The 115,343-nt window shown below is 59.7% G+C and carries 104 protein-coding genes, 1 tRNA gene, 1 other RNA gene and 5 pseudogenes (1 of these 111 only partly in view); 38 read left to right on the plus strand and 73 right to left on the minus strand.

The features are described from left to right. The 15 genes from AGA_RS00560 to flgG form a co-directional block, all read right to left on the minus strand. Nucleotides 1-156, minus strand: partial view of a response regulator gene (locus tag AGA_RS00560; protein ID WP_059022559.1) — the 5' portion only. It extends 228 nt beyond the left edge of the window; only the first 156 of its 384 coding nucleotides appear in the window; its start codon is at nt 154-156; its stop codon lies off the left edge, out of view. Between the two features lie 8 nt (nt 157-164). Continuing rightward, nucleotides 165-422 (minus strand): STAS domain-containing protein, encoded by a 258-nt coding sequence (locus tag AGA_RS00565; RefSeq protein ID WP_231945864.1) that lies wholly within the window; start codon nt 420-422, stop codon nt 165-167. A gap of 1 nt (nt 423) precedes the next feature. After that, nucleotides 424-2,043: a methyl-accepting chemotaxis protein gene (locus AGA_RS00570; protein WP_231945866.1), complete on the minus strand. Its 1,620-nt coding sequence runs from the start codon at nt 2,041-2,043 to the stop codon at nt 424-426. Nucleotides 2,044-2,636: 593 nt separating this feature from the next. After that, complete coding sequence (fliP, locus tag AGA_RS00575; RefSeq protein WP_059024548.1) at nt 2,637-3,368, minus strand: flagellar type III secretion system pore protein FliP; 732 nt, start codon at nt 3,366-3,368, stop codon at nt 2,637-2,639. A 41-nt stretch (nt 3,369-3,409) separates the two neighbouring features. Continuing rightward, nucleotides 3,410-3,790 carry a flagellar biosynthetic protein FliO gene (locus AGA_RS00580; protein WP_083503489.1) on the minus strand — a complete coding sequence of 127 codons (381 nt, stop codon included), beginning with the start codon at nt 3,788-3,790 and terminating at the stop codon, nt 3,410-3,412. A 41-nt stretch (nt 3,791-3,831) separates the two neighbouring features. Beyond that, a complete protein-coding gene (gene fliN / locus AGA_RS00585; RefSeq protein WP_059022561.1) occupies nt 3,832-4,194 on the minus strand; it encodes a flagellar motor switch protein FliN in 363 nt (120 codons plus the stop codon). A gap of 16 nt (nt 4,195-4,210) precedes the next feature. Beyond that, nucleotides 4,211-4,972: a FliH/SctL family protein gene (locus AGA_RS00590; RefSeq protein WP_059022562.1), complete on the minus strand. Its 762-nt coding sequence runs from the start codon at nt 4,970-4,972 to the stop codon at nt 4,211-4,213. Beyond that, nucleotides 4,972-6,036 (minus strand): flagellar motor switch protein FliG, encoded by a 1,065-nt coding sequence (gene fliG, locus AGA_RS00595; protein ID WP_083503490.1) that lies wholly within the window; start codon nt 6,034-6,036, stop codon nt 4,972-4,974. Before fliG ends, AGA_RS00590 begins: the two co-directional genes overlap by 1 nt. Before the next feature lie 3 nt (nt 6,037-6,039). After that, the gene (gene fliF, locus AGA_RS00600) at nt 6,040-7,686 is read right to left on the minus strand and encodes a flagellar basal-body MS-ring/collar protein FliF (protein WP_059022563.1); all 1,647 of its coding nucleotides are present in this window, start codon (nt 7,684-7,686) and stop codon (nt 6,040-6,042) included. Nucleotides 7,687-7,948: 262 nt separating this feature from the next. Continuing rightward, the gene (locus tag AGA_RS00605; RefSeq protein WP_059022564.1) at nt 7,949-8,284 is read right to left on the minus strand and encodes a hypothetical protein; all 336 of its coding nucleotides are present in this window, start codon (nt 8,282-8,284) and stop codon (nt 7,949-7,951) included. Between the two features lie 199 nt (nt 8,285-8,483). Then, nucleotides 8,484-9,380: a MotE family protein gene (locus tag AGA_RS00610; protein ID WP_173568013.1), complete on the minus strand. Its 897-nt coding sequence runs from the start codon at nt 9,378-9,380 to the stop codon at nt 8,484-8,486. Between the two features lie 183 nt (nt 9,381-9,563). Next, entirely contained in the window at nt 9,564-10,211 is a 648-nt protein-coding gene (locus AGA_RS13900) for a hypothetical protein (protein WP_059022566.1), read from the minus strand. 249 nt (nt 10,212-10,460) lie between these two features. Further along, nucleotides 10,461-11,213 (minus strand): flagellar basal body L-ring protein FlgH, encoded by a 753-nt coding sequence (gene flgH / locus AGA_RS00620; protein WP_059022567.1) that lies wholly within the window; start codon nt 11,211-11,213, stop codon nt 10,461-10,463. Between the two features lie 7 nt (nt 11,214-11,220). Continuing rightward, entirely contained in the window at nt 11,221-12,243 is a 1,023-nt protein-coding gene (flgA, locus tag AGA_RS00625; RefSeq protein WP_231945868.1) for a flagellar basal body P-ring formation chaperone FlgA, read from the minus strand. A 1-nt stretch (nt 12,244) separates the two neighbouring features. Beyond that, entirely contained in the window at nt 12,245-13,033 is a 789-nt protein-coding gene (flgG, locus tag AGA_RS00630) for a flagellar basal-body rod protein FlgG (RefSeq protein WP_083503491.1), read from the minus strand. Nucleotides 13,034-13,387: 354 nt separating this feature from the next. Between flgG and flgF the strand changes: the two genes are divergently transcribed. The 3 genes from flgF (at nt 13,388) to AGA_RS00645 (ending at nt 16,959) form a co-directional block, all read left to right on the plus strand. After that, nucleotides 13,388-14,134: a flagellar basal-body rod protein FlgF gene (gene flgF, locus AGA_RS00635; RefSeq protein ID WP_059022568.1), complete on the plus strand. Its 747-nt coding sequence runs from the start codon at nt 13,388-13,390 to the stop codon at nt 14,132-14,134. A gap of 145 nt (nt 14,135-14,279) precedes the next feature. Further along, nucleotides 14,280-15,833 (plus strand): flagellar hook-associated protein FlgK, encoded by a 1,554-nt coding sequence (gene flgK / locus AGA_RS00640; RefSeq protein WP_059022569.1) that lies wholly within the window; start codon nt 14,280-14,282, stop codon nt 15,831-15,833. A 25-nt stretch (nt 15,834-15,858) separates the two neighbouring features. After that, nucleotides 15,859-16,959 carry a flagellin gene (locus tag AGA_RS00645; RefSeq protein ID WP_059022570.1) on the plus strand — a complete coding sequence of 367 codons (1,101 nt, stop codon included), beginning with the start codon at nt 15,859-15,861 and terminating at the stop codon, nt 16,957-16,959. 67 nt (nt 16,960-17,026) lie between these two features. Here the strand turns inward: AGA_RS00645 and AGA_RS00650 are convergent, their stop codons facing one another. Continuing rightward, the gene (locus AGA_RS00650) at nt 17,027-17,464 is read right to left on the minus strand and encodes a hypothetical protein (RefSeq protein ID WP_059022571.1); all 438 of its coding nucleotides are present in this window, start codon (nt 17,462-17,464) and stop codon (nt 17,027-17,029) included. A gap of 48 nt (nt 17,465-17,512) precedes the next feature. On the opposite strand from AGA_RS00650, the gene metH reads away from it, so the two are divergent. Both metH and AGA_RS00660 read left to right on the plus strand, forming a co-directional pair. Then, entirely contained in the window at nt 17,513-21,019 is a 3,507-nt protein-coding gene (metH, locus tag AGA_RS00655; protein WP_059022572.1) for a methionine synthase, read from the plus strand. Between the two features lie 24 nt (nt 21,020-21,043). Beyond that, the gene (locus AGA_RS00660) at nt 21,044-21,397 is read left to right on the plus strand and encodes a phosphoribosyl-ATP pyrophosphatase (RefSeq protein ID WP_194299277.1); all 354 of its coding nucleotides are present in this window, start codon (nt 21,044-21,046) and stop codon (nt 21,395-21,397) included. Between the two features lie 9 nt (nt 21,398-21,406). Here AGA_RS00660 and AGA_RS00665 read toward each other — a convergent pair whose 3' ends face one another. Continuing rightward, nucleotides 21,407-22,126: a hypothetical protein gene (locus AGA_RS00665; RefSeq protein WP_157065261.1), complete on the minus strand. Its 720-nt coding sequence runs from the start codon at nt 22,124-22,126 to the stop codon at nt 21,407-21,409. Next, the gene (locus AGA_RS00670) at nt 22,090-22,887 is read right to left on the minus strand and encodes a hypothetical protein (RefSeq protein WP_157065262.1); all 798 of its coding nucleotides are present in this window, start codon (nt 22,885-22,887) and stop codon (nt 22,090-22,092) included. Before AGA_RS00670 ends, AGA_RS00665 begins: the two co-directional genes overlap by 37 nt. 215 nt (nt 22,888-23,102) lie before the next feature. Here AGA_RS00670 and AGA_RS00675 point away from each other — a divergent pair, with 215 nt between their 5' ends. Beyond that, nucleotides 23,103-23,627, plus strand: a complete 525-nt coding sequence (locus AGA_RS00675; protein ID WP_059022575.1) for a CvpA family protein — start codon at nt 23,103-23,105, stop codon at nt 23,625-23,627. A 46-nt stretch (nt 23,628-23,673) separates the two neighbouring features. Next, nucleotides 23,674-25,161, plus strand: a complete 1,488-nt coding sequence (purF, locus tag AGA_RS00680; RefSeq protein WP_059022576.1) for an amidophosphoribosyltransferase — start codon at nt 23,674-23,676, stop codon at nt 25,159-25,161. 79 nt (nt 25,162-25,240) lie between these two features. Here purF and AGA_RS00685 read toward each other — a convergent pair whose 3' ends face one another. The 4 genes from AGA_RS00685 to AGA_RS00700 all read right to left on the minus strand — a co-directional run bounded on the left by AGA_RS00685 (nt 25,241) and on the right by AGA_RS00700 (nt 30,032). After that, a complete protein-coding gene (locus AGA_RS00685; RefSeq protein WP_059022577.1) occupies nt 25,241-26,023 on the minus strand; it encodes an acetoin reductase in 783 nt (260 codons plus the stop codon). Nucleotides 26,024-26,156: 133 nt separating this feature from the next. Beyond that, complete coding sequence (locus tag AGA_RS00690; RefSeq protein ID WP_059022578.1) at nt 26,157-26,852, minus strand: PqiC family protein; 696 nt, start codon at nt 26,850-26,852, stop codon at nt 26,157-26,159. 4 nt (nt 26,853-26,856) lie between these two features. After that, a complete protein-coding gene (locus AGA_RS00695) occupies nt 26,857-28,563 on the minus strand; it encodes a PqiB family protein (protein ID WP_059022579.1) in 1,707 nt (568 codons plus the stop codon). Further along, on the minus strand, nt 28,560-30,032 hold the full coding sequence (locus tag AGA_RS00700; protein WP_059022580.1) for a paraquat-inducible protein A: 1,473 nt from the start codon (nt 30,030-30,032) through the stop codon (nt 28,560-28,562). The genes AGA_RS00695 and AGA_RS00700 overlap by 4 nt, the downstream gene beginning before the upstream one ends. Nucleotides 30,033-30,314: 282 nt before the next feature. Between AGA_RS00700 and AGA_RS00705 the strand changes: the two genes are divergently transcribed. Then, nucleotides 30,315-30,390 (plus strand) — tRNA-Thr (locus tag AGA_RS00705). A gap of 138 nt (nt 30,391-30,528) precedes the next feature. Here AGA_RS00705 and AGA_RS00710 read toward each other — a convergent pair. From AGA_RS00710 to AGA_RS00760, 11 genes are all read right to left on the minus strand, one after another. Further along, nucleotides 30,529-32,229 carry an ArnT family glycosyltransferase gene (locus tag AGA_RS00710; RefSeq protein WP_059022581.1) on the minus strand — a complete coding sequence of 567 codons (1,701 nt, stop codon included), beginning with the start codon at nt 32,227-32,229 and terminating at the stop codon, nt 30,529-30,531. Continuing rightward, complete coding sequence (locus AGA_RS00715; protein WP_059022582.1) at nt 32,223-32,990, minus strand: glycosyltransferase; 768 nt, start codon at nt 32,988-32,990, stop codon at nt 32,223-32,225. The genes AGA_RS00710 and AGA_RS00715 overlap by 7 nt, the downstream gene beginning before the upstream one ends. Nucleotides 32,991-33,017: 27 nt before the next feature. After that, nucleotides 33,018-33,512: a F0F1 ATP synthase subunit B gene (atpF, locus tag AGA_RS00720; RefSeq protein ID WP_373319905.1), complete on the minus strand. Its 495-nt coding sequence runs from the start codon at nt 33,510-33,512 to the stop codon at nt 33,018-33,020. A gap of 33 nt (nt 33,513-33,545) precedes the next feature. Further along, entirely contained in the window at nt 33,546-34,145 is a 600-nt protein-coding gene (locus AGA_RS00725; RefSeq protein ID WP_059022584.1) for a F0F1 ATP synthase subunit B family protein, read from the minus strand. A gap of 28 nt (nt 34,146-34,173) precedes the next feature. After that, the gene (locus tag AGA_RS00730; protein WP_025828682.1) at nt 34,174-34,398 is read right to left on the minus strand and encodes an ATP synthase subunit C family protein; all 225 of its coding nucleotides are present in this window, start codon (nt 34,396-34,398) and stop codon (nt 34,174-34,176) included. A gap of 52 nt (nt 34,399-34,450) precedes the next feature. After that, nucleotides 34,451-35,200, minus strand: a complete 750-nt coding sequence (locus AGA_RS00735) for a F0F1 ATP synthase subunit A (RefSeq protein ID WP_059022585.1) — start codon at nt 35,198-35,200, stop codon at nt 34,451-34,453. A gap of 50 nt (nt 35,201-35,250) precedes the next feature. Further along, the gene (locus AGA_RS00740) at nt 35,251-35,556 is read right to left on the minus strand and encodes an AtpZ/AtpI family protein (RefSeq protein ID WP_059022586.1); all 306 of its coding nucleotides are present in this window, start codon (nt 35,554-35,556) and stop codon (nt 35,251-35,253) included. 120 nt (nt 35,557-35,676) lie between these two features. Beyond that, nucleotides 35,677-36,606, minus strand: coding sequence for a signal recognition particle-docking protein FtsY (ftsY, locus tag AGA_RS00745; RefSeq protein ID WP_059022587.1), 930 nt, complete (start codon nt 36,604-36,606; stop codon nt 35,677-35,679). Nucleotide 36,607: 1 nt separating this feature from the next. After that, a complete protein-coding gene (gene mtaB, locus AGA_RS00750) occupies nt 36,608-37,855 on the minus strand; it encodes a tRNA (N(6)-L-threonylcarbamoyladenosine(37)-C(2))-methylthiotransferase MtaB (protein ID WP_059022588.1) in 1,248 nt (415 codons plus the stop codon). Continuing rightward, on the minus strand, nt 37,852-38,667 hold the full coding sequence (dapF, locus tag AGA_RS00755; RefSeq protein ID WP_059022589.1) for a diaminopimelate epimerase: 816 nt from the start codon (nt 38,665-38,667) through the stop codon (nt 37,852-37,854). The genes mtaB and dapF overlap by 4 nt, the downstream gene beginning before the upstream one ends. Before the next feature lie 116 nt (nt 38,668-38,783). Next, a complete protein-coding gene (locus AGA_RS00760) occupies nt 38,784-39,185 on the minus strand; it encodes a VOC family protein (RefSeq protein ID WP_059022590.1) in 402 nt (133 codons plus the stop codon). Between the two features lie 120 nt (nt 39,186-39,305). Here AGA_RS00760 and AGA_RS00765 point away from each other — a divergent pair, with 120 nt between their 5' ends. Beyond that, the gene (locus tag AGA_RS00765; protein WP_306416223.1) at nt 39,306-41,270 is read left to right on the plus strand and encodes a hypothetical protein; all 1,965 of its coding nucleotides are present in this window, start codon (nt 39,306-39,308) and stop codon (nt 41,268-41,270) included. A 129-nt stretch (nt 41,271-41,399) separates the two neighbouring features. After that, nucleotides 41,400-43,160 (plus strand): DEAD/DEAH box helicase, encoded by a 1,761-nt coding sequence (locus AGA_RS00770; protein WP_059022591.1) that lies wholly within the window; start codon nt 41,400-41,402, stop codon nt 43,158-43,160. A 119-nt stretch (nt 43,161-43,279) separates the two neighbouring features. Here the strand turns inward: AGA_RS00770 and AGA_RS00775 are convergent, their stop codons facing one another. Then, nucleotides 43,280-43,822 carry a hypothetical protein gene (locus tag AGA_RS00775; RefSeq protein ID WP_059022592.1) on the minus strand — a complete coding sequence of 181 codons (543 nt, stop codon included), beginning with the start codon at nt 43,820-43,822 and terminating at the stop codon, nt 43,280-43,282. A 164-nt stretch (nt 43,823-43,986) separates the two neighbouring features. On the opposite strand from AGA_RS00775, the gene AGA_RS00780 reads away from it, so the two are divergent. Beyond that, nucleotides 43,987-45,555 carry a S10 family peptidase gene (locus tag AGA_RS00780; protein WP_083503652.1) on the plus strand — a complete coding sequence of 523 codons (1,569 nt, stop codon included), beginning with the start codon at nt 43,987-43,989 and terminating at the stop codon, nt 45,553-45,555. A gap of 123 nt (nt 45,556-45,678) precedes the next feature. On the opposite strand, the gene rpsI is transcribed toward AGA_RS00780, so the two are convergent. Next, nucleotides 45,679-46,167: a 30S ribosomal protein S9 gene (gene rpsI / locus AGA_RS00785; RefSeq protein WP_059022593.1), complete on the minus strand. Its 489-nt coding sequence runs from the start codon at nt 46,165-46,167 to the stop codon at nt 45,679-45,681. A 5-nt stretch (nt 46,168-46,172) separates the two neighbouring features. Next, nucleotides 46,173-46,649, minus strand: a complete 477-nt coding sequence (gene rplM, locus AGA_RS00790) for a 50S ribosomal protein L13 (RefSeq protein ID WP_059022594.1) — start codon at nt 46,647-46,649, stop codon at nt 46,173-46,175. 203 nt (nt 46,650-46,852) lie between these two features. On the opposite strand from rplM, the gene AGA_RS00795 reads away from it, so the two are divergent. Together AGA_RS00795 and AGA_RS00800 are read left to right on the plus strand one after the other, a co-directional pair. Continuing rightward, entirely contained in the window at nt 46,853-48,193 is a 1,341-nt protein-coding gene (locus AGA_RS00795; protein WP_059022595.1) for a hypothetical protein, read from the plus strand. A gap of 33 nt (nt 48,194-48,226) precedes the next feature. Continuing rightward, a pseudogene (locus AGA_RS00800) lies at nt 48,227-49,095 on the plus strand (NAD(P)H-binding protein). A 76-nt stretch (nt 49,096-49,171) separates the two neighbouring features. Here the strand turns inward: AGA_RS00800 and phoU are convergent. Genes phoU through pstC form a run of 4 tightly spaced genes read right to left on the minus strand, consistent with a single transcriptional unit; the run spans nt 49,172 to nt 52,608 of the window. Next, a complete protein-coding gene (phoU, locus tag AGA_RS00805; protein WP_059022596.1) occupies nt 49,172-49,888 on the minus strand; it encodes a phosphate signaling complex protein PhoU in 717 nt (238 codons plus the stop codon). 31 nt (nt 49,889-49,919) lie between these two features. Then, a complete protein-coding gene (gene pstB / locus AGA_RS00810) occupies nt 49,920-50,717 on the minus strand; it encodes a phosphate ABC transporter ATP-binding protein PstB (RefSeq protein ID WP_059024555.1) in 798 nt (265 codons plus the stop codon). 29 nt (nt 50,718-50,746) lie between these two features. After that, entirely contained in the window at nt 50,747-51,622 is an 876-nt protein-coding gene (gene pstA / locus AGA_RS00815; protein ID WP_059022597.1) for a phosphate ABC transporter permease PstA, read from the minus strand. Between the two features lie 2 nt (nt 51,623-51,624). After that, nucleotides 51,625-52,608 carry a phosphate ABC transporter permease subunit PstC gene (gene pstC / locus AGA_RS00820; protein ID WP_059022598.1) on the minus strand — a complete coding sequence of 328 codons (984 nt, stop codon included), beginning with the start codon at nt 52,606-52,608 and terminating at the stop codon, nt 51,625-51,627. A gap of 323 nt (nt 52,609-52,931) precedes the next feature. Here pstC and ilvD point away from each other — a divergent pair, with 323 nt between their 5' ends. After that, nucleotides 52,932-54,800 (plus strand): dihydroxy-acid dehydratase, encoded by a 1,869-nt coding sequence (gene ilvD / locus AGA_RS00825; RefSeq protein ID WP_059022599.1) that lies wholly within the window; start codon nt 52,932-52,934, stop codon nt 54,798-54,800. Nucleotides 54,801-54,941: 141 nt separating this feature from the next. On the opposite strand, the gene AGA_RS00830 is transcribed toward ilvD, so the two are convergent. From AGA_RS00830 to AGA_RS00850, 5 genes are all read right to left on the minus strand, one after another. Further along, nucleotides 54,942-55,628: a hypothetical protein gene (locus AGA_RS00830; RefSeq protein ID WP_059024556.1), complete on the minus strand. Its 687-nt coding sequence runs from the start codon at nt 55,626-55,628 to the stop codon at nt 54,942-54,944. A 480-nt stretch (nt 55,629-56,108) separates the two neighbouring features. Next, nucleotides 56,109-57,092, minus strand: coding sequence for a quinone oxidoreductase family protein (locus AGA_RS00835; protein ID WP_059022600.1), 984 nt, complete (start codon nt 57,090-57,092; stop codon nt 56,109-56,111). Between the two features lie 89 nt (nt 57,093-57,181). Further along, the gene (locus tag AGA_RS00840; protein WP_231945870.1) at nt 57,182-58,153 is read right to left on the minus strand and encodes an FUSC family protein; all 972 of its coding nucleotides are present in this window, start codon (nt 58,151-58,153) and stop codon (nt 57,182-57,184) included. Between the two features lie 104 nt (nt 58,154-58,257). Continuing rightward, complete coding sequence (locus AGA_RS00845) at nt 58,258-59,787, minus strand: DegQ family serine endoprotease (protein ID WP_059022602.1); 1,530 nt, start codon at nt 59,785-59,787, stop codon at nt 58,258-58,260. A 93-nt stretch (nt 59,788-59,880) separates the two neighbouring features. Continuing rightward, complete coding sequence (locus AGA_RS00850) at nt 59,881-61,071, minus strand: OpgC family protein (RefSeq protein WP_157065263.1); 1,191 nt, start codon at nt 61,069-61,071, stop codon at nt 59,881-59,883. Nucleotides 61,072-61,336: 265 nt separating this feature from the next. Here AGA_RS00850 and AGA_RS00855 point away from each other — a divergent pair. Beyond that, nucleotides 61,337-62,447, plus strand: a pseudogene (locus AGA_RS00855) (Mrp/NBP35 family ATP-binding protein). An 86-nt stretch (nt 62,448-62,533) separates the two neighbouring features. Here the strand turns inward: AGA_RS00855 and thyX are convergent. Beyond that, nucleotides 62,534-63,451, minus strand: a complete 918-nt coding sequence (gene thyX / locus AGA_RS00860) for an FAD-dependent thymidylate synthase (protein WP_059024557.1) — start codon at nt 63,449-63,451, stop codon at nt 62,534-62,536. Nucleotides 63,452-63,565: 114 nt separating this feature from the next. Between thyX and ssrA the strand changes: the two genes are divergently transcribed. Next, nucleotides 63,566-63,892, plus strand: a transfer-messenger RNA (tmRNA) gene (gene ssrA, locus AGA_RS13320). On the opposite strand, the gene AGA_RS14290 is transcribed toward ssrA, so the two are convergent. After that, a complete protein-coding gene (locus tag AGA_RS14290; protein ID WP_269448045.1) occupies nt 63,893-64,021 on the minus strand; it encodes a hypothetical protein in 129 nt (42 codons plus the stop codon). It abuts the tmRNA gene before it with no gap. Between the two features lie 65 nt (nt 64,022-64,086). Here AGA_RS14290 and AGA_RS00865 point away from each other — a divergent pair, with 65 nt between their 5' ends. From AGA_RS00865 to AGA_RS00875, 3 genes are all read left to right on the plus strand, one after another. Continuing rightward, nucleotides 64,087-64,620, plus strand: coding sequence for an SspB family protein (locus AGA_RS00865; RefSeq protein ID WP_059022604.1), 534 nt, complete (start codon nt 64,087-64,089; stop codon nt 64,618-64,620). A 98-nt stretch (nt 64,621-64,718) separates the two neighbouring features. Next, entirely contained in the window at nt 64,719-66,323 is a 1,605-nt protein-coding gene (locus AGA_RS00870; protein WP_059022605.1) for a fumarate hydratase, read from the plus strand. A 68-nt stretch (nt 66,324-66,391) separates the two neighbouring features. Continuing rightward, complete coding sequence (locus AGA_RS00875; protein WP_059022606.1) at nt 66,392-66,784, plus strand: VOC family protein; 393 nt, start codon at nt 66,392-66,394, stop codon at nt 66,782-66,784. A gap of 68 nt (nt 66,785-66,852) precedes the next feature. Here the strand turns inward: AGA_RS00875 and AGA_RS00880 are convergent, their stop codons facing one another. Then, nucleotides 66,853-68,340 (minus strand): glucoamylase family protein, encoded by a 1,488-nt coding sequence (locus AGA_RS00880; protein WP_157065360.1) that lies wholly within the window; start codon nt 68,338-68,340, stop codon nt 66,853-66,855. Nucleotides 68,341-68,462: 122 nt separating this feature from the next. Next, complete coding sequence (locus tag AGA_RS14295) at nt 68,463-68,591, minus strand: hypothetical protein (protein WP_264811839.1); 129 nt, start codon at nt 68,589-68,591, stop codon at nt 68,463-68,465. Between the two features lie 210 nt (nt 68,592-68,801). Between AGA_RS14295 and AGA_RS00885 the strand changes: the two genes are divergently transcribed. After that, on the plus strand, nt 68,802-69,293 hold the full coding sequence (locus tag AGA_RS00885) for a hypothetical protein (protein WP_059022607.1): 492 nt from the start codon (nt 68,802-68,804) through the stop codon (nt 69,291-69,293). Nucleotides 69,294-69,426: 133 nt separating this feature from the next. After that, nucleotides 69,427-70,593, plus strand: a complete 1,167-nt coding sequence (locus tag AGA_RS00890) for a nucleotide sugar dehydrogenase (RefSeq protein WP_059022608.1) — start codon at nt 69,427-69,429, stop codon at nt 70,591-70,593. 26 nt (nt 70,594-70,619) lie between these two features. Here the strand turns inward: AGA_RS00890 and galE are convergent. The 8 genes and pseudogenes from galE to AGA_RS00930 form a co-directional block, all read right to left on the minus strand. Beyond that, nucleotides 70,620-71,605 (minus strand): annotated as a pseudogene (gene galE, locus AGA_RS00895) (UDP-glucose 4-epimerase GalE). A 36-nt stretch (nt 71,606-71,641) separates the two neighbouring features. After that, complete coding sequence (locus tag AGA_RS00900) at nt 71,642-72,547, minus strand: glycosyltransferase family 2 protein (protein ID WP_059022609.1); 906 nt, start codon at nt 72,545-72,547, stop codon at nt 71,642-71,644. A 47-nt stretch (nt 72,548-72,594) separates the two neighbouring features. After that, nucleotides 72,595-73,151 (minus strand): annotated as a pseudogene (gene rfbC, locus AGA_RS00905) (dTDP-4-dehydrorhamnose 3,5-epimerase). Then, complete coding sequence (gene rfbA / locus AGA_RS00910; RefSeq protein WP_059022610.1) at nt 73,151-74,032, minus strand: glucose-1-phosphate thymidylyltransferase RfbA; 882 nt, start codon at nt 74,030-74,032, stop codon at nt 73,151-73,153. Before rfbA ends, rfbC begins: the two are co-directional and overlap by 1 nt. After that, complete coding sequence (gene rfbB / locus AGA_RS00915) at nt 74,029-75,084, minus strand: dTDP-glucose 4,6-dehydratase (RefSeq protein ID WP_059022611.1); 1,056 nt, start codon at nt 75,082-75,084, stop codon at nt 74,029-74,031. The genes rfbA and rfbB overlap by 4 nt, the downstream gene beginning before the upstream one ends. A 7-nt stretch (nt 75,085-75,091) precedes the next feature. After that, nucleotides 75,092-75,871, minus strand: a complete 780-nt coding sequence (locus AGA_RS00920; protein ID WP_059022612.1) for an ABC transporter ATP-binding protein — start codon at nt 75,869-75,871, stop codon at nt 75,092-75,094. Nucleotides 75,872-75,875: 4 nt separating this feature from the next. Further along, complete coding sequence (locus AGA_RS00925; protein ID WP_059022613.1) at nt 75,876-76,745, minus strand: ABC transporter permease; 870 nt, start codon at nt 76,743-76,745, stop codon at nt 75,876-75,878. A gap of 154 nt (nt 76,746-76,899) precedes the next feature. After that, nucleotides 76,900-77,760 (minus strand): SDR family oxidoreductase, encoded by an 861-nt coding sequence (locus AGA_RS00930; protein WP_197556482.1) that lies wholly within the window; start codon nt 77,758-77,760, stop codon nt 76,900-76,902. A 414-nt stretch (nt 77,761-78,174) separates the two neighbouring features. Between AGA_RS00930 and rfaD the strand changes: the two genes are divergently transcribed. The 3 genes from rfaD to AGA_RS00945 are packed head-to-tail and all read left to right on the plus strand — an operon-like array spanning nt 78,175 to nt 81,847. Beyond that, a complete protein-coding gene (rfaD, locus tag AGA_RS00935; RefSeq protein WP_059022615.1) occupies nt 78,175-79,188 on the plus strand; it encodes an ADP-glyceromanno-heptose 6-epimerase in 1,014 nt (337 codons plus the stop codon). Between the two features lie 51 nt (nt 79,189-79,239). Beyond that, nucleotides 79,240-80,694 carry a D-glycero-beta-D-manno-heptose-7-phosphate kinase gene (rfaE1, locus tag AGA_RS00940; RefSeq protein ID WP_059022616.1) on the plus strand — a complete coding sequence of 485 codons (1,455 nt, stop codon included), beginning with the start codon at nt 79,240-79,242 and terminating at the stop codon, nt 80,692-80,694. Further along, nucleotides 80,687-81,847: an AGE family epimerase/isomerase gene (locus tag AGA_RS00945; RefSeq protein ID WP_059022617.1), complete on the plus strand. Its 1,161-nt coding sequence runs from the start codon at nt 80,687-80,689 to the stop codon at nt 81,845-81,847. The genes rfaE1 and AGA_RS00945 overlap by 8 nt, the downstream gene beginning before the upstream one ends. 25 nt (nt 81,848-81,872) lie before the next feature. Here AGA_RS00945 and AGA_RS00950 read toward each other — a convergent pair. Beyond that, nucleotides 81,873-83,128 (minus strand): annotated as a pseudogene (locus tag AGA_RS00950) (D-amino acid dehydrogenase). Nucleotides 83,129-83,156: 28 nt separating this feature from the next. Beyond that, a complete protein-coding gene (gene alr / locus AGA_RS00955; protein WP_059022618.1) occupies nt 83,157-84,299 on the minus strand; it encodes an alanine racemase in 1,143 nt (380 codons plus the stop codon). Between the two features lie 130 nt (nt 84,300-84,429). On the opposite strand from alr, the gene AGA_RS00960 reads away from it, so the two are divergent. Further along, nucleotides 84,430-84,891, plus strand: a complete 462-nt coding sequence (locus AGA_RS00960; protein ID WP_059024559.1) for an Lrp/AsnC family transcriptional regulator — start codon at nt 84,430-84,432, stop codon at nt 84,889-84,891. A gap of 54 nt (nt 84,892-84,945) precedes the next feature. Here AGA_RS00960 and rbfA read toward each other — a convergent pair whose 3' ends face one another. The 5 genes from rbfA to rimP are packed head-to-tail and all read right to left on the minus strand — an operon-like array spanning nt 84,946 to nt 90,897. Further along, on the minus strand, nt 84,946-85,410 hold the full coding sequence (rbfA, locus tag AGA_RS00965) for a 30S ribosome-binding factor RbfA (RefSeq protein WP_059022619.1): 465 nt from the start codon (nt 85,408-85,410) through the stop codon (nt 84,946-84,948). Then, a complete protein-coding gene (gene infB, locus AGA_RS00970) occupies nt 85,407-88,079 on the minus strand; it encodes a translation initiation factor IF-2 (RefSeq protein WP_059022620.1) in 2,673 nt (890 codons plus the stop codon). Before infB ends, rbfA begins: the two co-directional genes overlap by 4 nt. Beyond that, a complete protein-coding gene (locus tag AGA_RS00975) occupies nt 88,076-88,726 on the minus strand; it encodes an RNA-binding protein (protein ID WP_059022621.1) in 651 nt (216 codons plus the stop codon). The genes infB and AGA_RS00975 overlap by 4 nt, the downstream gene beginning before the upstream one ends. Before the next feature lie 14 nt (nt 88,727-88,740). Next, entirely contained in the window at nt 88,741-90,288 is a 1,548-nt protein-coding gene (gene nusA / locus AGA_RS00980; RefSeq protein ID WP_059022622.1) for a transcription termination factor NusA, read from the minus strand. A gap of 30 nt (nt 90,289-90,318) precedes the next feature. After that, entirely contained in the window at nt 90,319-90,897 is a 579-nt protein-coding gene (gene rimP / locus AGA_RS00985; RefSeq protein ID WP_059022623.1) for a ribosome maturation factor RimP, read from the minus strand. 261 nt (nt 90,898-91,158) lie between these two features. On the opposite strand from rimP, the gene AGA_RS00990 reads away from it, so the two are divergent. From AGA_RS00990 to AGA_RS01000, 3 genes are read left to right on the plus strand one after another with little or no spacing between them, the layout of a single operon-like run. Then, on the plus strand, nt 91,159-91,746 hold the full coding sequence (locus AGA_RS00990; protein ID WP_059024560.1) for a hypothetical protein: 588 nt from the start codon (nt 91,159-91,161) through the stop codon (nt 91,744-91,746). Next, nucleotides 91,743-93,017, plus strand: coding sequence for an AAA family ATPase (locus tag AGA_RS00995; protein ID WP_059022624.1), 1,275 nt, complete (start codon nt 91,743-91,745; stop codon nt 93,015-93,017). Before AGA_RS00990 ends, AGA_RS00995 begins: the two co-directional genes overlap by 4 nt. Before the next feature lie 42 nt (nt 93,018-93,059). Next, nucleotides 93,060-94,025, plus strand: a complete 966-nt coding sequence (locus tag AGA_RS01000) for a hypothetical protein (RefSeq protein WP_059022625.1) — start codon at nt 93,060-93,062, stop codon at nt 94,023-94,025. Between the two features lie 75 nt (nt 94,026-94,100). Here the strand turns inward: AGA_RS01000 and AGA_RS01005 are convergent, their stop codons facing one another. The 4 genes from AGA_RS01005 to acnA form a co-directional block, all read right to left on the minus strand. Continuing rightward, the gene (locus AGA_RS01005) at nt 94,101-95,018 is read right to left on the minus strand and encodes a LysR family transcriptional regulator (RefSeq protein ID WP_059022626.1); all 918 of its coding nucleotides are present in this window, start codon (nt 95,016-95,018) and stop codon (nt 94,101-94,103) included. Between the two features lie 252 nt (nt 95,019-95,270). Continuing rightward, nucleotides 95,271-96,758, minus strand: a complete 1,488-nt coding sequence (locus AGA_RS01010) for an ABC transporter substrate-binding protein/permease (protein WP_373319904.1) — start codon at nt 96,756-96,758, stop codon at nt 95,271-95,273. A 62-nt stretch (nt 96,759-96,820) separates the two neighbouring features. Then, complete coding sequence (locus tag AGA_RS01015; protein ID WP_059022628.1) at nt 96,821-97,582, minus strand: amino acid ABC transporter ATP-binding protein; 762 nt, start codon at nt 97,580-97,582, stop codon at nt 96,821-96,823. 64 nt (nt 97,583-97,646) lie between these two features. Beyond that, nucleotides 97,647-100,340, minus strand: coding sequence for an aconitate hydratase AcnA (acnA, locus tag AGA_RS01020; RefSeq protein ID WP_059022629.1), 2,694 nt, complete (start codon nt 100,338-100,340; stop codon nt 97,647-97,649). Between the two features lie 241 nt (nt 100,341-100,581). Between acnA and ccmA the strand changes: the two genes are divergently transcribed. Beyond that, the gene (ccmA, locus tag AGA_RS01025; protein WP_373319902.1) at nt 100,582-101,283 is read left to right on the plus strand and encodes a heme ABC exporter ATP-binding protein CcmA; all 702 of its coding nucleotides are present in this window, start codon (nt 100,582-100,584) and stop codon (nt 101,281-101,283) included. Then, the gene (ccmB, locus tag AGA_RS01030; protein ID WP_059022630.1) at nt 101,280-101,948 is read left to right on the plus strand and encodes a heme exporter protein CcmB; all 669 of its coding nucleotides are present in this window, start codon (nt 101,280-101,282) and stop codon (nt 101,946-101,948) included. The genes ccmA and ccmB overlap by 4 nt, the downstream gene beginning before the upstream one ends. Nucleotides 101,949-102,044: 96 nt before the next feature. Here the strand turns inward: ccmB and AGA_RS01035 are convergent, their stop codons facing one another. Together AGA_RS01035 and AGA_RS01040 are read right to left on the minus strand one after the other, a co-directional pair. Next, nucleotides 102,045-102,794 carry a YfdX family protein gene (locus AGA_RS01035; protein ID WP_059022631.1) on the minus strand — a complete coding sequence of 250 codons (750 nt, stop codon included), beginning with the start codon at nt 102,792-102,794 and terminating at the stop codon, nt 102,045-102,047. A gap of 227 nt (nt 102,795-103,021) precedes the next feature. Then, the gene (locus AGA_RS01040; RefSeq protein ID WP_059022632.1) at nt 103,022-104,152 is read right to left on the minus strand and encodes a type III PLP-dependent enzyme; all 1,131 of its coding nucleotides are present in this window, start codon (nt 104,150-104,152) and stop codon (nt 103,022-103,024) included. Between the two features lie 450 nt (nt 104,153-104,602). Between AGA_RS01040 and AGA_RS01045 the strand changes: the two genes are divergently transcribed. Next, a complete protein-coding gene (locus tag AGA_RS01045) occupies nt 104,603-105,643 on the plus strand; it encodes a YihY/virulence factor BrkB family protein (protein ID WP_083503493.1) in 1,041 nt (346 codons plus the stop codon). 24 nt (nt 105,644-105,667) lie between these two features. Here AGA_RS01045 and AGA_RS01050 read toward each other — a convergent pair whose 3' ends face one another. Further along, a complete protein-coding gene (locus tag AGA_RS01050; RefSeq protein WP_059022633.1) occupies nt 105,668-106,279 on the minus strand; it encodes a septal ring lytic transglycosylase RlpA family protein in 612 nt (203 codons plus the stop codon). 244 nt (nt 106,280-106,523) lie between these two features. On the opposite strand from AGA_RS01050, the gene aroQ reads away from it, so the two are divergent. The 3 genes from aroQ to accC are packed head-to-tail and all read left to right on the plus strand — an operon-like array spanning nt 106,524 to nt 108,777. After that, nucleotides 106,524-106,979: a type II 3-dehydroquinate dehydratase gene (gene aroQ, locus AGA_RS01055; protein WP_048854779.1), complete on the plus strand. Its 456-nt coding sequence runs from the start codon at nt 106,524-106,526 to the stop codon at nt 106,977-106,979. After that, entirely contained in the window at nt 106,976-107,434 is a 459-nt protein-coding gene (locus tag AGA_RS01060) for an acetyl-CoA carboxylase biotin carboxyl carrier protein (protein WP_059022634.1), read from the plus strand. Before aroQ ends, AGA_RS01060 begins: the two co-directional genes overlap by 4 nt. Beyond that, a complete protein-coding gene (gene accC, locus AGA_RS01065) occupies nt 107,434-108,777 on the plus strand; it encodes an acetyl-CoA carboxylase biotin carboxylase subunit (protein ID WP_059022635.1) in 1,344 nt (447 codons plus the stop codon). Before AGA_RS01060 ends, accC begins: the two co-directional genes overlap by 1 nt. Before the next feature lie 121 nt (nt 108,778-108,898). On the opposite strand, the gene AGA_RS01070 is transcribed toward accC, so the two are convergent. After that, complete coding sequence (locus tag AGA_RS01070) at nt 108,899-110,401, minus strand: sugar porter family MFS transporter (protein ID WP_059022636.1); 1,503 nt, start codon at nt 110,399-110,401, stop codon at nt 108,899-108,901. Between the two features lie 476 nt (nt 110,402-110,877). On the opposite strand from AGA_RS01070, the gene thiC reads away from it, so the two are divergent. Then, on the plus strand, nt 110,878-112,746 hold the full coding sequence (gene thiC, locus AGA_RS01075; RefSeq protein WP_059022637.1) for a phosphomethylpyrimidine synthase ThiC: 1,869 nt from the start codon (nt 110,878-110,880) through the stop codon (nt 112,744-112,746). Nucleotides 112,747-112,827: 81 nt separating this feature from the next. On the opposite strand, the gene AGA_RS01080 is transcribed toward thiC, so the two are convergent. Next, complete coding sequence (locus tag AGA_RS01080; protein WP_059022638.1) at nt 112,828-113,358, minus strand: hypothetical protein; 531 nt, start codon at nt 113,356-113,358, stop codon at nt 112,828-112,830. 89 nt (nt 113,359-113,447) lie between these two features. Here AGA_RS01080 and AGA_RS01085 point away from each other — a divergent pair, with 89 nt between their 5' ends. From AGA_RS01085 to AGA_RS01095, 3 genes are read left to right on the plus strand one after another with little or no spacing between them, the layout of a single operon-like run. Further along, nucleotides 113,448-113,792 (plus strand): cupredoxin domain-containing protein, encoded by a 345-nt coding sequence (locus AGA_RS01085; RefSeq protein ID WP_083503494.1) that lies wholly within the window; start codon nt 113,448-113,450, stop codon nt 113,790-113,792. A 3-nt stretch (nt 113,793-113,795) separates the two neighbouring features. Further along, a complete protein-coding gene (locus AGA_RS01090) occupies nt 113,796-114,617 on the plus strand; it encodes an FTR1 family iron permease (RefSeq protein ID WP_059022639.1) in 822 nt (273 codons plus the stop codon). A gap of 55 nt (nt 114,618-114,672) precedes the next feature. After that, nucleotides 114,673-115,194, plus strand: a complete 522-nt coding sequence (locus AGA_RS01095; protein WP_059022640.1) for an iron transporter — start codon at nt 114,673-114,675, stop codon at nt 115,192-115,194. The last annotated feature ends 149 nt before the right edge of the window (nt 115,195-115,343 follow it).

A 115,343-nucleotide genomic window follows, 5' to 3' on the forward strand; every position in this document is an offset into this window, starting at 1 on the left:
AACCGGGTTGGCAGCCTGAAGAACTTCCAGCCCTTCCACGCCATCCCCACCCTGAATCACATCATACCCGGCTCCTTCCAGAGCCTTGCGAAGCATACCCTGCATGGTTCGGGAGTCATCAACCGTCAGGACACGTATGCCCACTTTTTCCACCATATTCCTCATTACTCCTTGAATGGCGCCAGCGGCTCGGTCAGACACGCGCTCACGCCAAAAAGGGCGTAGGCCTCCACTACTGGCTCCGATGGCGCCACAAGAGGGCATCTGCTGGCAAGGAGAACCTGCAAACACAGGCCTCCAAGGTACGTCACGCCGGAGGCATCCAGAGCAACCTGCTCCCCTCCAGCACTATTAATAGCCTGTTCAATCTCACTCTTCAGGGCAAACGCCGCAGAGGTGTCCAGACGTTCAGGTAAGGTCACACTAGCCAACGGTCCGCTCCCTTGTCAGCCGCACAGGCAGGGGCGCGCAGACCCCTGACATGCTGGAATAATGGCCATTAAAACTCTTCCCACCCGGCATCGGAGGATGACGTGGGCAGGGCTGTTGCCGCCGGAGCCTGCGCCACGGGTGGGGTGTTGGGGTGGATACAGGGGCCGCCACACGGGCCGGGCTGGACGGCTTGGGCCGCGCAGCCGCACGGGGGGCGGCCAGCGCCGGACGGGCTGCACGGTTTGAGCGCCCTGCGGTTGTATCCATTTTAAAGCGGCTAAGAGTTGCCGCCAGTGTACGGGTTTCGGCAGTCAGGTTGTGGCTGGCGGCCGTGGTTTCTTCCACCATGGCGGCGTTCTGCTGCGTAACCTGATCCATGCCACCAATGGAGGACGTTACTTCGGACAGGCGCTGGGCCTGATCCTGCGTGGAGGCGGAAATTTCTTCCACGCGGGTCGCAATATTCTGGGTGCTGCCTGCAAAGTCGTTCAGGTAGCGGCCGGTCTGCTGCACCAGATCCACGCCCTTTGTCACCTGTTCGGCGGCAACGGAGATCAGGCGTTTGATTTCGCTGGCGGATGTTGCGGACTGCTCGGCCAACGAACGGACTTCCTGCGCAACAACGGCAAAGCCACGCCCGGCTTCACCCGCACGGGCGGCTTCCACCCCTGCGTTCAGGGCCAGCACGTTGGTCTGGAAGGCAATGCCATCAATGACCGAAATAATTTCGCCAATCGCATCGGAGGAGCTTTTGATCCCGTCCATCGCCTTGGTGGTTTCAGTCATGACGGTGGTTGCGGCCTTGACCTTTTCCAGCGCCTGCTGGCTTTCGGCATTTGCATCGGCACAGGCTTTGGCGTTGCTCTGCACGCCTTCGGTAATGGTCCGCACGGAGGATGCGGCCTGCCCAAGGTTGGCGGCCTGCTTTTCGGTCCGTTTGGCAAGGTCATCGGATGCGGTGGAAATTTCTGCCGCCCCGGTGGAAATCAGATCGGAGTTGCTGGCAACAGCGCACAGGGCTTCGTTCAGGCGGGTTGCGGAATGGTTGAACGCATCACGCAGGGGCGCAAATTCACCGTCAAAAATCGGGTCATCAATGCGTGCACGCAGGTCGCCCTGCGCCATGTCGGCCAGAGCCTGACCCAAACGTTCGATAACCAGATGGGTGTGCTTATCCCGGTCCTGACTATTGCTGAGTGCACCCTGAATTTCGGACGCCATTTTTTCCTGCCGCTCGCGGGCCGTTGCCTGCTCATCCACCATGCGGGAGAAGCGGGCAATAATCCGGGCCAGACGACCAACACAGTCCTTGTTTTTAAGGAAGGGAACGCTGGTGTGTGATACGCCGGAGCCTAGCTCTTCCCCCATCGTCACCAGTTTTTCAACCGGTTCGGTAATCAGGCTTGTAAACCAGCGCCAGATTTGCAGCACAACAAGCTGCCCAAAAATAAGGGCCGCCATGTTGATGATATACGTGTAATGGGCTGGCGCGTGCCAGAAAAAGCCAACCGTCTCCACAATAATCTGGAACATGAAATATGCTTCCAGACACAGCATCACAACCCGGATCTTATCGCGGAACGGAGCGTCCTTGTTCAGCCATTGCAGCATATCAGTGCAACTTCCTTCATATTGTTGGGGTACCTTGCGTGGCAACCACCGGCGGGGTGCCCGTCAGACGGAACAGAACACCGGTCAGTTATGGCCGTAATGGCCCCCCCCTGCACATTCACAAAAATCAGGAAACGCCCAGAAGACGCTCCTTGAGGTCAAAAGCAGATAATCCGTTCTTATCCAGACACATGGACCAGACAAGCCTGCGCCTTCATACCGCGTTCATGACTGGATGTCTTTACAGAAGATCGTTCGATCTGCGGACAGCCCGCCTTATCCCTCCGGGCGAATAAAATCATATAAAAACAACATTCTAGCGCCAAAACCACCCCCAACCAGCATCCAGTAGCCCGGTCGGGTTGATACAGCCCTGTGGCGAATGATAGCTTTTTTATGGCAATGAGCAAGCCTGTAACCCCACTGCAATTTCTAAAAACCGTGCAATATAAAAGGGTTCAACACGCTATATGCGACTATTTATTATTATCAGGGAATGAAAAAGTACCAGAACAGTACGGTTAATGACAACACTATTAAAAAAACAACCACAGCACCTGAGCGGCGCAGACCTTAAGCCCGCGCCGTAGTATTCACCCGCCAAAACTGCGGACAAGCCCACCAGCCACCATCTGCCAGCCGTCCACCATAACAAAGAAAATAAGCTTGAACGGCAGGGATATGGTTGCAGGGGGCAACATCATCATCCCCAAACTCATCAGCACGCTGGAGGTCACAATATCAATGACCAGAAACGGCAGATAAAGCAGGAACCCCATCTCGAACCCACGGCTGAGTTCCCCCACCATAAAGGCAGGCATAAGCACGCGCCACGGGGTCTGGTCCGGGGTGGCGGCAGGCGCCACATTGGCCAGATGCTGGAACGTTGCCAGATCAGCCGGGCGCACATGCGCCAGCATGAACGTGCGGAACGGTTCTGCCGCGGCCTTAAGGCCCTCCATTTCCTCCACCTGACCGTCCATCATGGGGGCAATGCCCTGCACCCAGGACTGTTCGAATGTTGGCTGCATGACAAAAAATGTGAGGAACAGGCCAAGCCCGATCAGCACCGTATTGGGGGGCGTGCCCTGTGCGCCAATGGCCCCGCGCAGGAGCGAAAGCACAACAATAATACGGGTAAACGCCGTAACCATAACCAGCAGGCTGGGTGCTAGCGAAAGCACGGTCAGCAGAGCGGTTAGCTGAATAATGCGGCTTGTTGTTCCCGGGTCCCCGCCCTTGCCAAGGTCCAGCGCAATGGACTGGGCATGGGCCACGACCGGAATACCGGCCAGCACACCAACAGCCAGAGCACACAGCGCCAAAGTCGCAAACCATGCGCCACGTCTTGTAAAGGCTGGAACTGTCAACGCTTGGGGCTCCGCTTCTGCATCAGAAAAGAGGGTCGGTCCGGCATATGAGGGGATGTGGCAGGCGTTGGGGCCGGGGGCGGCGTATCCGTCTCCTCTACCCAGCCCATGAACACATCGTTGCCCCCGCCGGTCAGGATCAACCCTTTGCGCTGGCCGTAGCGAATAACGCTCACCCGCCTGCGCTGGTCCACGGCAACGCTTTCCATCACCGCCAGATTGGGCGTCTGCCGCCCCCTGAGCAGGTAGGGCTCCAGAAACTTCAGGCCATAGCGGGACAGAAAGATAAGCCCGATCACAACTGCAAACGCCACAATGCAGGTTATGACCGGCACAACAAAAGACCCCGCACCCAGCCCGGCCGCGGCCGGTTGCAAGGTGGTTGTGGCCGTTGCTGTACCGGGTCCGGGCAAAGGGCTTAACCGTTGGTGGCGGAGGAGGACAGGATTTCTGTCATGGTCACGCCAATATGGTTGTCATCAACCACCACCACTTCGCCACGGGCGATCAGGCGGTTGTTGGCGTAAATATCCACGGCTTCACCCAGCTTGCGGTCCAGCTCCACCACGGCCCCGCGGCCAAGGCGCAGCAACTGGTTAACCGGCATGGTGGCCGTACCAATAACCGCCGTAATCTTGACCGGAATATCGTAAACGGCCTCTTTCTGGGCTTCGTCCACATCCTTGCCATCCACTGCCGGTGCGGCGGTTGCGGCGGCATCCGGCGCAGACGCGCTGGTGGCGAAATCCTCAAGCCCGATATCGGTGTTGTCTGTACTCATGATTGTCTCCGCCTGCTTATGCCTGCCCAGTGTTCTGCTGCATGCGCTGGCGCGCAAGAGCCGTTACACTGGCAACAATTTTTTCAGCCATGCTTTTACGCCACTGCACTGGGTCAATCACAATGGTGTTGGCTGCTGTGGAAATCCGTATGGTGCCCCGCGTAATATCCGACACGGGCACAACCTGCACGCCGCCTTCATTCTGCAAAGCTGCCTGCAGGCGCGGTAGATCGGTCGGGCTACACTGGACCGTTACATCCCCCTCGCACTCACGGGCAAAGCTGGCTGCATCAGCCAGAAGGTCCCGCTGCATCCCTTGCAGGACCGTCCCATCCAGCGCGGTTAGAGCCTGCACAATCTCCACCACCGTTGCCACAAAAACCTGCGAGGCCTTGGACAGCGCCTCATCCCGTCGGGCGTTTTCCGCCTTAAAGGCCTCTGTCAGTTCGGACAGGCAAGTGGTGTAAAATGCCTGAAGCTCCGCATCCTTCTCTGCAGCACCAGCGGCGTGCCCCTCGTTCCGCGCGGTCTGCTGGAGTGCGGCCAGCTCATCCCGCGTCATGCTGACAATATTGGGGTCAGGCGGTGGCGGCTCAGGCGGCTTTTCGTCCTCTGGCGTTTCTTCCTCGGCGGGAGGTGGTGTGTCTGGCGCGCCAAAATCCTCCAGATCCATAATCCGTGGATAGGTGCGTACGGGCGCTCCCGCCGCTCCCCCGGAGGAAGCGCCATCAGCCGCCATGCGGCACCCGCCAGACCGGAAGAGCGCCAGCGCCATCATTATGGAATGATCTCGTCGTTGCCGCCATTTTCGGTCAGATCAATTTCACCCGCATTGGCCATGTTCTTGATGATGGTCACAATATCGACCTGTGCCGCGTCAGCATCCTTCACACGCACAGGGCCAAGGGCGGAAATTTCTTCCAGCAGAATACTGCCAGCGCGCTTGGACATACATTGCAAGAACATCTTGCGCACGGTCTCGGACGCGCCTTTGAGGGCGAGCGGCAGTTTTTCGCGGTCCACCTGCGCCACAATGCGCATAAGGGCCTCGTGCGGCAGGCGCTTGATATCTTCGAAGGTGAACATAAGCGCTTTCACCTTTTCCATATCGTCGTGGTTGCGCTTGTCCATGGAGGCCATGAGGCGGGTTTCGGTCTTGCGGTCGAAGTTGTTGAACACCTCGGCCAGCAGTTCGTAACTGTCGCGCTTGGCCGAACGACCAAGGGAGGAAATGAATTCGGACCGCAAGGTAGCCTCCACGCTGTCCAGCACCTCGCGCTGCACCGTTTCCATATGCAGGACGCGCATCATCACTTCGGTTGCGTAGTCCTCGGGCAGCAGGGTCAGCACGCGCGCGGCATGGGCCGGTTGCAGACGGCTGAGAATAACGGCGGCTGTCTGCGGGTATTCGTTGCGCAGGTAGTTGGCCAGAACGGCCTCCTGCACGTTGCCCAGCTTGTCCCACATGGTGCGGCCGGCCGGACCACGGATTTCTTCCATGATCTTGTCGACCTGCTCGCCCGACAGGGCCTTGCGCAGCAGTTCTTCCGTGGTTTCGTACGTGCCCACCAGCCCTTCGGACGATTCGAAGTTCTTGGAGAACTGGGCGCACACCTCCTCCACAACCGAGGCGCTGACTAGCCCCAGCCCCGCCATGGCCACAGACACATCGCGGACTTCGTCTTCCTGCAACTGTTTGAGCACCTTGGCCGCCCGCTCGCGCCCGGCGGCAAGCAGAAGAATGGCAACCCGCTGCTTGCCAGTCAGGTACCGTGTCTCGTCATGAACAACAGGTTCTTCCTGCTGCTGCTGCCCGGCGGGGGCTGCTGCGGTCTCGGACATGGCCTAGGCTCCCTTCTTCGGATCCGGGGCCGCCAGCCAGCTCCGGATAATCAGGACAGTTTCATCAAGGTTGTTTTCAAAGCGATCGGCGACCTTATCCAGCGCTTCCTGCCGCAGCTTGCCCTTGACGCCATCCATATCCACCACGGTGCCATCCTCGGCCACGGTGGTACCCGGAGGCAGCATCTGCCCATTGGGACCCATGACCATGCCGCCACCCTCTGCACCCGCCAGCAGTTTTTCCTGCCCTTCGACTTCCTTGGTAACCAGAGTAACCAGACCGGTGCGGCGCAGCATGGGGCGCAGGCCAATAAACAGCGCACCCAGAACCAGCAGAATGGGAATAACCCACTCGGCCACGTAAATGAGCATTTCGCGGCTGAAGTAGTCCGTATGGCCACCAGCAAAGTCAAACCCGCCATCGGGCATGAACCGCATGGACACAACGCGCACTTCGTCCCCACGGGCCTTATCAAAGCCCACGGCGGTCTGTGCCAGCGTGGTAATCCGCTCCAGCTCGGAATCATCGAGCGGGGTCCAGACTTCCTTGCCGCTCTTGTCCTTGGTCATGGTGCCGTCCACCAGCACCGCCATGCTGACACGCGCAACACGTGGGCGCGACTGGTTTACAACCCGGACCCGCTTACCAATTTCATAATTGTTGGTCTCTTCTTCCCGGTCATTGGTGGAACCGGTCTTGTTGTCCTGATTGGCGTTGGCGTTCGGCAGGTTGTTCCCCACCGTGGTGCTGGGGCTGGATTCGGTGTTGACGCTCTTATCCGAACTGGTCTGCTGCGACCGCAGAACCTGCTGGTTCGGGTCATAGCTTTCGTCCGTTTCATGAATTTCGTCTGTGTTCATGGTCACAGCGGCACGGGCCCGCACATGCCCTGCACCCAGCGTGGGCACCAGCATGTCTTCCACCGCCTGCGCAAGGCGCTGCTCCTCGGCGTGGCGCTGTTTTTCAAGCTGCGATTCCTGCCCGGCCAGACTATCCGGGTCACCCGGCTTGACCAGCACGTCGCCCCGCGTATCCACAATGGAGATGTTCTGCGGGCGCAGGCCCGGCACGGCGGCGGCAACAAGGTTCTGAATAGCCTGAATGCCATCGGGCGCCATACGCCCAGCCCGGCCAATATCCAGCACCACACTGGCCTGCGAGGGATTGGTCTCGGTAGAAAACAGGTCTCTGTGCGGCAGAACCAGATGCACCCGCACATTCCGCACACCGTGCAGCAGACGGATGGAGCGCTCCAGCTCCCCTTCCATGGCGCGGGTCTCGTTAATGGACTGCTCGAACTGGGTGCTGGTCAGCGTGCCGCTCTTGTCGAACAGCTCGTACCCGACCGCACCGCCGCTGGGCAGGCCATCCTTGGCAAGCAGCAGGCGGGCGCTGGCAACCTTGTCCTTGGCCACAAAAATGCGGGTGCCGTCCTGACTGGTAGTGAAGGAGATATGGGCCTTGGCGAGGTCATCGGCCATTTCGGCCGCCTCGGTCAGGTCCAGATCACCATAAAGCAGCGCACTGGCCCCACCACCGGCGTAAAAGGCAAAGTACGTCAGCACGCCCAGTAGGGCTGCCCCTGCAACACCAAGCGCAATCTGCTGCGTGCGGCCCAGAGCCTTGAGACTTGTCAGAAAATTTTTCATATGGGAACGGCTACGCTGTCACGATGGAAAAATGGGGAACAACACAACTCTCCAGACGTTTCAGCATCCATATACTCCGCGGCTCCGCCAAACCATGGCCTTGCCATCGCCCTGTCATGCCCGTCAAGGTAAACTGGCTGCCGTATAGCCATAAACACATCAAGGGCCTGTTGTGCCACATTAAAAGTACAACCTTGCAACACCAGACCCACTCCAGCTTTTGCCTTAATCCTTGGGTCCGGTGCGCCAGACGGACCCTGTATTATGGATAATAGGCGTTTGTTGGTGGCGCCTTTTTGACCGACATGTTCAGCCGCTGTGCGTTCTGGTCCTGCGTCAGCCCTGTTGGGCCTTCAGCCACCTCACGCGCTACGTTTGGCATCAGGTCCGGGCGGGCCCAGCAATCCACGCCATTCCAGCTCTGTGTGCAGTAAGGTTGCGGGGCTGGCGGCCGCTCAGGCGGTGCACACCAGTCCTCCCCTTCCTGAATATAACCAGCGCTGCACTCCCGCCCCGATATTTTGCTGGCAATGTGGTCGGGAGAACACCCCGCAACCACCAGAACCAGGGCCACCATCACTCCGCGCCTGATCATCATGCCTTCCTGTTCCCGTCCTTCAAGCTTTTACGCGCACCCTCGTACCCGAACTGGCTGACATGGGTGCCAATGTCGCCATGCCCGGTAACCGGGCCGTTTATGCCAGATGACGCCTTATTTTAAGTCACTTCCCAAGCAAATGCGAGACAGTAGCCAGCCTCGCCCGGAAAAAAACGATGCGCCTTAAAAACGGTACACCTTACTGGGTCGTTGACTGCTGAGAAGACTGAGCACCCCCACGCGTTCCTGCTGCCGGGGCTGGCGGTGTAACAGGTTTGGCCCACCATGTGGCCGTCCCCACGTTCTGCGCGACCCGGTCCCCACCATCGCTCCCATCGGGCGAAGACGCATGGAAGCTTCTGATCCCCGCCATGAACTGGGAAATCAGGTTCACACGCTCGGGCGACATGTTGCCCATAATGGCAGAAACCTTACGGGTATTCATTTTGCTCGCCACAGCCACCAGCACATGAATATCCATAATGTTAAAGACTGCCGCCGCCTCCTTGGGGGGCATATCCTCATAAATCTTGACCAGCCGGTCCGTCTCGGCGTCCATCACCTCACGGTGGGCTGCCTGCTTCTGCTCCAGCGAGGCAAGGGACGCATCCAGCGTGTTCATTTTCTGGTCCAGTACGGCGCGGGCTGCGTTCAGCACCTGCTTCTGCTGGTCCAGTTGCTGCTGCTCGCCCGCAATGGTGGACTGGCGGGCCAGAATGTCCTTAACCAGATCCGCCTCAGCCTTACTCACATCCGGGTCCGGGTCGGGGCCAAGCGTGCTGCCTGCCTTAACCTGTGCGCAGGAAATACCCTTGGAGCAGTCATCCCCCGCGCCAGCACCCTTCTTTTTGCTGCTGGCTGGGTCGTTCACTGGGGGGGACATATCCGCCGCTTCGTTGGGGTCCAGAACAGACACCCAGCCCTCCAGCGCATCCCGGTCGCTTTTGGTTTTGCTAACCGAATCATTAACCGCGGGTGCACTTTCGGCCGCAGCCGCATGTGCCACGGACATCAGGGGTTGGGGGCCTGTGTCCGCGCTATCGTCCTTCATATGACCGGCAATGGTGTGAATGTTCATAGCCAGAAGAAGAGTCATCAGGCTTGATGAAATATGCACAAGTTTCCCGAACGACAAACGGGGTATCAGCATCACAACCTACGACATCTCTTCACAAAAACAATCTGGCAACCGGGCATGGCGGACTAACCGGACCATATCCGGGGCGCGTAGCCAGCCACGCACCCCACCCAACGCCCACACCGCGGGCCAGAATGGGCTTTACGCCGGGTCGGGCGCACCCATAAGGGAAGCGTGGCCATCTTCCGTTTCCGCCGAGGAACGCATGACCTGATCCACATCCCCCCAGACCGAGCTTTCCGTGCTGGAAGACTTGGCGGACTCCGTAGTGGCGGACTTGGCGGGCGTTGCGGCCGGAGCGGGCTTGACTTCAACCTTGACCGGCTTGGCGGAAGCTGGCGGTGCGGACGGGGCCGCAGCAGCAGGGGCCACAACCGGGGCGACAGGCGCTGCGGGAGCAGCCGGAGCCGCGGCAAAAGCAGCCGTGGTAATTCTGAAGTCGCCAGTCAGTTCCGCACCCTGATGGATGCTGCAACCACTGACCCCTTCAAGGAACAGCGTGCAGTTCTGGATTTTGGCGGTGCCGGTGGCAAAAAAGCGTTTGGCGCGGATGGTAACATTTTCCGCCGTGCCACGAATGACCACTTCATCGGCTACCAGTTCCCCGGCAACCACGCCACTTTCCAGAATATCAACAATCGGGGCCTGCAACTGGGCGCTGCGTACCGTGCCACCAATAGCAATGGGGGTATCGGTTTCGCACTTCAGGCTGGCAACATTCAGCCCCTGAACAAGTATCGTCTGGTTAGGCTCGGCCAGGGTGCCGAATGTGTTGTCACCGTTGTTCATGCTTATCTCCCGTGGTGTTACCTGCCGACTGCGCCAGCATCGCCATATCTGCGCGATTGAGTTACCGCCAACCCATCTGGCCGTTGTTCCCTGCCCGGCGCTGATGGCCATGCAACACACAGAAAACAGGCATTGCACAACTTGTTGAATGGGGTGAATTGAACCGTCATGTCAAGTTATGCGTTAGGGATTGCCCCCACCTTTTTGGCACCGTCATCATACCGCAACACAAACCGTGGCCCATCCACCCTAGAACGGTAGAACGTTGTCCAGAATCTGCTGCCCGTACCGGGGGGTCTGCTGCTTGGTCAACTGGCCACGCCCACCGTAGGAAATGCGGGCCTCGGCAATGCGGTCGTGGGTTACGGTGTTGTCTTCCAGAATATCCTGCGGGCGCACGACGCCGCTGACCATAAGCTGGCGCAGCTCCCCGTTAATGCGCACTTCCTGACGAGCGACCACCACAAAGTTGCCGTTAGGCAACACCTGCGTAATGGTGCCAGCCAACGTAACCGTTACGGCTTCCGTCCGGCGGATGGTCCCGGTCCCGGCGTTGGCGCTGGCGCTGCTCGTATTAAGCGCATCAGACTGGGTAATGTGCGAAAGCCCCTTACCCTTAAGCCCGAACAGGCTGGGAATACCAAAGTCTTCCGACCCGCTGGAGGAGGCGGAGGTATCGTTGGTAACGTCAGCCGTATCCGCAATTTCGACCTTAATGGTCAGCAGGTCCCCAACCTGTGAGGCGCGCTGATCCTTGAAGAAGGCGCGGCTCCCCGGCCGCCACAGGCTACCAACTTCCGTAGGCGGCGCCTGAAGCGGCGGCATGGGCATGGTAACGGGCCGGTAATCCGGCGTTTGCGTTGGGTCGGACGTACGGGTCATGCGCGGGGGATGCCCGATCTCGCTCATGTCAGCCAGTCCGGAGCAGGAGGCAAGGCCCAGCAATCCGACCATAAGGGCGCCAGACAGACGGTGTTGGGTCAATAAGAGTCTCCAAGTCATTCAGCAACTACCGGGGGTAAGTGCCGCCCTGCCCACCGGAGCGGGAGGACGAAGAGATGCGGCGCAAGGCATTGCCGTCCGATGGCATGGCACCGGAGGTGGTGTCCACCTCCATTTCGGACCCATTAACAACCCGCCCGACCAGAATCATTTTACTGGCAAGATTGAGCGCATGGACATACTGGCCAGCCCCTCCATCCTCCAGCGCGCGCCCTGTGGCGGACAGCCGCAGACCGGGCGAGGTATAGGTAAGCATGATGGGGTCACCCTTGTGCATGACAATTGTCCGCCGCAGGTCCCGCTCCAGAACAGGCTCATCCACCATAACACTATGCAGGAGGGTCATACCCTCCACATCCGTATCCCCCGTATAGGCCCGCGCGGCCGCACGGCCGGTATAGGCGTCATCCACACGCACATCCGCCGCCGTAAGGACCGACCCGGCCGACAGCGCATGGGTATAGACCAGCACGCGCCGGGCCGCATGGACAATACCAGTCAGCAGGAACGAATCCTGCGTAATGTCCCCCAGCGGGTGGCTACGGTACACGGTGGCGGAAAAACGCCCACTCTTCTGATCCCAGTCCAGATCGGACATGACAACAGGCTTGGGGTCGTCTGCCGCAACCGTCATGGGGTGGAAGTCCCCCAGTTCGACCGTTACCGGGCCCTCACCCAGATCAGGCAGGTTCTGCTTGACCAGTTGAATAAAAAAGTCGCGGTCCAGCACGCGGCCAGCACGCGTTATGGTGGCCTGCGCCGTAGCGGACTGGTCCATCCAGTCCACACCATACTGGTCGGCAATGGCAATAAGCTGCCGCCCGCCAACCACAAAGCTGTTGCCGGGCAAGGGAGCTGGCCCCAGCACACGGTCCTGCCCCGGCTCCAGATCCATGAACAGGTCTGAAAGCCGGACCGAATCCGACGTTACGGTTGTGGCCGTGCGCAGGGTTGCGGCAAAGGCCCCCATAGGCTGCAACACCGCAAGAACAGCAACCAGCACTGGCAGTATAGCTGCCCGCAGGGACATATTATTTCAGATTCGTAAGCGTCTGAAGCATTTCATCAGAAGCGGTGATGACCTTACTGTTCATTTCATACGCGCGCTGTGCGGTAATCAGGTCCGTAATTTCGGTCACGACGTTAACGGCCGATTCTTCCAAAAAGCCCTGCCGAATATCACCAAAGCCCGTGCTCTGCGGCGTACCTGTAATGGGGTCGCCCGAGGAGGTGGTGGAGGTAAACAGGTTCTGCCCCATGGCGGCCAGACCGTTTTCGTTCTGGAAGGTTACGAGCTGGATCTGCCCGGCAACCTGCGCGGTGGTCTGGCCGGACAGGGTGTACTGCACCTGCCCGCTCTGATCGACCGTGATGTTTTCCGCGTTGTTCGGCAGCGAAATATCGGGGCTGAGCGGATAACCGTCAGCCGTCACGATGGTCCCGTCGTTAGAGAGCGAGAACGTACCGTCACGCGTGTAAGCGTATTCACCCGATGGCAGGGTCACGCGGAAGTAGCCGCGCCCTTCAATGGCCAGATCGAGCGCATTGCCCGTCTGCTCCAAAGTGCCCTGCTCGTTAATGCGGTAAATACCTGCGGTACGAACACCAAGACCCACCTGCGCACCGGACGGAACAAGGTCCCCGGTGTCCGAGCTCATGGTCCCCGCGCGGCGCATGTCCTGATAGATAAGATCCTGAAACTCCGCCCGACGCCGCTTGTAGCCTGTGGTCGTCATGTTGGCGATGTTGTGGGAAATCGTCTCGACGTTCGTCGTCTGGGCCTGCATGCCCGTCGCGGCGATATCAAGGGAACGCATCATAGGATGACAAGCCTCCGGGTGTGCCTTGCGCCATGCTCACCCCGACAGCGCAGGATGATGGGGCATGGTCGGGAAATTACATGGCCGTACGCACAGTCAGCAACTGCCACACCATGTATTGCTCAAAACAGGTAAGACGACAGCATGGCCATTGCAAGAGGTTTTGTCTGGCCAATTCCTTACCACTTATACATTAAGCCACGTTTTGTTGTATATGCCACACATCCACTGTTGCTGTATTATGGTCAATCCAATAGATTTCTGGCACGCAAGACCATGTTCAGGCCGCATGATTCGGGGCCTGTAAGCCCCTGCACGACCCCCGTTGCATCCATCCGCCGGAGTTAGAAACCTATGGACAACACGACTTATATCGCCTTGTCCCGCATCACCGCGCTGACGCATGACCTTGAAGTCACGACCAACAATCTGGCCAACGCCAACACTACGGGCTTCAAATCCTCACGCGAGCTGTTTTCTGACTACATCGTCAAACAGAAGGACATCCACGGCCTGCCCGGTGGCCAGACGGAAGCCTACACGCAGGACCGCGCCACGTACCAGAACCACGAGCAGGGTCCGTTGCGCCAGACCGGAAACCTGACCGACTTTGCCATTAATGGTGAAGGATTTTTTGCCGTGCAGACCACGCAGGGCGTGCGGCTGACGCGCAACGGCCAGTTCCAGCGCCGTTCCGATGGCACCATTGTGGATATTAACGGCAACCCCGTGCTGGACCGCTTCCAGCGTCCCATCGTTATCCCGCGGGAGGACGATGTGCTGTCCGTTGCGTCCGACGGCACCATTTCCACGCAGGATGGGGCCATTGGCACCTTTGACCTGATGACGGTGGACAACCTGAACACGCTCCAGCCCGAGGGCAGCTACCTGCTCAAGCCCACAACCCGCACACGGGTTCTGCCGCACAAGGAAATCCGGCAGGGAATGCTGGAGAGCAGCAACGTCAACGCCATTACGGAAACCACCCGCATGGTGGAAATCCAGCGTGACTATGACCTGAACTTCCAGCTTGTGCAGACCGAATCCACCCGCCGCAGCAATGCGATCGAGAAAATTACGCAAGACCCAAGCAGCAGCTAACGCGGCAGGCACGCCTTAAACTTTTGCAGGCCGCGTTAACCTTCTAAAAACCAATGCGGCATAAGACTTCTTTAACTGCCGCCTCTTGGCTGCTATCTTTTACCCTCTTTTCGTAACAGGCCGTGACGGACGGGCGAGGAACACAATGGACCTAGGATCAGCTCTATCAATAGCCTCGAGCGGGCTGAACGGGATTGAATACCAGTACTCCGTCATTTCCCAGAACGTCGCCAACTCCAGCACCGCAGGCTATGCCAGCGAAACGGCCAGTGTAACCTCCGCTGTTGCAGGCAATCAGGGCACGGGCGTGCGTATTGGGCAGACGGTGGTCAATGTCAGCCCCTACCTGCAATCCTCGCTGTACACCCAGAACGCCAAAGTTGCCGCCCTGACCGCGTCCAGCAACTCGCTCGCAGCCGTTGAATCCGTACAGGGGTCCACCTCCTCGGATTCCGGCTCGACCGAAACCCTGTCCGACCAGTTGGGCAACGTGCAGACCGCACTGACCTCCCTGACATCCACCCCGCTGGAAAGTTCGGCTCAGACGGCAGTCATTACAGCCGCAACGTCCCTTACGGACACCATCCACACCCTGTCCTCCACCTATGCGCAGGAACGGCAGACGGCGGAAGACACCATTGTGTCCACCGTGTCCACCATCAACCAAGACCTGACGCAGATCGGCCAGCTTTCCAAGCAGATCATGGCGCTGAAGGCCGTTGGCACCGATACGTCCAGCCTTGAAAACAGCCGCCTTGAGGTCATGAACGACCTCTCTTCTCAGGTCGGCGTCAAGTTTACCGAAACCTCCAAAGGGGACATGCTTGTCACCACCGAGGATGGCACCTCCCTGCCAACCCGGCCGGATCAGGTTGGCCTGAGCGACAGCTCCGTTACCCTGCCCAGCAACACGTGGCCGCTTTCCGCCACGGGTGGCAGCAGCACGGCCAACACCACCCTGACCGACTCCATGTACTACAAGGCGGGGGATTCGGATTCCGCCATTGCGGGCATTACGGTTGCGGATGGCAAAACCACCACGGGTACGGATATTACCTCCGACCTGACCAGTGGCACGCTTGGCGCCAACATTACCCTGCGGGACACAACCTACCCCACAATGCAGGCGCAGCTTGATTCGTTCTCTGCAACGCTCATCAACCGCTTCAGCGCTGCGGGCATGTCCCTGTTCACCAGTTCCTCGGGCAGCAGCACGATTGATACGTCAACCGGCTCCTCGCTCACGGGGCTGTCCGATGGTATTCAGGTTAGCTCCTCCTACTCGGACGATCCGTCCACCCTCGCCCCCAGTGGCAGCGTGACGCTGATTAGCGACGTACTGAGCACGACCTTTGGCACCTCCTCCGACGATGTCAGCGGTTCTCTGGCTGCCCCCACAACCGGGCTGGGCGCAAGTGGCACCCTGTCCACCGGGTATAGCGGCACGCAGGGGCTGGTGGCCCTTGCCTCCGCGCTGACATCCGATCAGGGGGCCACCATCAGCACGGCCTCCACCAACCTGACATACGCCTCGGCGGTGCAGACAACGATCAGCTCCAAGGTCACCAACGTCTCTGGCGTGGACGTTAATACCGAGATGGCCAAAATCGTTGCCCTGCAAAACGCCTATACGGCTAATGCCAAGATTATCTCATCCGTTCAGACGATGTTCACCGCGCTTCTTGACGCCATCAACTGATCTTAAGATAGGGAGACAGACTTAAATGAGCACTTCTATCGGACAGTATGGCGCAAGTGCAGCAAGCCTGATTCTGGCAGCAGGCGTGCAGCAGTTGACGGATACCCAGACCACTCTGGCCTGGCAGACTTCCAACGACGGCATTATTTCCGACACCTACGCAGGTCTTGGCACGGCACGCTCCAGCGTGTTCCAGCTCACGCCCAAGATCACGCAGGTTCAGTCCTGGCAGTCCAACATTACCAACGCCCAGAACAGCCTGAGCGTGACATCGACAGCGCTTGAGCAGATTGTCTCCCTTGCCCAGACCATGGCCGCGAACCTGCTGAGCATTTCGGGCACAACGGAAGCCTCCACCGTGTCCACCACGGCCTCGGAAGCCTCCAGCACGCTGGATCAGATTGCCACGGCGCTGAACACCTCCACGGGGTCCAGCTATGTGTTCGCCGGGCAGGACTCCACCGAGGCACCTATTCAGGACCCGTCCGATGTGTCCACCGGTTCGCTCAGCACCACCATCGCCAACGCGCTGAGCACCCTGAGCTCCGGCGGCAGCGTGAGCGATGTGCTGACAGCAGCTACCGAGGCCATGAATTCAGACACCACCCTGTTCTCCTCTACCATCTCTACGGCGTCATCTGATGGGACGGCCTCCCTCACTTTGGCGAACAGCCAGCAGACCAGCACCGTTACGGGGGATAGCACCTCCACCACGTATGGTATTGTGGCCACACAGGGCAGCACGTCGGATGTCTCCGACACCTCGACCGGCTCCCCCATCAAAGACCTGATTCGGGATATGATGCTGATTTCGGGCATGAGCGGCATGTCTTCCAGCAGCACGGGCTATTCCGACCTTGTCACCCAGTTGCATACGTCTTTGGTCAACACGACCAACCAGATCATCAACATGGAAACAACGGTTGGCGCGCAGCAGAATGCCCTGACCACCCGCTCCACCCTGCTGACCAACACGACAACAGCGTTGGAAACCCAGCTTTCCAACGCCCGCACGACCGATATTGCAACCGTTGCTGTCCAGACCACCAACGTGCAGGACAGCCTGAAGGCATCCTTCATCCTGATCTCGGACATGAAGGATATGACTCTGGCCAACTATATCTAACCCAGAGTCTGGGCCACCTTTACGCATTCTGGAACAGCCTGCTGGCCTCTGCCATCAGGCTGTTTTTTTATGGTTGCAGCGCGTAAAAAGACGACAGAAAGACCGAAGATTTAAGCTGGCTCTTGTACGCCTTCACCAGTTCGGGGGGGCATACCACCACCATAACATCCAGCGGCTCCCCACCATTGCGCACCCGGCTTTGTGCCTGCGCTAACAAAAACTGGTCCAGCCCGCCGCGCCCCACGCAGCACAGGCAATGCCCACCGTGGGCGGTTCCATCCTCCTCAACCCCATGCCACTCCAACGCGCAACGCCACCCGGCCATTTGCGCAAGGTCGGGCTTTGGCCCGGCAAACACCACACCACCTGCGTTCTGCCACTCCGGCCCCTGTGGCGCATGATCCAGCACAAAAAGCGGCACGCGCCCCCCTGCTTTTGCGGTGGAACACGCATGGCGGTGGACAGTGTTGCCTCTGTCTGGAATAAGGATGTGGCTTTGGCCCATTCCTGCGGCTGAGGCTTGTCCTCCCCACTATTCCGGTCTTGTGCTGTCATGTCTTCTCGTCTGCCGCTTCTTGATGCCCTGCGTGATCAGGTTCTGCTCTGTGATGGAGGGATGGGCTCCCGCATCCAGATGTTGGACCTTGATGTCCAGCGTGACTACTGGGGACAGGAAAACTGCACCGAAGTCCTGACCCTGTCACGCCCTGAACTGATCCGTGAGATCCACCGCGGCTATTTTGAGGCCGGGGCGGACATGGTGGAAACCAATACGTTTGGTGCCTCCCCCATTACACTGGGTGAATTCGGGCTAACAGACCGCACGCGTGAGATTAACCGCGCCTCCGCCATTTTGGCGCGTGAGGCAGCGGATAGCTTTGCCGATGGCCGCCACCGCTACGTGCTGGGGTCCATGGGGCCGGGCACCAAGCTGCCCTCCCTTGGCAATATTGATTACGACACCCTTGAAGCCGCTCTGGCCGAGCAGACCCGTGGCCTGATTGAAGGCGGCGTGGACGCGGTGTTGATTGAAACCTGCCAGGACACGCTCCAGATCAAAGCGGCCGTGAATGGCGTAAAAATTGCGCGGGCTGAAGCGGGCGTCAAACTCCCCATTTTTGTGCAGGTTACGGTAGAAACCACGGGCACCCTGCTGGTTGGCCCGGACATTGCCGCTGCCGCCACGGTTATTAACGCGCTGGATGTGGACCTGCTGGGCCTGAACTGCGCCACCGGCCCGCAGGAAATGGCAGAACATGTGCGCTGGCTGGCCGAAAACTGGCCCCGCCTGATTTCCGTCCTGCCCAATGCGGGCCTGCCCGAACTGGTGGACGGCAAGACGCACTACCCCCTCAGCCCCGAAGACATGGCCACATGGGTCGAGCGCTTTGTGCAGGAAGACGGCATTAACATGACCGGCGGGTGCTGTGGCACCTCCACCCCGCACATTGCCGCGCTAGACGCCATGCTGCGCCGCCGGGCGGAAGCCACAGGCCGCCACCGCCCTGCCCCTGTTGCACGCACGGCCGTATGGGTGCCCTCCGTCGCCAGCCTGTACTCACAGGTGCCCCTGCGGCAGGAAAACGCCTATTTCTCCATCGGGGAACGCTGCAACGCCAACGGCTCCAAAAAGTGGCGCGAACTGCAGGAAGCGCACGACTGGGATGGCTGCGTAACCGTAGGCCGCGAACAGCTGCGCGAAGGCTCCAACGCGCTGGACATCTGCACCGCCTTTGTGGGCCGCAACGAGCGGGAGGAAATGGATGAGGTGATCAAGCGCTTCACCTCCTCCGTAAACGCCCCGCTGGTGATCGATTCGACCGAAACACCGGTCATTGAGGCCGCACTCAAGCTGCATGGCGGCAAGCCCATCATCAACTCCATCAACTTTGAAGATGGTGAAGGCCCGGCAGCAGACCGGCTGACACTGGCGCGCAAATTTGGCGCAGCCGTTGTGGCGCTGACCATTGATGAAGACGGCATGGCCCGCAAGCCCGAGGACAAGCTGCGTATTGCCAGCCGTCTGGTGGACTTTGCCTGCAACAAATACGGCCTGCCCCAGTCCGATCTGATGATCGACCCGCTGACCTTCACCATCGCCACCGGGGCGGAGGATGACCGCAAGCTGGGCCAGTGGACGCTGGAAGGCATCCGCATGATCCATGAGGCCTTCCCCGATATCCAGATCGTGCTGGGCCTGTCCAACATCTCCTTCGGGCTTAACCCTGCGGCCCGCGCGGTGCTGAACTCGGTTTACCTCGACCACGCCATTAAGGCGGGTATGACGGCGGCCATTGTGCATGTCTCCAAAATCCGCCCGCTGCACCTGATCGCCCCCGAGGAAGTCAAGGTCGCCGAAGACCTGATCTTTGACCGCCGGACAGATGGGTACGACCCCCTGCAAGCCCTGCTGGCCATGTTCGCAGACCGCAAGGCGTCCGATGCCGTTAAGCGCAAACAAGCCGAAACAGCGGAAGAACGCCTGAAAGACCGTATTGTGGATGGCGACCGCAAGGGGCTGGAAGCCGACCTTGAGGAAGCCATGCAGACCATGGCCCCGCTGGACATCATCAACACCGTGCTGCTGGACGGCATGAAGGTGGTGGGCGAGCTGTTTGGCGCGGGCAAAATGCAGCTCCCCTTCGTGCTTCAGTCCGCTGAAACCATGAAGGCCGCCGTGGCATGGCTTGAACCGCACATGGAGCGGGCCGAGGGCCAGCAGCGCGGTACCATTGTGCTGGCCACCGTTAAGGGCGATGTGCACGACATTGGCAAAAACCTTGTGGACATCATCCTGACCAACAACGGCTACCGTGTGGTCAACCTTGGCATCAAGGTGCCTGTGGCCGACATGATCGACGCCGCCCGCAAGGAAAAAGCGGACGCCATTGGCATGTCCGGCCTGCTGGTGAAGTCCACCGTGATCATGCGCGAAAATCTGGAAGAAATTGCCCGCGCAGGGCTGGATACGCCCGTTCTGCTGGGTGGCGCCGCGCTAACCCGCAATTATGTGGAAGAAGACTGCGTGGCCGCCTATGCCCCCACCGGGCGCGTGGCCTATGCGCGCGATGCGTTTGACGGCCTGACCCTGATGGACCAGATCGCCCAGAACGGGTTTGACGGGTATCTGGCCGCCATTCAGAAACGGCGGGAAGGCAAGGCCACCCGCAAAAACGCCCGTACGCCAGAAGCAGCGGAAACACGCGGTTACGGCCCCGTGGACAAAGCCGAGGTGCGCATCCGCCGCGAACGCCTGACGGCGGACGAACCCCGCCTGACGCCCCCCTTCTGGGGTGCAAAGGTACTGGAAGCCACGCCCGAGGCCATTCTGCCATTCCTGAACGAACGCGCGCTCTACCAGTTCCAGTGGGGGTTCCGTAAACAGGGCCGCTCTTTGGATGATTTTCTGGTCTGGGCGCGGCAGGAGCTGCGGCCCATTCTGCAACGTATGCTCAAGCTGGCGGCGGATGAGCAGATCCTCAAGCCGCAGGCCTGCTACGGCTACTGGAAAGCAGCGGGGGACGGCAACGACCTTGTTCTGTTTGAGCCCGACGGCACAACCGAGGCCGCCCGCTTTGCCCTGCCCCGCCAGCCCCGTGCGGATGGCGAATGTATTGCCGACTTCGTGCGCGACATAAACGATGCCGAGCGCGATGTGGTGGGCCTTCAGGTTGTGACCGTGGGGCAGAAAGCCTCCGACATTGCCCGCGACTGGTTTGAGGAAAACCGGTATCAGGACTACCTGTACCTGCACGGCCTCTCGGTCGAAATGGCGGAAGCCATGGCCGAATACACCCACAAGCGTATTCGCGCCGAGCTGGGCTTTGCGGCGGAAGACCCGCGCAATATGGATGACCTGCTCCAGCAGGGCTACCGTGGCTCGCGCTATTCCTTTGGTTACCCGGCCTGCCCACGGCTGGAGGAACAGAGCAGCATTCTCGACCTGCTGGATGCACGGCGGATTGGCGTCTCCCTGACCGATGGGGACCAACTCCACCCCGAACAGTCCACCTCGGCGCTAGTCGTGCTTAACAAACATGCCAAATATTTTACGATCTGATTAAGCGGGCATTGACCTGCCGGGATGGTGCAGCGCATCATCCCGCATATGGTTTATTCCCGCCCGCATGTCGTGCCTCCTCTGACCCCAAAGCGTAAGGACCTGTATTTGCAGGTCGGGCAACACGCCACAGGCTGCACAACCGCGTTTATTGATGGCAGGCGGGCAGACCTTGTGCGCGAGAGCGCCTTATTCCTCCACACACTGGCCTCCCTATGGGAGCAGGACGCGGTGGACGATACGGATGTCTGGACCGAACTGCTGCGGCGGGTAGAGGTCTCGGACCTGCTCCATAAGCTGAACCAGCCTCCTCACCGCAAAAAGAAGAACGGCCACCCCAGCAGGCCGTGGCGCGTAACCACCAGCAAGCTGCCTTAAGCACTCCGTTCAGGGTGTTGGTGTGTCTGCGCCCTGTTGCATTGGTGCGGGCAGGCAGGCCTTGCGCGCGTACACCGTGGCAAAATGGTCCGTATAAAGCCGCTCCCATGCAGGGTCCTGTGCCAGATGGGCGTTAAGCGGCCACGCGGGGGCTGCAAACGTCCAGCAGACGGCATACTGGCGGGCGATCGTGTTAAAATCCGCATCATGGCCAAGCAGTGCGTCAAACATGGATAACCGGAACGCCTGTGGGAACAGCTCTGCCCGTCCATCCAGCAGCGGCGGAATGTGGCGGAAAATCAGATAACCTCCAAGCGTGTCATCGTTAAACACGGGCTGGGCCTGCAAGGCTGGCGGCACATGCTGCAACGCCACCTCCGCACCACCAACGGGGCTGACCGGCAAAGGGAAGCGCACCCGTAACCCCAGCACCCCAAGCGCCAGAACCAGCACCCCACAAACCCGCAACCAGACAGACCTGCCCCCCTGCACCGCGCCACCCTGCGACACAGAGGGAAAGCTCCGCCGCAACGCAGGCAGAAGCAGGAACGGCCCCACCGCCCCCGCCACCAGTTCGTGCCTCTGGTGGGTTATGGCCTCATAACCAAGGCAGACCACGGCCAACGCCGCCGAGCGGGACAGCACAATGGAGCGCGTAAGGCTGGCGTACAGCAGCACAAGCAGTGCGACCTCTATCGGCTGCAACCGCGAAAAATCGGGGGGAGCCACTCCCGAACACCTTGGTAGCGCATGGGATGGAGGAGATGATCCAACGGGAAGAACGCGCCATGCACGCCAGAGGGATTGATGCAGACCGCCACAAGGCAGAGCAGCAGGAACATGGCCCATCTGCCCGCATTGGCCAGCGTGTGTTGCCGCGCCACCTGCACCACGGCACAGCCCAGCGCCATAATGCCACCCAGCACAAAGCTTCCGTGCATGTTGCACCACGGCACCAGCGCCAGAGCGGTCCATAACGGAGGGGGCGTGTTGTCATCCATCGCGCGCAGCAGCAGGCTGCTCCACCACGTAAGAATAGGCAGAACCAGAATATGGGGCCGGGCAAGAATTTGCGGTATCATGCACACAAAGGCCAGACTACAGACCAGCACGCACACAGGCAGGGCAACGCATTGGCTCAACCTGCGGGCAATGCACCCCATGGCAAGCGCCACGGCTGCGGCTGTCAGCAACGTCAGCCCCAGATACCCTGCCAGAGCATAGGCGGCCGCCAGTACAACCTCGGCCAGCCACTCATGGTCCAGCCAGGGGTGCCCCGCAACGGAGCGTGTAAACGGGTCTGTCATGGGGACGGTATGATGGGCCATCATCCACTGCCCCGCCGCCATATGCCACCACGTATCCGCATCCCGCAGGGAGAGCGGCAGGAACAGCACAACCGCCCCCACACACAGCATGACCAGAGCGGTAAAATTCGGCCTGTTCCCCAATACCCGAGAAAGTGCTGGCTTGACGAAACCCTGTGGCATAGTAACTCCAAAGCAGGCTGGAACAGACTCCAGACCACAGCGCATATGCCACCAAAGCCCGTGCTGCACAGCCCGTAGCGTAGAATATTCCAGCGCAGACAATATGAGACGTGTTGATTTTTACCCAGACCGGACCGCACAGGCCAGCGCATTGGGCAGGCTAGGCAGAACACCGGCCATAGCGGCCAGCCCCATAGGCCTGTAAACCCGTATTCATGGCAGCCATAGACGCAATTTCCCTCATTATTGTGGCCCTCTCCACCCTGCATGGGCTGTGGCGCGGCTTTACCCAGCAGGCACTGGGGCTGCTAAGCTGGGCAGTGGCTATTTTGCTGGCGTTCCGCTTTCATGCCGTGCCGGTGCCGTGGCTTTCCCGCTTCATTCATTCCCCCACCGGGTTGCAACTGGCCAGCTTTGCGCTGGTGCTGCTGTTTTTTCTGGTTGCAGGCTACCTGCTGGCCGCCGCCATTGTGCGGATGGTGCGCGCCACACCGCTGGACGGGCTGGACCGCACGCTGGGCGGGCTGTTTGGCATAGCGCGGGGAGCGTGTGTGGTTGTGTTGCTGTTCATGGCCGGGCAATGGCTTTTGCAACCCGAGGACATGGCAGCCATAGAGGCCAATGGACGGCTGACCCCTTATATTCGCGCCGCAGCAACCCATATCCACCCTTATCTGGTGGAATTTGACGCAAAAGGGGTTGCGCCAAAGCGTTCAACAGGTCATGACGCCACCTTGTAATCCCCATACGGCCAGTACCAGCCATTTGCGGAGGCCCTGCGCGCTTATGCACCCCCATTCCACGCCGTCCGTTTCCCTCCCCGATCCTGTCCGTGCGGACGAGGACCACCTGCAAGAGGAATGTGCCGTTTTTGGCATATGGAACGCCAAGGACGCAGCTACTCTGACAACTCTGGGGCTGCACGCCCTCCAGCACCGCGGGCAGGAAGCGGCTGGCATTGTCTCCTTCGACCCGGCTCATAACCGCTTCAACTCCCACCGTGGGCTGGGGCTTGTGGGCGATGTGTTTAGTGATTCGCGCGTAATGGCCACGTTGCAGGGCACACGCGCCATTGGTCACAACCGTTACGCCACAACAGGGGCCACCCTGCTGCGCAATGTGCAGCCCCTGTTTGCCGAGTTCGCCTTTGGTGGGCTGGCGGTGGCCCATAACGGCAACCTGACCAATGCTGACACGCTGCGCCGCGAACTGATCCGCCGTGGCTGCCTGTTCCAGTCCACCACGGATACGGAAGTATTCGTGCACCTGATTGCCATCTCGCTTTACGCCACGGTGGAAGACCGGCTGATTGACGCGCTCAAGCGTGTAACCGGCGCGTATTCCCTCGTCGTCCTCTCGCAGGATGCACTGATCGGTGTGCGTGACCCCATGGGCGTGCGCCCACTGGTGCTGGGCAAGCTGCCGGGCGAAAACGGCAAGGAAGGCGCATGGGTTCTGGCATCCGAAACCTGCGGGCTGGACATTATTGGCGCGGAATTCGTGCGCGATGTGGAACCGGGCGAACTTATTGTCATCAATGATGACGGTATTCGCTCCCTGCGCCCGTTCGGGGATACGCAGCCGCATTTCTGCGTGTTTGAATACATCTACTTTGCCCGTCCGGACTCCGTGCTGGAGGGCCTGCCGGTCTATAACGTGCGCAAGGAAATCGGGCGTGAGCTGGCGCAGGAAAGCGGGGTTGAGGCCGATGTGGTCGTGCCTGTACCCGACTCCGGCGTGCCTTCGGCCATTGGCTATGCGGAGGCCAGCGGCATTCCGTTCGAACTGGGCATTATCCGCAACCACTACGTGGGCCGCACCTTTATTGAACCCACCGACCAGATCCGGCATCTGGGCGTTAAAATGAAGCACTCGCCCAACCGCCCGATTCTGGACGGCAAGCGCGTTGTTCTGGTGGACGATTCCATTGTGCGTGGCACCACATCCCGCAAGATCGTGGACATGGTGCGTGCGGCCGGGGCCAGCGAAGTGCATATGCGCATTTCCTCCCCCCCCACCAAGCACTCCTGCTTCTACGGGATTGATACGCCAGAGCGGAGCAAGCTGCTGGCTGCCCAGAACGACCTGAAGAAAATGGCCGAGCTGATTGGCGTGGACAGTCTGGCGTTCATCTCGCTCGATGGGCTGTATCGCGCCATGGGGCATGAAAGCCGGAGCGCCAGCCGCTCCCGCTACTGCGATGCGTGCTTTACCGGCGAATACCCCATTGCGCTGGTTGACCACGATGCAGAATACGGCCCCGGCACGGCCTGACCACCGGCACCCAATACAGCATAAAAAAACCCGCCAGAGGCACACTCTGGCGGGTTTTTTGTAGGGTCTGCACCAGCCCCTAGCGGTACACCATCCCCCCATCAATCAAGATCGACTGGCCGGTAACATAGTCGGAATCCGGGCCTGCAAACCATGAGACAAGACAGGCCACATCATCGGGGGTTTCAGCCCGGCCAAGGGCAATGCCATCCACAAACTTCTTGTACGTCGCGCCCACGGGGGCACCAGTCAGGCTGGCAAATTCCTTGTCAATTTGCACCCACATATCCGTGCCCACAACGCCGGGGCAGTAGGCGTTTACGGTAATGCCGTGGCAGGCGTACTCCTTGGCGGCCGCCTGCGTTAGCCCACGCACGGCAAACTTGGTGGAGGAATACACACCCAGCAGGGCATAGCCCTCGTGCCCGGCAATGGAGCAGGCGTTAATGATTTTGCCTTTACTTTTGCGCGCAATAAACTTGGCGGCCGCAAGCTGGATGCCCCACAGCGTGCCTTCCACGTTAATACGGTAAATGCGCTGCACTTCCTCCGGCGTCACATCCGCCAGCGGCTTAATCTGGGCTATGCCTGCGTTGTTGACCATAATGTCAAACCCGCCCAGCGTGGCTTCCGCATGGTCAATGGCTGCGGCCACCTGCGCGCGGTCACCAATATCGGCCACAAAGCTGGTGGCCTTGCGACCCAGTGCCTCAATTTCCTTAACCACTTCTGCCAGACGGTCCTCTCGGATGTCCACCAAAGCAATATCGGCACCATCCTTGGCCAGCCGCAGCGCAATGCCACGGCCAATACCCTGACCACCGCCAGTAACCAGCGCCACTTTTCCTGTAATATCCGCCATGAGACTTTCTCCCGCGTGATGGGACACTGGGCGGGCGTCATGCACCCCCATTCAAAACCATCACCCAAAAAAACAGCCCCTACACACATGTGCAGGGGCTGGTAGATAACGCCAATCAGAGCTGAAAGTTGGCCTAGCCGTGTTTGGCATGAGGTGTGGACGCATCCGGCGCAGGCGTGGAAGCACTGGGGGCCTCGGGCGGGAGCAGACGGATCTGCTGGGCCGCCACATCCGCCAACTGGCCCAGCAACTGGCTTAGCCCTTGCACCATGGCCATGGTGCTGCCCGCTGCATCACCTTTCAGGCTAACACGCTGGAGCGTACCCGGCCCATAGGGCGCGCCTGCGGCGGCGGGCTGCACAGCCAGCAGGGCATCCAGCTCCACCATGCCAGAAGGCCCGGTGGAAAAACGGCTGATGGACACATCCACATACACCTGCGGGTCTGCCGCAGCGGTATCATTCTCCACAAACACACCTGAGCCGGGCAGGCGCTGGGCCAGATCCCCCGCCAGTGCGTGGCCGATCTGACCCGCGAGGGAATCGCTCCACGCATCCGTTGCAGACAGGCTTAGCTTGTAACCGCTATCCGCCGTTACAATCCGGTCCCGGTCCAGACCGGAGGCAATGCTGGGCAGGCGCACCTCCACAAAACGGGGCCCCCCTGCCTGTGCCTGCCCCGGCACAACCGCCAGCGTGTAAAGCGAAGGCCCACTGCTGGCGCACCCTGCCAACGTAACGGCCAAAAGCCCCAGAGAAGCCCCGCCAGCCAGAACATTACGGCGGGAAAGACCAGCCCCAGCCGGTCCGTAAGGTGTAACGCGAGCCATGATCTTATCGTCCCGATATGAGCGCGGAGGGGTGGTTGGTCAGGAAGTCAGACAAAAAGCGCAGGGAGCGCGCGGTCTGCCCAAGCTGAATGACCATTGCCTGAAGGTTGCGCTTGAAGTCGCTGTTGCCACCATAGCTGGCCAGCAGGCGGTTGGCGTTGTGGAGCATCTGGTCCATCTGCTCTGCCATAGCGGGCAGGCGCTGGCTGAGCGGAGCAATGCCTTTTTGCAGGTCCTGCGTCAGCGCCTGGAAGTGCTGCATGGAAACACGCAGGCTGGCCAGAGACTGTTTAACATCCGGGCTGGTCAGCGTTTCGTCCGCATGGGCCAGCAGGTTGTTGGCGTTGGTGCCAATCTGCTCAAACGGCATGGCCGCCAGACGGTCGGTTACGGTGGAGAGGGACTCCATAATGCCGCTCATCCCACCCGGCTGACCGGGGATGACAAGGGTTGTCCCTTCCATGCTGGTTGTGGCTTTGCCCGCGTTCTTGACGAAGTTGAGCGAGATCAGCTCTTCCCCCGTCAGCAGGCTTGCGCTGTCGGTGGAGGCACGCAGGCCATTGGCCACCAGCGTGCGCAGCATGTCCGTCACTTCCTCATGCGAGAGTTCCTTGGAGGACATCACACGTTCGGGCTGAATTTCCATGCCAATGCGCACGCGCGGGTGGCCGGGGGTGGAGGTCATGTCCAGCTTGACGCTGGTGACGTTGCCAACCTGAATACCAAACATGCTGACCACAGCCCCCGGAGCCAGCCCCTTGACGGAGGAGGTCAGATACGTGGCAAGGGGAACACGCTCATGGTACCCGGCGTTCTGGGCGTCCTCCTCGCTCTCATACAGTTTGAACACTGTATTGGCGGCCGCCATGGGCAGGTCGCGCTGGGGTTTGCCCTCCTCCAGCGGGGACAGGCCAAACGCCACCCCACCGGAGAACAGCGCCTGAAGGGACTGCAACTGAACCTTGAGCCCCCCGGCCCCAAAGCCCACCTTAACACCGGAAACATTCCAGAACCGCGTGCTGCCATTAAGGTAATGGTCGTACGGTTCCTTAACAAAAATCTGGATCAGCACCGGCCCGCGGCCACCGGGGGGCATGGTGTAACCCAGCACTTCCCCCACATCCACATCGCGGAAGAAGACAGGCGCGCCCTGACCGATGGAACCAATATTGTTGGCCACCAGCGTATAAGTCTGGCCCGGCTGGTCGGAGCGCATACCCGGCGGCGCTTCCAACCCTTCAAACCGGTCCACATGCGCGCCTGACGTATGGCCATCCGCATCCAGCCCCGGGTCAAAGGCGATGTATGCGCCCGACATCAGTGTTTCCAGCCCGGTAATGCTGGCACCGTTAATGCGCGGACGCACAACCCAGAAGCGGGCCTTGTCCGTCAGCATGTCATTGGTGCCCTTGTTCATGCGGATCAGCACACGCACATGACGCAGGTCGGGGGTGAGGGAGATGTTTTCCACCGTTCCCAGCACCACGGACTTGTTTTTAACCTGCGTCTGGCCGCTGGTCAGGCCATCTGCCGTGTCAAAGATAACGGTAATTTCCGGCCCGTTATCCAAAAAGCTGCGCCAGACCAGAAAGCCTGCAATGAGCACAGAAATAATGGGAATGACCCAGATAATGGAAAACCGGATCCGCCGCACCAACGCATCCTGATTGTCACTTTCACCATGTCTTGGAGAATTGTGCCTGTCGTTCACGCCCTGTCCGGCTCCATATTGTTCAAATACGCGGCAGTGGTCTGCGGCGCGGGCAAATCCCCACGGGCAGGACCGCAATCCTGTGGCGCGTCATTCTCACCCACTACATCCCACATTACGCGGGGGTCAAACGCGTGCACTGCAAAAATGGTCAGCACGACAACGGCGGCAAAGCAGACCATGCCGCCATTGGCCGTAATGCTGGCCATACTGTTAAACCGGACCATGGCAACCAGAATGGACACCATGAACACGTCAATCATGGACCACCGCCCGATTACGTCGATCACGCGGTAGAGCTTGGTCCGCGCCACCAGCCAGCGGCCGGAGCGCCGCCATGTGCTGAACAGCATGGAGAGCAGGCCCAGAATCTTGAGCACGGGCACCGTCACGCTTGCAAACAGCACCAGCAGGGAGAGCGGAATCATCCCGTCCTCCCAAAGCTCCACCGCCCCTTCTATAATCGTATGCCCAGTACCCCCGCCCAGCCGGATAACGGTCATGACCGGGTAAATATTGGCAGGCAGGTAAAACACCACGGCGGACACGAGCAAGGCCATTGCCCGCATACGGCCATTGGCCTTGCGGCGGCGCACAACATGCCCGCAACGAGGGCAGAACCCCACAGGCTCGGTTGGCGGCAGGGCTTCCTCAAACGCCAGCACCGCCCCGCAGGACAGGCAGGACGCCATGTGCGAAGGGGGCGGCAACGGTGTTGTGCGCTCCACGCTCTCACACGTCAGGCGGACACGCCTGTTGTCCATGCGGCGGAGGCTGCGGTCCGTCTGCCTGCGCTCCCAGATGAGCTCCCGGTCCAACGTGGCGTCGGTTGCGGACATGGTGAGCATAAGCCCGGAGACCAGAAACACCGCCGCCCCGATCTGCACATAAGCCAGATCGGACAGCTTGGTGTACGCCACGAACACACCCAGAATATACACCTCGACCATGGACCAAGGCCGCAGACGTTCGTACCATTTGAGCAGGTGCGGCACCCAGAAGGGCAGCTTGGGCTGCAACGCCCCCACCAGAATGGACAGCATCATGCCAATAACCAGACCGGGCACCACAATGGTGGCAATGGCAACCAGTATGCTGACCTCGCCCCACCCCTCATGCAGCAGCTCCATTGGTCCGGTCAGAATATTCACCGTGCGCTGGCGGCCATACAGGTCCAGCATCATCAACGTGGATGCCAGCATGGCCAGATACAGCGCGGCCGAACTGATGCAAAAGGCAAGAGGGGTCGCAATAGGGGATGTACGGTTCCGCCGGTCCAGCAACTGGTTGCAGCGGCAGCAACGCGCCTGTGTGCCGGGCTTTAACTCTGGCAGAAGCTGGTAATGCCCGCAGCACGGGCATTCCACCACACCGCGCAGAAGCCGGACGTGCCGTTCTTCATCAACAGGAATATCCTGCCCCGGAAACAGGGCCTCCCGCAGCAGAGCCATGAATTGCGTTGCGTTCATTACTTTTGTTCTTAATACCAACCGCCCGCCCTGTAACTGAAAAAACAGTATGCTGCCTCCGCCATACAGACCTGCGTGCAGCGCCCCACCACACGCCCCACCTCCATAGGGCGGAGCGCCCCTGCTCCTCCCGGCTCCGGGCTGCAACCTGCCCAGCCAGATACGGGAGGGACAAAAACCATGCTTCACCACCCTAAACGGGGGTAAAACCCCCTTTTTCCCGCTTATGGGTGTTGCATGGTATGGGTGATCATGATAACCAGCCTTCCGCACACACTCTGTGCCCGCTTAGCTCAGCTGGTAGAGCACATCATTCGTAATGATGGGGCCGATGGTTCGAATCCGTCAGCGGGCACCACTTTTTCCCTAAAATGTCATAAAAATCAGGTGGCTCTGTCTGCCGTGCTTCCATGCCTGTCGCATGGGTGTTCCAGCACGCCTGCCCGCATTGGCGGCATGGGGTATCGTAAACAGGTTGGTTGGGGAGAGCGGCCGTTCAGGGCGTTCCGGCGGGACCCTGCGTGTTGAGCGTGTAAAGGCTGATTGCCATGGCATGGCCGTTGGAATAGTTCAGCCCCGCCACCGTTCCACGGCTGACAGCCTTGGTGCTCTCCGCCCCCAAAGCATCCAGAAAAGCCTTGCGGTCACGCACATCCACCAGCGCTGCCGTGCAGGCCGGGTGCGCACGCATGGCCTGTGCCGCCTGTGGCGCACCAGTCAGCACCACCTTGCCGCCAATGAGAAAAACCAGACTGGGTTCGGAAAAAGAGACGGAATAAACCTGTGTCTGGGCACAGGGCTTATGCGCCTGCACCAGCTCCACCAGACGGGGCGCCAGCCAGATGGTCCGCAACTGCGGCACCACCACAGTAAACAACCCCACGTAAAGCAAAGCCGCAGCCACAGCACTGCTGAGTGCGGCATAACACAGCTCCGCCCGCCAGATCTGCCACATGGCCAACCCGACCAATGGCAGCACACCGCCAGCCAGCACCACAGCGGGGACAGAAAACTGGCGCTCCAGCTTCCATAACAACACAGCGCCCGCAACAGCCAACATGCACCCAACAAGGCACCACAGCACAGCATAGGCCCCAAGAAGCACCCGCCCCCACCGTGCGTGCGGGCCATGCCGCCACAACACACCGCTCTGGGCCAGCAGACCTGCCGTCAATATGGCAATGGCCGGGTAGGTCGGCAGGACGTAATGGGGCAGCTTGGTTGCTATGCTTTCAAACACCACCCAATGCGGCACAATCCAGCACAACAGGTAACGCACCGGCAGGGTGCGCCGCTCCCGCCAGACCTGCGGTAGCACACTGCCGGCAAAGTAAGAGCCGGGCCAAAACGCAATCAGGAACACAAGCAGGTGGTAGCCCGGCGGCAGACCGTGCGCCTCCTGACCAGAGGCCACCTTGCCCAGAAAGTTTACCCCAACAGAACGGCGAAAAAACTCTCCGTGGCTCACAACGCCAATGGCAATGCACCACGGCAGCACCACGGCGGCAGCCACTAACCAGCCCCAAGCCGGGCGCAGCCTGCGCCATAGGTCCAGATTACGTTCCACCCACCCCAAAGCCAGAGGCGTTGCAAGGGAGGGAATAAGAATAACCGGCCCCTTGAGCATAAGCCCACACCCAACAGCCCCCCAGAACAGGAGCACCGTACCAACAGGCGTTTTACGCGCCGCTTCCCTGTCTGCCAGCGCACGCACCAATGCAAACTGGGCCACAAGCACGCTCAGCAGAAGGCACGAATCTATGGTGCCCATACGGCTTTCCGCCGCCACCAGCACAGAGGCCATAAGCAGCACAGCCGCGCCTACCCCGGCCATGGGGCCAAACAGACTGGCCCCCATAACCGCTGTAAGCACCACGGCGCCCGTCATCGCTAACAGCGAAGGAATACGGTACGGCCACACAGTGCGCGCGTATTCCAGCCCCACGGCTTTAACCGCCGTAGCCTCTAACCAGTAAATACCAGCGGGCTGGAGGTAACGCGGCTTATCCTGAAAACGCACATCTATATAATTGTGCGTCTCCAGCATCTGGGCCGATGCTTCCATGTAGCGGGGTTCATCCCGATCAAACGGGGGCGTGGTCATACGTCCGGGTAAAAACAGCACAAAAGCTGCCAGACCAATAAGCGCCAACACACGCCAGGACAGGGAACGGGAGCCGCGTTCCTGCCTTAGCATTCATCAACCGTGTGGGGCAGCCGGGTGCGGTTACGCAGCCACATAACGCCCAGCAGGTCCCGGACCCCAACAATGGCCCGGTTGAGATTGGTGTATTTGGATTGCCCATGCAAACGGGGCCGGTGCGAGACCGGATGGCACACCAGCGGCACCCCGTAAGATGCGAACAGCGCAGGCAAAAACCGGTGCAGGCCCTCAAACTGCGGCAACCGCAGGAAGTCCTCACGCAGGAAAATTTTGATCGGGGCACCCGTATCGGGGCAGTGGTCCTGCAACAGCTTCTGGCGCAGACCATTGGCAAAGCGGGTTGCAAAACGGCGGGACCAGTTATCCCTTCGTTTGGCGCGCACCCCCACCACCAGTGGCGGCCTTCCCGCAGCCGCACGCGCCAGTGCCAGCAGGCGCGGCAGCTCACGCGGGTCGTCCTGCCCATCCCCATCAATCGTGGCGATCCACTGGCCCTTGGCTGCTGTAATGCCAGTCCGTAGACCCGCGGACTTACCGCAGCACCGGTCATGCGAGAGAATGCGCAGGTTAGGCAGGCATTCACGCCTTAACTGGCGTAGCACCGCCACCGTATTGTCTCGGCTGCCGTCATTGACAAAAACAACTTCGGACGGTGGCAGGCTCTGGCAGGCTTCCGCCAGTTCGCGGCAGACCTGTGGCAGGTTATCCTGCTCGTCCAAAACAGCAATAACGATGCTCAGCATGGGCTGAACATCGTTTGCCTGCGACACAGAGGTTTGCACCGTGTGTGTCATACGTATGAACCCTGAAGGGAAATGGGCTTAAGCTGCCTGACGGGAGAACGCGGCGGGCAGGTCTGCCAGTGCCTGATCAACCAGTGCGGAAGCCTTCTGCTCATCAATGGTCTGGGGAATGATGCCCTGTGCAGCGTTGACTGCAACATCAATAGCCAGCAGGCGTACTTCCTTAACGGCGGCACGCTCAACAGCGGCAATCCGGTCACGTGCCATCTGCTCGTGGCGGCGGACGGCGGCCTCGGCTTCTGCACGGGCCTGCTTGGCCATTTCATCGGCCTTAATGCGGGACTGCTCGACCAGAGACTTGGCTTCCGCCAGAGCCTGCTCACGCTCACGCGTGGCGTCTTCCAGCATCTGCTCGGCTTCGCGCCGCAGGCGGGCTGCTTCGTCCAGTTCTTCACGGATCAGGTTGGCACGGTTATCCAGAATGGACGCGATGGGCGTCCACAACTTTTTACCGGCCAGAACAAAGAACAGAACAAACGATACAGCGACCCAGAAACCCGCTACATGAAAAATGTCAGTCATGACCAAAATTCCCCTGAGAACGGATCAGATGCTGCGGTGCGCAGAAGCGCTCTCAACATTCCGGGCGACAAGCTGGGCGTCTGGCGCAACACCCGTCAGCCGCTGGACCAGCGCCTGAGTGGTATCCGCCGCAATTTCTTTAAGCGCGCTCAAGGCCCGCGCTTTTTCTGCCGCAACATTCTTTTCGGCATCCGCAATTTCGGAAGCCAGACGTGCGTTGATTTCCTGCATCTGCTGGTCTGCCGCACGGTGTTCCTCGTCCAGAACCTTCTGAAGATGCGCCTGGGCTTCTGCCATGGCATCTTTGCGGGCCTGCTGGAGTTCGGCTACGGCTTTGTCAGCATCTTGTTTAGCGGACCGGGCGACCTCAAGGTCACCTGTAATACGCTGGCTACGGTCATGCAGAACGCGGGCAACACCCGGCAGCATGGCCTTGCTGAGAACAAGATAGAAGACGAAGAAAATAACTGCCCCCCACATGACCTGACCGGTCACAAGTGGGTTGGCAAAGTCAAGCTGAGGCATTCCCGTGGCGTATGCACCAGGTGCCGAAACGGCCAGCAAAGAAACGCCGCAAACCGTTGCAAGCAGTCCGGCACGAACTGTCTTCGTAATCACACCCACAGGAATGTCTCCTCTTGTTTTCCCGATCTCAGACGAAGAGGATCAGGAATGCGATCAGCAGCGCGAACAGGGCGATAGCTTCTGTCAGCGCGAAGCCGAGCATGCCCAGACCGAACACGTGCGGACGAGCCGCCGGGTTGCGAGCGATGCTGCTGACCAGCGTGGAGAAGATGTTGCCGAGGCCGATACCAACGCCGGCGAGGGCGATAACGGCGATACCTGCACCGATTTCCCGGGCTGCAGCGATGTCCATATCAGTCACTTCCTTGTTTCAAGACAGTTTCAAACGAAACGGGCAAAGCAGCTCAGTGAGCCACGGCCTCCCGCAGGTAGATGCACGTCAGGATTGCAAACACATAGGCCTGCAAAACCCCAACAAGCAACTCAAGAGCCATAAGCGCCACGTTAATGGCGATGGGCCCGATCGCAAACACGTCGCCCACTACGCCAAAACCGGCGAGCATGACAACAAAGCTTGCGAAAATATCGAACATGACGTGTCCGGCCACCATGTTGGCGAACAGTCGAATAGACAGGCTCACGGGGCGGGAGAGGAACGAGAGAATCTCGATCGGGATCAGCAGGGGCGCCAGAAACGGGCTGGCGCCATCCGGCATGAAGTGCGCAAAGAAACGCAGCCCCTGCACCTTGAGCGAAACCACAACCGTCAGCACGAACACCATGAACGCCATGGCGAAGGTAACGGCAATATGGCTGGTGAAGGTGAAGGAGAACGGCAGCAGCCCGATGTAGTTCCCCGCCAGAATGAAGAAGAACAGGGTGAAAATGAACGGGAAGAAGGCAGCACCTTCCGGCCCGATCGTATCCACGGCCATGTTATGAATGAATTCGTAGCAGACTTCGGCAGCGGCCTGCAGGCGACCAGGCACAACAGCAGCCGGGCGCATACCAAAATACAGGAAGGCCAGAACAAGGCAGACAGCCGCGATCATGTACAGTGGAGACTGGCTAAAGCGCAGCGCTTCGCCCAGCCCACCAAGAACGGGGTGAAGCTCAAACTGTTCAAGTACGTTAATGCTGGAACCGCCCGCCACAACCGCTCTCCTAGACCTTGCCCCGAATCGACCATTCGGGCTTCAGCTTCTTACTTTACGTCCATCGTCCTGACCAGACGCCAAACATTCAGCACTCCGGCGCTCCCGCCTAAAAGGGCGAAGATGACGAGAAACAACGCTCTGGTATGGAGCCAGTGATCCAGCCCCCACCCTACGGAAACCCCCACAATCAGCCCGGCGAGCATTTCTGTCCCGGCTCTGAACGCCAATGCTGCGAGTGACCTGTCGGCCTCCGCGCCCGCATCAACGGGTGGCTTCTCCTCCTTTGCCAGACCGTAACGGCGTTCTGCCGACTTCAATCTGGCGTTGAAGGAATCGTCTTTTTCCTCACGCATACCTCGCACCTCCCAAGGGGGTGCAGGCGCTTGCTAACGGGGCTGTCATATCCTGTCAAGAAACCTTAGCAGGCTTAAGGACCAAAATATTGCTCCGCAGCATTTGCGCCACCCCGTTAATCACTCTGTTCCGGGCAGTCCAACCAGCCCGCGCGCGTAGTCCATGGCGGAAAAAGGCCGCAGATCCTCGGCCTGTTCGCCCACGCCCACAGCATGGACCGGCAGACCAAAACCATCGGCCAGCGCCACCACAATGCCGCCACGGGCCGAACCGTCCAGTTTGGTCACAACCAGCCCGCTCACATTCACAAGTTCGCGAAAAACACGCACCTGCTCCACGGCATTCTGCCCGGTTGTGGCATCCAGCACCAGCAGAACCGAGTGGGGGGCCGTTTCATCAAACTTGCGCATGACACGGATAATTTTGGCCAGCTCCTCCATAAGAGCTGACTTGTTGTGCAGGCGGCCTGCCGTATCCACAAACAGAAGGTCCGCCCCTTCCGCCTTGCCACGCTTGAGCGCCTCGTACGCAAGGCCTGCGGCATCCGCCCCCGGCGGACCGGCAATGACCGGGCAACCCGTACGCTCACCCCATATTTGCAGCTGCTCCACGGCAGCGGCGCGGAACGTATCCCCCGCCACCATCATGACCTTGCTGCCCTGCTCGGAATAAAAGCGGGCCATTTTGCCTATGGTTGTGGTTTTACCCACCCCATTCACGCCCACAACCAGCACCACATGCGGTTTGTGCGTGGGGTCCGGCGTAAACGGTACGGCCACCGGCTCCAGGATTCGGGCAATCTCTTCGGCCAAAGCCAGCCGAATTTCCTCATCCGTCACCTCGGTGCCAAACCGGCTGGACCGAAAATTCTCAATCACCTTTTCCGCAACGCCGGGGCCAAGGTCCGCCGTAATCAGCAGGTCCTCCAGCTCCTCCAGCGCCTCATCATCCAGCTTGCGCCGGGTGAACATGCCGGTCAGCCCCCCCCCCAGCTTTTGGGTGGAACGGGAAAGCCCCTGCTTGAGACGGGAGAAAAAACCAAGCGCCATTCTAGATCCTTTCCGCCACCAGCCCGCCCTCTTCCACCGCGACCGGCAGAAGGGAGAGGATTTCGCCCACCGTGGCCTCGGCCCCGGTCAGGCGTACTGGTGCAAACTGCTCGCTATGTCCTGTTGTGGGGGTTTCCATCAGCACACGCTGGGGCTGGCCCAGCAGGCTGGCATAATACCGCGCGGCGGAGGCGGCCCCCACCGCCCGCAGGCTGGCCGCGCGCGCCTTGCGCTGGGGCACTGGCACGGCACGCATCCGCGCCGCTGGTGTGCCCGGCCGCTCGCTATAGGGAAAAACATGCAGGTATGGCAGCGCCATGTCGGCTAAAAAGCTGCGTGTCTGCTCGAACAGCGCATCATCCTCGGTGGGAAAGCCGGCAATAATATCCGCGCCAATGCCAATATCCGGCCGCAGGCTTCTGGCCCGCGCCACAACATGGGCGGCGTCCTCCACCAGATGGCGACGCTTCATTCGCTTGAGAATAAGGTCCGACCCCGCCTGCAACGAGAGGTGAAGGTAAGGCATGAACCGGGGTTCGGTCTCCAGCAGTTGCCAGATGTCCTCATCAATCTCCACCGGATCGACCGAGGACAGGCGCAGCCGTTCCAGCTCCGGCACCAGCCGCAACACGCGGCGGCACAACTGCCCCAGCACCGGCTTGCCCGGCAGGTCTGCCCCCCATGAGGTCATGTCCACCCCGGTCAGCACCACCTCGCGGTAGCCTGACTGCACCAGCGCGCGCACCTGCTCCACCACCGCACCAACTGGCACGGAGCGGGACGGCCCGCGCCCGAACGGAATGATGCAGAAGGTGCAGCGGTGGTCACACCCCTGCTGCACCTGCACAAACGCACGGGTACGGCCTGCAAATTCGGTGACCAGATGGGCAGCGGTTTCCTTGGCGGCCATAATGTCGGACACGGCCACAGGCTCGGCCAGTGCTGCGGGGGACCAGCTTTCGGCCTTCAGCTTTTCCTCATTCCCCAACACGCGGGACACGCCGGGCAAGGTGGCCCAGTTCTCTGGGTGAATCTGGGCGGCGCAGCCCGTCACCACAATGCGGGCATCGGGGTTTTCACGGTGTGCACGGCGGATGGCCTGCCGGGCCTGCCGCTCCGCCTCCCCCGTAACTGCGCAGGTGTTCACAATAATTACATTGCCCAGACCCTGCGCGTGGTCACGCATGACCTCGCTCTCCCACGTGTTCAGGCGGCAGCCGAAGGTCAGAATTTCGGGGCGGGTGGTCATGATGGGTAGGCGGCCAGATCGACCGTTCCTTCAAACGCAGTGGTGGCAGAGCCGGTCATGAGCACATGGTTGGTCTGGGCCGACCATGCAATACGCAGGGTGCCTCCATCCAACTCCACGGTGCAGGTCCGCGCGGCAAGACCACGCCGCACGGCGTTGACCACGGCGGCACAGGCCCCCGAGCCACATGCCTCGGTTACACCCGCGCCACGCTCATGCACCTTCAGGCGCATACGGTCGGGGGCGTCCATGCGCGCAAAGCCGATATTGGCCCGGTCGGGAAAAATGGGGTCATGCTCCAGCGCATCCCCCTGCGCAAGCAGAGCAAAGTCCGGCACAAAAAACGTGGCGTGCGGGTTCCCCATAGAGGCTGCCGCCGGGTCCCCCGGCAAAGGTAGGTGCAGCGTATCCACCGGCTTGGCCAGCGGCACGTCCTGCCAGTCTGTACGGGGTTCACCCATATCCACCGTAACCAGCCCGTCCGGTTCCCTACGGGTTGGCAGCAGGCCCGCGCGGGTTTGCAACACGGGCGTGGCGTTGCCCGTCTGCCGCCACACAAGGTCCGCCACACAGCGCGAGGCATTGCCGCAGGCCCCTGCCTCCGACCCATCGGGGTTGAAAAAGCGCACGAACACATCCGCGCCCTCCGCACAAGCGGGGCGCAGGGTTACAAGCTGGTCGCAGCCAATACCCCGGCGGCGGTGCGCCAGAGCGGCAATGCGGACCGGGGTTAGCGGCAGGTGGCCTGCCCGCTCGTCCAGGATGACAAAGTCATTCCCCAGACCGTGCATTTTGTGGAAAGAGGTCAGCATTGCGCGCCTTATATGCCAATTCAGACCGGGATGCCATGCCCCACCCTTACGGGCGGCCGCGCCAATGGCCCGTATGGCAGTAGCATGACTGGCGCCTTCGTGTCCCGATCTGTCTGTTACAGAAAACGTCCGGGTGCGCCGCGTTGCAGCACTTCAATCTTGTAGCCGTCCGGGTCGGTCAGGAAGAAGAACTGCCCGACCACCGTGTTGCCGTGCTGCATGGTCTTGACCGGCGTAACCGGGTGGCCAGCCGCCTGCATCCGTGCATGTTCGGCCACAACATCCGCTACCGAAACCGCCAGATGGCCGTACCCGTCCCCCAGTGCGTAGGGTTCCGTCCGCCCGTGGTTGATGGTCAGCTCCAGCTCAAAGCTCTGCTCATCATTCGCCAGATACACCAGTGTAAAGCTGTCAAACTCAAAGCGCCCAACCGGGGCAAGGCCCAGTGTACTGGCATAAAATGCGAGGGATTTCTGCTCATCCAGCACGCGCAACATGCTGTGGATCATTCTGGCCATGAAGAGTTCCTTTGCCTGATGCTCTGTTTTTTAGACTCTATTGCGCCTTCTTTAGCGGGAAGCCCCTTTGTTCTGAAATTATTTTTTAAGCCCGGCTCTCTTTACTAAAGGGGGGCTAAAATGGTTCTGATCAAAATAAGTTCCCGCGTTCCACTTCCAGAAAATGAAGAGAGCATGCGCATCTTTAAGTCCCTGCACGCCTCTTGGGCGCACTGCATGAAAGCCAGCCTGTGTATGGGCACTATGCTGGCCTCCGGCCCGCTGCTGTTGTGCCTTGGCACGCCAGCCATGGCCGCAGGAGACGATGCTGCACTTGATGCGCTGGAACAGCAGATCTCACGCATTCAATCCGAACAGCGCGCGTTGCAAAAAGCGCTTGTAAGCGTGCAAAAGCAGATTGCGGCCCACCGCACTGTTGCCCATGTGGGGAGCTCGGCAGCACATCATGGTCTGGCCGCCCATCAGGTTGCCAATCTGGACGCAGCCGACCATGAAGCGGGCATTGCCGTAGCCTCCGCCGACCGGGGAGATGAGGCCGCAGCAGCCCACCGCCCGGCCACCAGCGGGCACCTCCATGCCATTGGGCCAGATGCGCAGCCGGTTTTTAGTGGCGCGGAAGACACGCCCACCGTGGAATCCGTTGTTGGCCACCGCGCGGAAGACGTGATCTCCCGCCTGGCGGAAAACGGCGTTGGCCCCCACTCGCGTGAGACGGCGGGCGCGCAGGCCGCCGGTGCGCTGGGTGACCACGGTGTGTTCCACATGGGGCCTGTCACCCTTATTCTGGGTGGGTTTATTGATGCCTCGGCCGTGGAGTCCAACCGCCACACCGCCAGCGGTACCTTCAACTTCTGGCAGGCAACGCCCTTCAAAAACGAACCCCGCTACCATACCGACAATTTTGAAGGCAGCGCACGCTACAGCCGCCTTTCGCTTATGGCGCGTGGGAACATAGACCACTACTCCACCATTTCCGGCGTGTTCGAAATGGACTTTGGCGCCGGGGCTGGCACCACCGATGCGTATGAGAGCAACAGCTACGCCTTCCGCCTGCGGCAGGCCTACCTTGCGTATGACAACAGCAAAGAGAACTTCCACTTTCTGGCCGGGCAGGCGTGGAGTATGCTCACTCCCGGCCGTGTAGGGATTATCCCCCGACAGGAAAGCCTGCCTGAAACCATTGAATCCTCCATGCTGGCCGGGCAGACATGGGCGCGGCAACTCCAGTTCCGCTTTGTCAAAGACTTCCTGAACCACCGCCTGTGGACCGGCTTATCTATTGAGAACTCGGCAACGCTGTACAGCACCAACGGGTTTAGCGCCGGGTCTTCGGACGGGCAGGTTATTATGCCCGGCGGGCAAACGGTTACCGTGGGGTCCGATGGCACAGGGCTGACTAACAACGCCCTGTTCCCCAACGAGATCGCACCCGATGTGATTGGCAAAATTGCGTGGGACCCGCACTGGGGCCATTACGAAGTGGAGGGGATTCTCCACTTCCCGCATGACCGTGTTTCCACCCTTGGGACGGGCAAAAACCATACCGCCGTGGGTGGTGGTGGCGGCGGCTCCATGATTCTGCCGGTTATTCCGCACAAGGTGGAAGTGCGTCTGGCCGGGCTGGCGGGCTACGGTATTGGCCGCTACGGGTCTGTTATGCTGCCTGACGCCACGCTCAAGTCCAACGGCGCGCCCTCACCTCTCTTTTCCGTACAGGGAACAGCCGGAATTATCGCTCACCCCAACCCGCTCATTGACGTGTATGGGTATTTTGGCTACCAACAGGCTGGTCGCAGCTACTTCTCGGAAGGTGGCAATGCCTATGGTTACGGCAACCCCGCTTACAACAACGCGGGATGCTATACCGAGCTGAGTAGTAATTGTGCCGCTGGCAGTAACATCCATAGTGTTATGGAAGCCACAGTCGGAGCGTGGTATCGCTTCCTTAAAGGCCGTTATGGCACGGTGGAAGCTGGCGTGCAGCTTGCCTATTCCCGCATTCATGCGTGGGACGGCAACGGTGGCGCGCCAGACACCAGCCTGAGCGAACTCTTTATGGATTTCCGTTACCTACCCTTCCAGTAAGGATGTCTTTTACACGTTGCCGGGGTGTTGCGGGTCGCAGCACTTAGCCCCGGCACAAAAGAGAGAGGTCTTTCCGGACAGGACGCTTTATTCCCCCTCTTTCATGCCTGTTTGTCTGGACCTCTTTATATGCCTTTTCAAAATGCTCCTGCACCGCTCGCCCAAGCTCTGGCCGCGCGCGGGTTTGAAGCTCCAACTTCCGTTCAGGCCGCGATTCTGGCCGATGACGCCAAAGGCCGCGACCTGCTTGTTTCCGCCCGCACAGGGTCGGGCAAGACGGTTGCCTTCGGCCTTTCCCTTGCTGATACACTGCTGAACGATTCCGGCCGTTGCCCGCCTGCTGGCGCCCCGCTGGCGCTGGTCATTGCCCCCACCCGTGAGCTGGCCCTACAGGTCCGCAGCGAACTGGAATGGCTGTACGCCCAGACCGGCGCACGCATTGTATCCTGCGTTGGTGGTATGGAACCCCGCAAGGAAGCACGCGCCCTGTCCGCTGGCTGCCACATTGTTGTGGGCACACCGGGCCGCCTGTGCGACCACCTCAAGCGTGGCAACCTCGACCTGTCGCACCTGAAAGCCGCCGTGCTGGATGAAGCGGACGAAATGCTGGACCTCGGCTTCCGCGATGAGCTGGAAACCCTGCTGGACGCCACCCCCAAGGACCGCCGTACCCTGCTGTTCTCCGCCACCATTGCGCGTGAGATTGCAGGTCTTGCCAAACGCTACCAGCACGATGCCCTGCGTGTGGACACGGTGGGCACCAACACCCCCCATGCCGACATTACCTACCGTGGCATTCTGGTTGATCAGGGTGATATGGCCCGCGCCGTGGTCAACGTGCTGCGCCTTATTGAATCCCCCTCCGCCATTGTGTTCTGCCACACGCGTGAAGCGGTGCGTCAGCTCCAGAGCATCCTGACCGAACGCGGTTTTGCCTCTGTCGCCATTTCGGGCGATCTGGGCCAGAACGAGCGCACCCGCGCCATTGAAAGCCTGCGCCATGGGCAGGCCCGCGTTTGCGTGGCAACCGACGTGGCGGCACGCGGCATTGATATTCCAGACCTCGGGCTGGTTATCCACGCCAGCCTGCCGTCCAACCCGGCCACCCTGCTGCACCGCTCGGGCCGTACGGGCCGTGCGGGCAAAAAGGGCACCTGCGTTCTGCTGGTTCCGCCCTCACGCCGCCGTCTGGCCGAACGCCTGTTGCAGGCTGCCAAGGTTACGGCCGAATGGAGTGGCGCCCCCACCCCGCAGGCTATTGCCGAGGCCGATGCAGAACGCCTGCTGGGCGCGCACTTCCTCTCGCTCCCCCCTTCGGAAAACGAGAATATTCAGGCTCTGACCGCCCGTCTGGTGGCCGAACATACGCCTGAACAGCTTGCCACCGCCCTTGTTGGCCTGTGGCGCAAAAGCCTGCCCGAACCGGCCCACCTGCGCGTTATTACGCCCGATGCCACCCGCACCCGTGGCCCGCGGGACGAAAACGCCCCCCCGCGTGAACCGCGTGAACGCGCACCCGACATGAACGGCAGCTGGTTCCGCCTTTCCGTCGGTCGGGCAGACCGGGCTGACCCCAAATGGCTGGTACCGGTACTGTGCCGTCTGGGTGGCATTAAAAAGCAGGATATTGGCGCAATCCGCATTTCCAACGACCATACGCTGGTTGAAATTGCACAGGATAAGGCCGAACGCTTTGCCGCCTGCGCCGCTGCAGCTGATGCGGATGAAATGACCGTTGAACCCACAACCGCTCCGCGCAAAGGTCCGCCGGGTGCTGGTGGTGGTGGCCGCCCGTTTGGCGAACGCCGTGGTCCCCCCAAAGGGCGTGGCAATTTTGACCGCAAAGGCCCGCCCTCCAAAACCGGGGCGTCCTCCCGCAAGCGGAAATAAAAAACCGCCTACCGCCCTCTGATCAGGGCGGCAGATACAAAAAAAAGGCTGCTCCTTTTGCCGGGAGCAGCCTTTTTTTGTTCCCACGGGCCTGAGAAAGCCCGTGGGAACACCACCTTTTACAAAGACGGCAGAGAAGGCAGGGAGGTCGCGTTGTTCACGTCAGACTTCAGGCTGTCGCGCTTGCTTTTCCATGCGTTCTTGGTGCTTTCAGACGCGTTGTTCCAACGGTCCTTCACGTTCTTTTCCGCATTGCTGACACCATTGGTCGCATTGGTCAGCTTGTCACGCTGGGCAAGAATTTTCTGGCGTTCGGACGCGCTGGCGTTGTTCCAACGGTCTTTTACGCTCTGTTCCGCGTTGTTCAGTTTTTCCGTAGCATTGGCGCCGGTGCTGGTCAGGGCGCCACCTTTGGCCAACAGTTTTTCACGTTCGGCTTCAGTCGCATTATTCCAACGCTGCTTTGCCTGATCCCGAATACCGGAGGTAAACTGGCTACCCGTGTTCTTGACCGAGTCTTTGGCCGAATCCAGCTGGCTTTTGGCATCCTGCTGGATGCAGCCAGTCAGGGACAGGCACGGGTCGGCATGGGCCACAGAGGCCGCGCCCGCAAGCGCAACAAGCGGCAGACCGAGGAACGCAATTTTCCGAAGAGACAGCATAAATATTCCTTTCCTATGTCCGACGCCCTCAATGCGCGAACATTAGCACTGTGTAAGACATGCGATTGAGGCAGAAAATAGTCCACCCCACCCTTGCAGGAACACGTTTGCACACGCAGCATGTCTCTAGCCAAAAAGATGCGGCAAAGGAAAACCAGACCTTGATGACACGCCCAGACCAGCCCCACCATAAACCCGCACGCACCGCCCTGTGGGCCGGTCTGCCCCTTGGCTTGGCGCTGTGCCTGTCCACCTCCGCACTGGCAGCCACACCCCCTGCCCCTACGAACACCGAAACCAGTGCAGCCCAGAAGGCCCCCGATGGGACCGATACGTTCCATGATACGGCCGCCCTGCTCCCCAAGGATTCCGTAACCCACCACAACGGCACCTTTGGTGGGCAAAAAATGACCTACACCGCAACCGCAGGCACGCTCACCCTGCGGGACGATGCAGGCAAACCCACGGCCCGCATGTTCTATACCGCCTATACGCGTGATGGAGCGGACCCCACGCACCGCCCGGTTGTCTATTTTTTTAATGGTGGTCCGGGGGCTGGCACCGCTTACCTACACCTTGGCGCGGCTGGCCCGGTCATGCTGGATTTTCCCACAGGCAACCCGGCGGATGGCGCTAACGCCCAGATCAAACCCAACCCCGAAAGCTGGCTGGCAGCGGCCGATCTGGTCTTTTTGGATGCCCCCGGAACAGGCTGGTCAGTCCCCACGGACCCCAAGCAGGCGGACAAGCAGTTTTATGGCGTACGGCAGGATGCCAAAACCTTTGCCAAGGCCATTCAGCTCTGGGCCAACACCAACAAACGCCTGACCTCCCCACGCTACCTTGCGGGCGAGAGCTATGGCGGCCTGCGCGCCATAGAAGTGGCCAACTCACTCGCCGAGGACCAGCATATTCTGCTCAACGGCATTGTCATGATCTCTCCAGCACTGGATATGACCCTGCTGGATACGGAAAATGACATTCTGGCAGAAGCCTTTGTGCTGCCCACGCTTGAAGCCGCCAATCTGGCGCTCCAGCACAAGCTGACGCCCGAAAACACGACCCAACATCTGGACAAAGCCTACCAGTATGCCGTTGGGCCATATTTAAGCACACTGGCAAGCACGCCCCCCACAGGGGATGCTGCAGATGATTTTTATGAGGCCATCGCCAACCATACCGGCATTGAGCAGGATATTATTGCCAAGCAGCGCGGTATGCCCCGGCCAGAAGCGCACGACATCCGCAGCCGCGATGGCCGCCTGTATTCGCTGTATGACGCCACGCTCTCCATTGCCGACCCCTTCCCCGAAGGTGTGGACAATTCGGAAAGCCCCGAACCCACGCTGGACGGGTTTGGCCACGCCTATGGCAGCGCCTTTGAACATTACGCAGCAACGGAGCTACGCTACCAGACGGACCTGAGCTACAACCTGCTCAACTACGCCATTAGTCAGGCATGGGACTACCGCGATACCAACGCCCCCATAGTGCGCCCCATTCCCACCCTACGCCGCCTGCTGGCCCTTAACCCCACATTGCGGGTGTTCATTGCCAACGGTGCTTACGATCTGGTGTGCCCTTACGCATCCTCCCGCTGGGTGGCGGAGCATATTCCGGTCGGGCGCAGCCGTATTGGCCTGCATGTCTATCCCGGTGGGCACATGCTTTATACGCGGGCAGACAGCCGCGCCGCCCTTGCGCGTGATGTCCGCACCTTTCTGGCCCCCTGAGCGGGCCAGAAGACCCGGCGGGGCTACCAGCCCCGCCCATAACCAGCCCCAAACGCAAAACGGGCGGGAGGACCTGAGTCCCCCCGCCCGTTTGCCGAACGGAAAACCGTTGTTCCGGCCAGATCAGCGCTTGCTGAACTGGAAGGAACGACGGGCCTTGGCGCGGCCGTATTTCTTACGTTCAACCTGACGCGAATCGCGGGTCAGGAAGCCAGCAGCCTTAAGGATGCTGCGCAGTTCCGGTTCGTAGTGGGTCAGCGCACGGCTGATACCGTGACGAACCGCACCAGCCTGACCAGACAGACCACCACCAGTTACGGTGCAGACCACATCAAACTGGTTGTAGCGGTCGGACACGAGGAAGGGCTGGGTGAGCAGCATACGCAGCACGGGGCGTGCGAAGTACTGAACAACCGGACGGCCGTTAACGGTGACTTCACCTTTACCCGGCTTGATCCATACGCGAGCCACGGCGTCCTTACGGCGGCCGGTGGCGTAGGAGCGACCCTGTGCGTCACGCTTGGCTTCGTAAACCGGAGCAGAATCGGCCAGAACCGGTGCTACGGACTTCAGATCGGCCAGCGTGCCTGTACGTTCCTGAGTTTCAGACATTGTCCTCAGCCCTTCTGAGCGTTAACGACGTTCTTGCGGTTCATTGCCGCAACATCAAGCACCTCGGGGGTCTGACCACCGTGGGGGTGTTCAGAGCCAGCATACACATGCAGGTTGCGCATCTGCTCACGCTGGAGCGGACCACGCGTAATCATGCGTTCCACGGCTTTTTCCACCAGATGACCGGGGTGCTTGCCGGTCAGGCGCTGCGTGACCGTGCGGGTCTTGATCCCGCCTGCATAACCGGTGTGGTAATGAAAAAGCTTCTGGTCCGCCTTGTTGCCGGTCAGCGCCACTTTTTCGGCGTTGATGACAACAACGTGGTCACCGCAGTCAACATGCGGGGTGTACTGAGGCTTATGCTTGCCGCGCAGGCGCGTAGCGATGATGGTGGCGAGACGACCCAGAGCGAGACCTTCGGCATCGATCAGGATCCAGTTCTTCGTCACCTCCGCGGGCTTCAGCGAGAGGGTGGTCTTCATGACACTGATTCCATATGAGAACAGTTACGTATTGATGGCGCGTTATGATGGGTGCGGCACAAGGCGTCAAGTAGTATTGCAGTTAATGACCGTATTTTCAGGCAGTTTTCTCTAGGTAACATGTTACCGTCCTGCCGCTTGCCCCCCTCCTCCTCATGCACTAAAGCTAAAGTTAGTGGTGCAAACAGCAGGATTTCCAACGGGTGAAGAAGAACGTTCTTGTCACGGTCTCTGGCATTGCCATTCTTGGCGGTATCGCCTGGTTTGGTGCCCGCCACGCGGAACATGTCATGCTTGATAAAGGGATTGAGCGGTTCCAGCAGGCGCTGGGGCCGGATGTCTCCTTTACCTATACGCGTGCAAAGCCCGGCCTGCTGGGCCGCAGCGTGCGGTTTGACGGGCTGGTTTTCCGCCAAGGGCCGGAAACCATTACGGCGGATGAGGCGGAGCTGACCAAGCCCGACACGCAGGACTCCGACGTAACCCGGATTCACCACCTGACGTTCCACAACTTCCAGCTCGCCGACCCCGCAGGCAGCCTGCACCTTAAAAGCGTGGAAATGGACGGGCTGGCCCTGCCCACCAAGGCGGAAGACCCGAACACCCCCGGCGTACAGACCCTGAGCATAGACCACGCACAGGCAACCGGCCTGCACGGGTTTGTCAGCAGCCTGCAATCCGACCTGTCAGCCGATACGGCGAGCATGGACAATTTTGGCGCGAACGAAACATCGCACCTTCAGGCGCGGAATGTGCAGCTCTCAACCGATGTTTCTCCACCCCGGCACATCAAGGCCGAATCCGTTGTTGTCGATGGCGTGGCGCTGGCCGATTTGTATAAAACCCTGTCCACCGGGGCGCCCTATACAACCCGCACCACCACGCGGGACATTAGCATAGACAAGCTGAGCATAGACGGCACCTCCCCGCTCATGCGGGCCAAGCGTGTTCTCTCCCACGCCAACCGTACGGACACCAACGAGCAGGAAGTCTCCAGCATACAGGGACTGGAACTGTACCCCGATGTCCCCAACATGGGCTGGATGCCCTCCCTCGGGTATGACCGTTTTCAGGGCAATGTGGTGCTGAACAACACATTCACCCTTAAAACCGGCGCGCTGCATGTGGAGACCTTTAGCATCGACTCCGCAAACATGGGGCGTCTGCACATAAATGGTGAGTTCGGGCAGGCATCCTCCGCCTCCATGCTGACCGATGGCAATACGGACATGCAGGTCATCTCCATGACCATGAACTATATTGACCACGGGCTGGTGCCCAAGGCGCTCAACGCCATTGCCACCGCACGTGGCCTGCCGCCGCAGGCCTTTCTGGGCTATGTGCAGGCACAGTCCGCCACGGCACAGAACCCGGCTTACGCCAGCTTCTTCCACTGGCTGGGCAACCCCGGCAAACAGTCCCTGAGCATTGGCATCAAACCCACCCAACCCATGCCGTTAATGATGGTGGTAGCCACGCTGGGCAACCTTGCCGCCATGCCTGAACTGGCACAAAAGCTCGGCCTGTCCGTCCAGACCCATTAACCCCACCCAACGCGGCTTGCAGCCCACAGCCCCATGCCCCGACTTTTGGCCGCTCCATTGACCGTACATGTTCTTGGCGCATCGGGCCGGTCCGGGCGGGCTGTATGCCATGCACTGGCGGCACAGGGCACACGGGTTGTGCCCATTATACGCAACCCGGCCAAAGCCACCGGCATGGACAGCCCGCGTATTGCGGACCTAAGCGGCCCGACTGCCCCCCTACGCACCGCGCTGGCCGATGCAACGCACATTGTCTGCACAGCCCACGCACGCAACATTCCCGCCCTGCTGGCAGCAGCGCCCCCTACCGCGCAACTGGTGTGCCTTGGCAGCACCCGCAGGTTTACCCGCTGGCCAGATGCCCACGGCAATGGCGTGCTTCTGGGGGAACGGGCTTTGCTGGCTTCTGGCCGTAAGGGCGTTATTCTGCACCCCACCATGATTTACGGCGCACAGGGGGAGAACAACGTGCAGCGGCTGGCCGCGCTGCTGCGCTACCTGCCACTCGCCCCACTCCCCGATGGCGGGCGCGCGCTGGTGCAGCCCATATGGCAGGGGGATGTAACGGCCTCCATTCTGGCCGCGCTAAACATACCGTGGGATGGCCCGCACAGCCTGATTATTGCGGGGCGGGATGCCGTGCCCTACTGGCAGTTTACCCGCATGGTGGCCCAAGCCGCAGGGCTGCGCCCCGGCCCACCGTCCGCCTGCCCGCGTGGCTGCTCATGCCGTTTGCACAGGTTTTTGCCCACGTGCCGGGGCTCCCCCGCATTGGCAAAGACGAAATCCGCCGCCTGTTGGAAAACAAGAATTTTGATATTGGCCCCATGCAGGCCACTCTGGGCATAACCCCCATAGGGCTGCCCGAAGGCCTACGCCGCACGTTTACGCCGCAGGCCTGACCCCCTCAAAGGGGGCAATACCGGGCTGACGCACCAGCCAGACCGGCGCGCCAGCACAGACTTACGCTGGTATTTTTTACTCTGGCTGTTCAACGTTGGTCCGCGCGGCCCCACCACGAGGGCGCACGGATGGCAGCATTTCACCCGTAACAGCGTAATACACGCGCTCGGCAATATTGGTGGCGTGGTCGCCAATCCGTTCAAGGTTTTTGGCCACGAACAGCAGATGGATGCACGGCCCGATCTTGCGGGGGTCTTCCATCATATACGTCACCAATTCGCGGAACATGGTGGTGTACAGTTCGTCCACTGCCGTATCGGCCTTCCAGACTTCCTGCGCGCGTTCAGCATCGCTCTCCACCATGGATTCCACGGCCATATGCAGGTTTTCCTGCACCAGCCGGGCCATTGCGCGCAGGGCGCTAAAGGAGATGGCTCCGTCCAGAACCTCCACCTTGGCCGCCCGGCGCGCGATGGAGGATGCGTAATCCCCAATCCGCTCAAGGTCGCCGCTCATCTTCAGCACGGCCACAATAACGCGCAGGTCCACCGCCATGGGGGCACGCAGAGCCAGAATGCGGATGGCCAGCATTTCGGCCTCGCGCTCCAGCGCGTCCACTTCGGGGTCCAGCTCCGGGGGTTCCAGAGCGGCTTCTTCATTCTGGTTCACCACGGCGGCAATAGCCTGAGCCGTCTGCCGCTCCACCAGACCGCCCATGCGCGCCACAATGCCACGCAGGCGGTCAAGCTCCTGATCGTACCGGGTAATGGTATGTGCTGGTTCGTTGCCCATAACGCTTTCCTCCGTGCCCTGTGCTCAGGCTTTAGCCGAAGCGGCCTGTAATGTAGTCCTGCGTCTGCTGTTCACGCGGGGTGGTGAACATACGGGCGGTGCTGTCCACTTCGATCAGGCGGCCCATATAGAAAAACGCCACCTGATCAGCACAACGCGCAGCCTGCTGCATGTTGTGCGTCACAATGGCAATGGTGAACTCGGTTTTAAGCTCATCGAGCAGTTCCTCGATCCGGGCGGTGGAGACCGGGTCGAGCGCACTTGTGGGTTCGTCGAGCAGAATAACTTCGGGGCGCACGGCAATGGTGCGGGCAATGCACAGGCGCTGCTGCTGACCGCCGGACAGGGCGGTAGCGGACGCGCTGAGCCGGTCCTGCACCTCGGACCACAGGGCCACACGGCGCAGGGCGTCTTCTACCCGTCCGTCCATTTCGGAGCGGGAGACACGCTCGTGCAGGCGGATGCCAAAGGCGATGTTGTCGTAGATGGACATGGGGAATGGCGTGGGTTTTTGAAACACCATGCCAATGCGCGAGCGCAGGACGTTAAGGTCCACCCCGGAGCGCAGAATATTCTGCCCGTCAAAAAGAACCTCACCCGTGGCGCGCTGGCCGGGGTACAGGTCATACATCCGGTTGAGCACACGCAGCAGCGTAGACTTGCCACAGCCAGACGGGCCGATCATGCCCGTAACGCTCCGCTCGGGGAAGTCGAGCGAAATATCGTGCAGGGCGTGGGACGTGCCGTAATAGAAGTTCAGATCCCGGACCTGCATGGCCACGGGGTGTGCCTCCCGGCTGGTGGGCGCGCTGTCTGACGGCTGGGTCATGTCTGTCGTTTTCACGGGAACCTCTACGCTCATGACCGTCCTCCGCGGGTACCAACCCGCACTACAATATTAATAATAAGCACACCCAGCGTAACCAGCAGCGCACCCGTCCAGGCCTGCTGCATCCAGTCCTGATAGGCGGAACCGGCATACTGGTAGATAGCCACGGGCAGGCTGGCCATGGGACGCCCGAGGTCCAAAGACCATTCGGAATTGCCCAGCGAGGTAAACAGAAGGGGGGCGGTCTCCCCCGCAACGCGGGCAATAGCCAGCAGCACGCCGGTCATAATACCCGCCCGCACGGCCCGCAGGCAGATAAACAGGATAACCCGCCATTTGGGCGCGCCCAGCGCTATGCCTGCCTCACGCATGGCAACAGGCACAAGGCGCAGCATGTCCTCGGTCGTGCGGACCACAATGGGCATGGCCAGAATAGCCAGTGCCACAGCGCCCGACAGACCGGAGAAGTGCCCAAACGGCACCACCAGCATCATGTAAATAAACAGGCCGATCAGGATGGATGGCGCGGACAGGAGCATATCGGACACAAAGCGCACGGTACGCGCCATACGGCTGCCCGCCCCGTATTCCGCCAGATAGATGCCCGTCATCAGCCCGGCCGGTGCGCCGATAAGAATGGCAAGCCCGGTCTGGATAATGCTGCCCATAATGGCGTTGGCCAGACCACCGGGCTGCCCCGGCGCGGCCATGGACATGGTGAACAGGTGCAGGCTCATGCCCGCCAGACCATTTTTGAACAGGGTCCACAGGATGGAGCCGAGCATACACACCACAATGAGCATACCCAGCCAGCTCATGACCGTGGCAAACCTGTCGCACATATGGCGGCGCCACAGCAGCGAGGCGGAGCGGTCCGCCCGCATGAGGGTATTGTTTGCCTTCATCCTCAACGTCCTGCTGCCTGTTCGCCACGGGCCAGCAGCCAACGGGAGAACCAGAGTGTTACAAAGGAGATGGCCATAAGAATGGCGCCCAGAGCCATGAGGGACGCCAGCTTGAGGCTCCCTGCCGGGCTTTCGGGGAATTCGAGGGCGATCAGCGAGGCAATGGTGTTGGCCGGCGCAAACAGCGACCAGCCAATGTGGTTGCTATCCCCGATAACAAAGGTCACGGCCATGGTCTCACCCATGGCGCGGCCCATGCCCAGCACAATACCACCCACAACGCCCTGACGGGACCACGGCAACACCACGTAGCGCATGACCTCCCACCGTGTTGCCCCTAGCCCGTAACCGCTCTCCCGCAGGACGGCGGGCATGGACAGGAACACATCGCGCATGACGGCGGTAATGGAGGGGGTGATCATGACCGCCAGAATAAGGGCGGCCGTAAACAGCCCCGTGCCAAACGGCGCCCCCGCCACAAGGGCGGACAGGCCGGGCACATGCCCCAAAAACTGGCGGGCGGCGGGCTGCACGTAATGCGCCACCACCGGCACCACCACAAAAAAGCCCCACATGCCAAAGATAATGGACGGCACAGCAGCCAGAAGCTGCACGGCCATGCCAATAACCGAGGCAGCGGCGGGCGGGGCAAGGGCCGTCAGCCAGAAGGCTGTGCCAAATGCCAGCGGCACGGCCACCAGCAGGGCGAGCGCACTGCTTATGACGGTGCCAAAAACAGGTGCCGCCGCGCCAAAGTGTTGCGTGACCGGGTTCCACACTGCGGAAACCAGAAAGCCGGGGCCAAAGGTTGCAAACGCCTTCCAGCCACCACTCACCATAACGGCAATGATGGCGCCCAGAACAACCAGCACGCCAACACCTGTTGCCGTAACCAGAAGCCTGAAGGCGGGGTCGCCCTTTTGCCCTCCCTGATGGGAAGGGGCTTTTTTCATCGCGGGCAGGGACTGCCGTGCGGGAATTTCCATCTGCTCTCCGTTCCGAACTATCAGCCGGATGGGGCGAGAAATACTGAACGCGGTGCTCTCCTGCAACACAGAGACCCCATGAAAGTCCCATTAAACAGAGTTTTGTCACAAAACTGTAGTGTTATCAGGGACCTCGGCGGGTAACGCACCAGCACCCCATACCTGCCTCCCCGGCAACAGGGAGCCTGCCAAACGATTTCTGCATAATCCAGCCCTGACAGCCAGCACAATGTGGCGTAATGTGCGCCCCCATGCCGGTTGAACCACCGCGCATACCCCACCACCTGTTGATTGACCCAGCATTGAAGCAGAGAGACCCCATAATGGCCGGCTACCGATCACGCACCACCACCCACGGGCGCAACATGGCAGGCGCCCGCAGCCTGTGGCGTGCAACCGGTGTAAAAGACTCCGACTTTGGCAAGCCCATTATTGCCGTCGCCAATTCCTTTACCCAGTTCGTGCCCGGCCATGTGCACCTCAAGGATATGGGCCAGCTTGTTTGCGATGCCATTGCCGAAGCAGGCGGCATTGGCCGTGAGTTCAACACCATTGCGGTAGATGATGGCATTGCCATGGGCCACGGCGGCATGCTGTACAGCCTGCCCTCGCGCGAGCTGATTGCCGATGCCGTGGAATACATGGTGAACGCCCACTGTGCGGACGCCATTGTGTGCATCAGCAACTGCGACAAGATCACGCCGGGTATGCTCATGGCCTCCATGCGGCTGAACATTCCGGTCATTTTTGTGTCCGGCGGCCCCATGGAAGCCGGGCGCGTCACACTGGATGACATTGAACAGCGCGCCGACCTTGTGACCTCCATGGTCGCCGCCGCAAGCCCGGGTGTGAGCGAGGCCGACTCCCTTGCCATCGAACGCTCCGCCTGCCCTACCTGCGGCTCGTGCTCGGGCATGTTCACCGCCAATTCCATGAACTGCCTGACCGAAGCACTGGGCCTGTCCCTGCCCGGCAACGGCAGCCTTGTGGCCACCCACGCCGCACGCCGCAACCTGTTTGTGGAAGCAGGCCACCGTATTGTGGACCTTGCCCGGCGCTACTACGAGCAGGGTGATACCTCGGTCCTGCCGCGCAGCATTGCCACCATGCCCGCGTTTGAAAACGCGATGTCGGTTGATATTGCCATGGGCGGGTCCACCAACACGGTGCTGCATCTGCTGGCCGCAGCGCATGAAGGCGAAGTGCCCTTTACCATGAAGGACATCGACCGCCTCTCCCGCAAGGTGCCGCATCTGTGCAAGGTCTCCCCCTCCCGCCCGGACGTGCATATGGAAGACGTGCATCGTGCTGGCGGTATTCCCGCCATTATGGGTGAACTGGACCGGCTGGGCCTGCTGCACCGTGACGTGAACATGGTCCACGCTGCCAACCTGACCGAAGCGCTGGATAAATGGGACATCCGCGCCCCCGGAGCCGAAAGCCGGACAGCAGCGCGGGACTTCTTTAGCGCCTCCCCCGGCGGGGTGCGCACCACGGTCGCGTTCTCGCAGTCCAGCACGTACAAAACGCTGGATACGGACCAGACCAACGGGGCCATCCGCGATGGCGCACATGCCTATAATCAGGATGGCGGGCTGTGCGTGCTGTACGGCAATCTGGCGGAAGACGGCGCAATTGTTAAAACCGCAGGTGTTGCCGCCGGGCTGGAAACATTCTCCGGCCCTGCCCGTATCTTTGAAAGTCAGGATGACGCAGTGGCCGCCATTCTGGGGGACAAGATCAACCCCGGCGATGTGGTGCTGATCCGCTACGAAGGCCCCAAAGGTGGCCCCGGTATGCAGGAAATGCTGTACCCGACCAGTTACCTCAAATCCAAAGGGCTGGCCGAAAAATGCGCGCTTATTACCGATGGCCGCTTCTCTGGCGGTAGCTCGGGCCTGTCCATTGGCCACATCTCCCCCGAAGCGGGCGAAGGTGGCGTGATCGGGCTGGTGGAAGAAGGGGATACGATCGAGATCGACATTCCCAACCGCCGCCTGTCCGTGGCTGTGGCAGACAGCGTTCTGTCCGACCGTCGGGCACGGATGGATGATCTGGGCGATCAGGCATGGCAGCCCAAGCGTGACCGTGTGGTGTCCAACGCGCTCAAGGCCTATGCGGCCCTGACCACCAGTGCGGCCCGCGGCGCTGTGCGTGACGTAAGCCAGCTAACCCGCCGCACGCCCCGTTAACGGGCAGCAGCAACAGGCCGCAAAAAAATCCCCGCCAGGGCGACGCGCCTTGCGGGGAGTTTTTATGCCTGAACCTGTCCGCTCAACCCCACATCCGGTTCCAAACCCGATGCGGGAAAAAGCGGGGGCTTAGGGGAATGGTTACTGCGCGGCTGGAGCTGCGACCGGAGCCATAACCTCGCCAGCCGGAGCGGCAAGCTGGGGGGCTGCTGGCTCAGGCTGCGGCACAACCTTGTTGGTCACAATGTAGGTAATGGATTCCGCACGCGTAATATCCACCACATCGCCAATCTTGAGCGTCTTGAGGAAGTCCTGCATGGCCTTGGTGCGCAGGGCGGCCACGTGTAGCGTGTCATCCCCTTCCGTGGAGAAGGTGATGGTGCTGGACGGCAGGTCAATGGTCTTGATAATGGCGCGCTCGCGGTTAAAGGCCGCAATAATACCGCGCGGGTGACCGTGCACAAAGCCGCGTGCCGTGGTCAGCGTGGATTCCGGCAGCGGGCTGCCCGGCGGTGCAAGCTGCGCGCCCAGCGTTTCCACGAACTGGATTTTCAGCTCGTCCCCTTCATGCAGGTGCGGCACGTCCTTGACGGCAGACCCGTATTCAATGGTCAGCAGGTGGCCATTACCTTCACGCAGCAGCAGTTCACGCGCTTCGCGGTCCACGCTTTCCACCACAGCAGTCGCCTGCTGGCTTTTAAGAAGAACAGAGGCCTGCGCATGTGCCGCGTTGGGCATGGCCAGCGTGGCCAGCCCCGCAAAACCGAGCGCACATGCCGCTACAGAAGCCGCAGCCTTGGAGGAAAAGCGGGAAACAAGAGGATGCAACACTCTCAATCCTTTCCGTCAGAAGCCTGAGGCAGACTGCGCCAGGCCAGATTTATTACCGGCAGTGATACAACGCCCACACCATAACACAAGCCACGGCTTTGCGTAGCTGTGCGGGGCTACGCCTGACACGCAGCCAGAACAACCACAAAAGAAAAAACCCGTCTGGCGGACCAGACGGGTTTTTGTCCTGTGTCGGCCGGTCAGAAACCGACCCGACGCCGGATTAGCCGCAGCACTTCTTCTTGCGGAAGAAATACACAACAGCTGCGATCAGGCCGAGAGCCAGAATACCGCGCGCACAGGGGGATTTGGGGCATTTTACGGGGCAGTTTGCCATGTCTTGCGCATCCTCAATTTGGGGTTCCACCCAACAGGGGTCGGGCGTTTCTGTTCTGTTGTAGCGTAAATGGCGCGCCACGTCATGCTATCTGGCCTCCATAACTGCCGACCACCCTCATGCCTGACGCGCAAAAATACTTAGGGTAACAAAATGGTGCTGCCTATGGTGCCACCGGCCTCCAGCACCTCGTGCGCCCTATGGGCCTCGGCCAGCGCAAAACGCTGCCCAATGGTAGGCCGCAGCGCCCCCTGCTCCAACATGGCAAACAGCTCCTGTGTTGCCGCCTCCAGTGCCGGACGAGCGCCAATATAGCTGGAGAGCGTAGGCCGGGTGAGGTACAGGCTGCCCTTGGCGGCCAGTGTGCCCACATTCACCCCCGTAACGGGGCCGGACGCATTGCCGTAGCTGACCATAAGCCCACGCGGGGCAAGGCAGGACAGACTGGCCTCAAACGTAGCGCGGCCTATGCTGTCATACACCACGGGCACCATGGCACCGTTGGTCAGCTCCCGCACACGCTCTGGCAGGTTGTCCATCCCCACCAGCACATCCGCCGCCCCGCAGGCCCGTGCAATATCCGCCTTATGCTCCGATGAGGTCACGCCAATAACCCGCGCGCCAAGGTAGCTGCCCCACTGGCACAGCAGTTGCCCCACCCCTCCGGCGGGGGCATAGACCAGAATAGTCTCCCCCTGCCGCACACGGTGCACCTGCCACAGCAGCATATGGGCAGACAGGCCACGCAGCATGACGGCGGCCGCCGTCTCGGTGGAAATGCCGTCTGGCAGAACCACCAGCCGGTCTGCCGGAACAAGCCGGTACTGGGCATACCCGCCCAACACCCCGGTATAGGCCACCCGCATACCCGCGCTTAAGCCCACAACGCCCTTGCCCACGGCCTCCACAACACCTGCCCCCTCCATGCCCGGAATAGCTGGCAGGGTGGGAAATTTGTACAACCCACTCCGAAAATACGTGTCTATGAAGTTGGCCCCAATGGCCTCCTGCCGCACCAGCACCTCCCCCGTGTGGGGCAGAGGGACCGATACAAATTCGGGCACCAGAACATCTGGGCCACCAGTCTGATACACCCGGACAACCTGATTATGCTGCGCCGTCATACTGTTCGCCCCTTTTTGTCTGCGCAGTCTTTACTGGCATGGCGCTGGTCCACACGACGGCGGGCAGCAAAGGCTGCGACGTTTATTGCTTATGGGGCTGCACGGTCCGAATCATCTTCACCCAGCAACTGGATGAGCTGCCTCAGGTCCGTAAGCAGAATACCCACCACAAAACGTATGATGGGGTCTGCCGTTTCATTTTCCGTTGGCAGGGAGGACATCACCTCCGCCGCCACGCGGTATTCATCCCCCGTGCGGGCAATGGCCTCGCTCTCGCACCGTTGGATAATCCACTGGAACCCACGCAGCATACCGGCGCGCACACTGGCGGCCTGTTCCAGCTCCTCGGGCGTGGCCGTTTGGGGCAGAACCAGTATGGCGCGGGCCACCACCAGCGCATCCATTTGCAACTGCCGAATACCCGCAGGCAGACGGGCCAGCATGGGGTCCCGCTCATCCAACGGGCGCCAGTGCTCGCGCCGGGCTTCCTCCAGTGCGGCCTGCACCTTGCGCAGGGAAGCGGCACACTCGTCATTCATGTCCTGAATAACGGACCATTCCACATGCCCGCTCCGGGCCTTCTGCAACATGGCCACAATCTGGCGCACTGTTAACGCCGCGTTGCGAAAAGCATCCCGCCGCGCCTGCTCGTGCAGCACCAGATACGTCACCAGTGTGCCCGACCCCACCCCGATGAGAATAGCCAGCACACGCTCGATCGGACGCAGGTAGGGGTCGTTATCGGTTGGGAACAGAATGGCCACCATAAGCGTGACCACGCCCATGCGGGCCTCCGGCTTCCACGAGACCAGAATGGCCAGCGGCACAAAGGCAATGGTGAACCCCACCCACAACGGCCAGTGCAGAAACATAATGAGCGTAATGGGCGCAATGCTGGCCGTGGCCCCAATGAGCGTGCCCAAAAGCTGGTCCCGCCCTTTGGAGATTGTGTCCGTAATGCTGTTCTGGGTCACAATGACCGAGGTAATAAGCGCCCAGCCCGGTTCCTGCAGGTTGGTCAGCCACGCCACAAACCCTGCCACGCCAACGGCGCTCAGCAAACGAATGGTCTGGCAGACGGTGGCGTTATCCAGCCACCGTGCAAGCCACGGGCAGTAGCGGCTTATGTCCAGCGCAGGTGCGCGTCTGCCTGTAAGCAGGGCAATCAGGGCGCGTCCTCCGCGCTCAGGGGGAAGGGAATCCAGCGCAGGCCATCGGCATCATGCACCAAAAGCAGAACCGAGCGTTTTTTGGCTTTACGCGCGGCTTCGATCCGCTGCTTGAGCGCTGCTGGCGTGCCGACCTCGGCCTGCTGGACCTCGGTAATCACATCCCCTTCCTTCAGGCCACGGTCCGCAGCGGTACCATCGGGTTTGACCGTTGTGACCAACACGCCTTTCAGGCTGGTGGGCAGGTTGTATTTCTGCCGCCCGGCCGCATCCAGCGGGCCAACGGTAAAGCCAAAGTCCGCAAAGCTGACGGAAGCGGATGATTTGGGAGCCGGGGCCGCTTTGGCGGGGGCCTCATCCGGCGCTTCGGGCAGAGCGCCAATAGTAACGGGCACCTCCATAACCTTGCCATGCCGCCACAGGCCCAGCTTGGCCTGCGTACCAACTGGCAACTGGGCGGACAGGCGCGGCAGAGCTTTGCCCTCGATCACCTGACCGTTCAGGCTCTGGATCACATCCCCCGTTTTCAGCCCGGCCTTATCCGCGGGGCCGTTCTTTTCCACCCCGGCGACCAGTGCGCCACTGGCAGGCGTCAGGCCCAGCCCGTCGGCAATATCCTGCGTTACGTTCTGAATACGCACACCCAGCCACCCGCGGGAGACCTTGCCCGTCTTGCGTAGCTGCTCCACCACGCTCCGCGCCTCGTTGGAGGGAATGGAAAAGCCAATCCCCACCGACCCGCCGGAGGGGGAATAAATGGCCGTGTTTACGCCAATGACATTGCCATCCATATCAAACAGCGGACCGCCGGAATTGCCCTTGTTGATGGGCGCATCGGTCTGGATGAAGTCATCATACGGGCCTTGGTCAATATTGCGCCCGCGGGAGGAAATAATGCCCGCCGTAACAGTGCCGGACAGGCCGAACGGGTTGCCAATGGCCAGCACCCAGTCCCCCACCCGGCGGTGTTCGCTATCCCCAAAGCTCACAAAGGGGAGCGGCTTTTTGCTGTCCACCTTGAGCAGTGCCAGATCGGTGCGGTCATCATGCCCTACGGCGTGGGCGGTCAGCACCGTGTTGTCCTGCAAGGTGACCGTAATGCGGTCGGCTTTGCGGATCACGTGGTTGTTGGTCACGATGTAGCCCGTGGGGTCGATAATAAAGCCCGAACCCAGCGCCTGCATCCGCCGAGGTGGGGCGTTGGGGTCTGTCTGGCGGTTCATGAAGTCATGAAAAAACTTCTCGAACGGGGAGCCCTGCGGGAAGTTGGGCATCTGCGGGAGCTGATCGTCCTCGTCATCATCCTCCGCCTCGGCCTCACGCACGGTCTGGGTGGTGGAGACGTTGACCACGGCAGGCAGCAGTTTGGCGGCAAGGTCTGCAAAGCTATCCGGCGCGCGCCCACCAGCGGCCGCCACGGCGGGTGGTGGCGCTTCCGCCGCGTGCAGCGGGGCAGATAGCCCCAAACCCGCTACCAGCAGGCTGGAAAGAGAAACAGAGCAGAACAGACGGACGGACACGCGCATGGACAACACAACTTTCTGCCAGAGCCGGACAAGACATAAATAACGAGGGTTAAGGTTATTCACGGTCTGCCAAAACGGCAAGTTCCGCGGTACTCACCCCTCCGCGCTGCGGGATGCCGCCGGAGCCACAGCCACCGGGGCCACCTTGCCCGCACGCGCCCGCACGCGCCGGCGGTCCAGCCATGAGGCAAGGGCGATCAGAATGGTCAGCCCCACAACGTTTACCGCAACCTGCAAGGCCCAACCCTCGCCAAAAGTGCTGAAGATGAGGCGTGCATACAGGTCCAGTATGGTGCCCACCACAAACACCTCCAGCGAATGGCGGCCCACACGGGCCAGCTCCTGCCCCACCCACGATTCGGCCGCCCACTGGCGCACACCATCGGACGACTGGACGAGGTAGAAAATGGCCATCACATCAAACAGCCGCAAAGGCGAGAGCCAACTTTTGGCAGGGGCCAGCGCAGCCCCAAACGGGCGCATGTCGGGCAGGCCCCACAAGGTCCATGGAAAAGCCTGAATGGCGGAAAACAGCAGGTAAACACTGCACAGCGCCACAAGAGCAGGCACGCGGGGGAAGTCCCGCCCACGCTGCTGGGTTTCCGCCGAGGCGGTCAGCCCAAGTGCGAACAGGAACTGCCATGCCAGCGGGTTGAAGTACCAGCCATCAGGGTCCAGCCAGTTGGGGAAATTCAGCCCCGGGTCCATGTTCACCAGCATCCACAATGCGCCGGACAGCAGCAGGGCAAGCGAGCGGTGGACCCGCATAAGCAGGTAAAAAATGGGGAACCCGGTCAGCAGAACAAGATAAAGCGGCATGATGTTGAGGTTGGAGGGCAAGGCATCAAACATCATCACCCGCCAGATCCAGCCCAGACCGTGGGCCAGCTCCGGCTCCAGATAGTCGACCGAAACAGGGGTAAAGTGTCGCCAGCCCCGTACCGTAAACACGTATGCCATGACCATAATGGTCTGGCCGATGTAGAGCTGCACGCAGCGTTTGAACAGGCGTTGCAGGGTGGGCAGTACGCCGTATTTGGTAAAGCCGCGCCCATAGGCCAGCCATGAGGCATAGCCCGCCAGCAGCACAAACACCTCCGCCGCATCGGCAAAGCCAACGTTGCGCATGGTAAAGCGGTTGAGCAGGTTCTGCGGAATATGGTCAATAAACATCATCAGCAGGGCGGCGCCACGCAGGGCGTCAATCCTGTGGTCACGGCGGCTGCGTGCGGGGGCCGCTTGCGCGACCTGCCCGGCGCCCTGAGTGGCCTCTGCCTTGTCCATATGTGCCTGCTGCATCCTACCCTTTCGACGCTGCTCTGCCTCGCCCACCGGTTATTCCCCGGCTGTTCCTCTACCCATAGCTCCCCGTATGTGCCAGAAAAAATGCGGCGTCTTTCCGGCGACGGGGCAGGAAAAAAGGCGTTATACCCGTGAACGCCCTTGACGGAACGCCCTCCCTGCTGTTGCCACCATACAGCATTGTAACTCCCTACAGTACAGGACAAGACCTTTGGCGCAGAATGCCCCTTTTTCTCCTGACACCCTGATGGACCTGCTCGACACTGTCAGAGCGCCACAGAGCGGGGTTTCCCTTGCCAGCGCCGGACGGCTGGAAAGCTGCACCGTGGATGATGCAGGCCGCCTGACCCTTACGCTCACCGTCCCGCGGGAGCAGGCCCCGGCCCTGTCCACCCTGTGTGACGCCGCGTCCGAAAAGCTGAAAACCCTGCCCAACGTCACCAGCGCCACCATTATTCTGACCGCGCACCGCCCCGCAGGCGCACCGGCGGCAGGGGCACCCGCTGCCAAGGCCAACGCTGCGGCCCGCGCACCCGCCGGGAGTGGCCACCGCCCGCTAGGTGGGCAGGCCCCGGCAGCAGACGCCCCCATTCTGCCCGGTGTTAAAACCATTATTGCCGTGGCCTCCGGCAAAGGTGGGGTGGGCAAGTCCACCACGGCGGTCAACCTTGCCGTAGGGCTGGGCATGGAAGGGCTGAAGACCGGCCTGCTGGATGCCGATATTCATGGCCCGTCCCTCCACCGTATGCTGGGCACCTCCGGCAAGCCCGAAGTGGTGGAAGGCCGCCTGCAACCCGTGCAGGCATGGGGGATTCGCGCCGTATCACTCGGTATGCTGGTGGATGAAAAAGCCGCCATGATCTGGCGTGGCCCCATGGTTATGGGGGCCATCAACCAGCTACTGACCGATGTGGACTGGGGCGATCTGGACGTTATGGTGGTGGACCTGCCGCCGGGCACGGGGGGATGCGCACCTGTCCCTCACCCAGAAGGTGCCGCTCAGCGGGGCTGTTATTGTCTCCACCCCGCAGGACATTGCCCTGATTGACGCCCGCCGCGGTGTGACCATGTTTGAAAAAGTCAAGGTGCCGGTGCTGGGGCTGGTGGAGAACATGTCCTACTTCTGCTGCCCCAATTGTGGGCACAACACGGAACTGTTCGGCCACGGCGGCGCCCGTAAGGAGGCCGAGGCCATGGGTGTGCCGTTCCTTGGCGAGGTTCCGCTTCTGGCGGATATCCGCTCCAGCGGGGACAGCGGCGTACCGCTGGTTATTGGCGCGCCCAACAGCGAGGGCGGCAAGGCATGGCGCACCATTGCCCATACCGTGGCCACCGCTGTGCGGGCCATGCAGTCTTAAAATCCGGTTTTTGACCAGATAAACCACGCGGGCTGGGGAGGGACGTTCCGCCCCTAGCCCGCGCGGGATGTGTCAGGCGGTATGCCTCAGGCCGCTGGGGGCTTGAGGGTCGCCATCATTTCATCCCATTCCCGGCGGCTCAGGCCCGAACCGGCCTGCTCCACCACTTCCCCCGCCAGCATGCGGCGCACAACCGCCATCATGGAAGCCGAGAACGTGACCGCACCACGCCGGTATTCCTCAAACGCGGCGGCGGTGGTGGGCACCCATGCGTGCAGGATCTTCAGCATGGCCTCCGCATACACACGAATTTCGTACTGTGCGTGCGGGTCAATGCGCAGGGCGAGGAAGTGCATGAGATTATGCAGGTCAATCTTCCAGTACCACTGCGTATAGGTGTTGAGCGTGAGGTTGATGCGCCCCAGCTCACGCGCAAGGCCGTAACCGTTTTCTCCGTCCAGCATGCGCTCGTAATCACGGTAGGTGCGCATGGCGTCTTCACGCAGGATGTCCAGCACCTCTGCCGCAGCCTCGGGGGCCAGAATTTCGCCCCGGCCCTGACGGTTGACCTCGCTCTGGGCGGCCATGTGTGCGGGGTCGGGCAAATAGAACTCGCTATCCAGAATGGAATAGCGGGCCGAATATTCGTTCACGCTCGCCATACGGTGGCGAATCCACTGCCGCGCCACAAAAATGGGCAGTTTGACGTGGAACTTGATCTCGCACATTTCAAACGGGGAGGAATGGCGGTGCCGCATCAGGTAGCGGATCAGCCCCGCATCTTCCGACACCTTGCGCGTGCCACGGCCGTAGGAAACACGGGCAGCCTGCACAATGGCCGCATCATCGCCCATATAGTCGATCACACGCAAAAAGCCGTGGTCCAGAACCTCCTGCGGTTCGTACAGCATGGCCTCGAGCGCTGCCACGGTGGGGCGGCGGGTGGAGAATGTTTCCTGCCCGTGGGCCGCAATTTCGGCGCGTTGAGCTTCGGTCAGTGACATGCGCAGGATCTCCACCATGCTAGAAAAAACAGACAGCGCACACGGTGTTGCCCGCGTGTATGCGCGCGGTTGTAGCAGGCATACCCCCAGGCGGGAAAGCTGAAACACCAGCAGACGCTTGCATTTTGGAAGCCAAGTTCCTATGTGTGGGGTGCCGGAAGATTTCTTGCGGCTATGGCAATAAACGGGATGTGGCATAGGCGTAGTGGACCCGGGGGCGGTACCCGGCGTCTCCACCATATATCCGGATCGCAAGACCCGGACAGATGGGGACGAAACAGGCTCGACACGCGCAGTAAAGACATCTTTTTTGCCCGGTATTGTACCACCGTTATCGGGCTAATTTTACAAGTGCCAATGATAACACTGAGGTGCTCGCTGTTGCTGCATAAGCAATAAGCGCGGTTCGGGAGGGCACCGGGCAACAGAAGCCCTCCCACTTCATGCCCCTTTCTCCATACTGTATGCTCCACCACCAGAGACCTCTGGCGGTGCGTTCGGCTGTGCGCCCTGTACGGGCATGGCCGCAGGCACCCCTTGGCGCTTGCGCTGGCCACACCTTTCGCGCATGGCTGACGCTAGAGTGATAAGATTGGCCAGCCGCACCCCCGCCGGCCAAAGCAAGGAGACCAAGCATGGCTGATGACCACGACGATACCACGGGAAATGACGCGTTCCCCCCTGCCAGCCTGCTGCCTTATGACCAGTGGCTGGAGGAGGCCTCCAGAGATGTTATGCTCAAAGCGCTCGAACATGTGAGCCGCGAAGGGCTTGCGGGCGAGCACCATTTCTATCTGACTTTCCGCACGGACCTGTCTGGCGTGCAAATTCCCGACCGGCTCCGTGCCCAGTACCCGCATGAGATGACCATCGTCTTGCAACACCAGTTCTGGGACCTGAACGTGGACCGCAATGCCGGTATTGTGTCCGTCGGTCTGTCCTTTGGGGGTGTTGGCTCCATACTGGTCATTCCCGTTCGGGCCATTACCGGGTTTGCGGACCCCTCCATCCACTTCACCCTGCATTTTGAGCCGGTGGAGGATGAGGAAGACGCACAGGCAGACCACGCTCCGGCCGATGCCGGGGACACTGCGGAAGCACAGGGCGACTCCTCCTCTCAGGTTGTCAGCCTTGACGCCTTCCGCCGCAAAGGACCATCACCAGCCTGACCCCCGGTGCGCGGGGGTCAGGCCGACGGAGAGAATAGAGACACGACCATGACCAGCCAGCCCCCCCGCCCCCAGTACCAGCATTTGCATATTCCCCCCTGTTCCCTCTGGGGGAGGACACAACACCTTACCGCAAGGTGGATATTGCAGGTGGCGTCAGCACATCGCAGTGCGGTGGCAAAACCGTTCTGCACGTCACGCCCGAAGCGTTGACGGAACTGACGGCCCGCGCCTTCCACGAGGTGGCCCACTTCCTGCGGCCTACGCACCTGCAAAAGCTGGCCAACATCCTTAAAGACCCCGAAGCCTCGGATAATGACCGCTTTGTAGCGCTTGACCTGCTCAAGAACGCCTGCATTGCCGCGGGCGGTATTCTGCCCATGTGCCAAGACACCGGGACCGCCATCGTATTTGGCAAAAAAGGCCAGCGCGTATGGGTGGAAGGGAACGAGGAAATCGCCTTTTCCAAAGGTGTGTACGAAACCTACACCCGCACCAATCTGCGCTATTCGCAGATGGCCCCGCTGACCATGTTTGACGAAAAGAACACAGGCACCAACCTGCCCGTGCAGTGCGACATCTTTGCCAGCCCCGCAGGCGTGCATGATGAGCAGATGGACCTGATGTTTGTGGCCAAGGGCGGTGGCTCGGCCAACAAGACCTTCCTGTTCCAGGAAACGCGCGCCCTGCTGGGGTCCGAGCAGCACCTGCTGGAATGGCTGGATGCCAAGGTGCGCACGCTGGGCACGTCCGCCTGCCCGCCCTACCACCTTGCCATTGTTATTGGTGGCATGTCCGCCGAGCAGACGCTCAAAACCGTCAAGCTGGCCTCCACCCACTGGTATGACGCCCTGCCCACAAAGGGCGACATGACGGGCCACGCCTTCCGTGATCTGGAGATGGAGCAGAAGGTGCTGGAGCTGACCCGCAAGCTGGGCATTGGCGCACAGTTTGGCGGCAAGTATTTCTGCCACGATGTGCGCGTGGTGCGCCTGCCCCGGCATGGGGCATCGCTCCCCGTGGGTATTGGCGTTTCCTGCTCCGCGGACCGCCAGATCAAGGCACGGGTCACGGCGGAAGGGTTCTTTCTGGAGCAGCTTGAGCACGACCCCGCGCGCTTCCTGCCCGAAACCACGGACGAACACCTTGAGGGCGAAGCCGTGCGCATTGACCTCAACCGCCCGATGGATGAAATCCGCAAGACCCTCTCGCAATACCCGGTCAAGACCCGTCTGGCCCTGACCGGCACCGTAGTTGTGGCGCGTGATATTGCCCACGCCAAGTTCCGCGAGCGGCTCCAGCGTGGTGAGGGCCTGCCCCAGTATCTTAAAGACCACCCTGTTTACTACGCAGGCCCTGCCAAAACGCCCGAAGGCATGCCCACCGGCTCCTTTGGCCCCACCACGGCGGGGCGCATGGATTCGTACGTGGCCGAGCTACAGGCCAATGGCGGCTCCTACGTTATGCTGGCCAAGGGCAACCGCTCCAAGGCCGTGCGGGATGCGTGCCAGAAATACGGCGGCTTCTACCTTGGCTCCGTTGGTGGCCCTGCCGCACGGCTGGCCAAGGACTGCATCCGCAAGGTGGAAGTGCTGGAATACCCCGAACTGGGCATGGAAGCGGTGTGGAAGATCGAAGTTGAGGATTTTCCAGCCTTTATTGTTATTGATGATAAGGGCAACGACTTCTACGCTGAGCTGTAACCCCCCAACGGGGCTGCCCCGCCACCACACCGTGGCGGGGCGGACAGAAGAGGAGCTGTGTCGTTTTCATGCGCTTTACAGTCGATCGTCTGGACCATGTTGTCCTGACTGTGCGGGACGTTGAAATTTCTGCCTCGTGGTACCAGCGTGTGCTGGGCATGGAGCGGGAAGAATACGGGCGCAACAACCGCACAGCCCTGCGTTTTGGCGGGCAGAAGCTCAACCTCCGCCCGCATGATGCCGCAGGATGGGACACCGCAACCCACGCCCTGCCCGGCGGCAACGACCTGTGCTTTATTACCGCCATTACCAGCGAGGACGTGGTGGAACACCTTAAGGGCTGCGGCATTACCATTGTGGATGGCCCAGTCGCCCGCCTTGGCGCCATTGGCCCCATTACATCCGTTTATTGCCACGACCCGGATGAAAACCTGATCGAGATTGCATCTTACCAAGGGTAGCAACAAAAAACGGGTGTCCGTATGACCGGACACCCGTTGCTGCCGACTGACAAAGGCCGGGCCTTAATTTAACCCGTGTGAGCCTGTGTTTGCGCCTGTTGCTGCTGCTTGAGCCGCACCGCATCATCATGGTCCACAATGGTGTGGTGGGTTACCAGCCAGCCACCGCGGAAGCCTGCGCGCATTAACCCACGGCAGATAATCGGGTTTTCCTTCATGGTGTTCCACACCATGCCGTCCCGCCAGTTTTCCACCATCAGCAGAATCGGCCCCTGATCGATGCCAATATAGGTGTCATCCGCCCAGTAGGCCTGTTTGCCATCGTGATAGCTGGGGTTGAAGGCATCCACAAAGCCATAGGTGCTGTAAATGCGGTCCCCGTACTTGTCCTTCATGGTGCGCAGGGCGGGAATGGCCAGTTCGGGCGCGAAGGCAACAGACCCACCCGCCGCCGTGGGGGCCAGTGTGCCATCATCCAGCGTGTAGTCCCGCCCTACGCCACGCGCGGTATAGGCCATGAACTTGCGCTGCTGGCCGTTTTCCACCTTGGTGGTCTCGGCCGGGCCATCACTCGCAGTCAGGCCCCAGACGTTTGGCCCGTAATCCTGCCATTTGCCGGGGTTCTGTGTGGCGTAGGTCTTCTGGGCATAAACCGCACGGCGGCTGTTTTCGAAGTAATCAATCCCCGTGGAGCGGTTCCACTCATCCCGAATACCGCGAAAATCAATCCACGCATGGGTGTACTGGTGGCCAAACAGAGGGGCAAAGTTGAGGAAGGTCTGGCCATAGGACTCGCCCCAACGGTTTTTGTTGGTGGAAAGCCACGCCTGCCACGATGAAGGGTCCAGCGGATGCGTGGTGGAGCCAAGGCCCATCACATACAGCATCATCCCCTCGTTATATCCCTCCCAATAATTGGAGAGAAAGCCGTGTTCGGGCGACCAGCCCATGCTCAACCGGTTATCCGGGCGCAGCATCCACCGCCAGTCCACCCGGTCAAACAGCTTGCCTGCAAGGTCCCGGATCTCGGCCTCGGGTGCGGAATCATGCGTGTAATAGCTGCTGGCAAACAGCACACCCTGCATAAGCAGAGCCGTATCTATGCTGGACAGTTCAATATCCGAGCCAAGGCGCAGCCCGTTCTCCCGCTTGAGAAAATGGTAGAAGAAGCCATGAAAACCCGCAGCCTTGTCTGGCGTATCGTTCTGCGGCAACTGCCACAGGTAGCGCAGGGTTGTCAGGGTCCGGTCCACGGCCTGCTGGCGGTTAATGTAACCCCGGTCCGCACCAATGCCGTACGCCGTAAGTGCAAAACCGATAGAAGCCACGCTGGACTGGGTCTGGTCGGACGGGTAGCGGTCTGGCACCAGCCCGGTTTTTGGGTCCCCCGACTCCCAGAACCACAGAAAAGTCCGGTGTTCCAGATCCGCCAGAAAAGCCCTGTCCGTCTGGTCCGGGTGGAAGGGTGTGCTGGCCTGCTGCCGTGCCACAACGGAGGACGTAGCCGCCGCCTGCGCGCCCTCTGCCCCAAGGCCGGTCACCGCGCCAGACAGCATGAGAAGGGAAAGAAAAATCCGACCGGGTTTCTGTTTCTGCCAGCGTGCGGGCTGGCTGGTTTCTGTCCTGCTCCGTGCAAAAAAGCGCCTCAGTACCATCAGCCTTGTCTTCCTCAATCTGTTCATAACCGGCCCACTGCCACAGCAGGCATACCAATCCGTACCGGAGGTACGCTGCACACCCCGGCATTGCGCCCGCCAATATAGGGGGCAAGGCTGAACACCCGCCAGAGCAGGACGGGGCCAGCCATATGGACCTTACCGAATGTCAGAAAATATTCATCTTTCTGTTTGTGCCTCAAGGGCTACATGGCAAGCCACAGCCCAAACAGCATGTCTGCCCAGCCTCCTGCACACCAAGCCATACAGACGAACGCATTGTAAAACCGGACACAACCAGACAAAACCGCCACACCCGTTAGGGAACGCCTAACCATTGCAGCCCTGAACACAACCGACCCATGACATACCAATATAATCTTTTTCGGTTTTTTTATGAGCTTCTGGATGTTTTGGTCTCCCGGCTGGAATACAGCCTGCGGGGCCTTGCCACCAGCCATGTGCTCATCCCGCCGCCTGCGCAGAGCCACTCGTTCCTGATTATGCGGGCGGAAGAAAAAGAGGGAAAAACCTTTTACAAACCGGCTTATTACCTGTTTGCCAAAACCCGCGAGCGGTTGCGCGGTTATTTTGCAAAAGGCGAAGGCAGGCTTTTTCTGGACAACACACGGCACTGCCTGCTGATTGCCTTTGCAGATTCCACACTGGTTGTGGGGCGGGACGCCACCATAACCGATTACCACCCCCACTCCTTTGAGACGCTGCTGGCCCTGAAGGCCCATCTGCGCGACATCAAACTGGGCAAATATGCTGAAGAGTATGTGATTTTGCCCAAAAAGACCGCCATCCCGGTCCGTCCGGCCTCCCTCAAGCAGCGCGTGCAGGCGCGCTAGGTCTGCCGGACCACGGTCTTCCGCCCCCAAGGCCACGCCCCAAAACAGCGTGACGGATTTTTTCCGCTCATGTATTGCAACGGCATACTGAACCGGGGCCACACGGCCCGGTTGCGCAGGCTGGGGAGAGGTTATGAAAATTGCAGTTGTCGGTCTGGGGTATGTCGGCCTGTCCAACGCCATTCTGCTGGCCCAGCATCATGATGTGATGGCCGTTGATGTGGATGCCAGCCGGGTCAACAAGGTGAATAACCGGGAATCCCCCATTATTGACACCGAGATTGAAGATTACCTGCGCCACAAACCCCTCTCGCTCACCGCGACAACAGACCTTGCAGCCGCAGCCCACGGCGCCAGCTTTGTCATTATTGCCACCCCCACCAATTATGACGCGCAGGAAAACTATTTCGACACATCCTCCGTTACGGATGTGATTGCTGGCGTAAGCGCCATAAACCCCGACGCCACCATTGTTATCAAATCCACCATTCCGGTTGGCTTTGTGGAGCAGGTCCGGGCGGATATGCAGACCGATCAGGTCATCTTTTCCCCCGAATTCCTGCGCGAAGGCCGTGCGTTATATGACAACCTGCACCCTTCCCGCATTATTGTGGGCGAGCGCAGTGAACGGGCGGAACGCTTTGCCGCGCTGATGGTGGAAGGGGCCATTAAAAAAGACGTCCCCATCCTGTTTACCGAGGCAACGGAAGCCGAGGCCATCAAGCTGTTCGCCAACACCTACCTTGCCATGCGGGTTGCGTTCTTTAACGAACTGGACAGCTACGCACTGGCCCGTGGCATGGATACGCGCCAGATTATAGAAGGCGTATGCCTGGACCCCCGCATAGGCCAGCACTACAACAACCCATCCTTTGGGTATGGCGGCTACTGCCTGCCAAAAGACACAAAACAGCTTTTAGCCAACTACATGCAGGTGCCCCAGAACCTGATCCGCGCCATTGTGGATGCCAACCGGACCCGCAAGGACTTTCTGGCCGACCAGATTCTGGCCCTGAACCCCAAGGTGGTTGGCATTTACCGGCTGGCCATGAAGACCGCGTCCGACAATTTCCGGCAAAGCTCCATTCAGGGCATTATGAAGCGGCTCAAGGCCAAGGGCATAGAAATTATTGTGTATGAGCCCGCCATGAAGGAAGACCTGTTTTTTGGCTCCCGCGTAGTGCGCAATCTGGAGGAGTTCAAGGCGCTCTCCTCCATTATTGTCAGCAACCGGCACCACCCCGAACTGGCGGATGTAAAAGACCGCGTCTTTACCCGCGACCTGTTTGGGAGCGACTGACGCGCCCCCAAAACACGGGCTGGCCGTTAGTCCCCGTACCCGTTGGGGTGTTTTTCGCGCCAGCGGAAGGCTGTTTCCACTATTCTATCCAGCTCGCCCCATTGGGGCTGCCAGCCTGTATCCTTACGCAAGGTAGTGGAATCCGCCACCAGCACGGCAGGGTCCCCCAACCGGCGCGCTGCCGGTTCCCACGGCACAGTCAGACCGCTAACGCGCGCCACGCTCTGAATGACCTCGAGGTTGGAATAACCGTGGCCATTGCCAAGGTTGTACACAACGCTCCGCTCCTCGATCTGGTCCAGCACCCGAATGTGCGCATCAGCCAGATCCGCCACGTGAATATAATCCCGAATGCAGGACCCATCCCGCGTTGGGTAGTCCGTACCAAACAGCTTGAGCGCAGGCCTGCGACCCAACGCAGCATCAATGGTTAGGGGAATAAGGTGGGTTTCCGGTCCGTGGTCTTCCCCCGCGCGGCCCTGCGGGTCTGCCCCGGCGGCATTGAAGTAGCGCAGGCAGGCGCTCTTTAACCCATACAGGCTGTCCGCCCAATGCAGGGCGCGCTCAATCATGAACTTGCTCTCCCCATACGGGGAGCCGGGCTGGATCAACGCTGTTTCAGGAATAGGGTCTGCACGTTCGGGGCCGCCAAACAGAGCCGCGGTGGACGAAAAAACAAACTTTTTAACGCCATGCAGCGCGCAAGCCTGCACAAGGTTCAGGCTCGTCAGATAATTCTGGCGCAGATAATAAAAAGGATCGGCCATGCTCGCCCCAACAAGCGAGAGTGCGGCAAAGTGCAGCACGCCATCCCATTTTTGCCCGGCCACAACATCCACCGTGTCCTGATAATCTATCAGGTCGACCGTATGGACCTTTGCGGCCGCGGGCACGGCACCACGGTGCCCGGTGCTAAAGTTGTCCAGTACATCCACCTCGTGCCCTGCATCCAACAAAGCCAGCACAACATGGCTGCCAACAAAACCGGCCCCCCGGTTACCAAATACCGCACGCGATCCCCCTGATGATAAGATACTTTACAGTGGCGTCACCCAAGTAGCACCCAAACGTAAAATAAAAATGTCTCGGCAAAAGTCTGCCTTTTCATTTTCATGCGTAAAACACTCAGAAAACGAATCCGCTGGTTGCGCGGAGCCAGACATGCAAGCTGCCGTCTGGATGTGTCTGCCAGCAGGTTTTCCCTTTGTCGTAAGGCTGTGATGTGTGACCGAAACAGGTTCATAAAGTGTTTTGGCCCACGCAGCAATGCGGCAACCAGACGCTTGTAAAAGCTTTTTTTATGACCAATGGCATTATGACCATGCTGCCTGTACAATATGGTCGCTTCATCATCATACAGACAACGCCCCCCGGCTGCGGCGACAACAATATAAGACCACCAGTCATGATAAATGTTGGCTGGCACGGTAAATTGGTTAATCACCCTTACAGCCTCGGCATTAAGGGCCATTGTGCACCCGGTTGCAACATTCTGCGCCAGACAGTCTGGGAACAAGGGGACAAACTGCAAACGGTCGGAGGTCCCCAGCGGGCGCAGCTGTGCATCTACAACCCTCTGACGGGAAAAGTAGAGCGCAGGTAATTGAGAATCATATGCAGAAAGAACAGCGTAGGCTCTCGCAATTTTTTCTGGCAGCCACACATCGTCCTGATCTGCAAACATAACGCAGTCATCCGCCTGCATCATGGTGCCTGCGAATTTGAGTAACGTTAAAAAGCTGGCATAGGGACCAAGGTTATGATTAATTTCTGAAAAATTTGTGCATTTTCCGGTTTCTTTTATAAAATCATTCATAATGGACACAGTATTGTCCACAGACCCGTCATCCCTCCACAGAATATGCCAGTTCTGGACGGTCTGATTTTGCAAGCTTTCCAACTGTTCCTTAAGGAATTTTCCTCCATTATACGTGGAAAGCAGAATATAGATCATAATTCAAAAAACCTTGATGCCGTATCAAGACAAAGTCCAACAGACTGTCAGTATTGAAACCAGTTATCCTGAGGATTAAACAAGGGGGCTTCCCTGTCCTTGTCTGACAGAACAGCCTCTTCTGCCCCAACAGGCCACGGCAGAGCCAGTGCCGGGTCATTCCACCGCACAGACCGTTCGCAGTCTTTGGCATAAGAAGCCGTGACTTTATACAGCACCTCGGTATTGGGAACCAATGCGCAAAAACCGTGTAAAAAACCGCATGGTATCCAGATTTGTGTCCAGTTTTCTACAGACAGTTCTGCCGCCACCCACTGGCCATATGTGGGTGAACCCTGCCGGATATCGACCGCTACATCCCATATTGCCCCCCGCAGTACCCGCACCAGTTTACCTTGGGCATACGGTTCTGTCTGGCAGTGCAGCCCTCGCACTGTTCCTTTCTGCGCTGAAAAACTCTGGTTATCCTGCACGAATGTAGACGGAACCTCGTGCGCCTTCAGTTTATCCGCATTCCATGTTTCAGAAAAAAACCGCGTTCATCAGCAAATTTTTGTGGTGTTATCAGAAGAACATCAGGGATGGATAGTTTTTGTACGTTCATCAAATGTCACGCCCATCACTCACATGCCGCAAAATACGGCCTAGTTCTGTTTTTCCCATCCGCTCCGCCAAGGTTTGAACCTGCTCTGCGGTAATATACCCTTTGCGGTAGGCAACCTCCTCCGGGCTACCAACCAGATTGCCTTGCCGGTCCTGAATGGTCTGCACAAAATTAGCAGCCTGCAAAAGGGATTCTGGCGTTCCGGCATCCAGCCATGCTGTGCCGCGCCCCAACCGTTCCACGTTCAGCGTCCCTTCGCGCAGATAAATCGTATTGAGGTCCGTAATTTCCAGCTCCCCCCGTGCGGAAGGCTTGAGCGTTCTGGCAAATTGGGTCACCCGGTGGTCGTAAAAATATAAACCGGTCACAGCCCAGCTTGACGTTGGGTTTTGCGGCTTTTCAATAATATCAACGGGCTTTCCACCCTCATCAAAAAACACGACCCCATATCGCTCCGGGTCTCTGACCTGATAGGCAAAAACTGTTGTCCCTGTCTGGCGGGATGCAGCCGCCCCCAACAGCATAGAGAGGTGGTCCCCATGCAGCAGGTTGTCCCCCAGCACCAGCGCACAGGCATCGCCGGCAATCCAGTCTTCTCCAATCAGAAAAGCTTGTGCAAGTCCATCTGGGCTAGGCTGTTCCGCGTAAGCAATGCGAAGACCCAAGTGCCCACCATCCCCAAACAGCCGCCGGAATTGAGGCAGGTCCGCAGGGGTGGAAATAATCAGCACATCCCGAATACCCGCCAGCATAAGCGTGCAAAGTGGGTAGTAAATCATGGGTTTATCAAAAACAGGCAATAACTGCTTGGAGGTTGCCAAGGTCATGGGGTGCAGCCGTGTTCCGGCACCTCCAGCCAGAATAATGCCTTTTTGAATCATGATTTGGCTCCAAGGCGCTGGCCTGCATAGGACTGGTTGCGAATACCCTGCCACCATGAGCGGTTTGCCACATACCATGCAATGGTTCTGGCCAACCCCTGTTCAAAATCATGCGCGGCAGACCAACCCAAGGCGGTTTCCACCCCCGTTGGGTCAATTTCGTACCGTTGGTCATGCCCCGGCCGGTCCGCCACATATGTTATCAGCCTGTCCCGCGCCCCCTTGGGGCTGGGCATGATCTGGTCCACCATAGCGCATATGGTTTTGACCACCTCGCTGTTACTGCGGGGTTGGCGGGCGCCAATACAGTAGGTCTGCCCCGGCACGCCACGTGTCAGCACCATCAGCAGAGCCTGAGCGTGGTCCTCTACGTACAACCAGTCGCGGATATTGCTCCCGTTGCCGTAAACCGGCAAAGGCTGCTCCTCAATGGCGTTAATAATCATCAAGGGAATCAGCTTTTCGGGAAACTGCCAGGGCCCATAATTGTTTGTTGTATTGGAAACAATAAGCGGTAGACCGTAAGTATGCATCCACGCCCGTGCCAGATGGTCTGACGCCGCCTTGGTTGCCGAATACGGGCTCCGTGGATCATACGCCGTGTGTTCGTTAAAACATGTTCCATCATCAGGCAAAGATCCGAACACCTCATCCGTTGAGATGTGATGGAAACGGAACCGGGATTTTTTATCACCCGCAAGCGTGGCAAAATAGGACCGGGCGGCCTCAAGCATAACAAATGTTCCCATAACATTTGTCTGCATAAAGGCGGCTGGGCCATCTATGGAGCGATCCACATGGCTTTCTGCTGCAAGGTGCATAACCGCATCCGGTTTATACTCGGCAAAGACCTTTTGGATACCTTCAGAATCACAAATATCCATTTTCACAGCGGTATAGTTGGGATGCCCGCATACATCCGCCAGCGCGTGGGAGGTGGCCGCATAGGTCATCTTGTCGATATTGACCACCTGATGACCGGCCTGCTGAATGGCGTGCCGGACGACAGCCGAACCAATAAAACCGTAACCGCCTGTTATCAGGATTTTCATGATGCCGTTACCCTACCACATGCCCTGCGGCCAGCGCTTCAAAATCCTCTTTGGGCAGGTAGGATGCAAAAACATCCATGGGAGGGCCATCGGCTCTAATTTCCCCATTATCCAGCCAGATCAGCCTGTTAGTCCATTCCAGCATGATGGAGGGCGAATGACTGGCCAACACCAGAATATCAGCCCCGGCTACCATACCTTCGACCCGTTTTCTGGCTTTGCCCATAAAATTGGCGTCCCCGGCCAGTATCCACTCATCCATAAGAACAATATCTGGTGGAAGAGACGTGGCCATACCGAATGCTAGCCGAATGACCATGCCGCTTGAATAGCTCCGCACGGGCATGTCCATAAAATGCCCTATATCCGTAAACTCTTCGATATCCTGCTCTAATCTAACAATCTGCGCTTTGCTGAGCCCCAGATAGTACCCTCGTAGCCAGATATTCTCCCGCCCTGTCAGGTCTGTATTCATACCCTGTTCAGGGTCTAGGAGAGAAATAACCTTTCCCTCTATGGATAAAGACCCTTTTGTTGGTTGGTAAATACCGGAAAGCGTGCGCAATAATGTTGTTTTTCCAGACCCATTGGCCCCAACCAGACCTAGCCTGTCCCCCGCTTTGAGCGAGAAGGAAATGTTTTTAAGCGCCTGCACGCTCAACCTGTTTTTCTCATCCGTGGCAAAACGTGATGAGACTTTGCCTAACAACGCTTTTTTGAGCGACCTTGTCTGCGCATGATACAAGGAAAACCCTATGGAAATATCGGAAGCAATTAAATAGGTCATGCCCCTACACCCAGAATGCTATGCGGCCACGGCAGCGGGCAAAACCAAAAAATGAGACAACAACAACCATTATGGAAATGCACAGCGCAGCCAGCACCTGCACAAGGTCAAACCCTTTACCCAGTAACGGGTCACGCACAATATCCAGAAGATAAACAAACGGGTTGAATTTTACTAATTCCATCGCCACAGAATGACTTTTGAGAATATCCACCTGCCATAAAATAGGGGTCAAAAAAAATGCAATTTGCATAACAGCCGATATAATAGGCGGAATATCCCGAAACCGCGCACAAACCGCTCCCAAAAAGAGGGACAGGGCCACGGCATCCACCATCCATAACAGCAGACCAAAAACGCTCTGCACCAGACTAAACGAGAGATGCGCGCGGGTTAACACAAGCACAATAAGCAGTATGACCGCGTTATGCGCCATAACAATAGTATTCCGCACCACGCACCTTGCCGCATGAACCAGAAACGGAATTCTGTTCCCCTTGATTAGCGTTTCTGATGCTATGAAGCAGCCGCTCCCTTCCAGCACCAGGGCGGTCAGATAGTTCCACAAAATCATGGATGCCGTAAGATATGGCAGGTAGGAGCGGAGCTGAAGGTGAAAAAGATCGGCGTAAAGAAAAGCCATGGCCCCGATCTGAACCCCCATGGAGATTGTGAGCCAGAAGGGGCCAAGGGTGGAACCACGGTAACGCTGTTTAATGTCCGACAAGGCCAGCGCCCAGATGAGCCGAAAAAAACGTGCGCCCTCACCCAGATCCGCCAATGCGAGCTGAATCCGCTGCCGCCACCCGCTATCTGCCGCAAGCGTAAAATAAACCGTTTTCTGGTCTGTTTGCGGTGGCGCAGGCTCAGGCATTATACTCTAACCTCTGAGTGGAGCAGGTGTGCAAGCCATACATACCCTACAAAAAACAGAATATGCCAACACGTTGTTTTATCGACCGCTTATGGTGCACAACATTATACAGGCTTTTGCCGTTTTTCAACAGACCCGCCCCACCCGCGCCCCTTTAAAAAGACTGCCTTATGTAGGCCTCAAGGTCCTCTTCCCACTGGCCGGGCCGGGGGCCATCCAGCAGCGGCAGGTAAAGCGAGGTCATAACTTCCGCCTCGGCACGCGGGGCGGCTAGTGGAAATTCGGCTGAGCGGACAGCGGTAATACGCACATCCCGGCCCAATATGGCGGCAACCTGACGGGCGATCATAAACCGTGTTACCCCGCCCCGGCTGGCATAATGCACGGTGCCAAAGCACCTTTGCCGAATACTCCACGCAATAAACTGGCTGAGCTGAAAAGCTGATGTCATAGAACCAAACTTGTCATTCACGGCTCTAATTTCCGTAGCGCCGCCTTCAAGCTGGTCAATTATTTTTCCAACAAACTTGTGGTCGCGCCCCCGCCCGCCACCAATCATCCACCCTGCCCGTATAATAAAATGATGCGTCGGGCAGATGAGCCGCACAGCCTGCTCGCCCAGCAGCTTGGAGCGGCCATAATAATTTGGCGGAGCGGGGCTATCCAGTTCGTTGAATTCCAACCCACCCTGCCCGCCAAACACGTAGGATGTGGACACGTATAGCAGCCAGGCCCCCAGCTTTGCCGCGGCCCTTGCAACCATGTCCGTTGCAAGGTGGTTGCACACACCGGCCCGCTGCGGGTCACGCTCACACAAATCAACATTGGTTTCGGCCGCCAGATGCAAAATAACATCGGGCTTTTCCGCCATAATATACTCATAAACCTGCTGGGGGGCGGTCAGGTCAAACCGGGCACGGTCCACCTTGTGCAGGTCAACGGGCGCATCTGCCAAGGCGGTGCAAACATAGCCACCGAGCATACCAGTGGCCCCCGTTACCAGAACTTTTTGCACACCAGCGCTCCCCATTTGCACAACAGCGACTACCCCTGTGGTTGGACGGTTTCCACTTTACTGTCAACAACACGCTCGCAGCACAATACAGCTTAAATATACCCGTCCACGCTCCATAATAATGGCCACAAACAGCCCCGCATTTAGGGCAATATCCATACATGGTTGAACAAGTCTGCCCTCACACCACCAGTCTGCGGTGTAAGGTGCGGCGTTCCATCCCCCAACCGGGGCACCTGCGCCCTTTTTCTCCGTTTGCCTGTTTTCCACAGTGCATTTAGTATCGGCTGGCAGATGGGGGCCTCCACGCTGCCCGCTTTATGTCAGAACCACCGCGCGTGGATACACAACAACAGGTTTGCCGCGTATGCTCGCTATGTTCTCCCCTCTCCCCAATCTGGCGTTCTAAAGGTCATGGCACAGCGTCTTATTGTTACAGGTGGTGCCGGGTTTATTGGCAGCAACATCATACACGGGCTTAACCAGCGTGGCCTGAGCAATATTATTGCCGTGGACAACCTGACCAATGGCGACAAGGCCCTTAATCTGGCTGACCTTGCGATTAGTGACTACGTGGACAAGGACAGTTTTTACGATGCCCTGCTTGCCGGGCATTTTGGGCAGATCGACGCCATTTTTCATGAAGGGGCGTGCTCTTCCACCACAGAGCAGAATGGCCGCTACATGATGGCCAATAATTATGAAACCAGTAAAAAACTGCTCACCTACTGCCAGCGCACCGGCACACGCCTGCTTTATGCCTCCAGCGCGGCAACCTACGGCGCATCCACCACATTTACAGAAGACCCGGCTTACGAAAAACCCTTGAATGTTTATGGTTATTCCAAACTTCTGTTTGACCAAATTGTAAGGCGCGCCCTGCCCGAACTAGCAACACAGGTGGTGGGGTTCCGCTACTTTAATGTGTATGGCCCGCGTGAGCAGCACAAAGGGGGCATGGCCTCCGTGGCTTTTCACAACTTCAACCAGTTTATGGCGGATGGCTGCGTCCGGCTGTTTGGGGAATACGGGCAGTGCCAGCCGGGGGAGCAGAGGCGCGACTTTCTTGCTGTTGGCGATCTGGTTGCCGCCAAGCTTTGGTTTTTTGACCACCCCGACCAGAGTGGCGTGTTCAACTTAGGCACCGGCAGGGCGCAACCGTTCAATGATGTTGCAACCACTGTGGTCAACACCGTGCGTGCTCAAAAAAACCTGCCCCCACTGACCAAAGCAGACATGGTCAGCTCCGGTGTGCTGCGTTACGTCCCCTTCCCTGACAAACTGCGTGGCCGTTACCAGTGTTTTACGCAGGCAGACATGCGTGCCCTACGCGCTACAGGCTGCAATGTGCCCTTTAGGGATGTTGCACAGGGGGTGTCGGACTATGTCCGGCAGCTCATCACCTCCCGGTCGGGTCTTATGGCATGACCCTGCTTCCACCTTGCGGGCCTGCGCCCGCGCCAGTCGGTATGATCGTCCATGATTGAAAATTTTGAATTCGGGCGCCTCGTCGTTATCGGCGATCTGCTTCTGGACCAGTATGTATTCGGCTCGGTGGAGCGCATTTCTCCCGAGGCTCCCGTGCCCGTGCTGCGCAAGGCCCGCCAGAGCGCCGTGCCCGGCGGTGCAGCCAATGTGGCGGTCAACGCGGCGGCCCTCGGCTGCTCCGTCAGCCTCATCGGCGTTGTGGGGCCGGATGATAACGCACAGACTCTGCGCCACGCACTGGGCAAGTGGCCCGGCATTACCATACAAGGGCTGGTAACGGAGCCGGACTGGGCGACCATCTCCAAACTGCGTGTGGTCAGTGGTCACCAGCAGATTGTCCGTATTGATGATGAAACCATCATCAATTTTTCCACCGCTACCCAAGACAGCCTGATCGCGCAGACCGTTGCCGCACTAGACAACGCGGATGTGCTGATCTGCTCGGATTACGCAAAGGGCGTTCTGTCCGACCATGTGCTTCAGGCGGTTATCCAGCACGCACGGGCCAAAAACATACCCGTTATCGTGGACCCCAAGCGCAAGAATTTTTCGGCCTATCGCGGCGCTACCCTCATTACCCCCAACCGGGCGGAAATGGCGGTGGCAACCGGCCTGCCCCTGCGCAGCAATGCCGATATTGAAAAAGCCGCCCGCGTGGTTTCCGACCAGTTTGGCGGGGATGTACTGGTCACCCGGTCCGAAGAGGGCATGACCCTGTGGCAGCGTAACGGCCATGTCCGGCATCAGGTCGCACGCAAATCCGAGGTGTACGATGTCTCCGGTGCGGGGGATGCGGTGGTGGCTACCATTGGGAGCGTGCTCTCCGCCGGGCAGGATCTGGATACGGCCATTGTCATTGCCACGGTTGCGGCCTCCATTGCCGTTAGCAAGCTGGGCACTGCGGCCGTCACCCGGGCGGAACTCAGTGCTGAACTCAAGGAAGACAGCCCCGATACGGGCCTCATCGCCTCGTGGTCACAGGCCTGTGCCATCATGCGCAAATGGCACCAGCATGGGGCGAGTGTTGTGTTCACCAATGGCTGTTTTGACCTGCTGCACCCCGGCCACGTCTCCCTTCTTCATGCCGCGGCACAAAAGGGGGATAAACTGGTTGTGGCCATTAACAGCGATGCCTCGGTCAGGCGGCTTAAAGGCCCAACCCGCCCCGTGCAGGACGAAACCGCACGAGCCACCGTTATCCGCGCATTGCGGGATGTGGATATGGTGGTGATTTTTGATGAAGACACACCACTGGAACTCATTACCGCCCTCAAACCCGACGTGCTGGTTAAAGGTGCGGACTATACGGAGGATACCGTAGTCGGGGCGGACGTGGTTAAGGCCGCTGGGGGACGAGTGGAACTGGTCACACTGGTGGAGGGCTGCTCCACCAGCAATCTGGTCCGCAAAATGAATACCCCCCGCTCAGATACTACCAATGCCTGACCCCGCGCCCCAAGGCCCGGCCACATGCTGGGCAGGCTGGATGGTGGGCGAGGCTCTGCCGCTCTGGAGCAGTGCTGGCTACAACCAGCCCCGCCGCCTGTACCATGAGCGACTGACGTTTGACGCCACCCCCATACCCCTGCCGCACCTACGCCTGATGGTGCAGGCACGCCAGATTGCCACGTTCTGCCAAGCCGAATTGGATGGTGTTTTTAACGCAGGCAGCACCGCTCTGGACTGCCTGCACGAAGTTCAGGCGCGGTACTGGCGGGCGGATGGGCAACCCGGTTGGGTTTTTGCGCTGGGGCCAGATGGCCAACCATCCAGTAGCGTGCGGGACCTGTATGCCCATGCGTTTATTCTGTTCGCCCACGCGTGGGCCTACCGCCTGAGCGCAGACCCCGCACTACTCAAGATCGTACACAAAACTATCGCAGACGTGGACGCTATTTTTCACGCCCCCTGCGGCGGTTTTTGGGATGCCATGCCCCGGCCAGACGGTCTGCGCCGGCAAAACCCGCATATGCATCTGCTGGAAGCGTATCTGGCCCTTTTTGAAGCCACGACCGACCAGTTCTATCTGGACCGCGCCCAAGGTCTTGTTGCTCTGGCACTCAACCGGTTTATCAGCCCGCGCAGTGGTCTGTTGCTGGAATTTTTTGGCCCCGACTGGGCCCCCTGCAAGGATTTTGGGCAAAACCCGGTGGAGCCGGGCCATCTGTTTGAATGGTCATGGCTGCTCACCAGCTACACCACCCTCAACCCCACGGACCCGCTGGCCACACACATCCAGACAGTGGCCGAGCGGCTTTTTCAGGCCGGATGGCAGCACGGTGTCACGCAGAATACTGTGCGTGATGGCATAATGGATGATGGCACCCTCAGCCACACCAGCATCCGCATATGGCCCCAGACCGAACTGGCCCGCCTGCTGGCCTGCCGCCAGACAAACGGGGCAGGCAACGCAGCCGAGACAGACCTTCTGGCACACCTGACGCGGACCTTTTTTACCACATTTGCGCCCAAGCACCTACGTGGCGGCTGGATTGACCGCTTTGACGCCCTTGGCAAACCGGCCGTGGACCATATGCCCGCCAGTTCGCTGTACCACATTTATGGTGCGACCCGCGCACAGCCTGCCGCCACCCCGTAGGGCCTCCCGCCTTACGGCCGCGCCATCAGGGCCGGTAACGGGACAGGCTCAGGTCCTCATACGCAATGTCCGGCTTGCGGTTGGACATAATATCCGCCAGCACACGGGCCGAACCACAGGCCATGGTCCAACCGAGGGTGCCGTGCCCCGTATTGGTGTACAGGTTATCCAGCCCAGTGCGACCAATAATGGGTGTGCCGTCCGGTGTCATGGGGCGCAAACCGGTCCAGAACTGGGCCGCAGGCACATTGCAGCAGTCGGGGAACAGGTCTGTTACCGAGTGTTCCAGCGTCTCCCGCCGAGGCGCGCGCAGGCGTGTGCTAAACCCGGCCAGTTCCGCCGTACCCCCCACACGAACACGGTCCCCCAGCCGGGTAATACCAATTTTAAAGGTCTCGTCCATAATGGTGGAAACCGGCGCGCGGGAGGCATCGGTTATGTCCGCCGTAAGGGAATACCCTTTGACCGGGTAAATAGGGAGATCCAGCCCCAAAGGCCTGACCAGAGCGGGAGAAAAACTCCCCAGCGAGAGCACATAGCTCTCCGCCGTCAGTACCCCGCGTGATGTTTCCACCCCTGTTACACGCCCGCTTTCCGTCAGAATTTTGCGAATGCTGGTGTTATACAAAAAGGTAACACCCGCCGCCTGCGCCATATCCGCCAGAGTTTGGGAGAACTTGAAGGCATCTCCCGTCTCATCCCCCGGCAGGCGCAGACCACCCACAATTTTGTGAGAAGACGCGGCCAGACCGGGTTCGGCCTGCACGCACTGCGCGGCACTGAGTTCCTCATACGGCACATTGTACTGCCTGAGCACGGCAATATCCTGCGCAACCGCATCCATCTGCTTTTGGGTCCGGAACACCTGCAAGGTGCCCTGCTGCCGGTCATCATAGGTAATGCCGGTCTGGCGGCGCAGGTCGCACATAACGTCCCGGCTATATTCCGCCAGCCGCACCATACGGCCTTTGTTGCGGTCGTAGGCCGGGGTGTTGCAGTTCTCCAGCATCTGCACCAGCCACTTCCACAGATGCGGGTCGGGCATGGGCCAGAACACAAAGGGCCTATACTTCATCAACAGCCACTTCATGGCTTTAAACGGCACCCCCGCCCCGCCCATGGCGCCGAATATCCGGGCGAAACCTGTCCCGCATTGGCAAAGCTGGTCTCCAACCCTGCGCCGGGCTGGCGGTCCACCACCGTAACCTCGTGCCCCGCCTGCGCCAGATACCAGGCGGTTGTTACACCCACAACACCACTGCCCAGAACAAGAACTTTCATGATCTTACTCTTCCCTGCTGTCCTGCCCTCAGGCAGCGCGTGTATAATTGCGATGATAACGATGCCCGAGCGATGTCAGGACCTCGTAGCCAATCGTGCCTTCGGCGGCGGCCACATGGTCAACGCCGTATGTCTCGTTCAGAAGTTCCACCATGCCATCGGCCTCAAGCTGCCCTTCGGGAATGGTGGAAATATCCACGGTCATGGAATCCATGGAAATCCGGCCCAGTATGGGCAGCCGGTGCCCACGGAACCACGCACATCCCTTGGCGCGGGCACGAACAAATCCATCCGCATAACCCACGGCAATGGTTGCCACGCGGCATGGACCATCGGCCCGCCATGTCAGCCCGTAGCCTACCCGGTCCCCCCGGCTTAATGTGCGGGTCTGCAACACATGGGCTTTTAGCCCCACAACAGCCCGCAAGGGGTTGGGTTCGTGCGGATGCGGGGCCACGCCATACAGCGCAGCACCCGGACGCACGAGGTTAAAGTGATAATCAGGCCCCAAAAACACACCGGAGGAGGCCGCAAGGCTAAGCGGCGCGCGCACGGGTAACAGGGCTGCATACTCTTTAAGGCGTGCAGCCTGTTCCGCATTAGCGGGGTTTGTGCGTTCATCCGCGCAGGCCAAATGACTCATGACCAGTTCTACCGTCAGGCCATCCAGCAGGTCCGGTTGCTCTGCCAGATGCTGCACATCCTGCGCGGAAAGCCCAAAGCGGGACATGCCCGTATCCAGTTGCAGCACAACACCCGGCGCACGCTGCTGTTTGCGCGCCACGGCACGGACCCACGCAATCTGCTCCAGACTGTTCAGCACCGGCCGCAACCCGTGTGCCAGACAAGCTTCCACCGCATCGGGCCGGGGGCCGTGCAGGACGGTAATGCCCGCCTGCGCGCCAACGTGCTGGCGTAGGGCCAGCCCCTCATCCACATGTGCCACAAAAAACTGTGTTGCCCCGGCCTGTTCCAGCACAGGGGCCAGCTGCGCCACCCCTAGCCCATAGGCATCCGCCTTGACCACAGCCGCACACACCGCATGAGGCACCCGCTCCCTGAGCAGACGATAATTCTGGGCGATCGCTTCCAGATTAACGGTTAGCACCGCCCCGGCACGTTGTGCGGGCCAGCCTGCATGAACGGGAGAGGAAGCTTGGGTCACGGGCATATCCGTTCTGTTACGATATCAGAATTTTACCGCACTCTTTATGGCATATCCTGCCATTGTGGTGCATGATTAGTGCGTGTTCGCTTTATTTCTGCACAATATTGCAGCAAAAACCAGCAAAAGACAGATTATGCAAGATCGCCTGAACGAGGCCATTCTCCGCCACCTGCGCCACGATGGCCGCCTAAGCAACGCTGAACTGGCCGAGCGCATAGGGCTGTCCCCTTCCGCGTGCCTACGGCGCGTTAAAATGCTGGAAAAAGAAGGCATTATACGCGGTTATCAGGCCATTATAGCCCGCCGCAACGCGCCCCCCGTTGCCACGATTATTGTGCAGATCACGCTGGAACGGCAGACAGAAGAATGCCTGCGCCGCTTTGAAAGCCGCATCCGCGAATGCCCGGATGTGAAGGAATGTTACCTGATGACCGGCGATGCCGATTACCTGCTACGGGTAGAGGCGCGGGATATGCAGGATTACGAACGCATCCATAAGGAAGAACTGTCCCGTATGCCCGGCGTTGTGCGGATTCAGAGCAACTTTGCCATCCGCCCCGTGGTCCAGCAGGAAAAAGGGCAAACCAGCGCATAAAAAACCCCGCCCAAGCGTGAGCCTGAGCGGGGTGAAAACTGTTTTTATAGGAGTTCAGTCTTCGTCAGACTGATGGTCGCCCTCATTGCCAAGATCACGCTGGACCTCTGGCAACCGCAGAAGCGAATCCACATGCATGGCCGTATCCAGCGCCGTATCGGGCTGAAAATGCAGCTCTGGCACGGTGCGAATTGTCAGCTTATGGGCAAGCTGCGTCCGCAACCACGGAGCAACCCGTTTGAGTGCAGGCAGAAGAGAAGCTACATCGCTCCGCCCCAGCCGTGTAACAAACACGGTTGCATGTTTGAAGTCCGGCGCAAGCCGCACTTCCGTAACGGTAATGGAAACATCCGACAGTTCCGGGTCACGGAATGTAGTCCGGGCGAACAGTTCGGCCAGAACGCGCCGCACTTCCTCCCCTACCCGCAACTGACGCTGCGAAGGGCCAGATGAGGAAAGACCGGCGAGATAGTCCGCCGGTCCCCCTGTTTTACTGCCTGATCCGTGGCGACGACTCATGCTGGAATTAACTCGCTTTCAAAGCATTCCACCACATCGCCTTCGCGCAGATCGTTGTAGCCTGCAAAGGAAAGACCACATTCGTAACCCTTGGTCACTTCCTTCTGGTCGTCCTTGAAGCGCTTGAGCTGGCTCAGATCACCTTCATGGATCACCACGCCATCACGCAGCAGACGCACGCCACAGCCACGTTTGACAACGCCTTCGGTCACGAAGCAACCGGCAACCTTGCCCACCTTGCTGATTTCGAAAACCTTGCGGATTTCGGCATAGCCAAGGAACTTTTCGCGATGCTTGGGCGCCATCTTGCCACGTACGAGCTGCTCCACGTCGTCCGCCACCTGATAGATGATGGAGTAGTAGTGGATGTCCACGCCCTCACGCTGGGCCAGAAGCCGCGCCTGAGAGGTTGCACGCACATTAAAGGCAACGATAACCGCGTCGGACGCCTTGGCAAGCTGCACATCACTTTCCGTGATCTGACCAACCGAGGCATTCAGCACACGGACGCCAACTTCTTCATTCGCCAGCTTAAGCACAGTGGTCTGGAGCGCTTCCGCCGAACCCTGCACGTCCGCCTTGATAAGGACAGACACTTCCTTCTGCACACCGGCCTGAATACGGGCCAGCATCTGATCCAGCGTGCCACGGGCAGCAGCCTGACCAGCAGCCTGATGCTCCTTCAGCTTACGCTGGCGGAACTCGGAAATTTCACGCGCACGGTTTTCGTTTTCCACGACCACAAACGGTGCACCAGCGGCAGGAACCCCGGACAGACCCAGAATTTCCACCGGCATGGACGGACCAGCCGCCTCAACCTGACGACCACGGTCATCCACCAGAGCACGCACACGGCCCCATTCGGCACCGGCTACGACGATGTCACCCTTGCGGAGTGTACCCTTCTGCACCAGCACGGCCGCCACGGAACCGCGACCACGGTCCAGACGGCTTTCAATAACGGCACCTTCGGCAGCACGATCCGGATTAGCCTGAAGTTCCAGAATTTCTGCCTGAAGCAGAATGCCTTCTTCCAGCTTATCCAGCCCGATGCGCTGGCGTGCGGACACTTCAATGTCCATCACGTCACCACCCATGGATTCCACAACAATCTCGTGCTGCAGCAGATCCTGCCGCACGCGGTCCGGCTTAGCACCCGGCTTATCGATCTTGTTGATGGCAATGATCATGGGCACGTTGGCCGCCTTGGCATGTTTAATGGCCTCAACGGTCTGCGGCATGACGCCGTCATCCGCTGCAACCACCAGCACGACCACATCCGTAATGGATGCACCACGGGCACGCATGGCCGTAAAGGCCTCATGTCCAGGCGTATCCAGGAAGGTGATCTTGGCACCCGATTCCAGCGTAACCTGATAAGCGCCAATATGCTGGGTAATGCCACCGGCTTCACCCGCAGCCACGTCCGTGGTGCGCAGTGCATCCAGCAGGGAGGTTTTGCCGTGATCGACATGCCCCATAATCGTCACCACAGGCGGACGTGGCTGCATATCTTCGGTCGTGTCTTCCACGCCTTCGATCCCCAGCTCCACATCTGCTTCGGAAACGCGGCGCACACGATGGCCGAATTCTTCCACCACCAGTTCCGCCGTATCGGCATCAATGCTCTGGGTCACGGTTGCCATGACACCCATTTTCATGAGCGCCTTGATCACCTCACCCTGACGGGCTGCCATACGGTTGGCCAGTTCCTGCACCGTAATCGTTTCGGGCAGGATCACGTCACGCACGACCTTGACCTGATCGGAACGCAGGCGTTCCAGTTCGGCCTGACGGCGTTCACGCTCACGCTGGCGACGCACGGAAGCGAGCGAACGGGTTTTGTCGTCATCCCCTTCAATCGCGGCCTGAACGTCAATGCGGCCTGCACGGCGACCACCACCGACATCCCCTTTGCGACCACCACTGTTCTTGCGCGGCGGTGCTGCCTTGTTGCGGGACGGACCACGGCGCTGTTCTTCCTCGCCTTCCGTACCACGGCCACCACGCAGACGCAGGGTCTGGGCAGCGCTCGCATCCTTTTCCGCTGCAGGAGCGGACTGGGTGCGTGGCGGAGCCACAGGCTTGAGCGGCTTGGCTGGCATAATGGCGCGTTCGGCCAACGGGCGCAGACGACCGGCAGGTGGCGCCAGTGTGACTTCACCGGGAATTGGCACAGCGGACACAACAGGTGTCTTGAGTTCGATCGGCTTGATCGAGTCAATGCGGGCCTTGCGGTCGGCATCAGCAGCGGCGGCCTCTTCGGCCTCGCGCTCTTCAGCCTGACGCTTGTCTTCCTCTTCCTTCCGGCGCGCTTCCTCAGCGGCGGAAAGAATACGAATCTTCTCGGCCTCGCGCCGTTCAGCTTCACGCCGTTCGGCTTCCAGCGCTTCTTTCTTCTGTTCCTGAAGCACGCGCTGGCGCATGGCCAGTTCGGCTGCGGTCAGGGTACGGCCGCCGCCTGCGCGGGAACCACCGGAGCGCCCACCAGCGCCACCCGGAGAGGGACCACGTTTTTTACGCACTTCTACCTGCACGACCTTGGAACGGCCATGACTGAAACTTTGCCGCACGGACCCGGCATCAACCGTCCGTCCGACCTCCGGACGCCCTGCCGGCCGAAGGGACAAACGCCCCTTACCCTGATCCTGATCCTTGCCTTCGCTCATTGACCCGCCTGTTCACACCCATCCGCCGGAAAGGTCCGGCAGACCCGGGGATCGCCAACGGCCACCCCCGCAAAACGTCTGTTTTCACAACAAAGACGCGTAGCCAGCCCGCCGGCCGCCAGCGCCACATTCACAACACGTTCGCGCCCAAAAACCTTAGCCAGTTCTTCAGACGACAACGCATCAACGACAGGAATATCCCGCCCGCCTGACATGAGGCGGCCCAGTTCTTCCCTGCTTCCGTCCGATGCGTGAACGATAACAGCAGCACGACGCTGCATAACCCATTCCCGCACCTTAACGAAGCCACTAATGGCCTGACCGGCGCGTCGTGCCAGCCCAACCAATTCTATCATCCGCCGGTGCAGACCCACTTCTACCTGAGAGAGGAGGTCTTCCGGCACCTTGACCTGCATCCGGGCGGCGCGTGCAAACACGCCGCGGCTACGAGCCTGTTCTATCACATCCCGGCGGGCACTCAACCATATTCCCCGTCCCGGCAGACGCGCGTCCAGATCAGGGACAATTATGGAAGAGGGTGAGACCACAAACCGCACCATCTGAGCTGGAGTACCTTCCTCCCGCGTGACTGCGCACCTGCGGAGGCTGCCCTTCTCTTCTGCTGCTGGCAAGAAATCACCACCCACCCTGTATCAAGGCCTCAGACGCCTGCCCCGCCTTCTGGCGTGGAGGAAGGGGCTTCGCCCGCTTCATCATCAAACCAGTGCGCACGCGCTGCCATGATAATCTCATTGGCGGCGTCTTCTTCTATGGCATCCGCCCCCAGAATTTCGACCAGCTCATCGCCAGCCAGATCACCGAGGTCGTCTAGGGTTTTTACACCCTTTTCACCCAGTGTCACAAGCATCTGGTTCGTGAACACACCCATATTTGCAATATCGTCAGTAACACCAAGCTCTTTACGGCGTTCGTCCAGCTTTTCTTCCTGACGGACCAAGTGGCCTTCAGCACGCTGGACCAGTTCCTGCACGACCGATTCGTCAAACCCCTCAATGCCGATCAACTCATCGGGATCAGCAAAAGCCAGTTCCTCAATGCTATGGTAGCCTTCGGTCACCAGCAGGCCTGCAATCACGTCATCCACGTCCAGCGCTTCAACAAACTGGCCGCTGCGGCGACGGAACTCTTCCTGACGGCGTTCGGATTCTTCCGCTTCGGTCAGAATATCAATGTCCCAACGTGTCAGCTGGCTTGCAAGGCGGACGTTCTGCCCGCGCCGACCAATGGCCAGAGAGAGCTGGTCATCTGGCACCACAACTTCAACACGCCCGGCTTCCTCGTCCATCACCACCTTGCTGACTTCAGCCGGAGCCAGCGCGTTCACCACAAAAGTGGCGGCCTGCGGGCTCCATGGGATGATGTCGATTTTTTCGCCCTGCAATTCGGCCACAACAGCCTGCACGCGGGAGCCACGCATACCAACGCAAGCCCCAACCGGGTCGATGGACGCATCGCGCGAGATCACGGCCATTTTGGCGCGGGAACCGGGGTCACGCGCAACGGCCTTAATTTCGATAATGCCGTCGTAGATTTCCGGCACTTCCTGCGCAAACAGCTTGGCCAGAAAGGCCGGATGCGTGCGGGAAAGGAAAATCTGCGGGCCGCGGGGTTCGTCACGCACATCATAGATGTAGGCGCGCACGCGGTCAGAGTTACGGAACGTCTCACGCGGGATCAGCTCATCGCGGCGCAGGAGCGCCTCGGCAGAGCCAATTTCAACCAGCAGGTTGCCGTATTCGGTCCGCTTGACGGTGCCGTTAACGATCTCGCCCACACGGTCCTTGAATTCGTTGTACTGGCGCTTGCGCTCATATTCACGCACACGCTGCACAATAACCTGCTTGGCGGTCTGGGCCGCAATACGCCCGAAGTCGATCGGGGGCAGCGGGTCGATCAGAAATTCGCCCACCTGAATTTCAGGGCGGAACTTGCGGGCAATGGAGAGGGCAATCTGCGCATCTTCATTTTCCACCACGTCCACAACTTCCGTCCAGCGGGAGAGGCGTACCTCGCCCGAGCGGCGGTCGATTGTGGCGCGAATGTCCTTTTCGTGCCCGTATTTGGCGCGGCCAGCCTTCTGGATGGCCTGCTCCATGGCCTCCAGAACCTCTTCACGGTCAATGCCCTTTTCGCGCGAAACAGCGTCTGCCACCAGCAGCAGTTCAGGACGGGAAACGGAGGTATCCATGCTCTCAGCTCTCCAAAACAGGCAGCTTTATCAATGCACCTTGGAAGCAGGCGGCTCTTTTTTGCCATCCTGCTCCACGCCTGCATCCGATGCAGGCTGTACCATACGGGCGCTGTATTCAATCAGCGCATCGGTCAGCACCAGTCGCGCCTTGCGGATTTCGGCCAGTGGCAGAGCCACTTCTGTGCCGTCATCCAGACGCATACGGGCAACTGTTCCATCGGACCCCAAAGAAACGCCAGCAAAACGCCGCCGCCCATCAATGGGGACCAAAACTTCCGCCTTGGCCTGATGCCCCGCAAAGCGGGTCCAGTCCTTGGCACGTGTGAGCGGGCGGTCAATCCCGGCGGAGGACACTTCCAGCGTCCACGCCCCGGGAATGGGGTCCTCCACATCCAGCACGGCGCCTACAGCGTGGCTGATTCGCTCACAATCCTCAACATTGATCAACGCTCCGTCCTGCCGGTCGGCCATGATCTGCACTGTCGGGCGTTCACGCCCCAGAACCGCCACGCGCACGATCTCGTACCCCATCTCCTCCACGGCAGGAGCGATCAGGGCAACAAGACGGCCCTCAAGGCCGGAATGGGCAGAAAGATCAGTGTCCAAAGCAAAAAAGGCGGCCCTTCTAAGGCCACCCCCCGAAACGTCATTCAAATTGAGAAGGATGATGCTTTATCTAGTGCACAAAGGCACAGACTGCAAGGGAAGAAACCACTCTCGCCCCGTTTGCGCGCGGCAGACCATAAAAAATAAATTACTGCTGGACTAGTTTTGCGCATTGCGCCAACCCTCAGACATGCTTTTATTGCTTTGGCTGCGACATATCTGCAACGCTCCGTTATGCAGGCAAGGAGGCTGACCGTCATCATGCAGAACAAGCCGGACCCGGCATGGCAGCCTCAGCCCCAGGCGGCTGAAAAGTCCCCCAATATGCGGCTGGGCCTTATTGGCATGGCCGCATGCGTGCTGATGGCAGGCGCTGGCCTGCATTTTTACGGGTCAAACAAAAACCCGGCCAACCCGGCCATTGCCAGCGAGTCCGCGGTAGGAGACGAGTCCCAGCGCATGGGCATACCTCTGAACCTGATTGCTCCCCAGAATGCCGAGCAGGCTCTGGCTGGGTCCAGTTTTTCCGCCCAGCAGCAGGCGGACATTCTGGCCGCTGTCAAACGGCGGGACGTGCGCCTTGTGGCCATGCCGGTGTATGATGCAACGGGTGCTGGGGGCACCATCACCCTTGTCTGCGGCCCGTGGCAGCAGAGTGTGGGGCTGACGGCAAAGCCCACAACCGTCATCCTGCCTATAAGCATGAGCGGCAATGTGGACATTATTCCCTCGGCCCCACCCGGCCCGGCAGGCATAGGCAGCGGCGCCATAACCGTTTTTGGCCCACAGCCCCTGCCCGTTCTTTATAAACAAGGGGATACCCTTGCACTTACGGTGATCGCTCAATGAAGGGTCTGCTCCCCACACTGAACCGGCTGATGCCGCTGATGATGGTGGTCTTTCTGGTGCTGGCCAGCATCCAGATTGTCCTTAGCCTCCATCTGTCCCTGCATTCCATTGCACATGTGCTGCAATGGTGCGCATCTGCATGGCCTGTTCTGGCTGTAACCGGCCTTGTGCTGAGTGTTGCAGGACTGCTGTTTGAAACTCGGGCCGAACATCTGGCCCGCAAAGGGCTATTACGCCGACGGGGGTTCATCATGGACGTTCTTGCCAGACTGACCAATCGCGCCGAACTGGAAGAAATGCTTGCGCGTGAACAGCGCGAAACCACCATAGACGCCGAAGAACTGGCCGCAAACCTGCGTGCCCGCGTGATCGGGCAGGATCAGGTGTGCGAGGATATTGCCGTCCAGCTCCGCCGCCGCCTGGCGCTACAGGTGCGCGGCAAGCCGGTTGGCATCTTTTTGCTCGCTGGGCCACCGGGCACAGGTAAAACCTACCTTGCCAAGCAGATGGCCCGCCAGCTCGAACGCCCCCTGCTGCATTTTGACATGACGCAGATGAGCAGCCCCCACGCCGCCACCCAGCTTTTTGGCTCGCCCAAAGGCTATGTTGGCTCGGACACCTACGGCAAGCTGACCGGCGGGCTGAAGGAAAAGCCCGATGCCGTGGTGCTACTGGACGAAATTGAAAAAGCCCACCCCGATGTGTTCAAGAAATTCCTGACCGCATGGAACGACGGGCACATTACCGAGGCCTCCACCGGGCAGCAGATTTCCACCGTGCGGGCCATTTTTGTGCTGACCTCCAACATTGCCACCGATGCCCTGACCGAAATTGCCGACCGCCTGCACGATGACCCCGACCGCATGCGCGCCGAATCGGTCGAGGCACTGCGTCAGGCGGGCTTTGCGCCTGAAGTGCTGAACCGTCTGGACCGTATTTTTGTCTTCCGCACCCTGCGTGGGCTGGATATTGCCCGCGTTGGCGCGCTGGAAATTGAAGCCATGATCGAAGGCTACGGCCTGAAGGTGGAAACCAGCGGCATTGATGCCTCCCTGCTGCTTGACGTCATGCGTCGCCAGAGCCGCATGGGGGATGCTGCCTCCGCGCGTGACCTTGTCCGCTCGATTGAGGATATGATCAGCGAGTCCCTCATTATTGCCCGCCAGCAGGGGGCTACCATGGTCCGTCTGGTCAAGGAGGATGATGGCACCGTGGTCGCCAAAGTGGCTGATAACCGTGATGACGGGCTACATGCCCGCCTGACCCCTTGATCCACCGCGCTTTTACGACCGTTTGACAGCCAAGGTTACCGCATGACTGCTTTTACCCGCCTGTGGCATCGTGCCCCATTATGGCGCACCGCACTGATAACCGCAGGCGTGTGCGGCACACTGTCCGTTCTGTTCCCGGCCCCGTGGCTCGCGTCCAGCGTGCCGGGCTATGGCGCGCTCAGCAGCAAAATCCGGCACATGCTCCCCTCCTCCCTCGGCGGCACCGAGGCGAGCGATGCCCTGCACCCGAATGAGGACCAGCGTACGGTTTCCGTCCCTCCGATGGATGCGCAGTTTGAAGGCTCCGTCGCCTTTGCCGGGCGGCAGCTTCCCCTCCCTGCGGGCAAATGGCACCCGGTTGTGAATTTTCAGGACGATGTCGCCCATGGGGAAGTGCTGACAACGCTGTATGTCCGCTCCGCGCAGGGCATTGTTACCGGGCTGATTATTGCGCAGGCGACCACCCAGTCCCTCCCCATTGCCGCCATGAACATGATTCAGGCGCAATGCCACAGCTCCTTCAACTTCATGAACGAAGCGGCTCCGCAGGATGGCAACCGTAACGAATGCTGGATGACCACCCCCATCCGGGTGGTGAACAACCTGTTCCTGACCTCCAACGAGGCCTTGCAGGTGCTCCTGAGCGACCAGATGTACATTCCCCCCGCCGTGCAACGCCTGACCATGATGGGCTTTGACCTGCCCCCCATACTGGTCGATGCCGGGTGGAATCTGGTGGAAAAAAGCAAGTCCGGCGCAGGGGTGGACTTTATGAGCGTGCATACGCTGCTCAGCCCGGCGGAAGCTGGCGAGCGCAGAGTCCCCGGTGAGCCGGAGAACTGGTCCCGCGCGGGTATGGCCGATTCGGCTGCCGTTACGGATTTTGTGCAGCGCACCAATGGCTGGCTACGTGGCTGGGTACCCACCCTGCAACGCGGGTTTGACAGCAAGCTTACACCCTCCGCCACCCCTCCGGCGGAAGCCATGGACCCGGCCTTCCGCGGGTAAGGCGGACCAGAGCGCGCAAAATAAAAGGGGGGAACATTCCCCCCTTGCCACAATACCCGCACTTGCTCCCGCTTCTTACACAACGGGGGACAGAAGCCCTCCGTCACGCAGCAGATCGGCGGAAACATCAACCAGAAAATCCATGACCGTACGGGTCCGCAACGGCAGAGTACGGGGGCCGGTATGCACGGCGTAAAATGGCAGGCCGGGAATATTCCAGTCCGCAAACAAGCGCACAAGGCGGCCACTGGCTACGGCGTCCCGCACCTGAAAAGCCGGAAGCAGCCCAACACCAATACCGGCTTCCACGGCGTACATCACTGCTTCGCTGCTATTGGCCCGGAACACGGCGGCGGGGGCAATAACGCTTTCTTCCCCATCCCGCTCAAAATTCCAGTCCAGCCGGCTGGACCCGTAATTGTACACAACACCCGGATATTCGGTGAGCTCCCGCGGGTGTTGGGGCGTGTTGTGGCGTTGCAGGCAGGCGGGGGACGCCACCAGCCACTTATGGACCACCCCCAGCTTACGGGCGATCAACGTACCTTCCGCAATGTCTCCCACGCGGACGGCCAGATCCAGCCCTTCTTCCACCATATCTCCAAACGAATCGCGCATGACCACCTCAACCGAAAGGTCGGGGTGGCGGTCCAGCAGTTCACCCATTCTGCGGGTCAGGCACAGGCCAAAGGCCGTGGTTACACCCAACCGCACAAGGCCGGAGACCGAGGCCCGCCGGCGGCCCAGTACTGTTTCTGCTGTTTCCAGAATTTCCAGCACTTCGTACGCATGGGGCAGCAGGCTGCGCCCATCTTCCGTCATGGTCAGGCTACGCGTCGTCCGGGCGAACAGCGTGGTGCCATAATGCGCCTCCAGCAAGGCGATATGTCGGGAAATTGTAGGCTGGCTCACCCCTGTCTCGCGCGAGACAGCGGAGAATGAACCTGTGGCGGCAACACGCACAAAACTATGCAGTGCAGAAAGAAGATCCATGGAGTTCGGCACCGTTTCCTGTGTAGGCGGTCAGCCTTATCCAGTGCTGCCAACAACCACAGGAGAGACAGGCCAGAGTGTGCCGGAAAGGAGCTCCAACCATCCCGCCCTGTACCAGCATGCTGTGTCAGGCTACGAGCTTGTTGCCTTCCCTATTGCAGCAAGGTTAGGACGGATACAACATATTCAGAACAACCACCGGCCATGCCTATAGCGCATTAACGTTACGGGCATGGCCGCTTGGCGGCAGCCTTACCGGCGGCGGGTATGGGGCATGGCAAGGCGTTTTTCCGCCAGCCGCGCCAGCCGTACAAACGGCAGACCCAGCAGCAGGTAAGCCGCGCCCACCATCAGCCCCGTGCCAAAGTAGTCAAAATAAGCCGAGGACAGGCGGATGTAGGTCTGCGTCAGTTCGGTCAGGGTAATGACACTGACGAGAGACGAGTCCTTGAGCAAGGAAATAAAGTCGTTGGTCATAACGGGCATAACCAGCCGGAACGCCTGCGGCACCAGTACGTAGCGCAGCGCCTGCCGGTGGGTCATGTTGAGCGCAAGAGCCGCTTCCATCTGCCCATGAGCGACCGATTGCAGACCGGCCCGGTAATTTTCCGCCTCATACGCAGCGTAGTTCATGCCAAGGCTGACCACACCAGCCACAAAAGGCGTCATGCTGATGCCAAATTCCGGCAGCCCATAAAAAATGAACAGGACCTGAATAAGCAGCGGCGTCCCGCGCACAAGCTCCACATACGTCGCCGCAAGCCATGCCAGCGGGCGGGGGCCGTACAGGCGCAGCAATGCCAGACCAAGCCCAACACCAACGGCCAGCACCATAGCGCAAAGGGAGACAAGCAGCGTCAGCCATGCCGCTTTGGCAAGCTGGGGCACAAAGCCCGCGTACCGCTCCAGCCGCACGCGCAAACCGCCCTTGCCTTCCAGCTCGGCCACGTAGTTGTTCCATGCAACCGGGGTGACGTTGGGCTGGGTATGGTCGTTGGTCAGCTGCGCCATTTCTGGCGTCCACAGGTCCCAGCGCACCAGAATATGGTGCAGGCTGCCATCCTGCTGCATGGACACGAGGGCGGCGTTCACCCGCTCACGCAGTTCGGTGTTCTGCCCTTTGGCAAAGGCTATGCCGTACTGCACGCGGCCAATGGGGTCGCCCACAATATGCAGGGCCGGGTTGGTATCGCCATAATATTTGGCAATCGGGCCATCAATCAGAATGGCGTCCGTGCGACCATTGGCCAGATCCATAAAGGCATCTGTTTCTTCGTCATAGGTACGCAGCTGGATCTTGGTGTTGTTGGTCAGCATACGCTCGGCCTGCGTATCCTTGATCGTGCCGACCGTATGGCCTTCCAGCGCGGCCAGAGTTGTCAGCTGTTCACCCTTGCGCCGCACCACCAACCGCTCGGATGTGACGTAATAGGGAATACTGAAGTCAATGCCTTCAGCATGTTCGTCCGTCATCTCGATCCCGCAGATGACCATCTCGTACAGGCCACGTTGCAGGCCGGGAATCAGCCCGTCCCAGTCATTATTGATGAACTCCAGCGGCGCCCCCATGTGGCGGCTGAGTTCCTGCATCAGATCATATTCAAAGCCGGTTAGCTTGTTCTGATCTTTAAGATCATGAAACGTGTAGGGCACATCGGCCGAGGAGTCGGCCGCCCAGTGGATGGGCTTGCTCTGCGCATGGGCGGTTGCGGCAACCCCAAGGCTCCCCAACGCCAGCAGCGCACAGAACAGGCGGAACAGAGCGCCCCACAGGCGCCGAGGGCTGGGCTGTGTGCTGTTCTTCACAGGACTGTCCTCATAAAACGGCGGGTCTGTTCATGGGCGGGGTTCACACACAGCACTTCTGGTGGCCCAGCCTCAATGACGTGGCCCCCATCCATGTACACCACCGTGTCGGATGCGACCTCGGCAAAGCGCATGTCATGGGTGACAATAATCTGGGTCATACCCTCGTCATCCAGCGTACGCATGACGTTGAGCACCTCCTCGGCCACAATGGGGTCCAACGCGGAGGTCGGCTCATCATACAGCATGATCTCGGGCCGCATGGCCAAGGCGCGGGCAATGGCCGCACGCTGCTGCTGACCGCCAGAGAGCGAAACAGGGTAACGCTGCGCCACCTTGGCCAGCCCCACTTTTTCCAGCAGGGCCATGGCCTCTTCCCGGTCGGCTTCGGCGTTGCCGCCTTTGACCACACGGGGGGCCAGCATCACGTTATCCAGCACACTCAGGTGCGGAAACAGGTTAAAACTCTGGAAGACCATACCCACGTGTGTCCGCAGGCGATGAGCCATATGCTCATCCGCCCTACGCCACGGGCCACCATTGCGCTCAATGGTGACCCCCATGGCCGTAACGGTGCCACGGTCGGGTATTTCCAGAAAATTAAGACACCGCAGGAAGGTGGATTTACCGCAACCGGAAGGGCCGATGATAGACACCAGCTCCCCTTTGCGGACCTGCATGGACACACCACACAGGATCTCCCCCTCACCAAAGTCCTTGTGCAACCGTTCCGCACTCAGAACTACGGGGTCATTCATAGAAAAAGCCGACCCGGTCTGCACCGGGTCGGCAATAAGACGTTCACCTTGAACGGATGGGTTCTCAGGCAGCTTTCGTCATCCCTCGCAAGACGTACTGAAGGATGCCACCATGCCTGTAATACTCTACCTCGTCCAGAGTATCGACCCGGCAAAGCAGCGGTACTTCCTGCTTGGAACCGTCATTTCTTGTAATTGTCATAATCACGTCCATACGGGGCGTGAGTTTGTCAATTCCGGAAATGCTGATGACCTCATCCCCCGTCAGACCAAGGGTCTTGCGGGTTGTGCCTTCCTTGAACAGCAGCGGCAGAACGCCCATGCCCACAAGGTTGGAACGGTGGATACGCTCAAAGCTTTCCGCAATTACGGCCTTAACGCCCAGCAGCAGGGTGCCTTTGGCAGCCCAGTCGCGCGAGGAGCCCATGCCGTATTCCTTGCCACCAAATACAACCAGCGGCACGCCCGCCTTCTTGTATTCCATGGCCACGTCATAGATCGAGCCTTCCTTGCCATCGGGGAAGTGCTTGGAATACCCGCCTTCCGTGCCCGGCAGCATTTCGTTCTTGATGCGGATGTTGGCAAACGTGCCACGCACCATGACCCGGTCATTCCCGCGGCGCGAACCGTAGGAGTTGAAGTCCTTGGGTTCCACACCGTGTTCCATCAGGTAGCGGCCAGCGGGGCTGTCCTTTTTGATGGAACCTGCGGGGGAGATATGGTCGGTGGTGATGTTGTCACCCAGCAGGGCCAGAATACGCGCACCGCTGATGTTGCCCGGAGCCGTGGGCTCAACCGCCATGTTCTTGAAGTACGGAGGATCCTGCACGTAGGTGGACTTGGGGTCCCACTTGTAGGTTTCGGACCCGGTAGCAACCTTGAGGCCCTGCCATTCCTTCGTACCCTTGCCCACGTTTGCGTAACGCTTGATGAACTCTTCACGCGTGATGGACGAGGCGATCAGGTCGGCAATTTCCTTGTTGGTCGGCCAGATGTCCTTCAGGTACACCGGCTTGCCATCCTTGGACGTGCCAAGCGGCGCGGTCGTAATGTCCTGACGCATGGTGCCCAGCAGCGAGTAGGCAACCACCAGCGGCGGGCTGGCAAGATAGTTGGCGCGCACGTTGGGGGAAATACGCCCCTCAAAGTTACGGTTGCCGGACAGGACGGAAACAGCAACCAGGTTGTTGTTTTCAATCGCGTCCACAATGTTGCCGGGCAGCGGGCCGGAGTTACCGATGCAGGTGGTGCAGCCATAACCAACCGTGTTGAAGCCCATGGCATCTAGGTCTTCAGTCAGTTTGGAACGATTGAGGTAGTCGGTCACAACCTGCGATCCGGGTGCGAGCGAGGTCTTGACCCACGGCTTGGGGGTCAGGCCCAGAGCGCGCGCCTTGCGGGCCACCAGACCTGCTGCAATCAGCACCGCCGGGTTGGAGGTGTTGGTGCAGGAGGTAATGGCGGCAATCACCACATCACCACTGCCCAGCTCGTAGTTGGTGCCTGCAACCGGAACCTTTTTGTTGGCTTCGGCAGCGGGGACGCCAAGGGAGGAGGTCAGTTCTTTTTCAAACGCCGTGGTGGCGTTCTTCAGTTCCACGCGGTCCTGCGGGCGCTTGGGGCCTGCCAGAGACGGCACAACCGTGCTCAGGTCCAGTTCCAGCACGTCCGTAAACACAGGTTCGGGCGTTTCTGCCGTACGGAACATGTCCTGCGCCTGCAGGTATTCCTTAACCAGCTTGATGCGGTGTTCGTCACGGCCGGTCTGACGCAGGAAGTCCAGTGTCAGGTCATCCACGGGGAAGAAGCCACAGGTTGCGCCGTATTCGGGGGCCATGTTGGCAATGGTCGCGCGGTCGGCCACGGGCAGGTGGTCCAGAGCCGGGCCAAAGAATTCCACAAACTTGCCAACAACGCCCTTTTTACGGAGCATCTGGGTTACGGTCAGCACCAGGTCGGTTGCCGTGGCCCCTTCGGGCAGTTTGCCAACCAGCTTGAAGCCGATCACATCGGGGATAAGCATGGCAATGGGCTGGCCCAGCATGGCGGCTTCGGCCTCGATCCCGCCAACACCCCAGCCCAGAACGCCCAGACCGTTGATCATGGTCGTGTGGCTGTCCGTGCCGTAGAGCGAATCGGGGTACACATAGTCCTTGCCACCCACGTTGGCGGTCCATGCCACCTGCGCGATGTATTCCAGATTCACCTGATGGCAGATGCCCGTATCGGGCGGCACCACGGAGAAGTTCTCGAACGCTTCCTGACCCCAGCGCAGGAAGGCATAGCGTTCCGCGTTGCGTTCAAATTCGAGGGTGATGTTTTCCTGCAGTGCCTCATCGGTCCCTGCAAAGTCCACCATCACGGAGTGGTCGATCACCAGATTGACCGGCACCATCGGGTTGACCTTCTGCGGGTCGCCCTTGAGGTTCACAATCCCATCGCGCATGGCCGCAAGGTCCACAACGCCGGGAACACCCGTAAAGTCCTGCATCAGAATGCGGGAAGGTTTAAAGGGCACTTCCTTTGTGCTGCTGCCCTTGGGCAGCCAGCCGGCAATGGCCTTGGCATCTTCCACATTGTAGGAGCGTGCATCCTCAAACCGCAGGATGTTCTCCAGCAGAACCTTAAGCGAAACCGGCAGGCGGCTTACATCGCCAATAGTTTTTGCCGCTTCAGGAATGGAAAAATAGTGGTAGGTCTTGCCGTCAACCTCAAGGGTACGGCCTGTTTTGAGTGAGTCGTGGCCAACCGATTTCATCGTCGTTTTCTCCCCGATCACAGCCGATGGCTGGTGATGCGTTCAGGACACCGTTCGTGTTCCGTATTGTTCCGCACGGCGCTGCGTGCGTGTCCGCTCTTCGGACAACCGGCTTGATATCCCGTTGGGGCTAGAACATACCGGCACAGATAAAAGGCACAAGCGGGGGAATGACCACGACCGCGCGAGCAATCCCGCTTTTTGTGTTATTACGGTAACAAAAAGGAGAAGTCCCATCTCCGTGAGCCAGTCCTCCACAGGCGCCAACGCCGCGCCTGCCCCTGCTTTGGCCACAGCCCCGCTGCTGGCGGCAGACTCTCTTTGCATTTTTCGTGGGGACCGTCTGGTGCTGGACGGCGTAAGCCTGCGCCTGAACGCGGGGGACGCCATGCTGCTGACCGGCCCCAACGGTGCGGGCAAATCCACCCTGCTGCGGGTGCTGGCCGGGCTGCGCAAGCCGGATTCGGGGCTGCTGACATGGAACGGGCAGTCAATCTTTGATGACCGCGCCGCCCATGCGGAGCGTGTGGCCTATATTGGCCATCAGGATGCCCTTAAACCCGGCCTGACCGTAACCGAAAACCTGCGCCTGTTTACCCGGCCGGGCGCAAACATGGCCGAAGCACTGGAGGCCATGGACCTGCTGCCACTGGCCAACCTGCCTGCCCGCCTTTTGTCCGCCGGGCAAAAGCGCCGCACGGCCCTTGCCCGCGTACTGCTGGCACAAGCCCCGCTATGGCTGCTGGATGAACCGAGTCTGGGGCTGGATTCGGCCGCCATAACTCTGCTGGGCAACGCCATGACCGCACACCGTGCACGCGGTGGTATGCTCATCGCCACAACGCATGTGCCCCTGCCGCTGGACAACAGTTGCGCGCTGGCCCTGCCCGGTGCAACCGACCACCGCCCCTTTGCCGCGTATGAAGAAGGAGACGGCGCATGAACAGACTGTTCTGGGGCATTGTCATGCGCGACCTGCAACTGGCCTTACGCCACGGAGCGGACACGCTGGGCGCCGTGCTGTTTTTTGTCGTAACGGCAACGCTGTTCCCCCTTGCCCTTGGCCCCTCGCCCGAACTGCTGCGCCACATGGCGCCCGGCATTATATGGGTGTGCGCCCTGCTGGCCGCCCTGTTGCCACTGGACCGGCTGTTTGGTGCGGAGCTGGAGGATGGCTCTCTGGACCAGCTGCTCCTGCTGGGCCTGCCGCCCGCACTGGTCGCACTGGCCAAAATAACCGCACACTGGCTGACAACGGGCGTGCCGCTCCTGCTGGCTGCGGTTCCTTTGTCCATTATGCTGGGCCTGCCCTCCTCCGCCCTGCCGGTGCTGCTGGGGGGGCTGTTTTTAGGGTCTGTTGTGCTCTCCCTTATCGGGGGAATGGGCGCATCCATTGTGCTGGGGGCTCGCCGGGGTGGGGTGCTTCTGCCGTTACTAACCCTCCCGCTGGCAACGCCTGCGCTTATTTTTGGCGCTGCCGCCATAGATGCGGCATCCAACGGGTTACCGTGGCAGCCTGACCTTGAACTGCTGGGGGCATTTGTTGCAGGCACGCTGCCGCTGTGCCCACTGGCGGCGGGTGCAGGGCTACGGGCCGCAGCGGAATAAACCGCGCAAGACAACAAAAAGGGGCGGTAGCCATATGTGGCACCGCCCCTTTTTGTTGCCAACCAGCCCGGCACACCGTACCGGGCCAGCCTGCCCTTATTTTGCCGGAGCGGGAGCCGGTGCGGCCTTGGCATTTGCACCAGCATTAGCGGATGCACCCGCACTTCCGTTGGACACGGCCTGAATATCCACCGAGGCATAGCGCACGGCATTCTGCGCATCACGCAGGGCTTCGCTGGCCTTGTAGGGGTCTTTGCCAATCAGCTTGGCGGCGCGGTTGACGTCCTGCGTCACCTGGTCCAGCGGCACGGCAGCAATAACGTAGTCCGCATCCACACTGGTTACACGCAGCACTTCAGCAGCACGCGCCGGGTTGCCGGATTTGAGGTGCCGGTTGGCGGCCGCCACAACGGCGGTTTTTTCCGGTGTTTCATCTGCGTTGGCGTTCAGCACCAGTTCGCCATCAATCGGCAGCCATGCGACCTGCTGCGTTGCGGGCGCGTTGGGGCGTGGGCGGGACTGGCCGGTTTTGCTCGGCATCAGCTCGGCAGCGGCTTTCTGAAACGCGGTGTTATCCGAGCGCGCCGTGGTCAGCGCCTGCTGGGCATTGGCAATAAGGGCCTTGGCGCCAGCCAGATCGCCATCAAAAATAGCGTTGCGGGCGAGAGACAGATATTCGAACGCCATGCTGCCATCATCGGAAAGACGGCTAAAGTCCTGCGTAGCGGCGGACTGTGCAACTGTGTTGGACGTGGCTGCACCAGACTGTGCCTGCTGTGCATACAAAGGTGTTGCAACCATCGTTGCCACCAGAGCCGTACCCAGCAGCATACCCATTCGTGTCATGATAACTCCCTTTACTCAGGCTTCGCTCATGGAGCCCGTGTCTGGGGTAATTGTTAAGCGCATCGGGCGTGCTGCAAAGGGCCGCACGCACAATACAGGCCTGCCTTTACGGCAATGGGAGGCGCAAAAAAGCAAAGCCCCCCTTCCGCCGGGCCAGAGCGGCCGGGCAAAAGGAGGGCAATCCTGTGTACAAACCCGTTGTGGAGGCAGGCTCCACGGCAGGATGTTCAGATATAATGCTCGCTCAAAGGCGCAAATCCATTGAAGCGGGTCGAGCAGTAGGTAGAAACATAGGCCCCGGTGCCCAGTAGGTCGATCTGCTCGCCAGAGCGCAGGTCGAGCGGCAGGTCATAGTGGCTTTTTTCGTACAGAATATCCGCCCCATCGCAGGTTGGCCCCGCCAGAGCCACTGGCCCCGTGGGGGAGCCATCGCGCGCTGTGCGAATAGCGTAACGGATGGATTCGCCCTCCGTTTCCGCCAGACCACCAAAACGGCCAATATCCAGATACACCCAACGCAACCCGTCCTGACGGCCACGTGCGCTGACCAGCACCACCTCGGTGTGCACCACACCGGCCTCGCCCACAATAAAGCGGCCCGGCTCCACCAGCATTTCGGGCAGCGCATTGCCAAAATGCTCGGTCATGGCGCGGCAGATGGCCCCCGCAAAATGGTCGATCTCGGGCACATCCTCACGATACCGGATGGGGAAGCCCCCGCCGAGGTTGATCATGCGCAGGTCCAGCCCTGCATCGCTCAGGTCCGTAAACAGGCTGGCAACGCGGGCAATGGCGGCTTCATACGCCTGCGCGGAGAGCTGCTGGCTCCCAACATGGAAGGACAGACCATACGGGTCCAGCCCCAGCTCACGCGCAGCCAGCATCAGGTCCCGTGCGGATTCGACCGTGGTGCCAAACTTGCGGGAGAGCGGCCATTCCGCATCGTAATTATCCACCAGCAGGCGGCAGTACACACGGCTGCCCGGCGCGTGCTGGGCAATTTTTTCCAGCTCCTCGCGGCAGTCGAACACGAACATGCGCACGCCAGCCTTGTAGGCAGCCTGAATGGCGGACACTTTTTTGACCGTGTTGCCAAAGGAAATGGATTCCGGCTCCGCCCCTGCCTCAAGGCAGAGGGAGACCTCCTCCCACGATGCGGCATCAAAGCAGGAGCCAAGCCCGACCAGACGGGTCAGGATGGGCATGGCCGGGTTGGCCTTGACGGCATAGTAAATGCGCGCGAGCGGCAGGGCTTTGCCCAGTGCGCGGTAACGGGCTTCCACCTGGTCAACATCGACGACAAGGCAGGGCGTTGCCGGTTTTTGCTCGGCAAGAAAACGGGTGATTTTGGGATTCATGTCCCCACTCCCCCAGTTCAGGCTCCCCCACCTGTACAGCGGAGAAGGACGTTGCGAAACGGTCTAACGGACCAGCGAAAGGCAGACCCACAAAGGAGTCCCGATTGGCCAGAACGCTTGACGTCGTTGCGTAACCTCAGAGGGCCAGTGGCACGTGCGTTGCTGCGTAGGGGCGTGGATATGAGGCCAAACCGACACAAGCGCAAGTAAAAAATCCCGATAAAACAAAAAAACTTGGCATATCCCCTCCCCCCCGGTAAGACTGGAGAATATTACGGTTACTTCACGCTTTCCTGCTGTTTTTTCACGGAAGTCTCTGTGCGCCCCATTGTGAAGTAAACCCCACCAGACTCCACTCCGGCCCCGTTATTGGCCAAGCATGGCGCGCACGTGGAGCGCCCGGACTGTTCTCCTCGGGCACAACCACAGATCAAGGAACTTTCTGAATTCATGCAGGCTCTCTGGCAGTCAGACCGCTCCCCCCTCGCCTCGCACACCGAGCCAGAGGCCCCTGTACGCCCGCTCCGGCTCCGTTTTGCCAGCCCGTGGGCCATGAGCCGCAAGGACTGGCGGACCATTGTGTCCAACACCGTTAAAAACCTTGTGTTTGGACCAACCACGCTGGTGGCGGCGGGGTGTGCATTCTACACCACCCTCTCCCTGTTCCCGGCCATTAGCGCCATGATCTCCATTTACGGTCTGGCGTTTGATGTGCAGACCGTGGCCCCGCAGATGGACATTCTGCACAACCTGCTGCCCCCCAGCGCCTTCAACCTGCTTTATAACAGGGTGCAGACACTGGTGGCCGAGCCGCCATCCTCGCTGACCCTGAACCTGATTGTCTCGCTCTCGGTCGCACTCTGGTCCGCCTCGGCAGCCACGCGCTCCATCCTGTCGGCGTTGAATATTGCCTACAACACGCGGGAAAACCGGAATTTTCTGGTCTTTCAGGCCACCGCCTTCGCCATGACCCTGTCTGGCATTCTGGGTGCGGTGCTCACACTGGCCCTGCTGGTTGCCATGCCGCTTTTTCTCACCCTGCCCGCCATACTGCACATTCCCACCCCGCCCGGCTCCATTGAATTTATGGCGCGGTGGAGTGGGCCTGTGGTCATGTTTACATTTGAAATACTGGCCCTGTCCGCCCTGTACCGCTTTGGGCCAGACCGCAAACGGCCCACCCAGTGGCGCTGGGTCATGCCCGGCGCGCTAACCGCCACCATTACATGGATTATGGCCTCGCTCGGGTTCTCGTACTACGTGGCGCATCTGGCCAGCTACAACGCAACCTACGGGCCGCTTGGCGCCTTTATTGCCATTATGATGTGGTTTTTTGTGACCGCGTGGGTCGTGCTGATGGGGGCGGAACTCAACGCCCAGATGGAGGGCTACGCTCTGGGGGTTATTCAGCCGCCCGAAACCGATTCCATGCTGGCCAGCAAACCGGCCACGCCGAAGGACTGCCCACAAGCCCCCCCAACAGACCTGTAACCGGAACCCGTCCGACCAACCTGCTTACGGGTGACCAAAACGCTTGCGCTGGAGGTGCAGGGGGCGGCCACGCTTGCCGGTTGCCGGTTTGGATGGCGCGGTCAGGGATGGCGCTGCATCGCCCTCGGGGGCGGCGGCCACTTCCTCTGGCGTTGCGGTCTGAACACTCACATGGGCCACGCCGGAGTGGAGCATCCCAAGCTGGGCCGCCGCCGCAGCGGAAAGGTCAATAATCCGCCCGTGGCTGTATGGCCCACGGTCATTAACCGTTACCACCACGGAGCGCCCTGTTTCTTCCGATGTCACGCGCAGCTTGCTCCCCAGCGGGGCTGTGGGATGGGCTGCGGTCAGGCGGTTCCTGTCAAACCGTGCGCCGGAGGATGTCCGGTGCAGGTGTTGGTGGGCTGCACCATACCAGCTTGCCATCCCCGTTTGGGAGACGGCACGACCGGAAACAGAACCCGTGTCAGCGTCTGTCTCGTCCTGTGCGTCACGCGCTGCAAGGGCCTTCTGCACGGATTCGGCCCATGCAGTGCCACTTTGTGCGTCCGCCGCAGCCGCATGGGCGGTGGGGAGCGCGAACAGTGCTGTTGTGACAAACACACTTCCAAGAAGTGCCCGGCGCAGGGCTGACATCCGCCTGTTAACTCCGTTTCCGTTATACCTAGTAGCCTTAATGGTCGCTTTGCCGGCCCAAAAGCAACCTTATTCTGACCGGCACCAAGGGTAGCCCACCCCATATTGCCCGCTGTGGTGGCAAAAATATGACGGTACACGCCCCACATAGGCCGCAATAAAGTAGGGTTAAGTGCGATGAACCCACTTTTCGTGCCGCTTTCTCTTGGATACGCGGCTGCATCGTGCTACGGCCCCGTTTGTCATGGAAAGACCTCTCATTGCTGTCCTGAACGGCCCCAACCTGAACATGCTTGGCCAGCGCCAGCCCGAAGTGTATGGGCGGGCAACGCTGGACGACGTGGAACAGCTGTGCCTACAGACCGCCGAAAAGCTGGGACTGGCCATAGACTTCCGCCAGACCAACATTGAAGGCGAGCTGATCTCCTGGGTGCAGGAGTGCCGCAAACGGGCCAAAGGCATCATTATCAATCCCGCAGGCTATACCCATACATCCATCGCCCTGCTGGATGCACTGCTGGCTACGGACCTGCCGGTAATTGAGGTCCATATCTCCAACATTCACCGCCGCGAGCCATTCCGCCACCACTCCTACGTTTCGCGCGCCGCTACCGGCGTTATCTGCGGGCTGGGAGTCGGCGGGTATTCTCTGGCCTTGCAGGCAATGACTGATCTTATTCTGGATGAGGATGACCAATGAGCGGACTGCTCGTGGACGCGGATGCCATTCGGGCTCTGGCCGAAATTCTGACTGAAACCGGACTGACCGAAATTGAGGTGTCTGAAAAAGACCGCCGCATTCGCGTGGCCCGGGCTGCGGCCACTGTGCAGGCTGCGGCTCCTGCCCCCGTAGCAGCCCCGGTTGCCGCGGCAGCCCCCGCTGTGGTGGAAAGTGCAGCCCCGGCTGACCTCTCCCGCCATCCGGGTGCAGTGCCCAGCCCCATGGTAGGTGTGGCCTACCTGACGCCCGACCCGTCCTCCCCGCCGTTTGCCAGCGAAGGACAGATCGTGACCGCAGGCCAGACCCTGATGCTGATTGAAGCGATGAAGACCTTCAACCAGATCAAGGCGCCCAAGGGTGGCACGCTCAAGGCCATTCTGGTTGCCTCGGGCGACCCGGTTGAATTTGGCCAGCCGCTTGCCATCATCGAGTAATGTTTTCCAAAATCCTCATCGCCAACCGTGGCGAGATTGCCCTTCGTATCCTGCGCGCCTGCCGGGAACTTGGGATCAAAACCGTGGCGGTTCATTCCACCGCTGACGCCGATGCCATGCATGTGCGTCTGGCGGACGAGGCTGTGTGCATTGGCCCGGCCTCCTCGCGCGATTCGTACCTGAATGTGGCGGCCATCCTGTCTGCCGCCACCATTACCGGGGCGGAAGCCATCCACCCCGGCTACGGCTTTTTGTCCGAAAACGCGGACTTTGCCGAAACGGTGGAAGCGCACGGCCTGACCTTTATTGGCCCAACGGCGGAACACATCCGCATGATGGGTGACAAGATTACGGCCAAGACCACCATGCTCGCCCTTGGCGTGCCACTGGTGCCCGGCTCGGATGGTGAGCTGGCCAACCTTGAAGAAGCGCACGAAGTCGCCAACCGCGTTGGCTACCCGGTGCTGATCAAGGCCGCAGCCGGTGGCGGCGGACGAGGCATGAAGGTCGCCCACTCCGCAGAGGAACTGTCCGATGCATGGAGCATGGCCCGTACCGAAGCCCGCGCAGCATTCGGCAACGATGCGGTGTACATGGAAAAATACATGGACCGCCCGCGCCATATCGAGCTCCAGATTCTGGGCGACAACTACGGCAACGTGGTCCATTTTGGCGAGCGTGACTGCTCGCTCCAGCGCCGCCACCAGAAGGTGCTGGAAGAGGCAGGCTCCCCCGCCATTTCCGCCGAACAGCGTGATGCCATTGGCCGCACGGCAACCGAGGCGCTCTCGCGCATGGGGTACCGTAACGCAGGCACGTTGGAGTTCCTGTATCAGGACGGGCAGTTCTGCTTTATCGAAATGAACACCCGCCTCCAGGTCGAACACCCCATTACCGAGATGGTGTGCGATGTGGACCTGGTGCGTGAGCAGATCCGTCTGGCCGCAGGTGAAAAGCTTGGATACACGCAGGAAGACGTGGCCTTTTCCGGCCATGCCATTGAATGCCGTATCAACGCGGAAGACCCCGTAACCTTTGCCCCCTGCCCCGGTACCGTTGCGGTGTACCATCCGCCGGGTGGTCTGGGCGTGCGGGTGGATAGCGCGCTTTACACCGGCTACCGCGTTCCCCCGTACTACGACAGCATGATTGCCAAGCTGATCGTCCATGCCCCCACGCGTGCACAGGCTATTGCCCGTATGCAGCGTGCTCTGGACGAATTTGTGGTGGAAGGGATTAAAACCGTTATTCCGCTACACCGCGCAATTCTGGAAGACCCCGGTTTTCAGAAAGGTGACTACACCATTCACTGGCTGGAACAGTTTATGGCGCGGGAGCCGTAAGCGCGGCACCTGCCAGAACACGCCTACCCAAAAGGGCCGGTCCACAGTATGGACCGGCCCTTTTTTTATGGCATATCCCGCGCAACCATTGGACCGCGCGGGTAAGAAAGACGCAGCGCCCTCAGGCTGGGGTGCCAGCCTGCGCGGGTGCTGTGGTTGCGGTGTCTTCCTCCACATCGGTGTATTGTGGAATGGCGTAGTTGTTCTCGGCGCGCGGCACAAACTCGCCATCACGCAGGGCCATCTCGATGTCTTCCAGCGTTGCCCCACTTGTTTCGGGCACACAGAAGTAAACAAAAATAACCGATGCCAGATTAACCCCGGCATAAATCCACATTGTGCCACCAAGGGACACAAGCTGAACCAGAGACAGCGCAGTTGCTGTGACCAGCAGGTCAGCCCCCCACAGCACAGCAGCGTGCAGACTGGTGGCGACCGCACGCATGGGCAGCGGGAACAGTTCCGCCCCAAGCAGCCAGCCAACAACCTGAATGCCTCCAGAGTTGAACACCATAAACAGCAGCAGGAAGCCCACAATCATCCAGCTCCCCACGCTCCCTTTATCCGGGTGGAGGGCAAACATGATGCCAAGCCCAAGCAGGCTAAGGACGGACCCCGGCCCCATGATGAGCACAAGGCGGCGGCGGCCAATGCGATCCACAAACAGGCAACCCAGCAACGTCATGACCAGATAGACCATGGCCACACCAAGACTGGTCAGCAGAGCTGATGAGCTATTAAACCCGGCATCCGAGAGGAAGGTGGGGGTATAGTAGATCATCATCTCCAGACCGCCGGCCTGCGTAAAGAACGCAATACCCAGCGCAGCGACCAGTGCAGGGCGAACCCAAGGGAGCTTAAGGCCCTTCCAGCCCCGCTCATCCTCATCCATGCCCATAACGTTTTTGCGGATTTCCGTAATCTCGCGCTGGATCACCTTGCGCGATGTGCGTACACGGCCAAGCTGTTTGACAGCGGACACCATGCCCTCGTTCTCGGCCACCCAGCGGGGGCTCTTGGGCAGGAAAAACATGCTGATAAACACAATGGCTGCGGGAATGGCGGCAATGGCGACCATAGGCCGCCAGCCCCACGCATCCCGCATGGTAAAGCCCACAAGGTTGGCCAGAAAAATGCCGATACCAATGGCGACATTAAACAGGGTGACCAGATTCCCGCGTTTGGCGGCAGGGGCCAGCTCCGAAATATAGGTTGGCACCACCTGCGTGGACCCACCCACCGCAAAGCCGAGGAACACACGGTCAATCACCAGCATGGTCACGCTGGAGGCAAAGGAGCAGGCTACTGCCCCCAGCACAAATACGGCCGTAACCAGCATGACCGAAATCCGCCGCCCGTACCGTTCTGAAAACCATGAGACACCCATGGCCCCCATAACAGCCCCGACCAGAATGGCCGAAGTTACCATTTCTTCCTGCACGGAGGTTAAATGGAAGTCCTTGGTAATAAGGAGAAGTGCGCCGGAAATAATTCCCGTGTCATATCCGTAAAGACCACCGCAAATCGCAGACACAAATGCGGCTATCCATAAAACGTAATGAGCGTGAGGAGATATTTCCAGATTTTTTACCGCATCAAGCGTTTTATTTCTTTCTGTCTGCATGACACAATCATGACATACTAGAAAAAACTTGCATACCTTACTAATTTTTCTCTATAAGTGTAATTGGGATGTTGCATGTCATCGCACAAACTGATGGCAAAAACCGCGCTATATCGGGCGGAATCCATACGTCCTCCTCCGCCCTAACATGCCCCTGCATCCACCACTGAGTCACATATTGGTGTAAATGCTTGACACAGGCACACCTCAGGCTATCTGCTTACACATAACCAAGGGGGGTTCCGGCAAGGAACTGAGAGGCCACTCCCGCTTTCTGCTTCAGAAGGCACCGTGGCGACCCTGCCGCCAGCAACATACGGTTCTGGCGGGGAACCTGATCCGGCTCATACCGGCGGAGGGACTGGTGCCTGTGCAAGGAACAAACGCCCTGCCTGTAACCGGCATGGTGCCGCCATCAATCTCGTGGCTGTCTCCCTTTTCAGGCCTGTCCTCCTCGCGCCTGAGGAGATTTTGCAATGTCTGCCACCACCACAGCCCCACCATCCACACAGGGTGGAAACCCCAAGCCCGCCAACACGGCTGCCCCCGCACCGGGTCAGGTGACCACTGGCCCCATCCGTGGGTCACGCAAGGTCTATTCCAGCCCCGATGGGCATCCGGATATCCGCGTACCGTTCCGTGAGATCGCACTCGACCCATCGGCCAACGAGCCGCCCCTGCGGGTGTACGATACGTCCGGCCCCTACACGGACCAGACTGCGCACATTGATGTCCGTGCAGGCCTGCCCAAGCTGCGCAGCGCATGGCTTGCCAAACGCGACCTAGCCCCCACAACGCCGCGCTCCATCCGCCCAGAGGACAATGGTGGTGCCGAGGGCAGCTACCTTGTCCAGCCCTGCCCGGCACCGCACAAGGTGCTCAAGGGTGTGCAGGGCAAGCCCGTCACGCAGTATGAATTTGCCAAGGCCGGGATCATTACCGAGGAAATGATCTACGTCGCCCACCGCGAAAACCTGGGCCGCCAGAAGGCGCTGGACGAAGCCGCCGCACAGCTGAAGGACGGCAACTCCTTTAACGCCGCCCTGCCCGAATTTGTGACCCCGGAATTTGTGCGCGAAGAAATCGCCCGTGGCCGCGCCATTATTCCCGCCAACATCAACCACCCTGAGCTTGAGCCGGTCATTATTGGCCGTAACTTTCTGGTCAAGGTGAACGCCAATATCGGCAATTCGGCCATTACCTCCTCTGCCGCCGATGAGGTGGAAAAACTGGTGTGGTCCATCCGCTGGGGTGCGGATACGGTTATGGACCTGTCCACAGGCCGCAACATCCACAACATCCGCGACTGGATCCTGCGTAACGCGCCCACCCCCATTGGCACGGTCCCGCTTTATCAGGCGCTGGAAAAAGTGGGCGGGGATGTAAGCAAGCTGGACTGGGACGTGTTCCGCGATACGCTGATTGAGCAGGCCGAACAGGGCGTGGACTACTTTACCATCCATGCCGGGGTGCGGCTCCAGCATGTGCCGCTGACCGCCAACCGTGTAACGGGCATTGTCTCGCGCGGCGGTTCCATCATGGCAAGCTGGTGCCTGAACGGGCACCGCGAGAGCTTCCTGTACGAACATTTTGAAGACATCTGCGACATCATGCGTGCGTATGACGTCTCCTTCTCGCTCGGGGATGGCCTGCGTCCGGGCAGCATTGCCGATGCCAACGACGCGGCACAGTTTGCCGAGCTGGAAACACTGGGCGAACTGACCAAGATTGCGTGGGCCAAGGGCTGCCAGGTCATGATCGAAGGGCCGGGCCACGTGCCCATGCACAAGATCAAGGAGAACATGGACAAGCAGCTGCGTGAATGTGACGAGGCCCCGTTCTACACGCTTGGCCCATTAACGACCGACATCGCTCCGGGTTACGACCACATTACTTCGGCCATCGGGGCGGCCATGATCGGCTGGTTCGGCACCTCCATGCTCTGCTACGTCACCCCCAAGGAGCACCTTGGCCTGCCCGACCGGAACGACGTTAAAACAGGCGTTATCACCTACCGCATTGCCGCCCACGCGGCCGATCTGGCCAAGGGGCACCCAGGGGCCAAACTGCGGGATGATGCTCTGAGCCGCGCGCGGTTCTCCTTCCGCTGGGAGGACCAGTTCAACCTCTCGCTCGACCCGGATACGGCTTGCGCCTACCATGATGAGACCATGCCGCGTGATGCGCACAAGACCGCGCATTTCTGCTCCATGTGCGGGCCCAAGTTCTGCTCCATGCGAATCAGTCAGGACCTTAAGGAAGATGCAATCCGCCTTGCGGGCATTGAGCAAAAGAATGAGGAATTCCGTCAGGCAGGCGGCAAGGTGTATGTTGCCGCCGAATAAGAGTATTTATTATATAACTGCCTAAATATTTATAAATATGGAGAATAGGTTAACCTGTTCTCCATATTTTTTGACCGCGCGTTAAAAATAATGCCGCAAAAAGACCTTGGGCACGCCCTCGGAATTGAGGCACGAAAACACAATAACCGCGACCCAAACCAGACAAGCCGAAAGACAAAACACCTTGCACCACAAGGATGTTTCCTCATCCCGCCCTCTCATAATCGGCCAGTACAAGGCTTTGTGACCGTACCATTCCAGCACGCCAGACAAAACAAGCGCCAATAGCTTGGGTGTAATATAAGCACGAGCGCCAATATGGACCGGGTCGTAGAAGAAAAGAGCGAACCCCGTGATCATGGCTATGCCATAGCTGATATGCAAAGGACGCAGCATAAAGCGCGATAATCGCACCAGTGCATCCCGCTCCATCTGCTGGACAACCGCAAGTGCAAACAGCATCTCCAAGCCAAAAAACCCAGCCATACTCAGGATATGCAGCGTTCTGACCAGATAATGGATCGGCTGAAACCAGAAGTGGAACGTCCGGCTGTCCAGCGCCATAAGCAGGTCTGTTGGCAGACGCATAAAAGCCAGAGGATGGTTCGACATAAGATTACAATTCACCGATCGGTACAAACATTGACTTTAATAATGATTCTCACTAACCCAAACAGTCAAGACAAGCGGAGAACCACAAAATGAAACGGCTTTTTGCAGCCCTCCCCCTTTTAAGCGGGATGTATCTTTTTCCTCCCGTGCAGGCTCAGGCGCAAACCGTTTTTCACCTTACACTCAAAGATCATCATTTTGAACCTGATCATCTGAGCGTCCCTGCTGGTGAGCGGTTCATGATTGAATTGGAAAATCAGGACACGACAACAGACGAATTTGAGAGTTACGACATGAAGTTTGAAAAAATTATTGTCCCCGGCTCAAAAATTCGTGTGCACGCTGGCCCGCTCCACCCCGGAGAATACACTTTTTTTGATGACTACCACCCCGATCAGGCCAAGGGGACAGTCACCGCAGAAGCAAAGCCCTGAACCATGCTTGGCAGTCTGATCATCGTTTTTCGTGAAGTTATGGAAGCCGGCCTTGTCATTGGCATTGTGCTGGCGGCAACACGTGGAATTGCGGGGCGTGGCTGGTGGGTAGCAGGCGGCATTGCCGCAGGCGTAACCGGAGCCGCCATTGCTGCGGCCTTTGCGGGCGCGCTGTCCACGGCTTTTTCCGGCAACGGGCAGGACATCTTTTCCGCCGCCATTTTGTGCGTGGCCGTGCTCATGCTCTCATGGCACGTCATCTGGATGGCGCGGCATGGGCGTGAGATGGCGCAGGAAATGAAGCAGATGGGCGCTGCGGTCTCCGCTGGCAGCCGCTCGCTTGGCGCCATGGCAACCGTGGTGGCTGTGGCCGTGCTGCGCGAAGGCATGGAAGTTGTGCTGTTCCTGTATGGTATTGCGGTATCCGCCCATGTTGGCGCGGTTTCTCTGCTCAGTGGTGGCCTGCTGGGTGTTCTGGGCGGGGCGGCACTGTCTTACGCCCTGTATCGCGGGCTGATCATTATTCCCCTGCGCCATCTGTTTGCCGTTACCAATATTCTTGTCTCCATTCTGGCGGCAGGCATGGCCTCTCAGGCTGCGGCTCTGCTTGCATCCGATGACCTTATTCCGGCACTGGGTTACGACATCTGGGATACGTCTTGGCTGTTGTCCGATGGCAGCCTTGCTGGCCGCACGGCCAAAGCCCTTGCTGGTTACACCGACAGGCCAACCGGAATTCAGATTCTCGTCTGGGGTCTGACCCTTGTGTGCCTCTTGGTTACGGAACGCTTTGTGCGCACCCGCCCACACCCCTCCTCACCATAAAACCCCACCTTTTCAACCCTGTGCCCACAGGCACACCTGATCATAGAGACCTGAAATGAAGCGTTGCATCAAAGTCTTTTCCGTTCTGACGGCTATTTCCGCCGCGTATGCCGCCCCCGCCATGGCGCGTGAATACCCTGTTGGTGGCCCGGTACAGGCCCATGACATGGAAATTGCCGCCAACTACCTGATTGGCGTGGACATGGCCCCCATGACCAAAGACATGGCTATGGGCACGGACACCATTCACCTTGAAACCGACGTGCACGCTACGGCTGACAACCCTTGGGGTTTTCCCGATGGTGCATGGGTTCCCTACATTGGCGTGGACTACACCCTGACCAAAAAGGGTTCCAGCTGGAAGAATGAAGGCGTCCTTCATGCCATGACCGCAAAAGACGGTGCGCACTACGCCAACAACGTCAAAATGGATGGTCCGGGCACCTACACGGTTGTGTTCCGCTACAGCTCGCCTGAAACCAATGGCTTCCTGCACCACACGGACAAGGAAACCGGCACCCCCGGTTTTTGGGCGCCGTTTACGGAATCCTTTACGTTTAACTACCCTCAGAAATAATTTTTTCTGAATATTAAGTAAACAAAGGCAGGAATATTGCCATATTCCTGCCTTTTTTTGTATCTCTGGGTTGCAATCATAACACATTCACCTTACCCCCCATTATCATAATAATGTTTTTGATAATTATTCGCATTATGGGGCGCATC

Source organism: Acetobacter ghanensis (assembly GCF_001499675.1).
Taxonomy (GTDB): Bacteria; Pseudomonadota; Alphaproteobacteria; order Acetobacterales; family Acetobacteraceae; genus Acetobacter; species Acetobacter ghanensis.

What these genes read in the sequence shown, in the direction of transcription:
- AGA_RS00945 (WP_059022617.1), top strand. Translation starts at nt 80,687, where the DNA reads ATGCCTGACCCCGCGCCCCAAGGCCCGGCCACATGCTGGGCAGGCTGG.
- AGA_RS00900 (WP_059022609.1), bottom strand. Translation starts at nt 72,547, where the DNA reads ATGATCTATATTCTGCTTTCCACGTATAATGGAGGAAAATTCCTTAAG.
- pstC (WP_059022598.1), bottom strand. Translation starts at nt 52,608, where the DNA reads ATGGAAATTCCCGCACGGCAGTCCCTGCCCGCGATGAAAAAAGCCCCT.
- ftsY (WP_059022587.1), bottom strand. Translation starts at nt 36,606, where the DNA reads ATGGCGCTTGGTTTTTTCTCCCGTCTCAAGCAGGGGCTTTCCCGTTCC.
- ilvD (WP_059022599.1), top strand. Translation starts at nt 52,932, where the DNA reads ATGGCCGGCTACCGATCACGCACCACCACCCACGGGCGCAACATGGCA.
- AGA_RS00610 (WP_173568013.1), bottom strand. Translation starts at nt 9,380, where the DNA reads ATGACTCTTCTTCTGGCTATGAACATTCACACCATTGCCGGTCATATG.
- AGA_RS00880 (WP_157065360.1), bottom strand. Translation starts at nt 68,340, where the DNA reads ATGCTGTCTGGCGCGGTGACCGGCCTTGGGGCAGAGGGCGCGCAGGCG.
- rpsI (WP_059022593.1), bottom strand. Translation starts at nt 46,167, where the DNA reads ATGTCTGAAACTCAGGAACGTACAGGCACGCTGGCCGATCTGAAGTCC.
- AGA_RS00710 (WP_059022581.1), bottom strand. Translation starts at nt 32,229, where the DNA reads ATGCTAAGGCAGGAACGCGGCTCCCGTTCCCTGTCCTGGCGTGTGTTG.
- flgF (WP_059022568.1), top strand. Translation starts at nt 13,388, where the DNA reads ATGGACAACACGACTTATATCGCCTTGTCCCGCATCACCGCGCTGACG.
- rfaE1 (WP_059022616.1), top strand. Translation starts at nt 79,240, where the DNA reads ATGATTGAAAATTTTGAATTCGGGCGCCTCGTCGTTATCGGCGATCTG.
- accC (WP_059022635.1), top strand. Translation starts at nt 107,434, where the DNA reads ATGTTTTCCAAAATCCTCATCGCCAACCGTGGCGAGATTGCCCTTCGT.
- AGA_RS01045 (WP_083503493.1), top strand. Translation starts at nt 104,603, where the DNA reads ATGCAGGCTCTCTGGCAGTCAGACCGCTCCCCCCTCGCCTCGCACACC.
- flgH (WP_059022567.1), bottom strand. Translation starts at nt 11,213, where the DNA reads ATGACTTGGAGACTCTTATTGACCCAACACCGTCTGTCTGGCGCCCTT.
- AGA_RS01040 (WP_059022632.1), bottom strand. Translation starts at nt 104,152, where the DNA reads ATGAATCCCAAAATCACCCGTTTTCTTGCCGAGCAAAAACCGGCAACG.
- rplM (WP_059022594.1), bottom strand. Translation starts at nt 46,649, where the DNA reads ATGAAGACCACCCTCTCGCTGAAGCCCGCGGAGGTGACGAAGAACTGG.
- AGA_RS00670 (WP_157065262.1), bottom strand. Translation starts at nt 22,887, where the DNA reads ATGCCACAGGGTTTCGTCAAGCCAGCACTTTCTCGGGTATTGGGGAAC.
- flgA (WP_231945868.1), bottom strand. Translation starts at nt 12,243, where the DNA reads ATGTCCCTGCGGGCAGCTATACTGCCAGTGCTGGTTGCTGTTCTTGCG.
- infB (WP_059022620.1), bottom strand. Translation starts at nt 88,079, where the DNA reads ATGAGCGAAGGCAAGGATCAGGATCAGGGTAAGGGGCGTTTGTCCCTT.
- AGA_RS01080 (WP_059022638.1), bottom strand. Translation starts at nt 113,358, where the DNA reads ATGTCGAACCATCCTCTGGCTTTTATGCGTCTGCCAACAGACCTGCTT.
- AGA_RS00660 (WP_194299277.1), top strand. Translation starts at nt 21,044, where the DNA reads ATGGTGCAGCGCATCATCCCGCATATGGTTTATTCCCGCCCGCATGTC.
- nusA (WP_059022622.1), bottom strand. Translation starts at nt 90,288, where the DNA reads ATGGATACCTCCGTTTCCCGTCCTGAACTGCTGCTGGTGGCAGACGCT.
- AGA_RS00990 (WP_059024560.1), top strand. Translation starts at nt 91,159, where the DNA reads ATGCAGAACAAGCCGGACCCGGCATGGCAGCCTCAGCCCCAGGCGGCT.
- pstB (WP_059024555.1), bottom strand. Translation starts at nt 50,717, where the DNA reads ATGACCCAGCCGTCAGACAGCGCGCCCACCAGCCGGGAGGCACACCCC.
- phoU (WP_059022596.1), bottom strand. Translation starts at nt 49,888, where the DNA reads ATGGGCAACGAACCAGCACATACCATTACCCGGTACGATCAGGAGCTT.
- AGA_RS00850 (WP_157065263.1), bottom strand. Translation starts at nt 61,071, where the DNA reads ATGGACAAGGCAGAGGCCACTCAGGGCGCCGGGCAGGTCGCGCAAGCG.
- AGA_RS01005 (WP_059022626.1), bottom strand. Translation starts at nt 95,018, where the DNA reads ATGGATCTTCTTTCTGCACTGCATAGTTTTGTGCGTGTTGCCGCCACA.
- rfbA (WP_059022610.1), bottom strand. Translation starts at nt 74,032, where the DNA reads ATGATTCAAAAAGGCATTATTCTGGCTGGAGGTGCCGGAACACGGCTG.
- AGA_RS00925 (WP_059022613.1), bottom strand. Translation starts at nt 76,745, where the DNA reads ATGCCTGAGCCTGCGCCACCGCAAACAGACCAGAAAACGGTTTATTTT.
- AGA_RS00835 (WP_059022600.1), bottom strand. Translation starts at nt 57,092, where the DNA reads ATGACGGCGCAGCATAATCAGGTTGTCCGGGTGTATCAGACTGGTGGC.
- AGA_RS00765 (WP_306416223.1), top strand. Translation starts at nt 39,306, where the DNA reads ATGGTTCTGATCAAAATAAGTTCCCGCGTTCCACTTCCAGAAAATGAA.
- flgK (WP_059022569.1), top strand. Translation starts at nt 14,280, where the DNA reads ATGGACCTAGGATCAGCTCTATCAATAGCCTCGAGCGGGCTGAACGGG.
- AGA_RS00875 (WP_059022606.1), top strand. Translation starts at nt 66,392, where the DNA reads ATGCGCTTTACAGTCGATCGTCTGGACCATGTTGTCCTGACTGTGCGG.
- rbfA (WP_059022619.1), bottom strand. Translation starts at nt 85,410, where the DNA reads ATGAGTCGTCGCCACGGATCAGGCAGTAAAACAGGGGGACCGGCGGAC.
- AGA_RS00675 (WP_059022575.1), top strand. Translation starts at nt 23,103, where the DNA reads ATGGCAGCCATAGACGCAATTTCCCTCATTATTGTGGCCCTCTCCACC.
- AGA_RS00590 (WP_059022562.1), bottom strand. Translation starts at nt 4,972, where the DNA reads ATGATGGCGCTGGCGCTCTTCCGGTCTGGCGGGTGCCGCATGGCGGCT.
- fliF (WP_059022563.1), bottom strand. Translation starts at nt 7,686, where the DNA reads ATGAAAAATTTTCTGACAAGTCTCAAGGCTCTGGGCCGCACGCAGCAG.
- AGA_RS00650 (WP_059022571.1), bottom strand. Translation starts at nt 17,464, where the DNA reads ATGGGCCAAAGCCACATCCTTATTCCAGACAGAGGCAACACTGTCCAC.
- AGA_RS00845 (WP_059022602.1), bottom strand. Translation starts at nt 59,787, where the DNA reads ATGCGCGTGTCCGTCCGTCTGTTCTGCTCTGTTTCTCTTTCCAGCCTG.
- alr (WP_059022618.1), bottom strand. Translation starts at nt 84,299, where the DNA reads ATGCCCGTGACCCAAGCTTCCTCTCCCGTTCATGCAGGCTGGCCCGCA.
- AGA_RS00730 (WP_025828682.1), bottom strand. Translation starts at nt 34,398, where the DNA reads ATGGACATCGCTGCAGCCCGGGAAATCGGTGCAGGTATCGCCGTTATC.
- AGA_RS00715 (WP_059022582.1), bottom strand. Translation starts at nt 32,990, where the DNA reads ATGACACACACGGTGCAAACCTCTGTGTCGCAGGCAAACGATGTTCAG.
- dapF (WP_059022589.1), bottom strand. Translation starts at nt 38,667, where the DNA reads ATGCTGACCTCTTTCCACAAAATGCACGGTCTGGGGAATGACTTTGTC.
- AGA_RS00960 (WP_059024559.1), top strand. Translation starts at nt 84,430, where the DNA reads ATGCAAGATCGCCTGAACGAGGCCATTCTCCGCCACCTGCGCCACGAT.
- metH (WP_059022572.1), top strand. Translation starts at nt 17,513, where the DNA reads ATGTCTTCTCGTCTGCCGCTTCTTGATGCCCTGCGTGATCAGGTTCTG.
- AGA_RS00760 (WP_059022590.1), bottom strand. Translation starts at nt 39,185, where the DNA reads ATGGCCAGAATGATCCACAGCATGTTGCGCGTGCTGGATGAGCAGAAA.
- AGA_RS00690 (WP_059022578.1), bottom strand. Translation starts at nt 26,852, where the DNA reads ATGGCTCGCGTTACACCTTACGGACCGGCTGGGGCTGGTCTTTCCCGC.
- AGA_RS00740 (WP_059022586.1), bottom strand. Translation starts at nt 35,556, where the DNA reads ATGCGTGAGGAAAAAGACGATTCCTTCAACGCCAGATTGAAGTCGGCA.
- AGA_RS01060 (WP_059022634.1), top strand. Translation starts at nt 106,976, where the DNA reads ATGAGCGGACTGCTCGTGGACGCGGATGCCATTCGGGCTCTGGCCGAA.
- flgG (WP_083503491.1), bottom strand. Translation starts at nt 13,033, where the DNA reads ATGATGCGTTCCCTTGATATCGCCGCGACGGGCATGCAGGCCCAGACG.
- ccmB (WP_059022630.1), top strand. Translation starts at nt 101,280, where the DNA reads ATGAACAGACTGTTCTGGGGCATTGTCATGCGCGACCTGCAACTGGCC.
- AGA_RS00645 (WP_059022570.1), top strand. Translation starts at nt 15,859, where the DNA reads ATGAGCACTTCTATCGGACAGTATGGCGCAAGTGCAGCAAGCCTGATT.
- thyX (WP_059024557.1), bottom strand. Translation starts at nt 63,451, where the DNA reads ATGTCACTGACCGAAGCTCAACGCGCCGAAATTGCGGCCCACGGGCAG.
- AGA_RS00995 (WP_059022624.1), top strand. Translation starts at nt 91,743, where the DNA reads ATGAAGGGTCTGCTCCCCACACTGAACCGGCTGATGCCGCTGATGATG.
- AGA_RS00780 (WP_083503652.1), top strand. Translation starts at nt 43,987, where the DNA reads ATGACACGCCCAGACCAGCCCCACCATAAACCCGCACGCACCGCCCTG.
- rfaD (WP_059022615.1), top strand. Translation starts at nt 78,175, where the DNA reads ATGGCACAGCGTCTTATTGTTACAGGTGGTGCCGGGTTTATTGGCAGC.
- AGA_RS01095 (WP_059022640.1), top strand. Translation starts at nt 114,673, where the DNA reads ATGAAGCGTTGCATCAAAGTCTTTTCCGTTCTGACGGCTATTTCCGCC.
- AGA_RS00920 (WP_059022612.1), bottom strand. Translation starts at nt 75,871, where the DNA reads ATGACCTATTTAATTGCTTCCGATATTTCCATAGGGTTTTCCTTGTAT.
- AGA_RS01000 (WP_059022625.1), top strand. Translation starts at nt 93,060, where the DNA reads ATGACTGCTTTTACCCGCCTGTGGCATCGTGCCCCATTATGGCGCACC.
- pstA (WP_059022597.1), bottom strand. Translation starts at nt 51,622, where the DNA reads ATGAAGGCAAACAATACCCTCATGCGGGCGGACCGCTCCGCCTCGCTG.
- AGA_RS13900 (WP_059022566.1), bottom strand. Translation starts at nt 10,211, where the DNA reads ATGAACAACGGTGACAACACATTCGGCACCCTGGCCGAGCCTAACCAG.
- AGA_RS00570 (WP_231945866.1), bottom strand. Translation starts at nt 2,043, where the DNA reads ATGCTGCAATGGCTGAACAAGGACGCTCCGTTCCGCGATAAGATCCGG.
- AGA_RS00700 (WP_059022580.1), bottom strand. Translation starts at nt 30,032, where the DNA reads ATGAACGCAACGCAATTCATGGCTCTGCTGCGGGAGGCCCTGTTTCCG.
- AGA_RS01035 (WP_059022631.1), bottom strand. Translation starts at nt 102,794, where the DNA reads ATGACACGAATGGGTATGCTGCTGGGTACGGCTCTGGTGGCAACGATG.
- AGA_RS00685 (WP_059022577.1), bottom strand. Translation starts at nt 26,023, where the DNA reads ATGGCGGATATTACAGGAAAAGTGGCGCTGGTTACTGGCGGTGGTCAG.
- AGA_RS01070 (WP_059022636.1), bottom strand. Translation starts at nt 110,401, where the DNA reads ATGCAGACAGAAAGAAATAAAACGCTTGATGCGGTAAAAAATCTGGAA.
- aroQ (WP_048854779.1), top strand. Translation starts at nt 106,524, where the DNA reads ATGGAAAGACCTCTCATTGCTGTCCTGAACGGCCCCAACCTGAACATG.
- AGA_RS00865 (WP_059022604.1), top strand. Translation starts at nt 64,087, where the DNA reads ATGGCTGATGACCACGACGATACCACGGGAAATGACGCGTTCCCCCCT.
- AGA_RS00775 (WP_059022592.1), bottom strand. Translation starts at nt 43,822, where the DNA reads ATGCTGTCTCTTCGGAAAATTGCGTTCCTCGGTCTGCCGCTTGTTGCG.
- AGA_RS01015 (WP_059022628.1), bottom strand. Translation starts at nt 97,582, where the DNA reads ATGAATGACCCCGTAGTTCTGAGTGCGGAACGGTTGCACAAGGACTTT.
- AGA_RS00605 (WP_059022564.1), bottom strand. Translation starts at nt 8,284, where the DNA reads ATGATGATCAGGCGCGGAGTGATGGTGGCCCTGGTTCTGGTGGTTGCG.
- AGA_RS14295 (WP_264811839.1), bottom strand. Translation starts at nt 68,591, where the DNA reads ATGGCTGGCCCCGTCCTGCTCTGGCGGGTGTTCAGCCTTGCCCCCTAT.
- thiC (WP_059022637.1), top strand. Translation starts at nt 110,878, where the DNA reads ATGTCTGCCACCACCACAGCCCCACCATCCACACAGGGTGGAAACCCC.
- acnA (WP_059022629.1), bottom strand. Translation starts at nt 100,340, where the DNA reads ATGAAATCGGTTGGCCACGACTCACTCAAAACAGGCCGTACCCTTGAG.
- AGA_RS00770 (WP_059022591.1), top strand. Translation starts at nt 41,400, where the DNA reads ATGCCTTTTCAAAATGCTCCTGCACCGCTCGCCCAAGCTCTGGCCGCG.
- fliG (WP_083503490.1), bottom strand. Translation starts at nt 6,036, where the DNA reads ATGTCCGAGACCGCAGCAGCCCCCGCCGGGCAGCAGCAGCAGGAAGAA.
- AGA_RS14290 (WP_269448045.1), bottom strand. Translation starts at nt 64,021, where the DNA reads ATGCGCGAAAGGTGTGGCCAGCGCAAGCGCCAAGGGGTGCCTGCGGCC.
- fliN (WP_059022561.1), bottom strand. Translation starts at nt 4,194, where the DNA reads ATGAGTACAGACAACACCGATATCGGGCTTGAGGATTTCGCCACCAGC.
- AGA_RS00885 (WP_059022607.1), top strand. Translation starts at nt 68,802, where the DNA reads ATGACATACCAATATAATCTTTTTCGGTTTTTTTATGAGCTTCTGGAT.
- AGA_RS01050 (WP_059022633.1), bottom strand. Translation starts at nt 106,279, where the DNA reads ATGTCAGCCCTGCGCCGGGCACTTCTTGGAAGTGTGTTTGTCACAACA.
- AGA_RS00890 (WP_059022608.1), top strand. Translation starts at nt 69,427, where the DNA reads ATGAAAATTGCAGTTGTCGGTCTGGGGTATGTCGGCCTGTCCAACGCC.
- mtaB (WP_059022588.1), bottom strand. Translation starts at nt 37,855, where the DNA reads ATGACCACCCGCCCCGAAATTCTGACCTTCGGCTGCCGCCTGAACACG.
- rfbB (WP_059022611.1), bottom strand. Translation starts at nt 75,084, where the DNA reads ATGAAAATCCTGATAACAGGCGGTTACGGTTTTATTGGTTCGGCTGTC.
- AGA_RS01085 (WP_083503494.1), top strand. Translation starts at nt 113,448, where the DNA reads ATGAAACGGCTTTTTGCAGCCCTCCCCCTTTTAAGCGGGATGTATCTT.
- purF (WP_059022576.1), top strand. Translation starts at nt 23,674, where the DNA reads ATGCACCCCCATTCCACGCCGTCCGTTTCCCTCCCCGATCCTGTCCGT.
- AGA_RS01090 (WP_059022639.1), top strand. Translation starts at nt 113,796, where the DNA reads ATGCTTGGCAGTCTGATCATCGTTTTTCGTGAAGTTATGGAAGCCGGC.